The organism is Pseudomonas sp. KSR10 (assembly GCF_022355455.1).
Classification (GTDB): domain Bacteria; phylum Pseudomonadota; class Gammaproteobacteria; order Pseudomonadales; family Pseudomonadaceae; genus Stutzerimonas; species Stutzerimonas stutzeri_E.
Genome location: NZ_JAKOEN010000019.1, coordinates 51,658 through 147,197 on the forward strand (window position 1 = coordinate 51,658; position 95,540 = coordinate 147,197).

Annotated in this window: 96 protein-coding genes and 2 pseudogenes (1 of these 98 running past the window's edge); 33 read left to right on the forward strand and 65 right to left on the reverse strand. The window is 59.2% G+C overall.

Features of this window, described 5'->3' with window-relative positions; translation table 11 throughout:
- Positions 1 to 403, forward strand: the end of a protein-coding gene (locus MCB86_RS09110; RefSeq protein ID WP_239610681.1) for a methyl-accepting chemotaxis protein. The gene continues 1,520 nt to the left of window position 1, outside the view; 403 of the gene's 1,923 nt are visible here — the last part of the coding sequence; its start codon lies beyond the left edge, outside the window; it ends in the stop codon at positions 401 to 403.
- A 349-nt stretch (positions 404 to 752) separates the two neighbouring features.
- Here MCB86_RS09110 and MCB86_RS09115 read toward each other — a convergent pair whose 3' ends face one another.
- A complete protein-coding gene (locus MCB86_RS09115) occupies positions 753 to 1,649 on the reverse strand; it encodes an EamA family transporter (protein ID WP_239610682.1) in 897 nt (298 codons plus the stop codon).
- Positions 1,650 to 1,879: 230 nt separating this feature from the next.
- On the opposite strand from MCB86_RS09115, the gene MCB86_RS09120 reads away from it, so the two are divergent.
- Both MCB86_RS09120 and MCB86_RS09125 read left to right on the forward strand, forming a co-directional pair.
- A complete protein-coding gene (locus MCB86_RS09120) occupies positions 1,880 to 2,584 on the forward strand; it encodes a YebC/PmpR family DNA-binding transcriptional regulator (RefSeq protein ID WP_239610683.1) in 705 nt (234 codons plus the stop codon).
- 40 nt (positions 2,585 to 2,624) lie between these two features.
- On the forward strand, positions 2,625 to 2,969 hold the full coding sequence (locus MCB86_RS09125; protein WP_045162924.1) for a YajD family HNH nuclease: 345 nt from the start codon (positions 2,625 to 2,627) through the stop codon (positions 2,967 to 2,969).
- Between the two features lie 25 nt (positions 2,970 to 2,994).
- Here the strand turns inward: MCB86_RS09125 and MCB86_RS09130 are convergent, their stop codons facing one another.
- Positions 2,995 to 3,426 (reverse strand): universal stress protein, encoded by a 432-nt coding sequence (locus tag MCB86_RS09130; RefSeq protein ID WP_239610684.1) that lies wholly within the window; start codon positions 3,424 to 3,426, stop codon positions 2,995 to 2,997.
- A 124-nt stretch (positions 3,427 to 3,550) separates the two neighbouring features.
- Between MCB86_RS09130 and MCB86_RS09135 the strand changes: the two genes are divergently transcribed.
- The 3 genes from MCB86_RS09135 to MCB86_RS09145 all read left to right on the forward strand — a co-directional run bounded on the left by MCB86_RS09135 (position 3,551) and on the right by MCB86_RS09145 (position 5,466).
- The gene (locus MCB86_RS09135; RefSeq protein ID WP_239610685.1) at positions 3,551 to 3,979 is read left to right on the forward strand and encodes a group II truncated hemoglobin; all 429 of its coding nucleotides are present in this window, start codon (positions 3,551 to 3,553) and stop codon (positions 3,977 to 3,979) included.
- A gap of 136 nt (positions 3,980 to 4,115) precedes the next feature.
- Positions 4,116 to 4,664: a non-canonical purine NTP pyrophosphatase gene (locus MCB86_RS09140; RefSeq protein WP_239610686.1), complete on the forward strand. Its 549-nt coding sequence runs from the start codon at positions 4,116 to 4,118 to the stop codon at positions 4,662 to 4,664.
- A gap of 10 nt (positions 4,665 to 4,674) precedes the next feature.
- Entirely contained in the window at positions 4,675 to 5,466 is a 792-nt protein-coding gene (locus MCB86_RS09145; RefSeq protein ID WP_045162928.1) for an SIR2 family protein, read from the forward strand.
- A gap of 70 nt (positions 5,467 to 5,536) precedes the next feature.
- On the opposite strand, the gene MCB86_RS09150 is transcribed toward MCB86_RS09145, so the two are convergent.
- Together MCB86_RS09150 and MCB86_RS09155 are read right to left on the reverse strand one after the other, a co-directional pair.
- Positions 5,537 to 6,052, reverse strand: coding sequence for a hypothetical protein (locus tag MCB86_RS09150; protein ID WP_045162929.1), 516 nt, complete (start codon positions 6,050 to 6,052; stop codon positions 5,537 to 5,539).
- A 265-nt stretch (positions 6,053 to 6,317) separates the two neighbouring features.
- Entirely contained in the window at positions 6,318 to 8,261 is a 1,944-nt protein-coding gene (locus MCB86_RS09155; RefSeq protein ID WP_045162930.1) for a sodium:solute symporter family protein, read from the reverse strand.
- A gap of 169 nt (positions 8,262 to 8,430) precedes the next feature.
- Between MCB86_RS09155 and MCB86_RS09160 the strand changes: the two genes are divergently transcribed.
- Positions 8,431 to 9,270: a GNAT family N-acetyltransferase gene (locus MCB86_RS09160; RefSeq protein ID WP_239610687.1), complete on the forward strand. Its 840-nt coding sequence runs from the start codon at positions 8,431 to 8,433 to the stop codon at positions 9,268 to 9,270.
- 25 nt (positions 9,271 to 9,295) lie between these two features.
- Here the strand turns inward: MCB86_RS09160 and MCB86_RS09165 are convergent, their stop codons facing one another.
- From MCB86_RS09165 to ispF, 8 genes are all read right to left on the reverse strand, one after another.
- Positions 9,296 to 9,442, reverse strand: a complete 147-nt coding sequence (locus MCB86_RS09165; RefSeq protein WP_155397653.1) for a hypothetical protein — start codon at positions 9,440 to 9,442, stop codon at positions 9,296 to 9,298.
- A gap of 573 nt (positions 9,443 to 10,015) precedes the next feature.
- A complete protein-coding gene (gene rpoS, locus MCB86_RS09170; RefSeq protein WP_045161315.1) occupies positions 10,016 to 11,014 on the reverse strand; it encodes an RNA polymerase sigma factor RpoS in 999 nt (332 codons plus the stop codon).
- Between the two features lie 101 nt (positions 11,015 to 11,115).
- Positions 11,116 to 11,949 carry a peptidoglycan DD-metalloendopeptidase family protein gene (locus MCB86_RS09175; protein ID WP_239610688.1) on the reverse strand — a complete coding sequence of 278 codons (834 nt, stop codon included), beginning with the start codon at positions 11,947 to 11,949 and terminating at the stop codon, positions 11,116 to 11,118.
- 29 nt (positions 11,950 to 11,978) lie between these two features.
- Positions 11,979 to 12,914, reverse strand: a complete 936-nt coding sequence (locus MCB86_RS09180) for a DUF368 domain-containing protein (protein ID WP_045161313.1) — start codon at positions 12,912 to 12,914, stop codon at positions 11,979 to 11,981.
- A 17-nt stretch (positions 12,915 to 12,931) separates the two neighbouring features.
- On the reverse strand, positions 12,932 to 13,567 hold the full coding sequence (locus MCB86_RS09185) for a protein-L-isoaspartate(D-aspartate) O-methyltransferase (RefSeq protein WP_045161325.1): 636 nt from the start codon (positions 13,565 to 13,567) through the stop codon (positions 12,932 to 12,934).
- Positions 13,568 to 13,608: 41 nt separating this feature from the next.
- Positions 13,609 to 14,358: a 5'/3'-nucleotidase SurE gene (gene surE / locus MCB86_RS09190; protein WP_045161312.1), complete on the reverse strand. Its 750-nt coding sequence runs from the start codon at positions 14,356 to 14,358 to the stop codon at positions 13,609 to 13,611.
- Positions 14,358 to 15,398: a tRNA pseudouridine(13) synthase TruD gene (gene truD, locus MCB86_RS09195; RefSeq protein ID WP_239610689.1), complete on the reverse strand. Its 1,041-nt coding sequence runs from the start codon at positions 15,396 to 15,398 to the stop codon at positions 14,358 to 14,360. Before truD ends, surE begins: the two co-directional genes overlap by 1 nt.
- On the reverse strand, positions 15,395 to 15,868 hold the full coding sequence (ispF, locus tag MCB86_RS09200) for a 2-C-methyl-D-erythritol 2,4-cyclodiphosphate synthase (RefSeq protein WP_045161310.1): 474 nt from the start codon (positions 15,866 to 15,868) through the stop codon (positions 15,395 to 15,397). The genes truD and ispF overlap by 4 nt, the downstream gene beginning before the upstream one ends.
- Positions 15,869 to 16,066: 198 nt before the next feature.
- On the opposite strand from ispF, the gene MCB86_RS09205 reads away from it, so the two are divergent.
- Entirely contained in the window at positions 16,067 to 16,369 is a 303-nt protein-coding gene (locus MCB86_RS09205; protein ID WP_239610690.1) for a metalloregulator ArsR/SmtB family transcription factor, read from the forward strand.
- Between the two features lie 38 nt (positions 16,370 to 16,407).
- Positions 16,408 to 17,457 carry an alkene reductase gene (locus tag MCB86_RS09210; protein ID WP_239610691.1) on the forward strand — a complete coding sequence of 350 codons (1,050 nt, stop codon included), beginning with the start codon at positions 16,408 to 16,410 and terminating at the stop codon, positions 17,455 to 17,457.
- Between the two features lie 155 nt (positions 17,458 to 17,612).
- On the opposite strand, the gene fghA is transcribed toward MCB86_RS09210, so the two are convergent.
- Together fghA and MCB86_RS09220 are read right to left on the reverse strand one after the other, a co-directional pair.
- Positions 17,613 to 18,458, reverse strand: a complete 846-nt coding sequence (fghA, locus tag MCB86_RS09215) for an S-formylglutathione hydrolase (protein ID WP_239610692.1) — start codon at positions 18,456 to 18,458, stop codon at positions 17,613 to 17,615.
- A gap of 65 nt (positions 18,459 to 18,523) precedes the next feature.
- Entirely contained in the window at positions 18,524 to 19,639 is a 1,116-nt protein-coding gene (locus tag MCB86_RS09220; protein ID WP_045161306.1) for an S-(hydroxymethyl)glutathione dehydrogenase/class III alcohol dehydrogenase, read from the reverse strand.
- A 134-nt stretch (positions 19,640 to 19,773) separates the two neighbouring features.
- On the opposite strand from MCB86_RS09220, the gene MCB86_RS09225 reads away from it, so the two are divergent.
- From MCB86_RS09225 to MCB86_RS09235, 3 genes are all read left to right on the forward strand, one after another.
- On the forward strand, positions 19,774 to 20,673 hold the full coding sequence (locus tag MCB86_RS09225; RefSeq protein WP_239610693.1) for a LysR family transcriptional regulator: 900 nt from the start codon (positions 19,774 to 19,776) through the stop codon (positions 20,671 to 20,673).
- Positions 20,674 to 20,812: 139 nt separating this feature from the next.
- Complete coding sequence (gene raiA, locus MCB86_RS09230; protein ID WP_045161304.1) at positions 20,813 to 21,127, forward strand: ribosome-associated translation inhibitor RaiA; 315 nt, start codon at positions 20,813 to 20,815, stop codon at positions 21,125 to 21,127.
- A gap of 71 nt (positions 21,128 to 21,198) precedes the next feature.
- The gene (locus tag MCB86_RS09235; protein WP_239610694.1) at positions 21,199 to 22,365 is read left to right on the forward strand and encodes a hypothetical protein; all 1,167 of its coding nucleotides are present in this window, start codon (positions 21,199 to 21,201) and stop codon (positions 22,363 to 22,365) included.
- Between the two features lie 51 nt (positions 22,366 to 22,416).
- Here the strand turns inward: MCB86_RS09235 and ispD are convergent, their stop codons facing one another.
- From ispD to rpsB, 23 genes are all read right to left on the reverse strand, one after another.
- Positions 22,417 to 23,109: a 2-C-methyl-D-erythritol 4-phosphate cytidylyltransferase gene (gene ispD / locus MCB86_RS09240; RefSeq protein ID WP_045161324.1), complete on the reverse strand. Its 693-nt coding sequence runs from the start codon at positions 23,107 to 23,109 to the stop codon at positions 22,417 to 22,419.
- 8 nt (positions 23,110 to 23,117) lie between these two features.
- Complete coding sequence (gene ftsB, locus MCB86_RS09245; protein WP_045161323.1) at positions 23,118 to 23,396, reverse strand: cell division protein FtsB; 279 nt, start codon at positions 23,394 to 23,396, stop codon at positions 23,118 to 23,120.
- 186 nt (positions 23,397 to 23,582) lie between these two features.
- Complete coding sequence (gene eno, locus MCB86_RS09250) at positions 23,583 to 24,872, reverse strand: phosphopyruvate hydratase (protein WP_239610695.1); 1,290 nt, start codon at positions 24,870 to 24,872, stop codon at positions 23,583 to 23,585.
- A 33-nt stretch (positions 24,873 to 24,905) separates the two neighbouring features.
- Positions 24,906 to 25,751, reverse strand: a complete 846-nt coding sequence (gene kdsA, locus MCB86_RS09255; protein ID WP_045161301.1) for a 3-deoxy-8-phosphooctulonate synthase — start codon at positions 25,749 to 25,751, stop codon at positions 24,906 to 24,908.
- The gene (locus MCB86_RS09260; RefSeq protein WP_045161300.1) at positions 25,748 to 27,379 is read right to left on the reverse strand and encodes a CTP synthase; all 1,632 of its coding nucleotides are present in this window, start codon (positions 27,377 to 27,379) and stop codon (positions 25,748 to 25,750) included. Before MCB86_RS09260 ends, kdsA begins: the two co-directional genes overlap by 4 nt.
- A 141-nt stretch (positions 27,380 to 27,520) precedes the next feature.
- Positions 27,521 to 28,840 (reverse strand): tRNA lysidine(34) synthetase TilS, encoded by a 1,320-nt coding sequence (gene tilS, locus MCB86_RS09265; protein WP_239610696.1) that lies wholly within the window; start codon positions 28,838 to 28,840, stop codon positions 27,521 to 27,523.
- A gap of 178 nt (positions 28,841 to 29,018) precedes the next feature.
- Positions 29,019 to 29,969: an acetyl-CoA carboxylase carboxyltransferase subunit alpha gene (locus MCB86_RS09270; RefSeq protein ID WP_021206575.1), complete on the reverse strand. Its 951-nt coding sequence runs from the start codon at positions 29,967 to 29,969 to the stop codon at positions 29,019 to 29,021.
- Between the two features lie 188 nt (positions 29,970 to 30,157).
- Positions 30,158 to 33,679, reverse strand: a complete 3,522-nt coding sequence (dnaE, locus tag MCB86_RS09275) for a DNA polymerase III subunit alpha (RefSeq protein WP_239610697.1) — start codon at positions 33,677 to 33,679, stop codon at positions 30,158 to 30,160.
- A gap of 101 nt (positions 33,680 to 33,780) precedes the next feature.
- Positions 33,781 to 34,422: a ribonuclease HII gene (gene rnhB / locus MCB86_RS09280; protein WP_239610698.1), complete on the reverse strand. Its 642-nt coding sequence runs from the start codon at positions 34,420 to 34,422 to the stop codon at positions 33,781 to 33,783.
- Entirely contained in the window at positions 34,422 to 35,555 is a 1,134-nt protein-coding gene (gene lpxB / locus MCB86_RS09285; protein ID WP_239610699.1) for a lipid-A-disaccharide synthase, read from the reverse strand. The genes rnhB and lpxB overlap by 1 nt, the downstream gene beginning before the upstream one ends.
- A 1-nt stretch (position 35,556) precedes the next feature.
- Positions 35,557 to 36,333, reverse strand: coding sequence for an acyl-ACP--UDP-N-acetylglucosamine O-acyltransferase (gene lpxA, locus MCB86_RS09290; RefSeq protein WP_239610700.1), 777 nt, complete (start codon positions 36,331 to 36,333; stop codon positions 35,557 to 35,559).
- Positions 36,330 to 36,770, reverse strand: coding sequence for a 3-hydroxyacyl-ACP dehydratase FabZ (gene fabZ / locus MCB86_RS09295; protein ID WP_045161292.1), 441 nt, complete (start codon positions 36,768 to 36,770; stop codon positions 36,330 to 36,332). Before fabZ ends, lpxA begins: the two co-directional genes overlap by 4 nt.
- 100 nt (positions 36,771 to 36,870) lie before the next feature.
- Positions 36,871 to 37,932: a UDP-3-O-(3-hydroxymyristoyl)glucosamine N-acyltransferase gene (lpxD, locus tag MCB86_RS09300; protein WP_239611577.1), complete on the reverse strand. Its 1,062-nt coding sequence runs from the start codon at positions 37,930 to 37,932 to the stop codon at positions 36,871 to 36,873.
- Positions 37,929 to 38,432 carry an OmpH family outer membrane protein gene (locus tag MCB86_RS09305; RefSeq protein WP_031310707.1) on the reverse strand — a complete coding sequence of 168 codons (504 nt, stop codon included), beginning with the start codon at positions 38,430 to 38,432 and terminating at the stop codon, positions 37,929 to 37,931. Before MCB86_RS09305 ends, lpxD begins: the two co-directional genes overlap by 4 nt.
- Before the next feature lie 47 nt (positions 38,433 to 38,479).
- Positions 38,480 to 40,843 (reverse strand): outer membrane protein assembly factor BamA, encoded by a 2,364-nt coding sequence (gene bamA, locus MCB86_RS09310; protein WP_239610701.1) that lies wholly within the window; start codon positions 40,841 to 40,843, stop codon positions 38,480 to 38,482.
- 69 nt (positions 40,844 to 40,912) lie between these two features.
- Positions 40,913 to 42,262 (reverse strand): RIP metalloprotease RseP, encoded by a 1,350-nt coding sequence (gene rseP, locus MCB86_RS09315; protein ID WP_239610702.1) that lies wholly within the window; start codon positions 42,260 to 42,262, stop codon positions 40,913 to 40,915.
- Between the two features lie 93 nt (positions 42,263 to 42,355).
- The gene (gene ispC / locus MCB86_RS09320; RefSeq protein WP_239610703.1) at positions 42,356 to 43,546 is read right to left on the reverse strand and encodes a 1-deoxy-D-xylulose-5-phosphate reductoisomerase; all 1,191 of its coding nucleotides are present in this window, start codon (positions 43,544 to 43,546) and stop codon (positions 42,356 to 42,358) included.
- Positions 43,543 to 44,358, reverse strand: a complete 816-nt coding sequence (locus tag MCB86_RS09325; protein WP_239610704.1) for a phosphatidate cytidylyltransferase — start codon at positions 44,356 to 44,358, stop codon at positions 43,543 to 43,545. Before MCB86_RS09325 ends, ispC begins: the two co-directional genes overlap by 4 nt.
- Positions 44,352 to 45,113, reverse strand: coding sequence for a polyprenyl diphosphate synthase (gene uppS, locus MCB86_RS09330; RefSeq protein ID WP_045161287.1), 762 nt, complete (start codon positions 45,111 to 45,113; stop codon positions 44,352 to 44,354). Before uppS ends, MCB86_RS09325 begins: the two co-directional genes overlap by 7 nt.
- A gap of 159 nt (positions 45,114 to 45,272) precedes the next feature.
- The gene (gene frr, locus MCB86_RS09335; protein ID WP_045161286.1) at positions 45,273 to 45,830 is read right to left on the reverse strand and encodes a ribosome recycling factor; all 558 of its coding nucleotides are present in this window, start codon (positions 45,828 to 45,830) and stop codon (positions 45,273 to 45,275) included.
- A complete protein-coding gene (pyrH, locus tag MCB86_RS09340; protein ID WP_019342381.1) occupies positions 45,827 to 46,570 on the reverse strand; it encodes a UMP kinase in 744 nt (247 codons plus the stop codon). Before pyrH ends, frr begins: the two co-directional genes overlap by 4 nt.
- A 195-nt stretch (positions 46,571 to 46,765) precedes the next feature.
- Positions 46,766 to 47,635 carry a translation elongation factor Ts gene (gene tsf, locus MCB86_RS09345; protein ID WP_239610705.1) on the reverse strand — a complete coding sequence of 290 codons (870 nt, stop codon included), beginning with the start codon at positions 47,633 to 47,635 and terminating at the stop codon, positions 46,766 to 46,768.
- Between the two features lie 126 nt (positions 47,636 to 47,761).
- Entirely contained in the window at positions 47,762 to 48,502 is a 741-nt protein-coding gene (rpsB, locus tag MCB86_RS09350) for a 30S ribosomal protein S2 (protein WP_025240918.1), read from the reverse strand.
- Between the two features lie 312 nt (positions 48,503 to 48,814).
- Here rpsB and map point away from each other — a divergent pair, with 312 nt between their 5' ends.
- Positions 48,815 to 49,597 carry a type I methionyl aminopeptidase gene (gene map, locus MCB86_RS09355; protein WP_045161284.1) on the forward strand — a complete coding sequence of 261 codons (783 nt, stop codon included), beginning with the start codon at positions 48,815 to 48,817 and terminating at the stop codon, positions 49,595 to 49,597.
- A gap of 36 nt (positions 49,598 to 49,633) precedes the next feature.
- The gene (locus tag MCB86_RS09360) at positions 49,634 to 52,336 is read left to right on the forward strand and encodes a [protein-PII] uridylyltransferase (RefSeq protein ID WP_239610706.1); all 2,703 of its coding nucleotides are present in this window, start codon (positions 49,634 to 49,636) and stop codon (positions 52,334 to 52,336) included.
- Positions 52,337 to 52,351: 15 nt separating this feature from the next.
- Here the strand turns inward: MCB86_RS09360 and MCB86_RS09365 are convergent, their stop codons facing one another.
- The 7 genes from MCB86_RS09365 to MCB86_RS09395 form a co-directional block, all read right to left on the reverse strand.
- Positions 52,352 to 52,681, reverse strand: coding sequence for a Na+/H+ antiporter subunit G (locus MCB86_RS09365; protein WP_239610707.1), 330 nt, complete (start codon positions 52,679 to 52,681; stop codon positions 52,352 to 52,354).
- A gap of 9 nt (positions 52,682 to 52,690) precedes the next feature.
- Positions 52,691 to 52,960: a K+/H+ antiporter subunit F gene (locus MCB86_RS09370; protein WP_045161281.1), complete on the reverse strand. Its 270-nt coding sequence runs from the start codon at positions 52,958 to 52,960 to the stop codon at positions 52,691 to 52,693.
- Entirely contained in the window at positions 52,945 to 53,445 is a 501-nt protein-coding gene (locus MCB86_RS09375) for a Na+/H+ antiporter subunit E (protein ID WP_045161280.1), read from the reverse strand. Before MCB86_RS09375 ends, MCB86_RS09370 begins: the two co-directional genes overlap by 16 nt.
- A complete protein-coding gene (locus MCB86_RS09380) occupies positions 53,442 to 54,944 on the reverse strand; it encodes a monovalent cation/H+ antiporter subunit D (RefSeq protein WP_045161279.1) in 1,503 nt (500 codons plus the stop codon). Before MCB86_RS09380 ends, MCB86_RS09375 begins: the two co-directional genes overlap by 4 nt.
- Positions 54,941 to 55,270 (reverse strand): Na+/H+ antiporter subunit C, encoded by a 330-nt coding sequence (locus MCB86_RS09385; RefSeq protein ID WP_239610708.1) that lies wholly within the window; start codon positions 55,268 to 55,270, stop codon positions 54,941 to 54,943. The genes MCB86_RS09380 and MCB86_RS09385 overlap by 4 nt, the downstream gene beginning before the upstream one ends.
- A complete protein-coding gene (locus MCB86_RS09390; RefSeq protein ID WP_045161277.1) occupies positions 55,270 to 58,062 on the reverse strand; it encodes a monovalent cation/H+ antiporter subunit A in 2,793 nt (930 codons plus the stop codon). The genes MCB86_RS09385 and MCB86_RS09390 overlap by 1 nt, the downstream gene beginning before the upstream one ends.
- Before the next feature lie 305 nt (positions 58,063 to 58,367).
- Positions 58,368 to 58,832, reverse strand: a complete 465-nt coding sequence (locus MCB86_RS09395; RefSeq protein ID WP_155397609.1) for a hypothetical protein — start codon at positions 58,830 to 58,832, stop codon at positions 58,368 to 58,370.
- Positions 58,833 to 59,013: 181 nt separating this feature from the next.
- On the opposite strand from MCB86_RS09395, the gene MCB86_RS09400 reads away from it, so the two are divergent.
- On the forward strand, positions 59,014 to 59,250 hold the full coding sequence (locus MCB86_RS09400; protein ID WP_045161274.1) for a hypothetical protein: 237 nt from the start codon (positions 59,014 to 59,016) through the stop codon (positions 59,248 to 59,250).
- 62 nt (positions 59,251 to 59,312) lie between these two features.
- Here the strand turns inward: MCB86_RS09400 and pdxH are convergent, their stop codons facing one another.
- The 4 genes from pdxH to dinG all read right to left on the reverse strand — a co-directional run bounded on the left by pdxH (position 59,313) and on the right by dinG (position 64,266).
- Entirely contained in the window at positions 59,313 to 59,963 is a 651-nt protein-coding gene (gene pdxH, locus MCB86_RS09405; RefSeq protein ID WP_045161273.1) for a pyridoxamine 5'-phosphate oxidase, read from the reverse strand.
- Between the two features lie 102 nt (positions 59,964 to 60,065).
- A complete protein-coding gene (locus tag MCB86_RS09410) occupies positions 60,066 to 60,695 on the reverse strand; it encodes an OmpA family protein (protein ID WP_045161272.1) in 630 nt (209 codons plus the stop codon).
- 138 nt (positions 60,696 to 60,833) lie between these two features.
- Positions 60,834 to 61,982, reverse strand: coding sequence for a serine hydrolase domain-containing protein (locus MCB86_RS09415; RefSeq protein ID WP_239610709.1), 1,149 nt, complete (start codon positions 61,980 to 61,982; stop codon positions 60,834 to 60,836).
- 139 nt (positions 61,983 to 62,121) lie between these two features.
- Positions 62,122 to 64,266, reverse strand: coding sequence for an ATP-dependent DNA helicase DinG (gene dinG, locus MCB86_RS09420; protein ID WP_239610710.1), 2,145 nt, complete (start codon positions 64,264 to 64,266; stop codon positions 62,122 to 62,124).
- A gap of 86 nt (positions 64,267 to 64,352) precedes the next feature.
- Between dinG and MCB86_RS09425 the strand changes: the two genes are divergently transcribed.
- Positions 64,353 to 64,817, forward strand: a complete 465-nt coding sequence (locus tag MCB86_RS09425) for a CopD family protein (protein WP_239610711.1) — start codon at positions 64,353 to 64,355, stop codon at positions 64,815 to 64,817.
- A gap of 65 nt (positions 64,818 to 64,882) precedes the next feature.
- On the opposite strand, the pseudogene MCB86_RS09430 reads toward MCB86_RS09425, so the two are convergent.
- Positions 64,883 to 65,239: pseudogene (locus MCB86_RS09430) on the reverse strand (OmpA family protein); the annotation flags it as partial.
- Between the two features lie 453 nt (positions 65,240 to 65,692).
- On the opposite strand from MCB86_RS09430, the gene MCB86_RS09435 reads away from it, so the two are divergent.
- The gene (locus MCB86_RS09435; protein ID WP_239610712.1) at positions 65,693 to 66,190 is read left to right on the forward strand and encodes a DUF6231 family protein; all 498 of its coding nucleotides are present in this window, start codon (positions 65,693 to 65,695) and stop codon (positions 66,188 to 66,190) included.
- 4 nt (positions 66,191 to 66,194) lie between these two features.
- Positions 66,195 to 66,683, forward strand: a complete 489-nt coding sequence (locus tag MCB86_RS09440; protein WP_045161266.1) for a YchJ family protein — start codon at positions 66,195 to 66,197, stop codon at positions 66,681 to 66,683.
- A gap of 73 nt (positions 66,684 to 66,756) precedes the next feature.
- On the opposite strand, the gene fpr is transcribed toward MCB86_RS09440, so the two are convergent.
- A complete protein-coding gene (fpr, locus tag MCB86_RS09445) occupies positions 66,757 to 67,533 on the reverse strand; it encodes a ferredoxin-NADP reductase (protein WP_045161265.1) in 777 nt (258 codons plus the stop codon).
- Between the two features lie 114 nt (positions 67,534 to 67,647).
- On the opposite strand from fpr, the gene MCB86_RS09450 reads away from it, so the two are divergent.
- A complete protein-coding gene (locus MCB86_RS09450) occupies positions 67,648 to 68,574 on the forward strand; it encodes a LysR family transcriptional regulator (protein WP_239610713.1) in 927 nt (308 codons plus the stop codon).
- A 77-nt stretch (positions 68,575 to 68,651) separates the two neighbouring features.
- On the opposite strand, the gene erdR is transcribed toward MCB86_RS09450, so the two are convergent.
- Entirely contained in the window at positions 68,652 to 69,302 is a 651-nt protein-coding gene (gene erdR / locus MCB86_RS09455) for a response regulator transcription factor ErdR (RefSeq protein ID WP_045161264.1), read from the reverse strand.
- 228 nt (positions 69,303 to 69,530) lie between these two features.
- On the opposite strand from erdR, the gene MCB86_RS09460 reads away from it, so the two are divergent.
- A complete protein-coding gene (locus tag MCB86_RS09460) occupies positions 69,531 to 70,454 on the forward strand; it encodes a DMT family transporter (protein WP_239610714.1) in 924 nt (307 codons plus the stop codon).
- A gap of 13 nt (positions 70,455 to 70,467) precedes the next feature.
- Here MCB86_RS09460 and MCB86_RS09465 read toward each other — a convergent pair whose 3' ends face one another.
- Positions 70,468 to 71,184: a tRNA-uridine aminocarboxypropyltransferase gene (locus MCB86_RS09465; protein WP_239610715.1), complete on the reverse strand. Its 717-nt coding sequence runs from the start codon at positions 71,182 to 71,184 to the stop codon at positions 70,468 to 70,470.
- Positions 71,185 to 71,303: 119 nt separating this feature from the next.
- On the opposite strand from MCB86_RS09465, the gene MCB86_RS09470 reads away from it, so the two are divergent.
- Positions 71,304 to 71,696, forward strand: a complete 393-nt coding sequence (locus MCB86_RS09470; RefSeq protein WP_045161259.1) for a PA3611 family quorum-sensing-regulated virulence factor — start codon at positions 71,304 to 71,306, stop codon at positions 71,694 to 71,696.
- A 50-nt stretch (positions 71,697 to 71,746) separates the two neighbouring features.
- Here the strand turns inward: MCB86_RS09470 and MCB86_RS09475 are convergent, their stop codons facing one another.
- Positions 71,747 to 74,152 carry a xylulose 5-phosphate 3-epimerase gene (locus MCB86_RS09475; protein WP_239610716.1) on the reverse strand — a complete coding sequence of 802 codons (2,406 nt, stop codon included), beginning with the start codon at positions 74,150 to 74,152 and terminating at the stop codon, positions 71,747 to 71,749.
- A 130-nt stretch (positions 74,153 to 74,282) separates the two neighbouring features.
- Here MCB86_RS09475 and MCB86_RS09480 point away from each other — a divergent pair, with 130 nt between their 5' ends.
- Positions 74,283 to 75,692 carry an MBL fold metallo-hydrolase gene (locus MCB86_RS09480; RefSeq protein ID WP_239610717.1) on the forward strand — a complete coding sequence of 470 codons (1,410 nt, stop codon included), beginning with the start codon at positions 74,283 to 74,285 and terminating at the stop codon, positions 75,690 to 75,692.
- 251 nt (positions 75,693 to 75,943) lie between these two features.
- Positions 75,944 to 77,026: an LOG family protein gene (locus tag MCB86_RS09485; protein ID WP_239610718.1), complete on the forward strand. Its 1,083-nt coding sequence runs from the start codon at positions 75,944 to 75,946 to the stop codon at positions 77,024 to 77,026.
- 57 nt (positions 77,027 to 77,083) lie between these two features.
- Here the strand turns inward: MCB86_RS09485 and recX are convergent, their stop codons facing one another.
- From recX to MCB86_RS09505, 4 genes and pseudogenes are all read right to left on the reverse strand, one after another.
- Positions 77,084 to 77,551 (reverse strand): recombination regulator RecX, encoded by a 468-nt coding sequence (recX, locus tag MCB86_RS09490; RefSeq protein ID WP_045161255.1) that lies wholly within the window; start codon positions 77,549 to 77,551, stop codon positions 77,084 to 77,086.
- Positions 77,552 to 77,556: 5 nt separating this feature from the next.
- Complete coding sequence (recA, locus tag MCB86_RS09495; protein ID WP_045161254.1) at positions 77,557 to 78,600, reverse strand: recombinase RecA; 1,044 nt, start codon at positions 78,598 to 78,600, stop codon at positions 77,557 to 77,559.
- 84 nt (positions 78,601 to 78,684) lie between these two features.
- A complete protein-coding gene (locus MCB86_RS09500) occupies positions 78,685 to 79,185 on the reverse strand; it encodes a CinA family protein (RefSeq protein ID WP_239610719.1) in 501 nt (166 codons plus the stop codon).
- 134 nt (positions 79,186 to 79,319) lie between these two features.
- Positions 79,320 to 79,743, reverse strand: a pseudogene (locus MCB86_RS09505) (potassium channel family protein).
- A 271-nt stretch (positions 79,744 to 80,014) separates the two neighbouring features.
- On the opposite strand from MCB86_RS09505, the gene mutS reads away from it, so the two are divergent.
- Complete coding sequence (gene mutS / locus MCB86_RS09510; RefSeq protein ID WP_239610720.1) at positions 80,015 to 82,588, forward strand: DNA mismatch repair protein MutS; 2,574 nt, start codon at positions 80,015 to 80,017, stop codon at positions 82,586 to 82,588.
- A gap of 132 nt (positions 82,589 to 82,720) precedes the next feature.
- The gene (fdxA, locus tag MCB86_RS09515) at positions 82,721 to 83,044 is read left to right on the forward strand and encodes a ferredoxin FdxA (protein WP_021206625.1); all 324 of its coding nucleotides are present in this window, start codon (positions 82,721 to 82,723) and stop codon (positions 83,042 to 83,044) included.
- A 58-nt stretch (positions 83,045 to 83,102) separates the two neighbouring features.
- Here the strand turns inward: fdxA and MCB86_RS09520 are convergent, their stop codons facing one another.
- From MCB86_RS09520 to MCB86_RS09540, 5 genes are all read right to left on the reverse strand, one after another.
- The gene (locus MCB86_RS09520; RefSeq protein WP_045161250.1) at positions 83,103 to 83,294 is read right to left on the reverse strand and encodes a CsbD family protein; all 192 of its coding nucleotides are present in this window, start codon (positions 83,292 to 83,294) and stop codon (positions 83,103 to 83,105) included.
- Between the two features lie 112 nt (positions 83,295 to 83,406).
- Positions 83,407 to 84,399: a lysylphosphatidylglycerol synthase transmembrane domain-containing protein gene (locus tag MCB86_RS09525; RefSeq protein ID WP_045161249.1), complete on the reverse strand. Its 993-nt coding sequence runs from the start codon at positions 84,397 to 84,399 to the stop codon at positions 83,407 to 83,409.
- Entirely contained in the window at positions 84,396 to 85,160 is a 765-nt protein-coding gene (locus tag MCB86_RS09530; RefSeq protein WP_045161248.1) for a polysaccharide deacetylase family protein, read from the reverse strand. Before MCB86_RS09530 ends, MCB86_RS09525 begins: the two co-directional genes overlap by 4 nt.
- Entirely contained in the window at positions 85,153 to 86,268 is a 1,116-nt protein-coding gene (locus MCB86_RS09535) for a glycosyltransferase family 1 protein (RefSeq protein ID WP_239610721.1), read from the reverse strand. Before MCB86_RS09535 ends, MCB86_RS09530 begins: the two co-directional genes overlap by 8 nt.
- Positions 86,269 to 86,458: 190 nt before the next feature.
- Positions 86,459 to 87,334 (reverse strand): YihY/virulence factor BrkB family protein, encoded by an 876-nt coding sequence (locus tag MCB86_RS09540; RefSeq protein WP_045161246.1) that lies wholly within the window; start codon positions 87,332 to 87,334, stop codon positions 86,459 to 86,461.
- A 386-nt stretch (positions 87,335 to 87,720) separates the two neighbouring features.
- On the opposite strand from MCB86_RS09540, the gene MCB86_RS09545 reads away from it, so the two are divergent.
- The 5 genes from MCB86_RS09545 to MCB86_RS09565 all read left to right on the forward strand — a co-directional run bounded on the left by MCB86_RS09545 (position 87,721) and on the right by MCB86_RS09565 (position 91,760).
- A complete protein-coding gene (locus MCB86_RS09545) occupies positions 87,721 to 88,992 on the forward strand; it encodes a polysaccharide biosynthesis C-terminal domain-containing protein (protein ID WP_239610722.1) in 1,272 nt (423 codons plus the stop codon).
- Complete coding sequence (locus tag MCB86_RS09550) at positions 88,989 to 90,227, forward strand: polysaccharide pyruvyl transferase family protein (protein WP_239610723.1); 1,239 nt, start codon at positions 88,989 to 88,991, stop codon at positions 90,225 to 90,227. The genes MCB86_RS09545 and MCB86_RS09550 overlap by 4 nt, the downstream gene beginning before the upstream one ends.
- Positions 90,228 to 90,919: 692 nt before the next feature.
- On the forward strand, positions 90,920 to 91,198 hold the full coding sequence (locus MCB86_RS09555) for a type II toxin-antitoxin system RelE/ParE family toxin (protein WP_048328779.1): 279 nt from the start codon (positions 90,920 to 90,922) through the stop codon (positions 91,196 to 91,198).
- A complete protein-coding gene (locus tag MCB86_RS09560) occupies positions 91,198 to 91,485 on the forward strand; it encodes a HigA family addiction module antitoxin (protein ID WP_181120321.1) in 288 nt (95 codons plus the stop codon). The genes MCB86_RS09555 and MCB86_RS09560 overlap by 1 nt, the downstream gene beginning before the upstream one ends.
- An 11-nt stretch (positions 91,486 to 91,496) precedes the next feature.
- A complete protein-coding gene (locus MCB86_RS09565; protein WP_239610724.1) occupies positions 91,497 to 91,760 on the forward strand; it encodes a type II toxin-antitoxin system Phd/YefM family antitoxin in 264 nt (87 codons plus the stop codon).
- Between the two features lie 32 nt (positions 91,761 to 91,792).
- On the opposite strand, the gene MCB86_RS09570 is transcribed toward MCB86_RS09565, so the two are convergent.
- From MCB86_RS09570 to MCB86_RS09580, 3 genes are all read right to left on the reverse strand, one after another.
- Complete coding sequence (locus MCB86_RS09570; protein ID WP_239610725.1) at positions 91,793 to 93,361, reverse strand: endonuclease NucS domain-containing protein; 1,569 nt, start codon at positions 93,359 to 93,361, stop codon at positions 91,793 to 91,795.
- Positions 93,362 to 93,523: 162 nt separating this feature from the next.
- Positions 93,524 to 94,081: a hypothetical protein gene (locus MCB86_RS09575; protein ID WP_239610726.1), complete on the reverse strand. Its 558-nt coding sequence runs from the start codon at positions 94,079 to 94,081 to the stop codon at positions 93,524 to 93,526.
- A gap of 57 nt (positions 94,082 to 94,138) precedes the next feature.
- Positions 94,139 to 94,417 carry a hypothetical protein gene (locus MCB86_RS09580; protein WP_045665584.1) on the reverse strand — a complete coding sequence of 93 codons (279 nt, stop codon included), beginning with the start codon at positions 94,415 to 94,417 and terminating at the stop codon, positions 94,139 to 94,141.
- Positions 94,418 to 94,557: 140 nt separating this feature from the next.
- Between MCB86_RS09580 and MCB86_RS09585 the strand changes: the two genes are divergently transcribed.
- The 3 genes from MCB86_RS09585 to MCB86_RS09595 are packed head-to-tail and all read left to right on the forward strand — an operon-like array spanning position 94,558 to position 95,462.
- Positions 94,558 to 94,836: a helix-turn-helix domain-containing protein gene (locus tag MCB86_RS09585; RefSeq protein WP_023443840.1), complete on the forward strand. Its 279-nt coding sequence runs from the start codon at positions 94,558 to 94,560 to the stop codon at positions 94,834 to 94,836.
- Positions 94,829 to 95,080 (forward strand): hypothetical protein, encoded by a 252-nt coding sequence (locus tag MCB86_RS09590; protein ID WP_239610727.1) that lies wholly within the window; start codon positions 94,829 to 94,831, stop codon positions 95,078 to 95,080. The genes MCB86_RS09585 and MCB86_RS09590 overlap by 8 nt, the downstream gene beginning before the upstream one ends.
- The gene (locus MCB86_RS09595; RefSeq protein ID WP_239610728.1) at positions 95,073 to 95,462 is read left to right on the forward strand and encodes a hypothetical protein; all 390 of its coding nucleotides are present in this window, start codon (positions 95,073 to 95,075) and stop codon (positions 95,460 to 95,462) included. The genes MCB86_RS09590 and MCB86_RS09595 overlap by 8 nt, the downstream gene beginning before the upstream one ends.
- Positions 95,463 to 95,540 lie beyond the last annotated feature (78 nt).

Consider the following 95,540-nt stretch of genomic DNA (forward strand, 5'->3'; position numbering starts at 1 on the left):
GGTCGCAGACGAAGTTCGCAGCCTGGCGCAACGCACGCAGCAGTCGACTGCGCAGATCGAAGAACTCATCGGCAATTTGCAGAAAGGGGCACGTAACGCTTCCGGCATGATGGACAGCAGCAGTCGCCTCGCCGTGGAAACCGTCGCGCTGGCCAGGGAAGTCGGCCACGAGCTGCAGTCAATCACCGAGACGGTATCGGTCATCCAGGCGATGAACCTGCAGATCGCCACGGCGGCCGAACAGCAGAGCTCGGTTGCCGAAGAGATCAACCGCAGCGTACTCAGCGTGCGCGACGTGGCCGACCGGTCCGCCGAAGCGGCCCAGGAAACCGCCACTTCCACCGCCGAACTGGCTCATCTGGGCAACGAGCTTCAGACGTTGATAAGTCGGTTCAAGGTCTGATGACACCTGCTCTGCAGGGGGCTGGTCGCGGCACAGAAAGTGTCGCTATCCAGCCCCACCAATCAGGCGTAGTCTCGATCCCCTCTCCATATTTCTTCGAGGTGTAAAGACCACAGAGCAGACCGATGCAGGGACGCGCAACCCAGCCATCTATCCGCGAGGCGACACCATGAGCAAAGGTATGGACACAAAGAAGAATGCGAAAAAGAAGCCGCTGAAGACCGCACAGGAAAAGCGTTTGGCCAAGCGAGAGAAAGCTAACGGCGCGACACCTCTGCTAGGCAGTCACGCGGCCCGCTGATCGACCCCAAAATGCCCCGCCCGGCTCCCGGTGCGGGGCATTTTACTGTCAGGCCGGCGAGCCACCGAATGCAGTGCGCAGACGGCCTGCCAGCCAGCCCCCGCCCACGTTGATCATCAGGCCCAGCATCACCAGTAACGCGCCGATGGCCTGCAACAGGCCCAGATGCTCGTCCAGCAACAGCGCCGCCGAGGTCAGCCCGACGACCGGCACCAGCAGCGAGAACGGCGCCACGGTGTTGGCCGGGTATCGCGACAGCAACCGGCTCCACAAGCTATAGCCAAGAATAGTCGCGCCGAAGGCCAGGTAAATCAGCACCAGCATGGAGCTCAACCCGAACCCGCGCAGCGCGCTTTCTATCACCTGTGGACCTTCCAGCAGCCAGGACAGGAAGAAAAACGGAATCGGGGGAATGAGGCTGCCCCACACCACCAGCCCCACCAGATTCACCTTGCCGACCTTGCGCGTGACGATGTTGCCCAGCGCCCACATCGACGCCGCACAGATGGTCAGCACGAACCCCGCCAGGGTCATGCTGCGGTCGCCTTGCATACCGATCAACACCAGGCCGCCTGCGGCGATCATCAGTCCGATCAGGTTGGTGGCGCGCAGCCGCTCGCCGAGAAACAATGCCGCGAAGAACAGCGTGAAGAACGCTTGCGATTGCAGCACCAGCGAAGCCAGCCCAGCCGGCATGCCGACCTTCATGGCCGAGAACAAGAAGGCGAACTGCCCCAGCGATATGGTCGCGCCGTAGGCGAGCAACCAGCGCAGCGGCATCTGCGGTCGCTTGATGAACAGAATGGCGGGAAACGCTGCGAGCATGAAACGCAGCGCCCCGAGCAACATCGGCGGGATATCGTCCAGGCCGATCTTGATCACCACGAAGTTCATGCCCCAGACGATGATCACGACCAGGGCCAGCAGCAGGTCCTTGGGCGACATGGCAAGCTTCTCCGCAGGCAAAGACCTCATTAAAGCCTTAGCACGATGCGCGTGCACACATACAGCAAGCGCGCAAATTGACCATACAGTCGGCACCATCCGGTGGCCCCCGGTAACCGAATGCCACGGCGTTTGAAGACTGCGCGCAGGCCGTGCCTGCATGCCCTGCAAGGGCTAGAATTGATACCTGACGGCGAAACCATCAATCCGTACACATCACGAGAGTAACCATGGGCGCACAGTGGAAAGCGAAACATAAGGAAGCAGCAGCTAACGCGAAGGGTCGCACCTTCGGCAAGCTGTCGAAGGAAATCATGATTGCCGCGCGCAGTGGCGCCGACCCGGACATGAATCCTCGCCTGCGTCTGGTGGTCGAGCAGGCAAAGAAGGCCTCGATGCCGCGCGAAACGCTGGAACGTGCGATCAAGAAAGGCGCAGGGCTGCTCGGCGAAAGCGTCCACTACGAACGCACCACCTATGAAGGTTTCGCCCCACATCAGGTGCCGCTAATCGTTGAGTGCCTGACCGACAACGTCAACCGCACCGTGGCCGAGATCCGCGTGCTGTTTCGCAAGGGTCAGCTCGGCGCGTCCGGCTCGGTGGCCTGGGACTTCGATCATTGCGGCATGATCGAAGCGGCACCGGCCTCCGCGGACGCCGATCCGGAGCTGGCCGCCATCGAAGCCGGCGCGCAGGATTTCGAAGCGGCCGAAGACGGTGCCACGCTGTTCATCAGTGATGTCGCCGATATGGATGTGGTCTGCCGCGCCCTGCCCGAACACGGCTTCAATGTGCAATCGGCGCAGCTCGGCTATCGTCCGAAGAACCCGGTCACGACCTTGACCGACGCTCAGCTTGAGGAAGTCGAAGCCTTTCTCAACGCTATCGACGCCCATGATGACGTACAGAATGTCTACGTCGGTCTAGCGGGGTGACAGGCGATCCGGTGCGGAACAAATCAGGACGAAGCGAACGATGAGCACGAACAAACCGAACACGCCCTACGCCCAACGCGAACAGGGCTATCGCGAAAAGGCACTGAAGATGTACCCCTGGGTCTGCGGTCGCTGTGCCAGGGAGTTCTCCGGCAAGCGGCTGAGCGAGTTGACGGTCCACCACAAGGACCATAACCACGACAACAACCCAGAAGATGGCTCGAACTGGGAACTGCTCTGCCTGTATTGCCACGACAACGAGCACTCACGCTATACGGACAATCAGTATCACGCCGAAGCCAGGCCGGGCAGCGACCTGGGTCCGAAGGAAACCTTCAAGGCCTTCGCCAATCTGGGCGATCTGCTCAAGAAAAAACCGGACTGATCCCAGTCGGGCATCTTGGTGCCGGTCACTTCACCAGCAGTACCGGCACCGAGACCTCATGAACCACGCGGTTGGCAACCGAACCCATCAGCATGCCGGTAAAACTGCCCAGGCCGCGTGTACCCATCACCACGGTGTCGCATCCGAACCGCTGCACCGCATCGTTCACCTGCTCGGCTACGTTGCCCAGAATCGCATGGGTCTGATGCGCGATCCCGGCCGTCTGCAACGCCGCAGCGGCTTCTGTCAGGGTACGGCGCGACTTGTCGAGAAAACTCTTGTTCAGCTCTTCAACCGTATCCGCCGTGACGAACTCACCATAGAGCACCGGCTCCTGCTGCACATTCAAGACATGCACCTGGAGCGACTTAGGCGCATCGGTGGCGAAATCGATGATGTACTGCAGTGCTCGTTTGGCGTTGTCCGAACCGTCGTAAGCTAGAAGAATGTTGCGCATAGTGGGCCTCCATCAAGTAATGAAAACAGCATAGACCAACACCCAACAGGATCTGACTGCTGGAATCGCATCCATTGCTCTGGATCAATCCCCGGCGGTAAAGCCTCCATTTCAAGGTCAGCTTATGAATACAATCGTTCCGTTTGGCGTCGGTGACGCCTCATTCCAGGCCGCTGGCGGCGAGGCCGGCATCGAGAGGCTGGTTGCCGATTTCTATCGAATCATGGACGAAACCGAAGCAGCCAATTGCGTGCGTCGCCTGTACCCGCAGGACCTGAGCAATTCACGCGAACGGCTGGCGGCGTTTCTCAGCGGCTGGCTGGGAGGGCCGCGCCGTTACGCGGAGAAATTCGGCAGCATCAGCATCCCGCAATTCCATACGCGTTGGACGGTAGGCGAAATCGAGCGTGATGCCTGGCTCGAATGCATGGCCCAGGCCATTGCCAGGCAGGGCTATTCAACGGACTTTGCTGACTATCTGCTGGTGCAGTTACGAGTGCCGGCAGAGCGCATTCTCCAAGCCGGGCGGCGAGGTTGCCCAGTGCATCCGTAGTAGTCGCCGCCTATACCCAAGCGACCCGATGGGCTGAAGGCCGAACCCTGGGCATATCGCTGCGTCATACCTGTGTGGGGCAAGACGCACGTCCTGCGGCATCCGGAATTCCGCATAACGCAGCCAGGTAACTGACATGAAGATCCGCTTTGCTTCGGTCAACGAGCAGAAAATTCGCGAGACAGGAGAGTTTCTTAGGCAGAACGGCGTCGAGATCATCAACTTTCCGGTACGCATCGTTGAAACGCAGACCGAGGATCTGAACCTGCTGGTCAGCGATAAGCTGCTGCAAGCCTTCAAGCTGATAGGCAAGCCGGTTTTCGTAGAGCATTCCGGTCTGTTCATCAATAGCCTGAATGGTTTTCCCGGTGGGCTGACCCAAACGTTCTGGGACCGTTTGCATGCGGTGCGCTTCTCTGAACTGATCGGTAATCTGGAGGATCCCTCAGCGGTGGCACGCACCCTGATCGGCTACTGCGACGGCCGCAAGCGGCACTTTTTCAAGGGCGAGGTCGCTGGCAGGATTTCCCGTGAGCCGGCGGGAGAAGAAGGCTTCGAGTGGGACAACGTGTTCGTTCCGGACGGCTATTCCTGCACCTTCGCCGAATTGGGTGGTGTGCATAACGACTTGTCCATGCGCAAGCAGGCATTGGAAGCCTTTATCACTCATTTGCGTGGGATCTGAGAGGTAGTCGATGCAGAAGCTGTTGGAGGCGTATCGGAATAACCGTCTGATCCTTTTCGTAGGTTCCGGCGTATCAGCGAATATCGGGCTGCCGCCATGGCGAAAGCTGATAGACGAAATCGCTCAACAGCTTGATTACGACCCGGACGTTTTCGATACCTATGGAAACTTCCTCTCGCTCGCCGAATATTATCGGATCAAGAAAGGCAACATCGGCCCGCTGCGCAGCTGGATGGACCGTGAATGGCATAAGAACATCGAGATTCGCAACTCTGAGATTCACCGCCTGATCGTTCAGGGCCGATTCCCGGCCATATACACAACCAATTACGACCGCTGGCTCGAGAACGCCCACGATGCGCATGGCGTCGGTTACATCAAGATCGCCAATGCAAGTGACTTGGTAAAGGCCCGCGACGGCGTCCGGCAAATCGTAAAGTTTCACGGCGACTTCGATGATGACGACTCGATCGTGCTGGATGAGACAAGCTATTACGAACGGTTGCAGTTCGAAACACCACTCGATATCAAATTACGCGCCGACACCTTGAGTAAAGCCGTTCTGTTTATCGGCTACAGCCTCTCCGATACCAATATCCGATTGTTATTCTACAAACTATCGAAAATGTGGAATGAGCATGAGACTGTTGGAGTCCGACCGATCTCATATGTTTTCTCGCACAAGCCCAATCCGGTGCAGGAAGAAATTCTCAGCCAATGGGGTATCCGAATGATCACCTCGGAAGATGATGAACCTGGATTGGCCTTGCAAAACTTTTTGAAGATGCTGACGGAGAACTGATCAAACCGCTCGCCAGGCAGGTAATGGAACGGCTGAGTGCGATGCCACAGGGGCATCGCACTCGTCGGCCTCAGTAGTTATAACCAATACCAACGCTGTAGAAGAACGCGCCATCGTCGTAACGATCGCGCGCATCGCTCCCACTTTTGAACAGGAATTGATATTCAGCCATTGCGGTGACGAAGGTCTTATCCTGCACCCAATACTTGATGCCAAGCTCTGGCCCGCCCATGAACGTCTCGTCAACCTCTTCGCCGTAGATGCCGCCGGCACTCACACCGATAAACGGACGAGTCTTGCCACTGCCAAAGTGATAGTCGTAAAACACACGGGTCGAGCCGTCGAACTGGACACTTTCTCCCTCTGAGTCTCGTGCATTTACGGTTTGCCGGATGCCCCACATGGAAGCCTCATCCAGATAAGTACCCCAACTACCCTGTACGGAGAACACTGTATCGTCGAAGTCCTTATCACTACTGCCCGCGCCGCTTAAGGTAACTTCGCGATCACCTGCCACCGGAGCGGCAACGGCGAGCGCTGGAAACATGGCGGCTACCAGGAGGGAAGTTTTGAAAAGTCGGTTCATGACAACACCTCTTGTTCTAGCTATGGCGGAATACGCAATTGCGCGATGCGCATAGTTAGTGACATGGGCATGTATGAACTGTTCACTTTATTTTAGGTATGTCTATCAATTTATTGATTATTAACGATATTTATTTTAGATTATCCGTTTCGCTAGTTATAAAAACCACACCGACCTGACCGTTCCAAGTGCTCTTCCACACATCAAACGAAACAGCAAATCAGAAACTAACGAAACGATTAATAACGCAAACCATACGGCAATATCAGTCAACCCGAGCGCTAATACCTTGCGTCGAATCGTCTGGCAATGGTTCATCTTCCGGATCGCTGTCGAACTGTCGCCCCATGGCAATACGCAGCCATACCGGTATCAGCAACAGGCCTAGCGCCACACATACCCAGCCGAGCAAAGCACTGCTCTCCGGTGAAGGAAACATCAAGCGACCCACACCGACCAATAAGGAGAATAGCGAAATTGCCGTGATCGCAACGGCTGATAGCCGCGTACCAAGCGCCTTGACCGACACCGTTGCGGCTACGCCGTTGAGCATTGCCGCGTGCTGCCAGAAACCAAACGGGCGCACCCGGCGATAGAAGCGCTTGAGCGTTGCATCGTCAGTCGCAGGCGTGACGAAGGTGACCAGGATGGCTGCGGTCGTGGTGACCAGCGCCATGATGCCGAGGCGCACCCACTCGCGCTCCGGATCAGTACCCAGATAGTAAAGCAGCAAAGGCGCAGTGATCAGCGAAACGCCCATTGCGGTCAGTTCCGAATAGAGATTGATACGCTCCCAGAGCCATCGCAGCACCAATACCGACCCCATACCCGCCCCGAACAATAGCGAAATGAACCAGGCAGTCTGGATCGAGCCCAGATTCGCCATGATAATCATCGCGATGATCAGAATCAGCACGTTGGACAACCGCGCCACGATCACCAATTCGCGGTCCCGTGGCTTGCGCTTCAGCACATGTGGTGCAAACACACCGCCATAAACGTCGTTGCTCCAGTAGGAGGCGCCCCAGTTGAGATGCGTATCGACGGTGGAGGCCAGTGCAGCCAGCAGGCCAACCAACATCAAGCCGCGCACACCCGGCGGCAGCAGGTCTTCGATACCCTGCACGAAAAGCGCTTCACGCCCTGCGGTGAAACCGTCGCCGGCCATTTCTCCCGGCGTGAACGGATAGAGCACCAACAGGCCGATCGCAATAGCCATCCAGAACAGGCTGCGCAGAAAAATCTGCAACCAGGTGAACACCAGGCCGGCAATGCGCGCATCGCGGTCAGTCGGACACGCCATGCTTCGCTGCGCGAGATAGCCGGTGCCGTCGGAATTCATCTGAAAAAACCATTGCAGTCCGACAATCACCAAAAACGGCATTAGTGCCTCGCCTGCATCGGCGGGCGGTGCGAAGGACAACATCTTGCTGGCCTGATCGGCGCCATAAAGCTCGACAATGCGATCCGTCAGCCCACCTAGGCCACCAGCAGCATCAACGACGAACCAGGCATATAGCAACGTGCCTATCATGGCCAAGCTGAACTGCATCACATCCGTCTGGACCACGGCCCGCAATCCACCGGTAATCGAATACATGGCGGTGAACGAGAGAATCAGGAGAATAGATATCAGGTTATTGGCGCTCATCATCGCCGGGCTCAGTCCGGTGATGCTCTCGCCAAGCTGAATCCCGGCACTGGAAACGAAACTCACAATGGGCTCGTAGAGCCCTGCCGGCAGCCAAAGATGCCAAGGCAGAAATACCTCGGCGATGCGGATGGCTGCTACCAATACCATCGCCAGCACCACGCAGTTGATTACCGTACCGTAGTAGATCGCCTTGAGCAGGCGCAGCGGCGTGACGCCCTTGCCGCTATATCGCACGCGGGTCAGCTCGGCATCGGTCAATACGCCGGCACGTCGCCAGCACACCGCAAACACGAATGCCATTAGCAGGAATGCGAGGCCGTAGATCCAAAGGCGCCAAAGGGCAAAGACGCCGGCGGTAGCAACCAGGCCGGTTACCAGCAGAGGCGTATCGGCCGCGAACTGGGTCGCGGCCATGGAAAATCCCGCCTTCCAGCCTTTAATCGTTCGACCCGCAAGGAAATATTCGTCGAGGCTTTGGGACGCCTTGCCCCGTGCGCGCAAGCCAGAACCCAGACCATAGAGAATGAAGGCCGCCACTATCGCTAGATCCAACATATTGTTATGTCCTTGTTGGAGGGCTGTTCGCTTAAGAACCTGCGCAACGGCGAAAAATTGCATACTTCGGATGAACGGAACGAACGCCCCCTCAGCCAGCCGTAGAGCGCTGGCAGCCCCCCCTACGACAAGCATCGGTTACCATGCGCAGCGTCGTCAGGGAGCACTCATGTCCGAACTCCAGCTGCGTCAGCTTTCAATTGCCTGCCACCCGTTGCTCAATAAGTTCTACCGAGCCCACGGCACCCACATGCGGGTGCCAGCCCGCGCCCGCTGTTGGGTTGCGGGGCATCCGGATATTGTCGCAGGGCTGTGCCTGAGTCCCGTGGATGACGGCCACTGGCTGACTGGGTTACTGGTCGCGCCCAGCCGGCGCGACCAAGGTCTGGCGAAACGCTTAGTGACCCGGGTCTTAGCCGAGTGCGGAGGCCCTGTCTGGCTGTTCTGTGAACCCAAGCTAATGGCGTTTTATCAACATCTGGGCTTCAGCGAAGCCACGACACTGCCCGAGGCATTAGCCTCCCGCCTACATCGTTACAACCGAAACAAGACGCTCATGGCCCTATGGCACGATAACGAGAGAGATCGCATGACCTCCACTGTTCTGAAAATTGCTACGGCCTGTCTGCTCGATGACAGCGGTCGAGTACTGGTCGTACGCAAACGCGGCACTCGCCTATTCATGTTGCCTGGCGGCAAGATCGAACCTGGGGAGATTCCGTTGCAGGCACTCAAACGTGAGCTTCGAGAGGAGTTGGATCTAGCAATAGAAGCGTCGCAGCTGCGGTCGCTGGGCCACTTCCAGGCGCGTGCAGCCAACGAGCCGGATCACTGGGTGCAGGCCGATGTCTTCGTCGGTCGGCTGGTAGACAAGGTACGGGTTCAGGCCGAGATCGAGGCACTGGACTGGCTTGAACTGCAGGCACAGCAACAGGAACATCTCGCCCCACTGCTGCGCGAACAGGTGCTCCCCGCGCTAATTCAGCGACTGGCTGAGGAGAGAAACTGAAAGGGCAATCCCTGGCGGTTCTAGCCTATGGGGAGATGGGATCGCTTGCTGGAAAGGTTTCTTCCAGTGCTTCGTCCAGGTGATCTTCATCAGCCTCGTCTGGGCGGCGTTTGATCTGGTCTTCCTGGTCTTGCCCGGGCTGGGTAGGTTCGTTCGGGTCGTTGCCGTTCATGGTGAATTCCTCTGAGTTGTGTCACCCACGTTAGGCCTCTCAAGAGACCGGTCGTTCGGCAAACCGGCACCGCCAAATCGTAGGCAAAAAAAAGGGGCGGGGTTTAAGCCCCGCCCGCCTCCTTCCCTACTTCCCTTTTTTCCTACTCATCGTCCTGATGAAACCGCATCCAGCGGCTGTTCCAGACCGACATCCTTGCCGGCTGTACTTGTCCTTAAGTACGGGTGCGATATTAAGGCTTTGGACGACAACAGCAACTCGGAAAAATGCATGATGGCAATTTGGTCTTTATTTTACTAGTTATAAAATTCTTTATAAATCATACACATAGCTGTTTAAATTTTCTCAAAGGCGATCGTCTTGGATGCTTTTTCGGGCATTGCTTACACATCTTGTAAGCGAATGCTTACATACCGAGAAGCTTCAACGGAAAGACGGCGGAGCGAGGGTTAACCCTATCGATTGATTCGCCTCCACCTCCGCATTCAAAAGCGCCATGGCAAAGTGTCCATAACGGGTGAGGAGTGAGGAGAATGCACCCCTTGCCGCTCGGCAAGGGGTAGTACGGGGGCGTTAACGGAACAGGGATTCGCTCGAAAGGCCGTTACGCTCAAGAATTTCACGCAAGCGTTTGAGTGCCTCGACCTGGATCTGCCGTACCCGCTCACGGGTCAAGCCGATTTCCTGGCCAACTTCCTCTAAAGTGCAGCTCTCATGACCACGCAAACCGAAGCGGCGGATTACCACTTCACGCTGCTTCTCGGTCAGATCGGACAACCACTGGTCGATGCTCTCTGACAGGTCATCGTCGAGCAGCAGATCGCAAGGATCACTCGGCCGGTCGTCGGTCAGTGTGTCAAGCAACGTCTTGTCCGTGTCTGGCCCTAGCGATACATCCACCGAAGTCACACGTTCATTGAGCCCCAGCATCCGTTTAACCTCTGCAACCGGCTTTTCGAGCAGATTGGCGATCTCCTCCGGGCTGGGTTCGTGATCGAGCTTCTGGGTCAGCTCACGGGCGGCGCGCAGATAGACGTTCAGTTCCTTGACCACATGTATCGGCAGGCGAATGGTGCGGGTCTGGTTCATGATCGCCCGCTCGATGGTCTGTCGAATCCACCAAGTGGCGTAGGTGGAGAAACGGAAACCACGCTCGGGATCGAATTTCTCGACAGCCCGAATCAGCCCAAGGTTGCCCTCCTCGACCAGATCCAGCAATGACAACCCCCGGTTCACGTAGCGCCGAGCAATCTTCACCACCAATCGCAGGTTGCTTTCGATCATGCGCTTGCGCCCCGCCGGATCGCCCTTTTGCGCGAGGCGTGCGTAATGCACTTCCTGTTCGGGAGTCAGGAGAGGAGAAAATCCGATTTCGTTGAGGTACAGCTGAGTGGCGTCGAGCGCCCGGGTGTAATCGATGAACTTGTGTTGCTTGACAGTTGCGGTCTTGGATCGGGTGCCAGCTGAACCGACGCGAGGCAGGTCACCGATCGGTTCGACCTCCGCGGAAGGTTCCATGAGTAGAACGGCATCGTCTACGTCAAACTCCGGCACTTCTTTTTTGAGAGCCATTATTGTTTTCCTGTTCTGAGTTCGACAACAGGCTCGGGCGACACGCACTCCCTGGTAACGCTCAAGCCCCTCCTAGTGCCGGAACAGGAAAATAATACAAATCAGCGCTTGGGTAGGTATTGCAGAGGATCTACGGGTTTGCCTTGGCGGCGAATCTCGAAATGCAGCTTCACCCGGTCGGTTCCAGTCGATCCCATCTCGGCAATTCTTTGCCCAGCCTTGACTTGTTGACCCTCCTGAACCAGCAGCCTGCGGTTATGACCGTAGGCACTTACATAGGTATCGCTGTGCTTGATGATCACAAGTTCGCCGTAACCCCGTAAACCACTACCGGCGTACACAACAGCCCCATCAGAAGCAGCTAAAACAGGCTGTCCTAATTCCCCGGCGATATCAATGCCTTTATTCAAACTGCCGTTTGAGGAAAACCGGCCTATTACAGTACCGCCCGCAGGCCAGGCCCAGCCACTTGCGGAGCGGGTTACAGGAGTGACCGGTGTGGTCGCCACGGGCGTTTTGGGCGCCGGCACGCTGGGCCGGGTCAAAGGCGGTGGCGTCGGGACCGGTGTCGCGACCACCACAGGCTTAGAACTTGGCGCAGGAGGAGCCGGACGGGTGGCTACGGTCCGTGGTGCCTGCCCACTGAAACGAATCGTCTGTCCCGGATAAATGACATGAGGCGGGCTGATGCCGTTGACCCGTGCCAGATCGCGCCAATCCCAGCCAAAGCGAAAGGCGATCGACCACAGCGTATCGCCGCGCTGGACGACATACTGGCCACTGGTCACACGATCGCGACTATTACGATCCACGACATGCACGCCACCCGAAGGTGAGCTGGCACACCCGGCAAGCAAGGTAGCCGCCACGATGGCGGCAAGTGCGCAACGGATGGACGAAGTGCTTATCCACCGCATGGTGGCTGTGAGCTTCACTGCTCGCTCCCTTTGATCGACAAGACTGTTCAGACCGTTTCCGCCAGTGGCTGACGCCGTCCGGCGAACCACTCGAGTCCGAGCACGAGGGCAACGCCAGCCACCGCCAACAGTACGGCCAGCAACAGCTGCGGATCCTGTCCGGTCAGCTCGCCATAAGTACCGGGCAGCAAGTTCTGCTCGACTAGTGGCACCCGCTGACCATGGGAATCCAGGCGCCAGGTCAAGGTTTCCTTCCACGGCCATACCTTGTTCAGCGAGCCGAGCATCAACCCGGTCAGGAACGCCAGGGTGAGATCCCGCCAACGCAACAACACCCAGCTCAGCAAGCGGGCGAAACTCAGCAGGCCGACAAGACATCCCGCCGCGAAGGTCAGCATGACTCCCAGGTCCAAAGCCTTGACGGCCCCTAGAATGACTGGATATAGCCCAAGTAGTACCAGGATGAAGCTACCGGAAATACCTGGCAGGATCATCGCGCAAATGGCGATGGCGCCGGCAAAGAACAGACTGATGCTGCTCGCGCTCCATTGCATGGGTGCCGCGACGGTAATCCAGTAGGCAAAGCCGATCCCTGCGCACAGGCTGACCAGACGTGACACGCTGCGTCTTTGGATTTCTTTGCTGACCAGATGCACCGAAACCAGAATCAGACCGAAGAAAAACGACCAGACCGGAATCGGATGATGCTCCAGCAGATAGGTGATCAGCTTGGCCAAGCTGAGCACGCTGGTTAGGATGCCGGCGAACAGCACCAGCAGAAAACTCGCGTTGGCGATACGCCACGCTTCGCTGATGCGACCACGCAGCAATGGGCCGAGCGCATTGGGCACAGCACCGATGGAACGCAGCAATTCGTCGTAGATACCTGTGATGAAGGCTACTGTTCCGCCCGACACGCCCGGAACCACATCCGCCGCGCCCATGGCCATGCCCTTGGCGTACAACATCAACGCGTTTTTCATGCTTCCTTCCGCTGAGATCAAACTACAGGTCCATTGAGCAGCGGCACGAAGCGCACGGTGTCCAGCAGGTGGCGGGAAAAACCGTCTTCCTCTCGAATGATCAGCATCAATTGCTGGACTTCGCCAACCCCGACCGGTATCACCAGCCGCCCGCCGGGAGCCAGTTGATCGAGCAGGGCCTGTGGCACATCGGCTGCCGCCGCGGTAACGATGATGCCGTTGTAGGGCGCCAATGCAGGCCAGCCTTCCCAACCATCACCCCAGCGAAAGACCACGTTGCGCAACTTGAGTTCGACCAGACGCTCTTTTGCCCGATCTTGCAGCGCCTGGATGCGCTCGACTGAGAAAACCCGCTCGACCAGTTGCGCCAACACGGCTGTCTGGTAACCGGAACCGGTGCCGATCTCCAGTACCTTGTCCAGTGGTCCGTTGGCCAGCAACAGTTCACTCATGCGGGCGACCATGAATGGCTGCGAAATCGTCTGGTTGTGGCCGATTGGCAGCGCGGTATCTTCATAGGCGCGATGGGACAGGGCTTCATCGACGAAAAGATGGCGCGGTGTGCGTCGGATGACTTCGAGAACGCGCGCGTCCGATAGGCCTTCCTCGTAAAGCCGTTGAATCAGGCGGTCACGGGTGCGTTGCGAGGTCATGCCCGTGCCGTGGCGCAGCAGGTCGTCTGGTCCGCGGTGGTTCACAGTACACCCTCCAGCCAGTTATCGAGTCCCTTGAACGCCTCGTGGAAGGTCCGGTCGAGCTGTAGCGGGGTGATCGAAACGTAGCCCTGCATCACCGCATGGAAATCGGTACCCGGTCCGCCGTCTTCGACGTCACCGGCGACCGAAATCCAATAGCCGTCCTTACCTCGCGGGTTCGCCTGCTTGACCGGAGGCTTGGCGCGGCGACGGTGGCCGAGCCGGGTCAGCTGGATGCCACGGATGTGATCGAGCGGCAGGTTAGGCACGTTGACGCTGAGCACGGTACGCGGCGGAAGATCGAGCGTCTGTTGGTGCTCGACTAGCTTGCGCGCGACATAGGCGGCGGTCGGCAGGTTGTCGGGCAGCCGGGACACCAACGAAAACGCGAACGCGGGTTGGCCGGTGAAGCGCCCCTCGATGGCCGCTGCCACGGTGCCGGAATACAGCACGTCGTCGCCCAGATTGGCACCCATGTTGATGCCGGACACCACCATATCGGGTGCTTCGTCCAGCAGTCCGTTGATACCCAGATGGACACAATCGGTGGGTGTACCATTCACGCCGATGAAACCGTTCGGCATGGTTATCGGATGAAGCGGGCGATCCAGCGTCAATGCGCTGCTGGCGCCGCTCATGTCCTGGATTGGGGCAACCACCTTGCACTCGGCGTAATCCGCCAGCGCGTCATAAAGCGCGGCGAGCCCAGGTGCATACACCCCGTCGTCGTTGGCGATCAGAATACGCATCAAATGTCCGTCTGCCCTGCCAGGCTGACCAGTTCACGCACCACAGCAGTGGCGAAGCACCCGGTCGGCAGGACGAATTCAAGTTGCAGAATGTCAGGCTCGGGATAATGCCACGACAAGCCGCCGATGGGGAGGCGAAGAGTGCGCCGCTCATGCTTCATTCCGGCTTCTGCGAGCCACTTGGCGATTGACGGTTCCGCTACTGCGGTCCGTGCCTCAAGCGCTTGTACTTCGCCTGTAGCTGGCGACTCTCCAGCGCCCCAGAGCGGCCCTGTGGGGTGCAGATCGAGCAGTGCCAGCCGAGGATCAGCGCACTCGGCTTCGCCTGCAGGGAAAAAGCTGCGGCTATCGGTAAACGCAAGCAGATCCCCCACCAACGCTTGATTCCAGCTGCCCGCGGCCACCCGCTTGGCCAGCACCCGATTGAACAGGTAGCTGCGCCCAGCCGACAGCAGGCGCGAGCGCAGATTGCGTTGAGCCGGCAGTTCCTGGCGGTTGGCGTATTCACGTGCGCCCTGGACGTTGCCGCCCTCGAAACCAAATCGCTGCAGGCCGAAATAATTAGGGACGCCGTGAGTCTTGATTCGCTCGAGGCGAGCGTCCAGCACTGCCCGGTCTGCGCGTAACTCGGTCAGCCGCAGGGTGAAACCATTGGCAGAATGCGCGCCGCGTTGCAGCTTGCGTTGATGACGGCCCGCCTGGAGGATTTTAAGCGTTTCGTCTTCGGCCTTGCCAAGCTGCGGATCGGCCTTGCCCGGAAGATGCAGGCTGAACCACTGACGGGTCAGCGCCTGACGATCCTTCAGGCCGGCATAGCTGATGCTCCGCGCCGGCACGCCAGCCGCCCGGGCAATCCGGCGCGCTGCTTCCTCGGTATTCAAATTGCGCTTTTCCACCCAGAGCCAGAGGTGCTCGCCTGTGCCTGACAAGGGAATGTCCAGGACCTCGTCCACCTGAAAGTCTTCGGCGACGGCCTTGAGCACCGCAGTGCCACAGGGCTCACCGTGAGCGCTCGGGCCAAGCAGCTGATCTTCGTTCATGCATTGACCAGCAGTGCGACCGCGTGCACGGCGATGCCTTCTTCACGCCCGGTGAAGCCAAGCTTCTCGGTCGTGGTGGCCTTGACGTTGACCTGGTCCAGTCCGACTTGCAGGTCCTCGGCGATCAGGCTGCGCATCATCTCGATATGAGGCGCCATCTTCGGTGCCTGCGCGACGATGGTGGCGTCCACGTTGCCAACCTTCCAGCCCTTGGCCTGCACCTGCTTGAGCACATGCCGGAGCAGCACCCGGCTGTCGGCACCCTTGAATGCGGGGTCGGTATCAGGAAAGTGCTTACCGATGTCTCCTAGCGCTGCGGCGCCCAGCAGCGCATCGCTCAAAGCGTGGAGCAACACATCACCATCCGAATGGGCGAGCAAGCCGAATCCATGAGGAATCTGCACGCCACCCAGCGTGACGAAATCCCCCTCGCCAAAACGGTGCACGTCATAGCCATGGCCGATACGCATAGTCTGATTACCCTGAAAAGACAGCCCGCGATTCTACAGGACGCGACCGCCGGGTGAAGCCGGATACGCAGCGATGCTCTCGGCCGTGGATCGATGAGCGTGATGAACACCATCAACCGGTTCGATCCCATATCGGAAAATCACGATATATAGTTCGCCCCATCGCAATACACCGAACCAGACGAATCAGGCGGACCGATGCCCGACGAACTCGACGATGTCATCAAGGCACTTGCTCACCCACTGCGGCGGGAAATCCTGAAGTGGCTGAAGGAACCTCAACGCTATTTTTCCGAGCAGCATCACTCCCTGGAAAACGGCGTCTGTGCCGGACAGATCGACCAGCGCGCAGGGCTATCGCAATCAACCGTATCCGCTCATCTGGCGACGCTGCAGCGCGCCGGGCTGATCACCAACCGCAAGATCGGCCAGTGGCATTTCTTCAAGCGCAATGAGCCAGCCATCCAGGACTTTCTGACCCGCATCGGTCAGGAACTCTAAGCGTTATAACCGCCCCCTACCCCAGGAGCAGCCTCGCTATGCCTACACTTTTCGACCCCATCAAGATTGGCGATCTGGAGTTGAACAACCGCATCATCATGGCTCCGCTGACCCGCTGCCGCGCCGAACCCGGCCGCGTGCCCGGTGACCTGATCGCCGAGTACTATGGGCAGCGCGCCGAAGCCGGTCTGATCATTAGCGAAGCCACATCGGTCGCGCCGATGGGTGTCGGCTATCCTGACACGCCCGGCATCTGGTCCTCCGAGCAGATCCAGGGCTGGAAAAAGGTCACCGATGCGGTACACGCCAAGGGCGGCAAAATGGTGCTGCAGCTCTGGCACGTGGGCCGGATTTCCGATCCGATCTACCTCGAAGGCGAATTACCGGTTGCGCCCAGTGCGATCAAACCCGCCGGGCATGTCAGTCTGGTTCGCCCGATAAAGAACTACGAAATACCGCGTGCGCTGGAAACGGCTGAAATCGCCGGCATCGTCAAGGCATACCGCAAGGGTGCCGAAAATGCACGCGAAGCCGGTTTCGATGGGGTCGAGATCCACGGCGCCAACGGTTACCTGCTTGATCAGTTTCTGCAGGACAGCACCAACCAGCGCACCGATCAGTACGGCGGCTCCTTGGAAAATCGGGCGCGCCTGATGCTCGAAGTGACCGACGCCGCGATCAGTGTCTGGGGAGCCGGTCGTGTGGGCGTGCACCTGTCACCCCGGGCAGACCTTCATGACATGGGCGATACCAACCTGGCCGAGGCCTTTGGCTACGTCGCCCACGAACTGGGTAAGCGCGGCATTGCGTTCATCTGCAGCCGCGAAAAAGTTGGCGAAGATAGCCTAGGACCGCAACTCAAGCAGATCTTCGGCGGCGTTTACATCGCCAACGAACGTTTCACCAAGGACCAGGCAAACGCCTGGCTGGCAGAAGGCAAGGCAGATGCCGTGGCCTTCGGCGTGCCCTTTATCGCCAATCCTGACCTGGTCCAGCGCCTGCGCCAGAACGCGCCACTCAACGAGCCACGCCCCGAGCTGTTCTACGCCAAAGGTGCCGAAGGCTATACCGATTATCCGTCGCTCTAGCTCCTTGCGATGGAAGGCCCGACCGGCTACCCGGTCGGGCCTTTTTTCTTCCGCTTACAGTACGTGATGCTTCTGGGCATAGCGATCACTCCCGCCATGCGCCCGTCAATCAGACGGCCCGGGGCAAAGGCGTGGACGGTGCTTCGCCCGACACTCTACGCCTTTAGCGCCCGCGCATGATGGCGTAGGTGGTCGTCGATAAAGCTGGCGATGAAGTAATAGCTGTGGTCGTAGCCAGGCTGGATGCGCAGCGTCAATGAATGCTCCGCAGCCTTGGCGGCAGCTTCGAGCGCCTCGGGCTTGAGCTGATTGGCCATGAAGTCATCGCGGTCGCCCTGGTCCACCAGGATCGGCAGTTTTTCCTCGGCCTTGGCGATCAGCGCGCAGGCATCCCATTCACGCCAACGGGAACGATCCGCGCCCAGATACCCGGAAAAGGCCTTTTCGCCCCAAGGGCAATCGGCGGGATTGCTGATGGGCGCGAAGGCGGACAACGAATGGTAGCGCCCCGGATTCCTCAATGCGCAAACCAGGGCACCGTGCCCACCCATCGAATGCCCACTGATGCCGCGCCTGTCTGAAACCGGGAAATTGGCCTCGATCAATGCAGGCAGCTCATCGACGACGTAATCGTGCATACGGTAGTGCTGAGCCCAGGGCTCCTCGGTGGCGTTGAGGTAGAACCCCGCACCGAGGCCGAAATCGTAGGCGGCGGCAGGATCATCCGGTACATCCGGGCCGCGTGGACTGGTATCCGGCGCGACGATGATCAGCCCGAGCTCCGCGGCCAAGCGATGCGCGCCGGCCTTTTGCATAAAGTTCTCGTCGGAGCAGGTCAGGCCGGACAGCCAGTACAACACCGGCAGCTTCTCGCCCTGCTCGGCCTGGGGCGGCAGATATACCGCGAAGATCATGTCGCAGTTCAAACTGGTCGAACGGTGCCGATAGCGCTTGTGCCAGCCACCGAAGCTCTTCTGGCAGGAAATGTTCTCAAGGCTCATAGGCCCTCCTGGCAGCACGCCACATCGGCCGGTATGGGCCGGGTCGATGCGGCGCGACATACTGATCAAAAATGAATGACGGTCCGAATGCTCTTGCCTTCATGCATCAGATCGAACGCTTTATTGATCTCGTCCAGCCCCATATTGTGGGTGATGAAGGTATCCAGCGGGATCTCGCCCTTCTGCGCCTTTTCCACGTAGCTCGGCAGCTCGGTGCGCCCCTTGACCCCACCGAAGGCACTGCCACGCCAGACCCGCCCGGTGACCAGCTGGAAGGGACGGGTGCTGATCTCCGCACCGGCCGGCGCCACGCCAATGATGGTCGACTCCCCCCAGCCCTTGTGGCAGCACTCCAGTGCGGCGCGCATCAGCTGCACGTTACCGATGCACTCGAAGCTGTAATCGACGCCGCCGTCGGTCATCTCCACGATGACGTCCTGGATCGGCTTGTCGTGGTCCTTCGGGTTAACGAAGTCGGTGGCGCCCAATTCCTCGGCGATGGCGAACTTGGACGGGTTGATGTCGATGCCAATGATGCGCGAAGCCTTGGCCATCTTGGCTCCGATGATTGCCGCCAGGCCGATGCCGCCGAGACCGAAGATGGCCACGGTGGCGCCCTCCTCCACCTTGGCGGTGTTGAGCACCGCACCAATACCGGTGGTCACGCCACAGCCCAGCAGACAGACCTTGTCCAGTGGCGCTTCCTTCGGGATCACCGCCACGGACACTTCCGGCAGCACGGTGTACTCGGAAAAGGTCGAACAACCCATGTAGTGGTAGACCGGCTGGCCCTGGTAGGAGAAGCGGCTGGTGCCGTCCGGCATCAGGCCTTTGCCCTGGGTCGCGCGAACCGAGCTGCACAGGTTGGTCTTGTTGGATTTACAGAATTTGCATTGACCGCACTCGGCCGTATACAGCGGGATCACGTGATCGCCTACAGCCACCGAGGTCACGCCCTCGCCCACGGCCTCAACGATACCGCCACCCTCATGCCCGAGGATGCAGGGGAACACGCCCTCCGAGTCCTGACCGGACAGCGTATAGGCATCGGTATGGCAAACACCTGAGGCGACGATACGCACCAGCACCTCACCGGCCTTGGGCGGCTCGACGTCCACTTCCACGATCTGCAAGGGTTGATTAGGGGCGAAGGCGACTGCCGCGCGGGATTTGATGGTCATGGACTCTACTCGCGAGTGGTTAACAGTGCCAGGCAGTGTAGTTTGCTTGGCCGCCAGGGTTAATGGCTCGATTATGGAAACATTATTGCCATATGGGGATAATCAGGCACACCCTACCACTGCAGGAGTTACCGATGAATCGCTGGGAAGGTCTTGATGAATTCGTCGCCGTAGCCGAATGCGCAAGCTTCATGCGTGCGGCCGAGCAGTTACGGGTTTCGTCTTCGCATATCAGCCGTCAGGTGGCGCGCCTCGAAGAACGCCTGCAGGCTCGGCTGCTCTACCGCACCACGCGGCGAGTATCGCTGACGGAGGCCGGCCACACGTTTCTGGCGCGCTGCCAGCGGTTGATCGAGGAGCGCGACGAAGCCTTTCATGCCATCAGCGATCTGCACGCCTCACCGACAGGCCTGCTGCGCATGACCGCCGCGGTGGCTTATGGCGAGCGCTTCATCGTACCGCTGGTCAACGAGTTCATGGCGCAGCATCCACAGCTGCGAGTCGAGATCGAACTCTCGAACCGCACCCTTGACCTGGTCCAGGAGGGCTACGATCTGGCGATACGCCTCGGTCGGCTCAGCGAGTCGCGTCTGGTGGCAACGCGACTGGCACCTCGCGCCATGTATCTCTGTGCAGCGCCAGCCTATCTTGAGCACTACGGGCGGCCACACACCTTGTCGGAGTTGGCGCGCCATAACTGCCTGGTCGGCACGGGTGACACTTGGATGCTTCAAGTGGACGGCCGCGAGCACCCCTTCAAACCCACCGGCAACTGGCGCTGCAACAGCGGTCAGGCAGTGCTCGACGCCGCGCTGCGTGGCTTCGGCCTCTGCCAACTGCCGGACTATTACGTACAAGAACCGCTACGCCGTGGCGAACTGGTTTCGCTTTTGGAGGCCAACCAGCCACCGAACACGGCGGTCTGGGCCGTGTATCCGCAGCGACGGTACCCTCTGCCGAAAGTGCGATTGCTGATCCATGCGCTCAAGGAAGGACTTTCCATGCGCCCCGAGTACCGTAACGAACGCGATTGAGTTGCGACTGCGCCGCGCGTCCGACTGCCAAGCTCAGGCGGAACCCGGTTATTCTGGCCACGTCGATATTCTGTAGCCGGTGCCCTTTGCGCTTTGCGCTTTGCCTGGAGCTATCCGGCGATTCAATCAGGAGGACATCATGCAGATTCTGGTGAACAGCAATCACAGCGTCAACGTAACCAGCAACCTGGAGGAGCACGTAAAGGCAACGGTGGAGAGCGAGCTGGAGCGTTTCGATGATCAGCTGACCCGAGTCGAAGTTCATCTCAACGACGAGAACAGCGGAAAGAAGGGCCCTCAGGACAAGCGCTGCCAGATGGAGGCCAGGGTCAAAGGCCACGAGCCGATCTCGACGACCCACAAGGCCGACTCCATGACACTTGCCATCGATGGTGCCGCAGAGAAGCTCAGCCATGCACTGGCGCATGCGCTGGATAAGTTCAACCATCATTGATAACGACCTGCCGAACCAGGCCGTTCACATCACGAGGGACCGAACCATCTGATTTATTAGAGAGGCCGTGCATGAACAGATTGCTCGATCGTGAAACCATGTCTCAACTGCTGGCAAAGCGCGAAGCCCCTTGTCTGTCGTTATACCAGCCCACCCATCGCAGCTTTCCCGAGCGCCAGCAAGACCCTATCCGTTTCAAGCACCTGGTCCGTCAGCTCGAGGACTCGCTCAAGCAGCAAGGCCGCGCAGACCAGGCCAAGACTTTGCTCAAACCATTCCATGACCTGATCGACGACATCGATTTCTGGAATTCCAACCGTGACGGACTGGCGGTGTTCGGTGCGGCAGACTACTTCGAGGTATTCCGCCTGCAACGCAGCGTGCCGGAGCTCGCCGTCGCCAATGACCGTATGCACCTCAAACCGTTGCTGCGCATTGCCCAGTCCGCCGACCGTTATCAGATCCTCGCGATCACACTGGACTCGGTTCGCCTGTTCGAGGGCAACCGTGACGACATCGACGAAGTGCCGCTCGCCGATGGCGTTCCGAAAACCCTGGAGGAAGCACTTGGTCGTGAGCTGACCGAAAAAGGCCAAACCGGATTTCCTCAAGGCTACGGTCGCGCCAGCGAGCGCGGCGATCCGATGCAGATGGAAAGCGGAGGTGCTGGCCGGCAGGATGAGATCGATCGGGACCGCGAGCGCTTCTTCCGGGAGGTGGACCGCGCCATTCTCGAACACCATAGCCGCAGATCCCGGCTGCCATTGATACTCGCCGCGCTGCCAGAGCACCAGTTTCATTTTCGCAAGCTCAGCCACAACGAGTTCCTGCTACCGGAGGGCATCGAGAACGATGCTTCGCTGCTCAGCTACGATGAGTTGCGGGAGAAGAGCTGGATGGTCATGCAGCCGCGTTACCTCAAGCGCCTGGAAGGCTTCATCGACCAGTACGGAGAATCACGCGGGCAGGGCCTGGCCAGCGATGAGCTCGAACAGATCGGCCAGGCTACCCTTGAAGGACGCGTAGCAACATTACTCGTCGAAGCCGAGCGGCAGATTCCGGGTGTGGCGGATAAGCAGCAGGGCAAGGCGCTAGCGGTCGATGATGACTCGGCCACCACGCCCGACCTGCTCGATGAGTTGTCTATCTGGACGATTGAGCAAGGCGGTGAAGTAATCTCGGTACCAACCGAACGCATGCCGACCCAGAGCGGCGCGGCTGCGATCTATCGTTACTAGTCGGGAGACGACGGGCCCTCGCCAATCGACCGAACTGAACAGCGCTGACGATCAGGATTGCCAGCGCTGTTCCAACCAGTGCAGATCTTCCGGGCGAGTGATCTTGAGATTATCCGAACGCCCCTCGATCAGTTTCGGGCTGTGCCCCGCCCACTCCAGCGCCGAAGCCTCGTCGGTGACCGGCGCGCCAGCTTCGAGCGCGCCGGCGAGCGCATCACGTAGCACGCCGAGGCGAAACATCTGTGGGGTGAAGGCCTGCCAGATCACGCTGCGATCGATGGTTTCCTGCACGCGCCCGTCGTCCCCGGCCCGTTTCAGCGTATCGCGCGCAGGTACAGCGAGCAAACCGCCGACCGGATCATCCATCAATTCACCGAGCAGTCTATCGATATCATCTCGCGCCAGGTTAGGACGCGCCGCATCATGGACCAGCACCCACTCTTCGTCTCGTGCGCCCAATTCCGCTAAACGACGCAGCCCCGAAAGTACCGACTCGGCACGTTCGGCTCCACCATCGGAACGCTGAATGCGCGAATCACTGGCGCTCTCCAGCCGGGGCCAGTAGGGATCTGCGGGCGCCAGGCTGACCACCAATCCCAGCAATCGGGGATGATCGAGAAAGCAGTCAAGGGTATGTTCGATGATCGTCTTGCCGGCCAGAGGCAAGTACTGTTTGGGCCGATCGGCACGCATACGGCTGCCAACACCGGCAGCCGGAATGACAACCCAGAACGACGGAAGCATGGCCACGCTCACTCGGTGAGCTGGTAGAGAGTTTCGCCCTCTTTGACCATGCCGAGTTCGTGGCGAGCACGCTCCTCGACCGTTTCCATGCCCTGCTTGAGTTCCATCACTTCAGCTTCAAGAATGCGGTTGCGTTCGAGCAGGCGTTGATTTTCGCCCTGCTGTTCGGCGATCTGCTTGTTCAGCCCACTGACCTGAGCGAGGCTGCCCTCACCCACCCAAAGGCGGTATTGCAGCCCGCCCAGCAGCAGGATCAGTACGACGAACAACCAGTGGGGACTGCGCATGGAGGGCATGGAACGGATTCGATTGATTTCCAGTAACGGTGTATGGGCAGCGGTCGGGGACATGCTTGGGCCTTCCTTTGCTGAACGAGCAGTCTGCAAGCGCCGCTTGTACGAACGACCATAGCAGCGCTGATCCTTATCCACAAAAAAGGGCGACTAACGCCGCCCTTTCTAGCATGCCTGGGCTCAGCCGCGAAACTCGGCACGACCGTTGTAGGCTGCTTTTCCGCCGAGCTGCTCTTCGATACGCAGCAGTTGGTTGTATTTCGAAACGCGATCGGAACGGCACAGCGAGCCGGTCTTGATCTGACCTGCGGCAGTACCAACAGCCAGGTCGGCGATGGTGCTGTCCTCGGTCTCGCCGGAGCGATGCGAGATTACGGCTGTGTAACCGGCGGCCTTGGCCATCTGGATGGCTTCAAGGGTTTCAGTGAGCGAGCCGATCTGGTTGAACTTGATCAGGATCGAGTTACCAATGCCCTTCTCGATGCCTTCCTTGAGGATCTTGGTGTTAGTCACGAACAGATCGTCGCCAACCAGCTGGACCTTCTTGCCAATCTTGTCGGTCAGAACCTTCCAGCCGTCCCAGTCGGACTCGTCCATGCCATCTTCGATGGAGATGATCGGATAGCGCTCGGACAGGCCAGCCAGGTAATCGGCGAAGCCAGCCGCGTCGAAGACCTTGCCTTCTCCGGCCAGGTCGTACTTGCCGTTCTCGAAGAACTCGCTGGAAGCGCAGTCGAGAGCCAGCGTGACGTCGTCGCCGAGCTTGTAACCGGCGTTGGCCACGGCTTCGGCAATGGCTGCCAGCGCGTCCTCGTTGGACGCCAGGTTCGGCGCAAAACCACCTTCATCACCGACCGAGGTGCTCAGGCCACGCGCCTTGAGCACGGCTTTCAGGTGATGGAAGATTTCCGCGCCCATGCGCAGCGCATCGGCAAAGGTCTTGGCCCCAACCGGCTGCACCATGAACTCTTGGATATCGACGTTGTTGTCGGCATGCTCGCCGCCGTTAATGATGTTCATCATCGGTACCGGCATGGAGTACTGACCAGGCGTGCCGTTGAGGTTGGCAATATGTGCGTAAAGGGGTAGATCCTGGTCCTGAGCAGCGGCCTTGGCAGCGGCCAGCGATACCGCGAGGATTGCGTTGGCGCCCAGCGATGCCTTGTTCTCAGTGCCGTCCAGCTCGATCATAGCGCGGTCGAGTGCTTTCTGATCCAGCGGATTCTTGCCCAGAAGCAGATCACGGATTGGACCGTTGATGTTGCTGACGGCCTTCAGCACACCCTTGCCCATATAACGGCTCTTGTCGCCATCACGCAGTTCCAGCGCCTCGCGGGAACCGGTAGAAGCACCGGACGGCGCACAGGCGCTGCCGATGATGCCGTTATCCAGGATAACGTCCGCTTCCACGGTGGGGTTGCCACGGGAGTCGAGAACTTCACGCCCTTTGATGTCGACGATCTTTGCCATTTTTATTAACACTCCGTAGATAGCTTCAAGGCTTCAAGCAGTTTCGATTGGCGAAAAATTCTTGATCAGATCATCCAGCTGCTTGAGCTGGGTGAGAAAGGGTTCGAGCTTGTCCAGACGCAAGGCGCAAGGGCCGTCACACTTGGCATTGTCCGGATCGGGGTGCGCTTCGAGGAAGAGGCCGGCAAGCCCCTGGCTGAGCCCGGCCTTGGCCAGATCGGTAACCTGAGCACGGCGGCCACCGGCCGAATCGGCACGGCCACCCGGCATTTGCAGTGCGTGGGTCACATCGAAGATCACCGGATACTGCATGCGCTTCATGATGTCGAAGCCGAGCATGTCGACGACCAGATTGTTGTAGCCGAACGACGAACCGCGTTCGCAGAGAATCAGCTGATCGTTACCGGCCTCCTCGCATTTGGCGAGGATGTGCTTCATTTCCTGAGGCGCGAGGAACTGAGCCTTCTTGATATTGATCACCGCACCGGTCTTGGCCATGGCAACCACCAGATCAGTCTGGCGCGACAGGAAAGCCGGCAGCTGAATGATGTCGCAGACCTCAGCCACCGGCTGCGCCTGATAGGGCTCGTGAACGTCGGTGATCACCGGCACGCCGAAAGTTTTCTTGACCTCTTCGAAGATGCGCATGCCCTCTTCCAGGCCCGGACCGCGAAATGAGTTGATCGACGAGCGATTGGCCTTGTCGAAACTGGCCTTGAAGATGTATGGAATGCCGAGTTTCTCGGTGACCTTCACGTAGGTTTCGCAGATCTGCAGCGCGAGATCACGGGACTCCAGCACGTTCATGCCGCCAAAGAGTACGAACGGCTTGTCGTTGGCGATCTCGATATTGCCGACGCGGATGGTCTTCTGGCTCATGCCTTGCCCGCCTTATGATCCAGCGCTGCCTTGACGAAACCGCTGAACAACGGATGGCCATCACGCGGCGTGGAGGTGAATTCAGGATGGAACTGGCACGCCACGAACCACGGATGATCCGGCGCCTCGACCACTTCAACCAGCGCACCGTCGCCGGAACGGCCAGTGATCTTCAGACCGGCCGCCTGCAACTGCGGCAACAGGTTGTTGTTCACTTCATAACGGTGGCGGTGGCGCTCGACGATGCGCTCCTTGCCATAGCAAGCAAAGACGTTGGAGCCCGCCTCGAGGCCGCACTCCTGCGCACCCAGGCGCATGGTGCCGCCCAGATCGGACGCATCGGTGCGGGTTTCCACAGTGCCGGTGGCATCCGCCCACTCGGTGATCAGACCGACGACGGGATGGCTGCTGTCTTTGTCGAACTCGGTCGAATTGGCGTCGGTCCAGCCGAGCACGTCACGGGCGAACTCGATTACCGCCACCTGCATTCCGAGGCAGATCCCTAGGTAGGGGATCTTGTTCTCGCGGGCATATTTCACCGTGGCAATCTTGCCTTCCACGCCGCGCAAGCCGAAACCGCCTGGAACCAGAATCGCGTCCATACCTTCCAGCAGGCCGGTGCCCTGGTTTTCGATGTCTTCGGAGTCGATATAGCGGAGGTTCACTTTGGTACGGCTCTGGATGCCAGCGTGGCTCATTGCCTCGATCAGAGATTTGTAGGCATCCAGAAGTTCCATGTATTTGCCGACCATGGCGATGGTGACTTCTTTCTCCGGGTTCAGCTTGGCATCGACCACACGATCCCATTCGGAGAGATCCGCGCCGCCGCACTCCAACCCGAAGCGTTCAACAACGAAGTCATCCAGCCCCTGGGCATGCAGAACGCCTGGGATTTTGTAGATGGTGTCAACGTCTTCAAGGCTGATCACCGCGCGCTCTTCAACGTTTGTGAACAACGCGATCTTGCGACGCGAAGACACATCGATCGGATGATCGGAGCGGCACACCAGCACGTCCGGCTGCAGACCGATGGAACGCAGCTCCTTGACCGAGTGCTGAGTCGGTTTGGTCTTGGTCTCGCCAGCAGTGGCGATGTAAGGCACCAGCGTCAGGTGCATCAGCATGGCGCGCTTGGCGCCGACTTCGACGCGCAGCTGGCGGATCGCCTCGAGGAAGGGTTGCGACTCGATGTCGCCCACGGTACCGCCAACTTCCACCAGAGCGACATCGGCATCACCGGCGCCCTTGATGATGCGGCGCTTGATCTCATCGGTGATGTGCGGGATGACCTGGATGGTCGCACCCAGGTAATCACCGCGGCGCTCGCGACGCAGCACGTCTTCGTAGACGCGGCCGGTGGTGAAGTTGTTGTTCTGGGTCATGGTCGTGCGGATGAACCGCTCGTAATGTCCCAGGTCCAGATCGGTCTCGGCGCCGTCATGGGTGACGAATACTTCACCGTGCTGGAACGGGCTCATGGTGCCCGGATCGACGTTGATGTAAGGGTCCAGCTTGAGCATCGTGACCTTCAGGCCCCGCGCCTCCAGGATGGCCGCCAATGAAGCCGAGGCAATGCCTTTCCCCAATGAAGAAACAACACCACCCGTGACGAAGATGTAGCGCGTCATGAAAAACCCTAGAAGTCTGCGTTAAGCGGTCAGCGCCGCCGGGGAAAAGCGAAGGTGCCATTACGCCTGAAGGCGGCAATAGCGCAACTGCCACGGTTTTCGAAGAAAGCCGCAGAAGCTGTATTGGGACGGGAGCGTAGTCTACTCGAAAGACCCCATCAGCTCAAACCTGGCGTCGGCCGGCGGCGTCCAGGACAACGATAGCGCTTGGACATCGAACTGCGGCAGATTCGCCACGGCGACTAGCTCGTCGCCGCAATAGAGCAATGGCAGGCGCGCGCGCGCAAAGCTTGGCAGTCCTGCCTCGTTCAACAAGCGTTTGAGATCACGGTGACCGCGCCCGGGCAAGTTCAACGACTCGCCGCCGCGGCGGTAACGCACCTGCAGCGAACCCTCGGTACCATGCTTTTTCAAGCGCACGCTGCCATTGCCCGGCAACTGCAGGCGACAATCAGGCCGCAGCCAGTCGACCGACGCTGACGGTGTAACCAGCCAAGGCCCGGAAAGCCACCAAATACGCCCGTCGCCCCGATGCAGCTCGCCGTCAGCCAGCGGCCAGATCGGCGCGGCATCCGAAGCGGCGTCACGCAGCGCATCCCAGCCAGCCCAATGATCAGTGTCGGGGAGAGTCGTCCAATTTACCAACCAATGCCGCAGGGCATTACGCTGACGTGCGGGACTTAACGTCCTGAGTGAAGAGAGGCACAGGCTCGGCACCCCTAGCCATGGATAGCGCCCCCCCACATGGGCTTGTCGCAAATCGATTTCGGCCAGGTCGTTCAACAGATGCTGCGCTTCACCCAGATGCTTAGCAGCCCGCACCATGCTGGTTGCAGCGCTCGGCCAGCGCTGCTGTAGCACCGGCATGACCCGATGACGGAGAAAGTTGCGCGAATGGTCGAAGCACTGATTGCTTGGATCTTCGACCCAAACCAGCCCGTGCTCACGTGCATAGACCTCAAGCTCGTTGCGTCCAACATCCATCAACGGCCGCACCAGCCAACCTTCACCCAGCGCTCGGACCGCAGGCATACCGGCCAAGCCGCGTACACCGGCACCGCGCAGCAGGCGAAAGAGCATGGTTTCAGCTTGGTCGTCCCGATGTTGCGCGGTGAGCAACACCTCAGCAGGTTTCAGATGCTCACTAAAGACTTCATAGCGTGCCTCCCTGGCGGCACGCTCGAGACTCGGTCCAGACGCAACTTGCACATGCGCGACGCGTAGCGTCACCCCCAGCCGCTCACAGACCGACTGACAATGCGTCGGCCATTCCTCGGCCGCGGGCTGCAGGCCGTGGTGAACATGAATCGCGCTTATCGGTGGCAGCTGCTCGCGAGTCGACAAACGCGCCAACAGATGCAGCAGCACGGTCGAATCGAGCCCCCCGGAAAACGCCACGCGCCAATGCGGCGCGGTACGCCAGGGTTGCAAGGCATCAAGCAGGCGTGACTCGAGGGACATGGGGTAGCAGCTCTGCAAACATGAATACCGATACGGAAACACAGCATAAACCGGAAAGGCCTGGCATTAGCCGCTCGCTTACCGCACGCCTTAGGAGGGCTTGCGCCAGAGGTCTTTCGGCAGGCACAAAAAACGGCGGATAGTCCGCCGTTTCTGTATGTCCCGATAACCGCAACTATCAGGCGATGCCGTAGCTCATCAGACGCTCGTAGCGCCGCGTGAGCAAGGCTTCAGTGTCGAGCCCCTTGAGCATATCGAGCTGAGCAGTCAGTTCTTCACGCAGGGATGCAGCGGTCGACGCAGGATTGCGATGGGCGCCACCCAGGGGCTCGGAAATCACCTTGTCGACGATCCCCAGATCCTTCAGGCGTTCTGCGGTGACACCCATGGCTTCGGCCGCTTCCGGCGCCTTGTCCGCGGTACGCCAGAGAATCGAGGCACAGCCTTCGGGGGAGATCACCGCGTACGTGGAATATTGCAGCATGTTCAGCTGGTCGCAGACGCCGATGGCCAGCGCCCCGCCCGAACCGCCCTCACCGATCACGGTTGCGATGATCGGCGTCTTCAGGCGCGCCATGACCCGAAGATTCCAGGCAATCGCCTCGCTCTGGTTGCGCTCTTCGGCATCGATACCCGGATAGGCGCCCGGCGTGTCGATGAAGGTCAGAATCGGCATCTTGAAGCGCTCGGCCATTTCCATCAGCCGGCATGCCTTGCGGTAGCCCTCCGGGCGCGGCATGCCGAAGTTGCGACGAACCTTTTCGCGGACCTCACGACCTTTCTGATGGCCGATGACCATGACCGGTTCACCGTTCAGGCGAGCCGTTCCGCCGACGATCGCGGCGTCATCGGAGAAATGGCGATCGCCATGCAGCTCTTCGAATTCGGTAAAGAGGTGGCTGATGTAATCGAGCGTATAGGGACGCTGCGGGTGGCGAGCCAGACGGGCGATCTGCCAGCTGGTGAGATTGCCGAAAATGCTCTCGGTGAGCGACTCGCTCTTATCCTGCAGGCGGGCAATCTCATCGCCGATGTTTAGCGAGTTGTCGTTACCAACCAGGCGCAATTCTTCGATCTTGGCTTGCAGGTCGGCGATCGGCTGTTCGAAATCGAGAAAATTCGGGTTCATAGGCATCCGTCATGCGTCGACGGCCAGGCGGCCGGGAGGCTGTTCCGTTTTTTGCGCCCTACCTTACGGGACGGACGCATTCAGGTCGAACAAAAAATGTTCGCAATCATGACCCGATCAACGATCGGGCCGGTCGGGCGTCACTCGGACCGCACGCCAGTATCGGCGCGCAAATCCGCTACGTCCCGCTATCGGTATTGCAGAAAGACGTTGTCGCGCCCGAACTGGTCACGCAATGCCTGTATCAAGTTGTCGGCCGGGTCGATCCGCCAGCTTTCGCCGAACTGCAAAAGGGCCCGCGCGTCGCTACCGGTATATTCCAGCGTGATCGGACAGGCGCCGCGGTGACGCCCGCAGACATCGGCCAGCCAGCGTACTCGATCCCCCTTCAGCGCATCGCTGGCGACCTTCACACGCAGGCTTTCAGCCAGCCCGGTACGCGCCTCCTCCAGACTCATCACCCGCTTGGCCCGCAGGCGTAGACCGCCCGAGAAATCGTCGTTGCTCACCTCACCCTCCACCACCACGAGCGCGTCAGTCTGCAGCAGTGCCTGGGCACTGTTGAAGGCTTCGGCAAAAAGCGAGGCTTCGATGCGCCCGGAACGGTCATCGAGAGTGATGAAGCCCATCTTGTCGCCCTTCTTGTTCTTCATCACACGCAAATTGACGATTAGCCCAGCAACGGTCTGCTCGCCCCGCGCCGGGCGCAGATCGATGATTCGCTGGCGGGCGAAGCGGCGCACTTCACCTTCGTATTCGTCGATCGGATGTCCGGTCAGGTAGAGCCCGAGGGTGTCCTTCTCGCCCTTGAGGCGCTCTTTCAGCGATAACTCCCGCGCCTTGCGGTGATTGGCATAGACGTCCGCCTCCGGCTCGGCGAACAGACCGCCGAACAGGTCCATGTGGCCACTGTCGAGGCTGCGAGCGGTCTGCTCGGCCGCCTGGACGGCTTCTTCCATGGCCGACAGGAGAACCGCACGATTGCGATCGATGTTGGCCTGATAGGTCTTGGGCTCGTCGGAGAAATAAGGGCCGAGGCGGTCCAGTGCGCCACCGCGGATCAGCGCTTCGAGTGTCCGCTTGTTGATGCGCTTGAGGTCGACGCGACTGCAGAAATCGAACAGGTCCTTGAACGCCCCCCCTTCGTTGCGGCATTCGCAGATCGCCTCCACCGGCCCCTCACCGACGCCCTTGATGGCGCCCAGCCCATAGATGATCCGCCCTTCGTCGCTGACGGTGAACTTGAACTCGGAGTTGTTCACATCCGGTGCGTCGATGCGCAGCTTCATGCTGCGGCATTCTTCGATCAGCGTGACCACCTTGTCGGTGTTGTGCATGTCCGCTGATAGCACCGCCGCCATGAACGGCGACGGATGATGCGCCTTCAGCCAGGCGGTCTGGTACGAGACCAGGCCATAGGCCGCCGAGTGCGACTTGTTGAAACCGTAGCCGGCGAACTTTTCCACCAGGTCGAAGATGTTGCCGGCCAGGTCGGCATCGATGCCGTTCTTGGCGCAGCCCTCGATGAAACCGCCGCGCTGCTTGGCCATTTCTTCGGGCTTTTTCTTACCCATGGCGCGGCGCAGCATGTCCGCCTGGCCGAGGGTATAACCGCCCATGACCTGAGCGATCTGCATGACCTGTTCCTGGTACAGGATGATGCCGTAGGTAGGCGCCAGCACCGGCTTGAGGCCTTCGTACTGGTAGTCCGAATGCGGATAGGAAATTTCCGCGCGACCGTGTTTACGGTTGATGAAATCGTCGACCATGCCCGACTGCAGCGGACCGGGACGGAACAGCGCCACCAAAGCGATGAGATCTTCCAGGCAGTCGGGCTTGAGCTTCTTGATCAGTTCCTTCATGCCGCGCGATTCAAGCTGGAACACCGCCGTAGTTTCGGCCTTCTGTAGCAGCGAGAACGTCGGTTTGTCATCCAGCGGGATGAAGTCGATGTTCAGCGGCTCCAGACCCTTTTTGGCCTGTTCACGGTTGATCGTCTCCATGGCCCATTTGATGATCGTCAGGGTCCGCAGGCCGAGGAAGTCGAACTTGACCAGACCGGCTTGTTCCACGTCGTCTTTGTCGAACTGGGTGACCAGGCTGCCACCCTCGTCATCGCAGGCGATCGGCGCAAAATCGGTGAGTTTGGTCGGCGCGATCACCACCCCACCGGCATGCTTACCGGTACCACGGGTAATGCCTTCGAGCTTGAGCGCCATGTCCCAGATTTCCCGGGCATCCTCGTCAACGGCCAGGAAATCCCGAAGCGGCTCTTCCATTTCATAGGCTTTTTCGAGCGTCATGCCGACTTCGAAAGGGATCATCTTCGAGAGTCGGTCGGCCAGTCCGTAGGACTTGCCCTGCACGCGCGCCACATCACGCACCACGGCCTTCGCCGCCATGGTGCCGAAGGTGATGATCTGGCTGACCGCGTTGCGGCCGTACTTTTCAGCCACATAATCGATGACCCGATCGCGCCCATCCATGCAGAAGTCGACGTCGAAGTCGGGCATGGAGACCCGTTCCGGATTGAGGAAGCGTTCGAACAGCAGGTCATAGGCCAGCGGATCGAGATCGGTGATCTTCTGCACGTAGGCCACCAGCGAGCCGGCACCCGAGCCCCGCCCGGGCCCTACCGGCACACCGTTATTCTTCGCCCACTGGATGAAGTCCATAACGATCAGAAAGTAACCCGGGAAGCCCATCTGAATAATGATGTCGAGCTCGAAGTTCAGCCGGTCGACATAGACCTGCTTCTTCGCCTCGTAGTCGGGCGTGTCCTTGGGCAGCAGCACCTCGAGGCGCTCCTCGAGACCGTCGAACGAGACCTTGCGGAAGTACTCATCCATGGTCATGCCGGCCGGCACCGGGAAGTCCGGCAGGAAGTAGGTGCCCAGCTGCACTTCGATATTGCAGCGACGAGCGATTTCGACCGTATTTTCCAGCGCCTCGGGCAAATCGCTGAACAACTCCCACATTTCCTCGGGCGTCTTCAGGTATTGCTGATCGGAATAGTTGCGCGGGCGCCGCGAGTCATCGAGGGTCCGGCTTTCACCGATGCACACGCGCGTTTCGTGGGCTTCGAAATCTTCCTGCTTAAGAAAGCGCACGTCATTGGTCGCCACCAACGGTACGCTGCAGCGCTGCGCCAACGCCACGGCAGCATGAAGATGCTCTTCGTCGTTGACTCGGCTGGTGCGCTGCACTTCGAGGTAGAATCGCTGCGGAAAGACCGCCTGCCACTCGGCCAGCAGCGCTTCGGCTAGCGCCTCTTCGCCGTCCAGCAGGGCATGACCGATTTCGCCTTCTTTGGCGCCGGACAGCGCGATCAGCCCTTCGGCTGCGGCCTTGGCCCAGTCACGCTCGATGATGATTTGATCGTTACGCTGTCCCTCCGTCCAGCCACGCGACACCAGCTCGGTAAGATTCCGATAGCCCTTGCTGTTCATCGCCAACAGCGTCAATCGGCTAAGTGGACCATCTTCATCGCGGCTGGCGAGCCAGATATCGGCGCCACAGATCGGCTTGATTCCAGCCCCTTGGGCAGCCTTGTAGAACTTGACCAGCGAGCACATGTTGCTCTGGTCCGTGACGGCCACCGCCGGCATGCCCGCCCCCGTAACCGCCTTGACCAGCGGCTTGACGCGCACCAGGCCGTCAACCAGAGAGTATTCAGTGTGCAGACGGAGATGGACGAAGGAGACGGGCATGAGTGGACCTTGGACTGGCGAAACGACAAGCCGGGAATTGTACCGGAAAGCCAGGACGATTAAGGCGGCTGGTGATGGATTGCATCACCAGCCGCGCCGATTCAGACCGGCAATGCGACCGTGACGCTCACGGGCTCAGCCTGTGTGGCCTGCTCCAGCAGAATGCGTACTGGCGCGAACGAGCGACGGTGAATAATTGTCGGTCCAAGCCGCTGAAGCGCATCCAGGTGGTTCGGCGTCGGATAGCCTTTATGCGCGGCGAGTCCATAGCCGGGATAGCACAGATCCAGAGCGCACATCTCCCGATCACGACTGACCTTGGCCAGAATCGAGGCGGCGGCGATGGCAGGCACCCGGCCGTCGCCCTGGATTACCGAAGCGCTGGGCACCGCCAGTTGCGGGCAGCGATTGCCATCGATCAGCGCCAGCCGCGGCGTCACGCTCAAACCCTCGACCGCACGCTGCATCGCCAGCATGGTAGCGTGCAGGATATTCAGTTGATCGATCTCCTGCACCTCGGCGCGCGCGATACACCACGCCAGCGCCTTCTCGCAGATCTCATCGAACAGCGCCTCGCGCCGCGCCTCGGTCAGTTTCTTAGAGTCGTTGAGACCTTCGATGGGTCGACGCGGATCGAGGATCACCGCCGCGGTTACAACCGGACCGCAAAGCGGGCCGCGGCCGACCTCATCGACACCGGCAACCAGCTCTTCAACCAGATTGAAATCCAGCCCCATCTGCATCAGTTCGCCCCAACCAGTTCAAGCACCGCGCTGGCCGCCTGAGTGGATGCATCGCAGCGTAGGGCTCGGTGAATGGCGTCGAACCCCTCGGTCTGTACGTCGCCGTTATCCAGCAAGGGCGACAGCAACTGCGCCATCGCCTCTGGAGTCGCCGCATCCTGCAGAAGCTCCGGCACCAGAAGACGCTGAGCCAGCAGGTTGGGCAAGGCCACGTACGGGCTTTTCACCATGCGTTTGAGGATACGAAAGGTCAGCGGCGCGACGCTATAGGCTACGACCATGGGCCGCTTGTACAACAACGCTTCGAGCGTCGCGGTACCGGAGGCGATCAGCACCGCGTTGCAGGCAGCCAACGCCTCGTGGGATCGCCCATCGAGCAGCGTCAACGGAAGATCTCGCCCCGCCAGCATCTGCTCGAGCTGAACACGGCGTTCGGGACCGGCACAAGGCACCACGAAACGAATACCCGGGCGCATTGAACGAAGCCGGTCGGCGGCGCTGAGGAAGAGCTCACCGAGGCGCCCCACCTCACCGCCGCGGCTGCCCGGCATCAGCGCGACGATCGGACATTCCTGCGGAAGATTCAGCGCAGCCCTGGCAGCCGCGCGATCAGGCTCCAGGGGAATTGCATCGGCCAGCGGATGACCAACGAAACGAACCGCTACCTGATGAGCGTCGTAGAACTTCGCCTCGAAGGGAAATAGCGTGAGCATCAGGTCACAGGCATCGCGAATCTTCAACACGCGCTTCTGCCGCCAGGCCCAGACCGAAGGGCTGACGTAATGCACGGTCTTGATACCGCTGCGCCGCAGTTTAAGTGCCAGGTCCAGGTTGAAATCCGGCGCGTCGATGCCGATGAAAACATCAGGCCGCACGTCGAGGAAGGTTTTCAACAACCGCTTGCGGCGCGCCAGCAATTCAGGCAGCCGACCGAGCACCTCCACCAGCCCCATCACGGCCAGGCGCTCCATCGGAAAATAGGATTTCAGCCCCTGCGCCTCCATCCGAGGACCACCGATACCAATGAATTGGACATCCGGATGCTGCGCCTTGAGCGCCTGCATCAGACCGGAGCCCAGGATGTCGCCGGACGCTTCGCCGGCCACCAGCGCGACTGTCAGCGGCCTGGACATATCAGCGCGTAATACCGCGATTCGAGGATTGCACCGAGTCCCGAAACAACGCCACTTCCGGGAACGTCTGAGCATCGTCAGCGAGCGCAGCCAATGCGGCTTCGACCGTCAGCCCCTTGCGATAGACCACTTTGTAGGCGTTGCGCAATGCCAGAATGGCTTCCGCGCTGAACCCCCTGCGGCGCATGCCTTCGAAGTTCATGCTGCGCGCCTCGGCTGGGTTGCCGAATACGGTGACGAACGCCGGAACGTCCTTGCCGATCGCAGTGCCCATCCCCGAAAAGCTGTATGCGCCGATATGACAGTACTGATGAACCAGGGTATAGCCAGACAGAATCGCCCAGTCGCCCACGTGCACATGCCCCGCCAGCGCGGTGTTGTTCACCAGGATACAGTGGTTGGCAATCACGCTGTCATGGCCGATATGCGCGTAGGCCATGATCAGGTTGTGATCGCCGATGGTAGTTTCGCTTCGATCCTGCACGGTACCGCGGTGAATGGTCACGCCTTCGCGAATCACGTTGTGATCGCCGATCACTAGGCGGGTCGGTTCACCCTTGTACTTGAGGTCCGGCGTATCTTCACCTACCGAAGAAAACTGGAAAATTCGATTGTACCGACCGATGCGGGTCGGTCCCTTGATGATCACGTGAGACGCGATCACCGTCCCCTCGCCTATTTCGACGTCCGGGCCGATGATCGACCAAGGTCCGACCTGGACGTCATCCGCCAGCCGGGCCGCAGGATCGACGATGGCGCGAGGGTCGATCAAACTCATATCTTCTGTTCCGCACAAATGATTTCGGCAGAGCATACGGGTTTGCCATCAACGCTGGCGCGGCAATCGAACTTCCAGATCCCACGCTTGGCACTGATGAAGGTTGCTTCGAGAATCAATTGATCGCCCGGAACAACCGGCTGACGAAAACGCAGCTTATCCGAACCGACGAAGTAATAAAGTGTGCCATCGGCTGGCTTCACCCCCATCATCTTGAAACCGAGCAGCCCGGCGGCCTGCGCCATGGCTTCGATAATCAACACACCCGGCATGATTGGATGCTGCGGGAAATGCCCGTTAAAGAAGGGTTCGTTGATGGTGACGTTCTTGTAGGCGCGAACCCGCTTGGCATCCGTGTCCAACTCCACCACCCGATCAACCAACAGAAAGGGGTAACGGTGCGGAAGGTATTCGCGAATCTCGTTGATATCCATCATATGTAGAAAAAGCCCGTAAGGATTATGGGAGCCAGCACGGCACCGCTGCCGTGCAACCCGCTGGCGCGAGCCTTTAGCAGGAGGCAATCAGACGACAGGATCAGGCATCAGAAGACGCATCCCCGCTTGGGGTCACGGAGGCCAGGCGTTTTTCCACTTGTTGCAGGCGGCGCGCCATGTCATCAAGATGACGAATCCGGGCCGCACTTTTGCGCCATTCGGCGGCGGTCTGCATGGCTGTCCCGGAAGAATAGCTTCCCGGCTCGGTGATTGACCGGGTGACCATGGTCATGCCGGTAATGAACACGTTATCGCAAACTTCGATGTGACCAACGAGCCCAGCACCCCCGGCAATCATGCAGTTGCGGCCGACTTTCGTGCTCCCGGATATTCCCGAACAGCCAGCCATGGCGGTGTTATCGCCGATCTGGACGTTATGAGCGATCATGATCTGGTTATCCAGCTTCACGCCGTTGCCGATCACTGTGTCCGATATCGCACCGCGATCGATGGTGGTATTAGCGCCAATCTCTACGTCGTCACCGATACGAACGCCGCCGAGTTGAGCAATCTTTTCCCAACTGCCCCGCTCGTTAGCAAAGCCGAAGCCTTCGCCGCCAATCACCGCACCTGGCTGAATGACCACCCGCTCGCCGATGATCACGTCGTGACATAGCGTCACCCGGGCGGCCAGTCGACCACCGGCGCCGATGCGGCTCCTCGCACCGACCACCGACTGGGCACCGATTTCTACGTTGGGCCCGATCCAGGCATCGGCCTCGATTACCACTTGAGCACCAATACGCGCGGTAGCGTCGATCTCGGCACTTGGATCAACAACGGCGCTGGGGTGGATGCCTACAGGTGCCTGAGCCCGTGTCTCGAATAGATGAGAGAGCCGCGCATAGGCAAGATACGGATTGACGACCACCAGCGCGGCGCCAGCATAGCCCTCGGCATCCTTCGCGGTCAGCAGCACGCAGCCCGCATGCGTGGTGGCGAGAAACTTCCGATACTGCGCATTAGCCAGGAAGCTCAACTGCTCAGGACCGGCATCTTGCAGCGTTGCCAGCCCCGACACCCGCAGCGAGGCATCGCCGCGTAGTTCAGCTCCTAGCCGCTCGGCAAGATCGCCAAGCGTATAGACAACCTCACTCATCAGCGCAACTGATTCATGCGCTCAATGACCTGGCGCGTGATGTCGTATTGCGGCTTGACATCAACCACAGCTCCGCGCTCGAGCACCAGGTCGTAGTCACCCTTTTTGATGACCTCTTCTACAGACTTGTCCAGCTTCGGCTTGAGCTGCTTGAGCATGTCGCGATCGGCGGCAGCCTTGGACTCGTTGAGCTCCTTGGAAAGGAACTGAAAATCACGGGCCTTCTGCTTAAATTCGAGTTCGAGACGTTCACGCTCGGCCTGCTGCATCTTGTCACCGTCCTTGCCCAGGCGGTCCTGGATGCGCTTGGCATCGCTTTCCAATCCTTTGAGCTTCTCCAGTTGCGGACCGAATTTCTTTTCCGCGTCGACCGAATAGCGCTTGGCGGCGTCTGATTCGAGCAAAGCCATCTGATAGTTCATTACCGCGATTTTCATCTCGGCGAATGCGGGGGTCGCCACCAGGGCAGCGGCAACAACAAGCAATTGGGTCAACTTACGCACGGTATATACCACTCTTCATAAATGCGCTGGAGCGTCGCTCCAGGTGATTAAAAGGTTTGGCCCAGCGAGAACTGGAAGACTTGGGTATCAGCATCGTCCGGCTTCATCACTGGCATCGCCAGACTGAAACTCAAGGGCCCCATGGCGGTGATCCAGGTCAGACCGACGCCGACCGAACTGGCCATGTCGCCAATATCGATGTCGCTGCACTTGGCAGAGCCCGACGGGCAATTCGTATCGTAGACGTTACCCACATCCCAGAACACCGAGGTGCGCAGCGAACGCTGATCCTTGACGAATGGCATAGGAAAGAGCAGCTCCATCCCACCCTGGATCAATACGTTACCACCATAAGGCAACGCATCCTGGTCCGGGTCGGCAATGGTGCCTTCATTCCCGGTCACGTCCTCGCCTCGGCTCGGCGTACTGCGCGGTCCTAGACTGCTGTCCTCGAAGCCACGAACCGAATTGAAACCGCCGGCATAGTAATGCTCATAGAAAGGAAGGCGTGAGGTCGATCCGTAAGCGTCGCCATAGCCCAACTGGGTATGTAGCCGCATGGTGTACGTCTTGGTCACCGGAACGAAAAGCTGCGCATTGTAGTCGAGCTTGTAGAACGACAGGTCGCTGCCCGGAATGGTGGTTTCCAGCGACAGGCTCTGCGAGTGTCCTCGCGTCGCCAACACGCCGCGGTTCAGGGTGGATTCGGACCAGCCCACCGATGCTTTGAAGTTGAGGTAGCTATCGCCTTCCTCTTCCATGAAATCGAAAATTTCGTCGACCGTGTAACGACCGCTGTCGATGGTGTCCTGTTGCGCGGACAAGCCGAAGGATAGCCGTGACGTCTCGCTGATCGGATAGCCGATATTGACGCCCGCACCTAGACTGTCGACCGAGTAGCTGGACACGTCATAGTCCAGCTCGTCGTAATCGGTAGTGCGATAGAAGGCGTTGTAGCCGAGGCTGACGCCGTCTTCAGTCCAGTAGGGATCGACGAAACCGAAGTTGTAGCGCGACTGATATTCGCTGCGCGTCAGCCCGAGGCTGACTCGGTTGCCGGTGCCGAGGAAGTTGTTCTGGCTGATCGAGCCACCGAGAATCAGACCAGCGTTCTGGGCGAAGCCGATGCTCGCCATGATCGAGCCGGACGGCTGCTCTTCGACGCTGTAATTCACGTCAATCTGATCGTCGGTGCCGGGCACCTGCGGTGTTTCGACATTCACTTCTTTGAAGAAGCCCAGGCGCTCTAGACGCGTCTTGGATTGGTCGATCAGGTAGGTCGATGCCCAGCCGCCCTCCATCTGGCGCATCTCACGACGCAACACTTCGTCTTCCGTCTTGGTGTTACCGCGGAAATTGATGCGATTGACGTAGGCCCGCTTGCCAGGATCGACCACAAAGGTGATCGCGACGGTATTGTCTTCGTCGTTCGTTTCCGGCACGCCGTTAACGTTGGCGAAGGTGTAGCCCTCATTCCCCAGGCGTCGAGTGATCAGCTCCGACGTGGTGGTCATGACCTTGCGCGAGAAAACCTGCCCTGGCTTGGCCAATAGCAACGTCTGCAGTTCCTCTTGCGGCACTTTCAAATCACCGCTGAGCTTGACGTCGCTGACTGTGTAGCGGTCGCCCTCGGCAATGTTGACCGTGATATAGACGTCTCTCTTGTCCGGCGTGATGGATACCTGGGTCGAGGTGATATCCATGTTGATGTAGCCGCGGTCCAGATAATAGGAACGCAGGCGCTCAAGGTCGCCTGAGAGCTTTTCGCGCGCGTATTTGTCGTCATTGCGGAAGAACGACAGCCAGTTGCTGGTCTTCAGCTCGAATAGGTCGGTCAAGTCTTCCTCGGGGAAGACCGAGTTACCAACGACATTGATGTGCTTGATCGCAGCAACCGATCCTTCGTTGATATTGATCTTCAGCGCAACGCGGTTACGTGGCTGTGGGACCACTTCGGTCTCGATGGTGGCCGAGTAACGGCCTTGCGCGACGTACTGGCGCTGCAATTCGTTGCGCACGCCTTCGAGCGTGGCACGCTGGAAGATCTCGCCCTCGGCCAGGCCCGACTGCTGCAAACCGGAAAGAAGATCTTCGGTCTTGATCGCCTTGTTGCCATCGATCTCGATGCCAGAAATCGATGGCCGCTCGACCACATTGATTACCAGCACATCGCCTTCACGCCCGAGCTGGATATCCTCGAAAAAGCCGGTGCGAAAGAGCGCACGAGTTGCGTCTACCAGACGACTGTCATCGGCGGCCTGTCCGACGTTCAACGGCAAGGCGCCAAAGACGCTACCGGCGGAGACACGCTGCAGGCCATTGACACGTATATCGGAGATGGTGAAGGACTCGGCGTGAACTTCGGCAATCATCAGTGCGGAAATTACCGCAGGTAGCAGCAGACGTTTCATGAAGTCCTTTCTTTTCAAACCTGATAATTGAACCTGCGCGTGGCGCGGCGACATCAAGGTATATGGCGGTTAAAGGCGGCCCAGGGCGTTGACCAACGCAAGCAGCATCACCCCAACTACCAGGCTGATGCCGATCTGTACTCCCCAGCCCTGGACCTTGTCCGACAAGGGACGTCCACGGACCCACTCGACCAAATAGAAGAGCAGATGCCCACCATCCAGGACCGGGATAGGCAATAGATTGAGCACTCCAAGGCTAATGCTCAGGTAGGCGAGGAAATTGAGAAAGTCGCCCACGCCGGACTGTGCAGAAGCGCCCGCCACTTTAGCAATGGTTATCGGACCGCTCAAGTTTTTTACCGAGAGCTCACCGAAGACCATTTTCTTCAGCGAATCGAGCGTCAGGACGCTCATCGTCCAGGTGCGGCGAAGCCCTTCCCCCACCGCTTCGACGGGCCCATAGCGGACGCTTCGAAGCATGTCCGCAGGCCATTCGCTAGCGGCAACGCCGGCCCCCAAATAGCCCCGACGGCTTTCGCCCTCGCCACGCTCGGCCAGTGTCAGAGGCAGGTCGACGAGCTGTCCGTCACGCTCGACCTCCAACTGCACAGATCGACCAGCCAAGGGCTTTACACGATCGATGACTTGCTGCCATTCATTCAGCGGCTCGCCGTCCAGGCTGACCAGACGATCACCAAGACGCACGCCCGCTGCCTGCGCAGGCCCTTCGGGATCCAGCTGCGCAACGACCGGGGCGATTTCCGGCCGCCAGGGCCGGATACCCAGCGAACCTATCGGATCCGGTTCCTCGACACCTTTGAGCCAGTCATTGAGTTCCAGCTGCAGACGCCGCGTCCGATCACCATCGGTACGCACCAGAATCTCCAGCGAACCGCTTTCTCCAAGCCGCCTGATCAGCTGAAGGTTGACCTCAGCCCAGCCGGAGGTGGGTTTGCCGTTGATCCCGACGATTTCCTGCCCGGCCGCCAGCCCGGCTCGCTCGGCGAGGCTGCCAGCCTCGACGGCGCCCACCACTGGCCGAACCTGCTCGGTGCCGAGCATCGCCAGCGCCCAGAAGAACACCAGGGCAAGCAGAAAGTTGGCCAAGGGCCCAGCCGATACGATAGCGAAGCGCTGTTTGACCGTCTTGCGATTGAACGTCTGCTCCAACAGCGCCGGAGGTACATCACCCTCTCGCTCATCGAGCATTTTCACGTAACCGCCAAGCGGAATCGCCGCCAGGACGAACTCGGTGCCTTGGCGATCATGCCAGCGCAGTAGGGGACGACCGAAGCCTACCGAGAACCGCAGGACCTTGACGCCGCAACGACGCGCGACCCAGAAATGCCCGTATTCATGGAAGGTTACCAGCACACCCAGCGCCACCAGGGTGCCCATAATCATGTACAGCGCGCCCATATTTTCCTCTGCCTCGAAAGGCTTGTTCAGCGGCTCCCGACTCCGGCGAACCCAGAGCCCTGTATCGCTTTGCTAAGCGAACACCCTCAACCGTTAGCGATTGCGACTATGCAACCAACGCGCCGCCAACGTTCGGGCCTGCGCATCGGCCGCAAACACATCCGCCAGACAGCGGGCCGGAACCGACGCTTCCAGATCGAGAACGTCCTCGATGATACTCGCGATCTCGGTGAAGCGAATGCGACCGTTGAGAAATGCATCCACCGCCACCTCGTTCGCCGCATTGAGCATTGCCGGTGCCGTTCCGCCATCCTGGGCAGCCTGCCGAGCAATACGCAAACAAGGGAACCTCTGCTGGTCGGGCGCTTCGAAATCCAGACGGCCGGTCTGCAGCAGATCCAATGCCGACACGCCTGAATCGATTCGCTCCGGCCACGCCAGCGCATGAGCGATAGGCGTGCGCATGTCCGGGTTCCCGAGCTGTGCCAGCACAGAGCCATCGATGTAGTCGACCATCGAGTGAATGACGCTTTGCGGATGAATGACCACCTCGACCTGATCGGGACGCGCATTGAACAGCCAGCACGCCTCGATGAGCTCGAGCCCCTTGTTCATCATGCTGGCCGAGTCCACAGAGATCTTTCGTCCCATGGACCAGTTCGGATGCGCACATGCCTGATCGGCGGAGACCGCTGAAAGCTGCTCCGGCGGTAGCTGACGGAACGGCCCGCCGGATGCGGTAAGCAGAATCCGCCTCACCCCGACGCTGCCGAGCCCATGGCCATAGTTGCCCGGCAGACATTGAAATATAGCGTTGTGCTCGCTATCGATGGGCAGCAGCACCGCCTCGCTGTCGCGCAACGCCTGCATGAACAGCGCGCCGGACATGACCAGCGCCTCCTTGTTCGCCAACAATACCCGCTTGCTGGCCTGAACCGCCGCCAGAGTGGGGCGCAGGCCTGCGGCGCCGACAATCGCAGCCATCACCACATCGACTTCGGGATGGGCCGCAACTTCGCTCAGTCCACCCTCGCCTACCAGCACACGAGTCTTGATTCCGTCGGAGTCGAGCTGCCCCTGGAGCTCCCGAGCCTTGTCGCTACCATCGACCACAGCATATCGGGGGCGATGCAGGCGGCACAAATCGCGCAGCTCGGCGATACGACTAAACGCCGTGAGTGCGAAGGCCTGGTAGCGCTCGGGATGACGAGCCATCACATCCAGCGTACTCAGCCCGATCGATCCCGTCGCGCCAAGGACCGTGACCTGTAGGGGTGCGCTCACCAAGCACCCCACCCAGCCAGCCACAGCAGAACGGTGAAAACCGGCACCGCAGCGGTCAGGCTGTCGATGCGATCCATCACGCCCCCGTGCCCAGGCAACAACTGACTGCTGTCCTTGATTCCCGAGCTGCGCTTGAACATGCTTTCGGTCAGATCACCTACGACCGAAATCACGACGACCAGCGCAGCACCGAGCAGCGCCAATACCAGCTCGCGGGGAGACCACCCCCGATAAAGCCCAACAGCGAGCGTAATCAACAGGCTGGTGATGAGCCCACCGACCAGGCCTTCCCAACTCTTGCCCGGACTGACCTGAGGCGCCAACTTGCGCCGCCCCAGCGCTTTGCCGGAAAAATAGGCCCCAATATCGGCAGCCCAGACCAGGACCATCACTGCCACGATCAGCCAGTTGCCTTGCGGCCACTGCTTGAGCTGCACCAATGCCTGCCACGCCGGCAACAAAATCAATAAGCCGATCACCAGGCTACCCACGCGACCACCCCAATGGCGCTGGCTACCTGGGTAACCGAGCACCAGGGCCGTTGCAGCCAGCCACCAAACCACACTGAGAGGGAGCAGCCAGGCGGCAGCCGCCGGCAATCGATACAGCAAGATCAACAGCAGCGCGACGACTACGGCATAGCCAATCCGTGCAACCTGACTGGCAAATCCCGCCAAGCGCGCCCACTCCCAGCCACCCAGCACCACCACAACACCAATGAACAAGGCGAATGCGAGCCCTTCGAGCAGGAAGAAACCGATCAGTGCGATTGGTAGCAAGACAGCTGCGGTAATGACGCGTTGCTTCAGCATTCTGCTCGGACCTCCGTTTCAACCTGATCACCGGTCTTGCCGAAACGCCGCTGCCGCTTGGCGAAATCGGCCAGTGCAGTGCGCATGGCATCGTGCTTGAAATCCGGCCAGAACAGATCAGAAAAATACAACTCGGCGTAAGCCAGTTGCCACAACAGAAAATTGCTGATGCGCCGCTCACCACCAGTGCGAATGCAAAGGTCAGGTAACGGCATATCAGCCGTTGCGAGATAGCTCTGGAAAAGTGCCGGCGAGATCTCGTTCGGATCGAGGTGTCCCGCCTGTGCTTCACGAGCCATCCGCTGAGCGGCCTGGAGAATGTCCCATTGACCGCCATAGTTGGCAGCAACCTGAAGTACGAAACGGCCAGGGCCGGCGGTCATTTCTTCCGCTTCGAGCATTGCAGCCTGCAGCTCGGGATGGAAGCGCGAACGATCACCAATGATCCGCAAGCTGATGCCGTTTTCATTGAGTTTGCGCGCCTCGCGGCGCAACGCGGTCAGAAACAGCTCCATCAGCGCACCGACCTCCTCGGCCGGCCGCTGCCAGTTCTCGCTGGAGAAGGCGAACAACGTCAGTACCTCGACACCCGCTTCGGCGCACACTTCGATGACAGCTCGCACCGCATCGACTCCGGCCTTATGCCCAGCTACGCCCGGTAAAAGACGCCGTTTTGCCCAGCGATTGTTGCCATCCATGATGACTGCGACATGACGGGGTACATTCCGCCCGGCAGTCTGCCTGACCTTTTCCATGAAACGACTCTACCTGCGCTCAATCACGCTGCGAACAATGGGAGAAACTGCCGGCGGCAATTTCCGGGGGATACGACTGGTTAGCCCCTCGCGCTTCGGTCCCGACCGGATCGGCGCGCTCCGACGTGAGCAGTACGGACGAAGTCCGGTACAGCACCATCAAACAGCCATCAGGTCGTTTTCCTTGCCTTCAAGCGCCTTGTCGATTTCCGCAACATACTTGTCGGTCAGCTTTTGAACGTCGTCCTGCGCACGGCGTTCCTCGTCTTCGCTGATTTCCTTCTCTTTCACCAAATCCTTGAGCTGTGCGATAGCATCACGGCGGATGTTACGCACCGCGACCCGAGCGTTTTCGGCCTCGGCGCGCGCCTGCTTGGTATAGCCCTTGCGGGTCTCCTCCGTAAGGGCCGGCATGGGAACACGAATGGTGGTGCCCGCCGTGGCCGGATTCAAACCCAGGTCTGAAGTCATGATGGCTTTCTCGACCGCCTGAATCATGCCCTTGTCGAACACGGTCAATGCAAGGGTGCGGGAGTCTTCGGCAATTACGTTGGCGATCTGGCGCAACGGGGTGTCGCTGCCGTAATAGGACACCATCACGCTGTCGAGAATACTCGGATGGGCACGACCGGTGCGGATTTTGGCGAATGCATGCCCCAGCGATTCCAGGGTTTTCTTCATGCGTTCCTGAGCGTCTTGCTTGATCTCGTTGATCATTGGTTCTGTTCCTCGATCAAAGTTCCTTCAGCGCCGCCGAGCACGATATTAAGTAGGGCACCGGGCTTGTTCATGTTGAACACCCGCAGCGGCATGTTGTGGTCGCGGCACAGGCAGATGGCGGTCAGGTCCATGACGCCCAGCTTGCGGTCGAGCACGTCATCATAGGTCAGTTGCTCGAATTTCTCGGCATTTGGATCCTTGAATGGATCTGCGGTGTACACACCATCAACCTTCGTGGCCTTGAGTACGACGTCGGCATGGATCTCGATGGCGCGAAGACAGGCAGCCGAGTCGGTAGTGAAGAATGGATTGCCGGTGCCGGCGGAGAAAATCACCACTTCCCCGCTCTTGAGATGACGCATAGCCTTGCGGCGGTCGTAATGATCGGTGACACCGACCATGGAAATCGCCGACATGACCAGCGCAGGAATGTTCGAGCGCTCCAAAGCGTCACGCATGGCCAGGGAATTCATCACCGTCGCCAGCATGCCCATGTGGTCGCCAGTGACGCGATCCATACCGGCCGCAGAAAGCGCCGCGCCGCGGAACAAGTTGCCGCCACCGATGACCAGACCAACCTCGACGCCGATTCCGACCAATTGCCCGACTTCCAAGGCCATGCGATCAAGCACCTTGGGATCGATGCCGAAGTCTTCCGACCCCATCAGGGCTTCGCCGCTTAATTTGAGCAGAATGCGTTTATAGCGAGGATTGCGTGCACTCATCTGCTGAGCCATTGGCGTTGTTTCTCCTGCGGCGTTCGTATGATCAGATTGGCGCTATGGCCAGAAAATATCTGCGCTATGACAGCGCAGTCGCGAGTTGGTGCCAAGCGCTGACTATAGCGCGGCAAAAAAACCTTTCTGCGCCCCAGTCCGACAAAGAGGCCGCGCGCGTGAGCGGGCAGCCTCTTCGAGGACAACAGGAGCGTCTTATTGCTTGGTAGCAGCGACCTGAGCGGCAACTTCGGCAGCGAAGTCGACTTCAGCACGCTCGATGCCTTCGCCTACTTCGTAGCGAACGAAGGAAACGATTTCTGCACCAGCTTTCTTCGCCAGATCGCCAACCTTGACTTCAGGATCCTTGACGAAGGCTTGCTCGACCAGACTGGCTTCAGCAAGGAATTTGCTGATGCGCCCGGCAACCATCTTCTCGACGATCTCGGCGGGCTTGCCCTTGATTTTGTCTTCGTTCAGCGCCAGGAAGATTTCCTTCTCCTTGGCAACGGCTTCTTCGGAAACCTGCGACGGATCCAGGAACTGAGGATTGCTAGCCGCCACATGCATAGCGATTTCTTTGGCCAGCTCGACGTTGCCACCTTTCAGGGCGACCAGAACGCCGATGCGATGACCATGCAGGTAGGACCCAACCAGATCAGCTTCGACAGTCGTCAGACGGCGGATGTTGACGTTCTCGCCGCACTTGGCAACCAGCGCCTCACGATCGGCTTCCTGAGCGGCGATCAGCGGAGCCGCATCGGTCATCTTCTCGGCAAAGGCTTTCTCGACACTAGAGTTGACGAAATTCTTGAAGTCGTCCTGCAGGGCCAGGAAGTCGGTCTGTGAGTTGACCTCAATGATCACGGCACGCTTGTTGTCATCAGCAACCTTGACCGCAATAGCGCCTTCAGCAGCGATGTTGCCCGCTTTCTTGGCCGCCTTGATGGCACCAGCTGCACGCATATCGTCAATGGCTTTTTCGATGTCGCCGCCGGCAGCGGTGAGTGCTTTTTTGCAATCCATCATGCCTTGGCCAGTGCGCTCGCGCAGTTCTTTGACCAGGGCTGCAGTGATCTCTGCCATGTTCGCAAATCCTCTCGATTCGATTTTCGATCATCGCCCATCAATCGGACGATCAATTCGGAAGTGGCAAAAAGGGGGCATAGCCCCCTTTCTGTTCAACGGGTATCAGCTAGGCGACAGTTGCGCTCAGCCTTGAGCAGCCTCAGGGGCGGCTTCTTCTACGAACTCGTCAGCGCCACCGGCACCATTCTGACGGCCACGCAGTACAGCGTCTGCCATGGAGCCCAAATACAATTGCACGGCACGGATGGCATCATCATTACCAGGGATGATGTAGTCGACGCCTTCCGGGCTGCTGTTGGTATCGACAATACCGATAACCGGAATGCCCAGCTTGTTGGCTTCGGAGATCGCGATGCGCTCATGATCAACATCGACAACGAACATCGCGTCCGGCAGGCCGCCCATGTCCTTGATACCACCCAGGCTGCGATCCAGCTTTTCCAGATCACGGGTACGCATCAGAGCTTCTTTCTTGGTCAGCTTCTCGAAAGTACCGTCCTGAGACTGGGTTTCCAGCTCACGCAGGCGCTTGATCGAGGCGCGAATGGTCTTGTAGTTGGTCAGCATGCCGCCCAACCAGCGATGATCGACGTACGGAGAACCGCAGCGAGCAGCTTCTTCGCGAACGATCTTGCCAGCGGAACGCTTGGTGCCGACGAACAGAATCTTGTTCTTGCCCGCAGCCAGCTTTTCAACGAAACGCAGCGCGTCGTTGAACATCGGCAGGGTTTTTTCGAGGTTGATGATGTGAATCTTGTTGCGCGCGCCAAAGATGTATTTATCCATCTTCGGGTTCCAGTAACGGGTCTGGTGGCCGAAGTGCACACCGGCCTTCAGCATATCGCGCATAGTGACTTGAGACATGGGACTTCCTCAGAATAAGTCGGGTTAGGCCTCCACGCGTCCCGATATCCAACTCTTGCGAGCACCCAGGATACCGTGTCGACACGTGTGTGGGGTCAGGCTCGGCGGGTACTCCCGCAGAGCGGCGCGTTTTATAGCACAAAGAAGCGCCAGAGGCTAGCGCACTCCCAAGATTGGCACCGTCAGCAAAACGGACTCAAAGTTATCCCGCCACGTTCCCGTTCCGGGCCCGCCTGCAGCCAAAGGGCGCTTTGGTTTATCATTGATCCCTTCAATTTTTCCGCCTGCGCCTCTTGGCGCCAAGAGGGTTGCATGACCGTTTCCATCAAGACGCCTGAAGATATCGAGAAAATGCGCATCGCCGGCCGCCTGGCAGCCGAGGTGCTGGAAATGATCGGTGAGCACGTCAAGCCAGGCGTCACTACCGATGAACTCGACCGCCTCTGCCACGACCACATCGTCAACGTCCAGCAAGCCATACCCGCCCCGCTCAACTACAAGGGATTTCCCAAGTCGATCTGCACCTCGATCAATCATGTGGTCTGTCACGGCATCCCCAACGACAAGCCCTTGAAGGATGGCGACATTCTCAATATCGACATCACCGTCATCAAGGATGGCTACCATGGCGATACCAGCAAGATGTTCATGGTCGGCAAGACTCCGGAATGGGCCGAGCGCCTGTGCAGGGTGACACAGGAATGCCTCTATAAAGGTATCGAGCTTGTTCGCCCCGGCGCGCGCCTCGGCGACATCGGTGAAGTGATCCAGAAGCATGCCGAGAAGAATGGCTTTTCGGTCGTCCGGGAGTATTGCGGGCATGGCATCGGCAAGGTCTTCCATGAGGAACCCCAGGTCTTGCACTACGGCCGCGCTGGGACCGGCCTGGAACTGAAGGAAGGCATGACCTTCACCATTGAGCCGATGATCAACCAGGGCCGCTCGGAGACCCGCCTGCTCGGGGACGGCTGGACGGCTATCACCAAGGATCGCAAGCTCTCTGCCCAGTGGGAGCACACCATTCTGGTCACCGCTGACGGCTATGAAATCTTTACCCTGCGCAGCGATGACAGCATCGCTCGCACGTCAGCCTGATCACTGATCGATTCCGCAGTTCACGAGGACGAAGGCATGCATCCGGTTGATCCAGAGCTGTTCGATGGAGGCCAGTTCCAGGCCGAACTGGCGCTCAAGGCAAGCCCCATCGCAGCCTTCAAGAAAGTCATTCGTAAAGCCCGAGAGGTGCTCGATGCACGCTTTCTAGCGGGCCACGATATCCGTCGTCTGATCGAGGATCGCGCCTGGTTCGTCGACCAGATTCTGCAAGCCGCTTGGGGCCGCTTCGACTGGTGCGACGATTCTAATATCGCTCTGGTGGCCGTGGGCGGTTACGGTCGCGGAGAACTGCATCCCTATTCCGATATCGATCTGCTGATTTTGCTCGATAACGGTGATCACGAGAAATTCCGCGGTTCCATTGAAGGTTTCCTGACCCTGCTCTGGGATATCGGGCTCGAGGTCGGCCAGAGCGTACGCTCGGTGGCGGAATGCGCCGAAGAGGCACGCGCAGACCTGACGGTGATCACCAACCTGATGGAGAGTCGCACCATCGCCGGTCCCGAGCGCCTGCGACAGGACATGCTGAAGGTCACCAGCCCATCGGAGATGTGGCCGAGCAAGGAGTTCTTCCTTGCCAAACGCAACGAGCAAGCGGCACGTCATTCCAAATACAACAACACCGAATACAACCTTGAGCCCAACGTAAAAGGCTCCCCCGGCGGGCTGCGTGACATCCAGACGATCCTGTGGATCGCAAGGCGCCAGCTTGGCAGCCTGAATTTAAGCGCAATTCTCGACCAAGGTTTTCTGACCGAAGGTGAATATTCCCTGCTCTCCTTCAGCCAGGAGTTCATCTGGCGAGTCCGCTACGGGCTGCACATGCTCGCCGGGCGCGCCGAGGACCGCCTGCTGTTCGACCACCAGCGCAGCCTGGCCGCCCTCCTCGGCTATAAAGACAACGACGCCAAGCTGGCAATCGAGCGTTTCATGCAGAAGTACTACCGTGTGGTCATGAGCATTTCCGAGCTCAGCGATCTGGTCGGGCAGCACTTTGCCGAGGTCATTCTCTGGGAAGGCGACAGCGGTGACGCCGTGCCGCTCAACAGCCGCTTCCTAGTGCGCGACGGCTACCTCGAAGTGACCGATGATTCGGTATTCAAGCGCAGACCCTTCGCGATCTTGGAAATTTTCGTACTGCTGGCACAACACCCTGAAATTCAGGGCGTCCGTGCCGAGACCATTCGTCTTCTGCGCGATCATCGCCACCTCATCGACGATGACTTTCGCAGCGACATTCGCAATACCAGCCTGTTCATCGAGCTGTTCAAGTGCAAGGAAGGCATCCATCGCAACCTGCGACGAATGAATCGTTACGGCATTCTGGGGCGCTATTTGCCAGAGTTCGGCCATATCGTCGGACAGATGCAGCATGACCTTTTCCATATTTATACCGTCGATGCCCACACGCTCAACGTCATCAAATATCTGCGAAAGCTGAGCAAACCCGGCGTCGCCGAGAAGTACCCACTGGCCAGCAAGCTGGTGGAACGCCTGCCCAAGCCCGAGCTCATCTACATTGCGGGCCTCTATCACGATATCGCCAAGGGCCGGGGCGGGGATCATTCGGAGCTGGGCGCGGTGGACGCTCAGGAGTTCTGTTTGCGCCACAAGCTTCCTGCATGGGATACGCGCCTGGTGGTCTGGCTGGTGGAAAATCACTTGGTGATGTCCACAACCGCGCAGCGCAAGGACCTCTCCGATCCGCAAGTGATTAACGATTTTGCCCAACTGGTTGGCGACGAGACCCACCTCGACTACCTGTATGTGCTGACGGTGGCGGACATCAACGCGACCAACCCAACCCTCTGGAATTCATGGCGGGCCAGCCTGCTGCGCCAGCTGTACACCGAAACCAAGCGGGCGCTCAGGCGTGGCCTGGAAAATCCGCTGGGGCGCGAGGAACAGATTCGTCAGACCCAACGCGCCGCGCTCGATAATCTGGTGCGCAACGGCACCGATCCGGACGATGCCGAACAGCTCTGGTCGCAGCTGGGCGATGATTATTTCATGCGTCACAGCTCCACCGACGTCGCCTGGCACACCGAGGCCATCATCGATCACCCGAGCGACGGCGGGCCGCTGGTATTGATCAAGGAAACCACCCAGCGCGAATTCGAAGGCGGCACGCAAATTTTCATCTACGCGCCGGATCAGCATGACTTCTTCGCCGTAACCGTGGCGGCCATGGATCAGTTGAACCTGAACATTCACGACGCCCGGATCATCACCTCGAGCAGCCAGTTCACCTTGGATACCTATATTGTGCTGGATGCCGACGGTACGCCCATTGGCAACGATCCCGAACGTACCGAGGAAATTCGCCAAGGCCTGATCGATGCACTACGCAATCCGGATGATTACCTGACGATCATTCAGAAGCGGGTACCCCGGCAGCTCAAGCATTTCGCCTTTCCGCCCCAGGTCACCATCCACAACGACATGCAGCGCCCGCAGACGATCATCGAAGTTGTCGCACCTGATCGCCCCGGCCTGCTGGCACGCATCGGCCAGCTATTCCTGGACTTCGATCTGTCAGTGCAGAACGCCAAGATCGCGACGCTCGGCGAGCGCGTGGAAGACGTGTTCTTCGTCACCAACGCCGATAATCAACCTTTGTCGGATCCGCAGCTGTGTATCCAGTTGCAGCAGGCGATGATCAAACAACTGTCACAGGAAAATGAGCGACAACCTTCACCGAGCAGCATCGTCATCTGACACGCCCGGCCTTCGTCAATCCCAGGGCTTGCCACGCGTCCTCGCCGTGTATGGCAGCTTCTGCTGCATCGCGGCTTTGGCCAGTACGTGGGCACTGACCGGCGCGGTCAGAAACAGAAACAGGATAATCAGCATTTCGTGGAGGCTGAGGCCATCGCCCTGACTACTAAAAAAGATCATCGACGCGATCACGATACCGCCCACTCCCATGGTGCTTGCCTTGGTAGGCCCATGAAGCCGAGTGAAGAAATCAGGCAGGCGATACAGACCGATCGCTCCGACCAGCGCGAAAACGCTGCCCACGATCAAAAAGGCGCTCACCAACAGTTCGATCCAGAATGGCATGCTGACTCCTCAGTCGATGATTTCACCGTGCAACAGGTGCTTGCCCACCGCAACGGTACTGACGAACCCCATCACTGCGATCAGCAAGGCGGCCTCGAAGAACAGATCGGAAGCCAGCCAGATACCGAACATCACGATCAGCGCCAGCGCATTGATATACAGCGTGTCGAGCGCCAACACCCGGTCAGGCATGTCAGGCCCCTGGACCAATCGCATCACATTGAGCACCGCCGCAAGCCCGATGATCGCCATGCACAGCGGAATCACATACGTGAGCATTCGAATATCTCCAGCAACGGTGTTTCGTAACGGTTCTTCACCTCGGCGGCCAGCGCCTCGATGTCAGGGGCGTCTAACGCGTGAATCAAAAGGACTTTGTGATCGGGTCGCAATGCCGCTGATACGGTTCCTGGCGTGAGCGAAATGATGCTGGTCAATACGGCGAGAACAAAGGGGTGTTCGATCGCCATCGGTATTTCGACGAACGCAGGCTGCAAACGCCCCCGAGGCCCGAGCACCAACTTGGCGACATGAAGGTTGGCTAGGACGATGTCGTAGAAAACCTTGACGCAAAACAGGCAGAGCTTCAGCGGACGCCGAACCGCCGGCAGATCTACCAGGAAGCCCTTCGCCAGCAATGGAATCGCCCAGCCGAGAAACAGACCGAGCAGGAGGTGTCCTACGCCGAGGGTGTTATTGAGCATCAGCCAGAGCATGGCCAGCAAGAGGGTAAGCGCCGGCTTGGGCAACATACGGGATCTCATACTTCGCCTCCCCGAATGATCTGCAGATAGGGTGCGAGATCGAACAACTGCGTGGCAGTCGCCTGCACGTATGCCTGGATCGGCTGTGCCGCCACCACCAGCATCACACTGCCCAGCAACAAGCCGAAGGCCGTGGCAAGACGTACCGTGTCAGCCGGCTTTCCTACGCTGACTGCGTCACTCGGGCGCCAGAACACCATGCTGCCGGCCCGGCTCAGCGCAATTACCATGCCCAACCCACCGACCAGAATCACGGGCCAGAGTATCGAGGCATCGATACCTGGAGAGACGGCTCGCAGCAACATCACTTTGCCCAGAAAGCCCGAAAAGGGAGGCAGCCCAGCAATGGAAATCGCGCCGGCGAAGAATAGCGCCCCCAACACCAACGGCTGCCTCAAGGCTGGCGCCGATATCAGCTCGGATGCCGTATCGCCGCGCTGTCGCGCGATGATGTCTGCCAGCAGAAACAGACCGCCTGATACCAGGGTGCTATGCACCAGGTAGTAAAGCGCCGCACCCAGCCCTGCTTCCGTTCCCAGCGCAACGCCGGCCAGCAACGTCCCCACCGAAACCACCACCAGATAAGACAGCAGGATCTGCAGATTGCGTGCAGCCAACGCGCCCAACACGCCGCCGACAAGGGTCAGCATCGATAGCGGCCACAACCAGTCGAGCACCATGTTGCTGAGTACGCCCGCTTCGCTACCGAAAATCAGCGTGAACACCCGTACGATGGCATAGAGGCCGAGCTTGGTCATGATCGCGAACAGGGCCGCGACCGGTGCGGTCGCCGAGGCATAGGCTCGCGGCAACCAGAAGTACAGCGGCAGGATGGCTGCCTTCAAGGCGAACACCACCAGCAACAGGTAACCCGCAGCAGCCAGTAGCGGCGCATCCGCCGGGTCGGCCGCAGCCACTCGCCCCGCCAGGTCCGCCATGTTCAGGGTCCCGGTGAGCCCGTAGAGCATGCTGACCCCAATCAGGAACAATGACGACCCCAGCAGATTCAGCACGACATAGTGGATGCCAGCCTGCACCCGTTTCGCGCCATGACCGTGCAGCAACAACGCGTAGGAGGAAATCAGCAGAATCTCGAAGAACACGAAGAGATTGAACAGATCACCGGTTAGAAATGCTCCGTTGATACCCGCCAGCTGAAACTGGAACAACGCATGGAAATTCGGACCACGCTCGTCGTCTCCGCGCGCTGCGTAGAGCACCGAGAAGCCCGCAAGCACGGCGGTGACCAGCAGCATCAGCGCGCTCAGCCGGTCGAGCAGCAGCATGATGCCGAACGGTGGCCGCCAGTCGCCGAGTCGGTATACCGAGAGCACCCCGGAGTCTGCCTGCAATAACAGCCAAAGCGTCAGCGGGACCAATAACCAAGTCGCTGCAACCGACACCAGACGCTTGAATGGCGCGCCCTGCCGATGAGCCAAAAGCAAGACGCAACCGGTCAATAACGGCAGGAGGATCGGAAGGATCAATGCGTGATTCATTCCCGCGGCTCCCGACCGTCAACATGATCGGTACGTAACTCGCCGAGACCGCGAAGTGCCAGCACCACCACGAACGCGGTCATGGCGAAGCCAATGACGATGGCGGTCAGCACCAACGCCTGCGGCAGGGGATCGCCATACTCGGCACTCTTTCCGATAATCGCCGGAACCCCGGTCGCGAGGCGTCCCATGGCGAAGATGAACAGATTCACCGCGTAGGAAATCAGCGTCAGTCCCATCACCACTGGAAATATGCGCGCACGCAACAGCAGGTAGACACCGCTGGCCATCATCACGCCGAGCGTTATCGCGAAGGCAAACTCCATCAAAGCACCTCCTTGCACGACTCGTCCTGGCTGACATGACCTAGGTTGGAAAGAATCAGCAGGGTGGCGCCCACCACTGCCAGGTAAACGCCCAGATCGAAAAGCATTGCGGTTGCCAATTCAAACTCGCCAACCAGCGGCAGATGGAAATGGCCGAAGGCGGATGTCAGGAATGGCCGACCGAACAGCCAACTGCCCAATCCGGTCAGGCCTGCAATCAGCACACCGGCCCCAGCCACGCCGTGATAACTGAACGGCTGACGCTGTTGCGCCCAGACGACGCCATGCGAGATGTATTGCAAGATCAGCGCGACCGCGGTGATCAACCCTGCAATGAAGCCGCCACCCGGCAAGTTGTGACCGCGCAGGAAGATAAACACCGAAACCAGCAGCGCCATCGGCAAGAGCACGCGTGAAAGCGTATCCAGCACCATCGGATGCCGGTCCGTCGACCATAGCCTGCCGCCATAGTCGCGTATCGGATGCGGCAGGCGCAGCCCGTGAAGCAGGCCGTAGATGCCAACCGCAGCGATGGCCAGCACGGCAATCTCACCGAGCGTATCGAAGCCACGGAAGTCCACCAGAATCACATTGACCACGTTAGCCCCGCCCCCGCCGACCACGCTGTTCTCGAGGAAGAACGACGCAATGCTGTCGTAGGGGCGCGTCAGCACCGCATAGGCGAGCAAAGCCACCATGGTGCCGAAAGTACCGGCGAGGATCAGGTCGCGAAAACTGCGCAGACTGCTCGACTCGACCGGCGTCCGGTCAGGCATGAAGAAAAGGGCCAGGATCAGCAGAATGATGGTCACCACTTCTACCGATATCTGCGTCAACGCCAGATCGGGTGCCGAGTAGCGAGCGAACACCAGGGCAACCATCAAGCCCACGACACTCAGCACCATCAATGCCATCAGGCGCCTGCGGTGGAATACAACTGTCATTACCGAAGCCAGGCCAAGGATCACCAGTCCGAGCACGGTGATGCCGTCCAGCGGCGTCATCGGCACAGAGCCGCGCAACGACCGTAGAGGTGTCAACGCATACACAACTACTAGCAATGAGCTGAACAGCATAAGCGCCAGGTAACGCTGCAGAGATCCATTTTCCATGCGCTCGGTTACCCAGCGCGCCGTTCCGGCAATGTCGCTGACTACGCGTGCGAAGACTTGCAGGGAATCGACCCGTGGCAGCCCTTCGTACCAGCGAAACGCCCACTTACGCATCGAATAGATGAGCAGGCCGCCCCCCAAGGCAACGAAGCTCATGGCCAGGGGCAGGTTGAAGCCGTGCCATATCGCCAGGCTGTACTCGGGCACATCGCCGCCCAGGCTACCGGCAACGGCAGCGGCCAGCAGTGGCGCCACGGTATAGGCAGGCAACATGCCCACCAGCAGGCAGAGCAACACCAGAATTTCGACAGGAATCTTCATGTACCGCGCGGGCTCGTGCGGCGGATATTTAGGCAAGTCGATCGGCTCGCCATTGAAGAAGACGTCATGCACGAAGCGCAGCGAGTAAGCGACCGAAAAGGCACTCGCCAAGGTCGCCAACGCCGGAATTGTCCAGTAGAAGCTGCCCAACAAATGCTGATCGAGGGTCTCGGCAAAAAACATCTCTTTGCTCAGGAAGCCATTGAGCAGCGGCACCCCGGCCATCGCCAGTGAGGCTACCATCGCCAGTGCCGCCGTGTGCGGCATGTACTTCAGCATGCCGTTGATGCGTCGCATGTCGCGCGTTCCTGTCTCGTGATCGATGATCCCGGCGGCCATGAACAACGATGCCTTGAACGTCGCGTGGTTGATGATGTGAAAGATCGCCGCCACCGGCCCCAGCCGCGAGTCGAGGCCGAACAACAACGTGATCAACCCGAGATGGCTGATGGTCGAGTAAGCCAATAGCCCTTTGAGATCGTGCTGGAATAGCGCCATCACAGCGCCGATCAATAAAGTAGCCAGCCCCGTCAGGGTGACCAGGTAGAACCACCACTCCGAGTCCGACAACGCCGGATACAACCGCGCCAGTAGAAACACGCCCGCCTTGACCATAGTCGCCGAGTGCAGAAACGCCGATACCGGCGTAGGCGCCGCCATCGCCTGGGGCAACCAGAAGTGAAATGGAAATTGCGCGGACTTGGTGAACACGCCGAGCAGCACCAGGATCAGCGTTAGCGGATACAGCGAGCTGGCCCGGATCAGGTCGCCGGATGCCAACACCGCGCTCAACTCGAAGCTGCCAACGATATGGCCGATCAACAGGATGCCGGCCAGCAATGCGAGACCGCCACCGCCTGTTACGGCGAGGGCCATCCGCGCGCCCTGACGTGCATCGGAGCGATGATTCCAGAAGCCGATCAGCAGGAACGAGGAGAGACTGGTCAGCTCCCAGAACATCAACATCAACAGAAGGTTTTCGGATAGCACCACACCGAGCATGGCGCCCATGAACAACAAAAAAAAGCTGAAGAAGCGGCCCATCGGCTCGCTTTTAGAAAGGTAATAACGCGCGTAAAGAATGACCAGCAGGCCAATGCCAAGGATCAACAACGCAAACAGGAAGCCCAAACCGTCGAGTCTGAGGCTGAGATTCAACCCCAGCTCGGGGAGCCAGGGCATGGTCAGCACTTGCGTTTCACCACCAAACACGGCGCCACGCTTGGATAACAGCAATACCAGCGCCAACAAAGGGGCCAGCCCGGCGCCAAATGCACAGGCGGAACGACCAAAGCGCTCGCACACCAGCGGCAGGCAAATTCCTAGAAATGGCAAAGCGATTATCAGCGCAAGCGCCATGAGCAAAAACCCCTTGAGCCGCGCAGTCGCGCAGCGGTTATATCCTTTGGTCGACCGTATCTCAGCCCGAGCAGGCATGGCGGTGTGCGCCGATTATCCATACCGATAGCAGCGACGTCATGAATTCATGTATTTCGAAAAACAAAAGGCGCAGCCCAACCACCGTAACAGACGGTACTCAGGCCACGCCTATATCACTACGCAGCGGTGCAACCAGCCGCCTGCGTTTGCTCACCGTAACAACTGCAGATAGTTGCAAGACCTCAGATCACAGACCTGTCGCTGGCCTACCGAAGCAAGCCATTTCAGGGCGCAATGCGACTGGTGCCATTGACCGTCATGATGCGTACGCGCTGACCGACCCGAAAGACCTGGTTCGGCTCGACCTCTTGAACATAGGCGCGCATGTTGCCGTCGTCCTCACGCACGGTGATTTCGACGCCCTGTGCACGCGTGATGCCCTCTTCTGCCGCTGCGCCGAGCATGCCACCTGCAACAGCGCCGATTACGGCTGCGACCGCACTACCACGCCCGCCACCAACGCCACTACCGGCGATACCGCCCACCACCGCGCCGGCACCACTGCCAATCGGCGTCTTCGTACCCTCGAGCTTGACCGGACGTAGCGACTCGATGGTTCCGTATCGGACGGTCTGCACCGTTCGCGCCTCGTCACGAGAATAGGAGTCTCCGGTGAGGTTGGATGTGCAGCCGCCTACGGCCAAGGCCATAGCGGTAAAGGAAGCCACAAAAAAGGAGTTGCGCATGATGTACTCTCCTGGGAAACAGATATTCATCCCCGACCGCGTTGAACAGGCGCCTGCGGCTAAGAGACGCTTGGCAGCGGCCTCGACCTGACTCAGCATTCGTGCCAATTAGGACCCTACTTTACCCGAGGCGATCCCGCCTCGCATGCATGACGCTCGCCGAGCTGTTTCACGGAATTTAGTTATGGACTATTTCATCATCACCGTTACCACCCTGGCCGGACTGGTTTTCCATGCCTGGCTGTTCGTTCGTTTCAGGCGCTGGGCCGACCGGGATTTGGCGCTATCCCTGGCGGGTAACGATCCGAAGAAACGTGAATGGGCGCTGCAACGGCTCGCGGCAGCAAAGGCGGCCCGCGTGAAACGGAAAGATTTGCAGAGCTGGCTGGAACGAGACCTGGAGCGTTACAGCGCGAAGTGACGTCATGATAACGGACGGTCCCTTACCATGACCTCAGCGATGTCCCGCTCCCTCTCAACGAATCAGGGCGCCAGCCTCTCGCGCTGCCAGGTGCTGGCGGCGACGCGTCGATAATTGAGTCGATCATGGAGACGACTGGGACGGCCCTGCCAGAACTCCATTCGCTCCGGCAGCAAGCGGTAGCCACCCCAGTGAGGCGGACAATGTGGCATCTGGTCCAGGAAGCGCTGTTCGGTTTCGGCGAGCAATCGCTCGAGTTCGGCCCGATCACGAATAACCTGGCTCTGCGGTGACGCCCAGGCACCCAGACGGCTGCCCAGCGGCCGCACCTGATAATAGGCATCCGACTCGGCAGCACTGACTTTCTCGACCTGTCCTTCGATGCGCACCTGGCGTTCAAGGCTCGGCCAGAAGAAGGTCATTGCGGCGAACGGACAGGCCTGCATCTGCTCCGCCTTGGCACTGTCATAGTTGCTGAAGAACGTGAAGCCGCGCTCGTCCAGCGCCTTAAGCAAAAGTACACGACAATGCGGACGCCCTTCGGCATCCACTGTGGCCAGGGTCATGGCGTTGGGTTCGACCGGAAGCTGCTCCGTCTGTACCGCATCTGCGAACCACTGGCGAAAGAGCGCGAAGGGCTCATCGGGTGCGTTCGCCTCACTGAGGCCTTCACGAGTGTAGTCGCGGCGCATATCGGCCAAGGTCTGGGTCATCGCAGCAATTCCTGAAACAGTCGAAGCCTGAGGGTACCCGTTTGGTCGCGAGCCCAACTTGACGCAACGCAAAACAAGCCATCGCAGCAGATTCAGTCTGTCTTACTTGGCTTTGGTTACCTCTGCAGCGGCCACTTGAGTCGATTTGGGCGCCTCGCTGTACTGGGCAATCAAGGTCAGAAGAGTCGGCTGTGGCGCCAGAACCATTTCGACACGACGATTCAGCGCACGACCTTCTTCATTTTCATTCGAGGCCCGCGGCAGATCGGAGCCCAGCCCGCGAATGCGCAGCCGGTCGTGCTTCAAACCGCTGAGGCGGAAGATCGCCGCTACCGCGCCGGCACGTTGACGGCTGATGTCACGGTTGATATCGGCCGATCCGGTACTGTCGGCATGTCCCAGCACGACCACAGCGGTTTTCTCGTCACCTTCCACCAATTTCGCTACTCGACTGATGGGGCCGAGCGTCACAGGCAGCAACATGCCAGGGCGGTCCGGGTTGAACGATGCGTCGACAGGCGCGGTGACTACCAGCATGCCTTCGCGACGCTCAAGCTCGAAACGACTGTCTTTCAAGGCATCACGCAATCGGGACTCATAATTATCCGCCCAGGCAGGATCAATCACGGGTTCTGGCACAACGGCTACTTCGGTCGGCTTGTCGCTATTGGAGCTACAGCCGGCAATGACCATGCAGAGAATAAAGGAGGCGCTTTTTTTCAGCAGGTTCATGAGCCAGGTTCCGTGAAAGGTGAATTTGCGAATACAAGCCGCGCGGAGCAGGCAACGAGCTTAAGCAAGGATTTGTCTCAAATTGTGGACGCAGGTCATTGTTATGAAAAGTCCCTCCATGGCGAACAGACGAGCGGTTCAACCCAGGCAGGCTTTTACGACCCGCGCCAACGCTTGCGGGCGTGGATCCATCAGAACATAGGGACCAAGCGTATTGGTGACATAACCGAACGCCAGATCACGTTGCGGATCAGCGAAACCAATGCAACCACCCGCCCCCGGATGACCGAAGGCGCCGGGACCCATCGCGAAGGTCGCGTTTTCCACCTCCGGCTGATCCAGCCAACAGCCCAACGCGAAACGTGTGCGACTGAGCAAAGTGCGGTCCTCGCCGAGGCAGTGTTCGCGCGTCATCTCGGTCAATAGGTCGTAATCGAGCAGCTCGCCGCGTAGCAGCCCATCATAGAAGCCCGCCAACGCGCGTGCATTGCCATGACCATTGGCCGCGGGCTGTGCCATCCGACGCCACTCAGGTTTGTTGGCGCTGTTCATGATCGACGGCGGATTGGTGAAGGCGCGCGCAGTCAGCGACTGCGGATCCCCGGTCAACGCCTTGAATACGCGCTGGGCAGCCGCATCGCCGAAGTTGTTCTTCTGCCGGGTCAGGTATCCGACACGGTCGAATTCGGAATCGGCCAGACCGAGATGGAAGTCCAGGTCCAAGGGCCGAGCGGTACGCGCGACGATCGCCTCCCCCGGCTCACGTCCATCGGCGCGACGGATCAGCTCACCGAGTAGCCATCCATAGGTGATCGCGGCATAGCCATGACCGTCGCCCGGCATCCACCAAGGAGCCTCGGCGGCCAGCGCCGCGGTCATCACGTCCCAGTCGTACAACGCTTCCGGGGGAAGCGGCTGACGAATGGCGGGCAGCCCGGCCTGATGACTGAGCAGCTGCCGTAGCGTAATCGCCTGCTTGCCGTTGGCGGCGAACTCAGGCCAAAGCCGCGCCACCGGCTCGTCCAGCTGCAGCTTGCCTTCGCCGACCAACTGCAGGGCAGCCACCGCGGTAAAGGTCTTGGTGCAGGAGAACAGATTGACCAGCGTATCGCTCTGCCAGGCCTGCTCACCGGCGTTATCGGCTACGCCTGCCCAGAGATCGACGACAGTTTCGCCACCAACCTTCACGCAGACCGCGGCGCCACGCTGCTGGGTTTGCTCGAACAGGTCACTGAACGCTTCTTTGACTGCCTCGAAACGAAGATCGAAATATCCCTGGATCTGCACGCTCGCGCCTCTCGCTTAGGTATTGATCGATGCATTGTTTCAGCCGCACCGGATCATGGAAACAAACCCGTCATCGATTGCCGGATCATTAATCGTCTGAATAGCGATGCATGCGGCGGGCGGGCCGACGCGTAACTTGCTAACCGATCTCACGCCGAAACGGCGGCAAAGCATTGAGAATGGCCTTGCCGTAGCGCTGAGTGACGACCCGGCGATCGAGCAACGTGATGGTGCCGCGATCCTCCTCGGTACGTAGCAGTCGCCCACAGGCCTGAACCAGACGCAACGATGCATCGGGTACGGCGATTTCCATGAAGGGATTGCCGCCCCGCGCCTCGATCCATTCGGCCAGCGCTGCTTCCACCGGATCGTCGGGTACCGCGAAGGGGATCTTGGCGATCACCACGTGTTCACAGTAGGCGCCCGGAAGATCCACGCCTTCGGCGAAGCTGGCGAGCCCGAACAGCACGCTCTTTTCGCCGTCATCCACACGCGCCTTGTGCTTGTTCAACGTTTCCTGCTTGGACAGATTGCCCTGAATCAGTACCCGCCGACGCCAGTAGCGCTCCAGCCCGTCGAATACGTCCTGCATCTGCTTGCGCGACGAGAATAGCACCAGCGTGCCACGCGAGGCTTCGACCAGCTCAGGCAGATCGCGCGTGATCGCTGCCGTATGCGCCGCCGCATCGCGTGGATCAGCATTGAGATTGGGCACTCGCAGCACACCGGCGTCGGCGTGATGAAACGGGCTAGGCACCACTGCGGTGACCGCGCAGCGCGGCAAACCGGCACGCATGCGATATCGATCGAAGCTGTTGAGCGCGGTGAGCGTCGCCGAGGTCACCAGTGCGCCGTAGCAGACATTCCACAGATTGCGCCGCAGCGTCTCGGCCGCCAGGATCGGGCTGGCATTGACTTCGATATCGAACAGCGCCCCACCTTCGGCCAACGTGAGCCAGCGCGCCATCGGCGGGCTGTCCTGGGGATCGTCGGCGGTAAAGGCCGTCCACAGCTCCCAGTTGCCTTGCGCCCGGGTCAGCAGGCTGCCAAACAACGGATACCACTCCTCTGCCTGGTGACTGGCAATGCCGACCCCCACTTCGCCATCCATCGCCTCCTTGAGCAGCTCGGTGAGTCGCGTGAACAGGTCGTTGAGCTTGGCGAAGCCCTTTTTCAGCTCGACGCCCAGTTCGATCAGGTGCTCGGGTACCACGCCGCCGACAAAACGGTGTCGTGGCCGCTCGCGGCCTTCCATGTCTTCCCCGGCCTTGAAATCGGCCAGCTGCTCGCAGGCGCTGAACATGAATTGCTGTTGGCTACGCAGATCACGAGCGATTTCAGGCACCGCCTCGATCAGCCGGCCGAGGTCGCCTGGTAGCGGATGCTGGGCGAGCAGCTTGGTCAGATTCTTTTCTACCTGCGCCAGCCAATCCGCGGTGGAGCGCAGCCGCGTGAAGTGGGCGAAATGGCCGATGGCCTTGTCCGGCAGGTGATGGCCTTCATCGAACACATAGAGGGTGTCGCGCGGATCCGGCAGTACCGCCCCACCGCCCAGCGCCAGGTCAGCGAGCACCATGTCGTGATTGGTGACGATGACATCGACCTTGGTCATGCCCTCGCGCGCCTTGTAGAACGCACATTGCTGGAAATTGGGGCAGTGGCGGCCGGTGCATTGACTGTGGTCAGTGGTCAGACGGGCCCAATCCGGGTCGGCAAGCTCTTCAGGCCAACTGTCGCGATCGCCGTCCCAACGGTTGCCGGCAAGCTTCTCGATCATGCTGCCGAACAGCTTCTCGCTGCGCTCGTCCACGTCGATGCGAAAGCCTTCCTCCTCGAACAGCTGAGCAGTGGCGCTCTGCGCCTGGCCTTCTTGCAGCAAGACATCGAGCTTGGACAGGCACAGATAGCGCCCGCGGCCTTTGGCCAGGGCGAAGGAGAAGTTCAGACCGCTGTTGCGCATCAGGTCGGGCAGATCCTTGTGCACGATCTGCTCCTGTAGCGCGACGGTTGCCGTCGCGATCACCAGACGCTTGCCGGCGGCCTTCGCCGTGGGAATGGCCGCTAGACTGTAGGCAACCGTCTTGCCGGTACCCGTCCCGGCCTCGACCGCGACCACTGCAGGCTCCCCATCTCGTCGACCTTCGTCGTCAGCCTTGATCGCACCCAGGACTTTCGCCACTTCAGCAATCATAAGGCGCTGGCCATAGCGGGGTTTGAGACCTTTGGCGTCGAGAAATCGAGAGTAGGCGCCCTGGATCTGGGACTTGAGTTCGGTGCTGAGCATGGGCGCGGAAGCTGTATATATTTTCAGTATTTCAAGTGGGTGGCTATGATAGCGCGCGTTTCTTCAATCGCCACCGGAGATTTCCCATGACCGCCTTCGCTCTGCCCTATTCACTCCATGTCCTGGCCGCCGTGATTTGGGTCGGCGGCATGTTCTTCGCCTGGATGGTGCTACGCCCCGCCGCCGTCTCCGAGCTGCAGGCACCCGAACGACTTAAACTCTGGGCCGAGGTGTTTCGCCGTTTCTTCAAATGGGTCTGGGTCACGGTGTTGATATTGCCGATCAGCGGTATCGGCATGTGGCACATGCGCTTCGACGGTCTGAATGCGGCGCCCCGCTATGTACACATCATGACCGGAATATTTTTGGTGATGCTGGCGCTTTTCCTGCGCATTCAGCTGCTGCAGTTGCCTGAGCTCAAGCGCGCAATCGCCGCGCAGAATTGGCCGGAAGGCGGCGCAGCGCTAGGGAAGATCCGCCGACTCGTGGGTATCAATCTGTTGCTGGGACTGTTGGTCGTAGCGCTGGCCAGTGCTCGCCCTCTGTTCTGACCAAGGAGGATCGGCAGCGCAAAAAAAGCCGGGCTAAAAAGCCCGGCTTTCGTTTCAGCATCCCATCATGGACGCGCTTCAACCTCGGCTTCTACACGGCGGTTGATGGCGCGGCCTTCATCCGTCGAGTTGTCTGCAACCGGACGGGACTCGCCGTAGCCGACCGAGTCGACACGGCTTGCTTCCAGGCCGTACTGATTGACCAGCACATCACGCACGGCATTGGCACGACGCTCGGATAGACGCTGGTTGTATGCATCGGTACCCACCGAGTCGGTGTGTCCTTCAACCACAGTCGACGTCTGCCCGTATTGCTTCATGAAGTCTGCCAGATCCTTGATATCGGCCATGCTGTCCTGTTTGACCTCCGCACGATCGAAGTCAAACTTGACGTCTAGCTCGACGCGAACAGGCTCTGCCATGGGCTCGGGCTCCGGCTCGGCAACAGGGGTCGGCTCGACGGTCTCGACCATAGCGACGGTTTCCTGTTCGGTACCGTTGGCCCAGCAGTAAGCTGCTGCCATACCGCCGCCGATCAACGCGCCGTATCCAGCATAGGTACTGCTTTCTATTGCGCCCAATGCGGCGCCGCTCACGCCACCAACAGCCGCACAGGTGGGCCAATCCTGTTTCTGCACCCCTGCACAGCCGGCCAGGACGGTGGTCATCACTATCACGGGTACTGCTGTCCGTAAGCTACTCATTGGTAAAACCTCCTAGTTTGGGATCGGCCAGAGCGCCATGCGGACCGCATAAGCGGCTCCAGTAACAACGAGACTAGGACGGCACGCGCCGCCGCGCTAGTCTTTACGCTTTGACAGACCGTACGAATCGCATTTCTACGATCAATGTCACCTGATACCGAGGATCCCGGCTTGGTTGCATCCAATACATCACAAACGCCACAACAGGCATTGGCCGCCCTGCTCGAACACCATGTTCCGACACGGCTGCTGCATGTCGGCAGTAGCGATATACCAGCAGTCGATGCATTCAGCCGCAGCCATGAAAACAGCCAAATCGATCGCGCCCCAGCGGCACCGTTATCCGAACATCTGGCTGGTCGCCGATATGATTTGGCGCTTGTCGCTGATTGCCTTGAGCACCTGCCGAAGCGCGATGGTCTACAGCTGCTGGGTGGTATCCGCAACCTCAATACCAGCCGTATGGCAGTCCTAGTGGACCTTAGCGCATGCAACTGGCAAGCCACGGACTTCTTCGCACTCGCGTTGCAAATCAGCGCCCGCTTCGAACGAGACGAGCAAACCCTAACCCTCTTCACCTACGACCTGCTCGATTACAAACAGGTTCCGGATTGGCTGAACGCGAAGTTCTGGGCCAATCCGCAGATGTTCGGCAAATATTGGTGGTGAAACAATGATTAGCGATCACTCACAAAGTGGCGTGAACTGCCCATGCGGTAGTGGTGACCGACTCGGCGAGTGCTGCGGACGCTATCACGATGGCCTTCCGGCACCGAGCGCGGAACAACTCATGCGATCACGCTACAGCGCCTATGTGCTGGGGCTCATTGACTACCTCAAAGCCACCACACTGCCTGTTCAGCAAGAATCGCTGGATCTTCAATCAATGACGGAGTGGAGCGCGGCCAGTGTCTGGCTGGGGCTTGAGGTCGAAGAAAGCTTGCTGCTCGGCGGGCAGCCGGAACATGCGCTGGTCAGTTTCACTGCGCGCTGGCACGACCCGAGCGGCGAACATGCGCAACATGAGCGCTCGGCCTTCGTCCAACATGACGGTCGATGGTATTTCATCGACCCGACCGTCCCGCTCAAAGCCGGTCGTAACGATCCCTGCCCCTGCGGTAGCAACCAGAAATTCAAGAAGTGCTGCGCCGCCTATATGTAAGCGCGCAACAAACAAAAAAGCCGGCCAGCGCATCGCGCCCAGCCGGCCTTCTTTCTTTTTCCACTCCGAGCGGCTATTTCTCGACGAATGCACGCTCGATCAAGTAATGGCCCGGGTCACCCATACGCGGTGAAGCCTTGAGACCGAAGCTGTCCAGAACCTCGCTGGTCTCGGCCAGCATGCTCGGGCTTCCGCAGATCATTGCCCGGTCATCCTCGGGGTTGATCGGAGGCAGGCCAATGTCGCTGAACAGCTTGCCACTGCGCATCAGGTCAGTCAGGCGGCCTTGGTTTTCGAAGGGTTCACGCGTCACGGTCGGGTAGTAAATTAGCTTTTCTTTCAAAGCCTCGCCGAAGAATTCATTCTGCGGCAGGTGCTCGGTGATGAATTCCCGGTAAGCAACCTCGTTCACATAGCGCACACCATGAATCAGCACGACCTTTTCGAAACGCTCGTAGGTTTCCGGATCCTGAATTACGCTCATGAACGGTGCCAGACCGGTCCCGGTGCTCAACAAATAGAGGTGCTTGGCGGGCAGCAAATCGTCCAGCACCAGCGTACCGGTAGGCTTGCGGCTGATCATCAGCGAGTCACCTTCCTTGAGATGCTGCAGGCGTGATGTCAGCGGGCCATCCGGGACCTTGATGCTGAAAAACTCAAGATGCTCTTCGTAATTGGGGCTGGCGATGCTGTAGGCACGCATCAGAGGCCGGCCTTCCACTTCCAGGCCGATCATCACGAATTGGCCATTTTCAAAGCGAAGCCCCGGATTACGGGTAGTTTTGAAACTGAACAACGTGTCGTTCCAGTGATGCACACTGAGGACTCGCTCGACGTTCAGGTTGCTCATGTACGGATTCCCCTTCTCGCGCGCGATGGGCGCTTCGATATTTACGAGAGTCTACCGGCATCGTTAATATCCGTTAAACGAATATTAATGATATGGCTTATCGGTTATATAGATATGCATTTTACGCTGCGCCAGTTGCAAGTGTTCGTCTCCATCGCCCGCCAGGAGAGCGTGTCCCGCGCTGCGCAGAGCCTGGCTTTATCCCAGTCGGCTACCAGCACTTCACTGGCTGAACTGGAGCGTCAGTCCGGCTGCCAGTTATTCGATCGTGCCGGCAAGCGCCTGTGGCTGAATGCCCTGGGCCGACAACTGCTCCCGCAAGCCGTGAGCCTGCTCGATCAGGCCAAGGCCATCGAAGATTTGCTGGCCGGCAAGACCGGCTTCGGTTCGCTCAATGTCGGCGCAACGCTGACGATCGGCAATTATCTCGCCACGCTACTGATCGGCAGTTTCATGCAACGCCATCCTGAGTGCCGAGTGAAGCTGCACGTGCAGAACACTGCACATATTGTCCAGCAGGTCGCGCAGCATGAACTTGATCTGGGTCTGATCGAAGGCGATTGCCAGCACCCGGATATTGAGGTGCTACCTTGGGTCGAGGATGAATTGGTGGTGTTCTGCGCGCCGCAACATGCGTTGGCCGAACGCGCCGAAGTGAGCCTGGACGAGCTTTCTCGAGAAGCCTGGATCCTTCGCGAACAAGGCTCGGGGACGCGCCTGACATTCGACCATGCTATGCGCCATCATCCAGCCAAATTGAACATCCGGCTCGAACTGGAGCATACCGAGGCGATCAAGCGCGCCGTTGAGTCCGGATTGGGTATCGGCTGTATTTCCCGTTTGGCATTACGTGACGCGTTTCGCCGGGGCAGCGTGGTTGCCGTGGAGACACCCGAGTTGGATCTGGCCCGGCAGTTCTATTTCATCTGGCATTCATCGAAGTACCAGACCGCAGCGATGCGCGAATTCGTCGAACAATGCCGGGCGCTGACCGCAGGGATTCGACGCAGTGACGAAATCGTGCTGCCAACCATAGCCTGATGATCGCGAAGCGGCGGCTTCGCTCCGCTGAAATGGCTGGTCGATACAGTCTCCGAACCCGTATCGGCACGTCTGTGTCAGCTGCCTGGAATCGAGCCCATCTGTTGCAGAAGCAGGGCTGCCTGGGTCCGGGTGCGGACGCCCAACTTGCGAAAGATCGCAGTGACATGGGCTTTGATGGTCGCTTCGGAAACGCCGAGCTCGTAGGCGATCTGCTTGTTCAGCAAGCCGTCGCAGACCATGGTCAGAACCCGGAACTGCTGCGGCGTGAGACTGGCGAGCCCCTCGCTGGCCGCCTTGGCTTCGGGACTGACATACGCGACATCCTGGATGTTGGCGGGCCACCAGACGTCGCCGTCGAGTACGACCTGCACCGCTTCCTGGATGGTTTCCAGCGAGCTGGATTTGGGAATGAAGCCACTGGCACCGAACTCGCGGGAGCGGGCCACTACCGCAGCATCTTCCTGGGCAGAAATCATCACCACCGGCAATTGCGGATACTGCCCCCGGAGCAGCACCAGCCCGGAAAAGCCATAAGCGCCCGGCATGTTCAGATCCAGCAAGACCAGGTCCCAATCCGAGGTTCGGGTCAATTGAGCTTCCAGTTCGGCAATGCTCGCCGCTTCTGACAATCGCACACCGTCACCTAAGCCAAGCGTTAACGCTTGCTGAAGGGCACTGCGAAACAGAGGGTGATCGTCGGCGATAAGGATTTCGTAAGCAGCCATGGCGGACCTATAGTTTTTATTTGGCGCTTTCGCCGACCGGATCGGTATCAGGTCGACAAGAACCCGGAATATTGCTCGGGATTGACCGCGTGATGATATCGCGCCACCACTCGAAATTCGATCATCGTTCCGCATTTAATCAAGCGTTCAGGAGCCCAGAGCGGTGCAGTTGTGGCCAAGCGCATCGGATTGAGGCAAAGTTCGCGGCTTTCCCACAAGAGCCCGAACATGCGTAACCAAGCCCTTCGCGCCGATTTCCTGATGCTCATAACGGCCATGATCTGGGGAAGTGCTTTTGTCGCACAGCGGGTCGGGATGGATAACATCGGCCCGTTTCTATTCACCGGCCTTCGCTTCGCACTGGGTGCGATCGTGCTGCTGCCTTTGCTGCTGCACCAGGGCCGCGGCGCCGCTCGGCATGAGCCGTTCTTTCAGCGAAGCTTGCTGCTGGGCGGTCTAAGCATGGGGCTAGCACTCACGTTGGGCATCAATCTGCAACAGGTCGGCCTGCTCTTCACCAGTGTCACCAACTCCGGTTTCATCACCGGTCTATATGTCATCGTCGTGCCATTGCTGGGGCTGGTCATAGGCCAGAAAACCGGGTTGGGTACCTGGTTGGGTGCGACTCTGGCAGTGGCGGGTATGGCCCTGCTCAGCGTCGACGAAAACTTTCAAGTCGCTTCCGGTGATTGGATACAGCTGGCCGGTGCATTCGTTTGGGGCGTCCACGTGTTGCTGGTGAGTTTCTTCGTCAGCCGTCACGACGCTATCCGCCTGGCTTTTTTGCAGTTCGCCACCTGCGCCGTCGTCAGTCTTGCGCTAGCGGCCGTCTTCGAGCGTTCCAGTCTGGAGAGTGTCTGGCTGGCGGCACCGGCACTGATTTACGGCGGGCTGTTTGCGGGCGGCGTGGGTTATACGCTGCAGGTCGTGGCACAGAAGCACGCGATTGCCTCGCATGCAGCCATCATCCTTTCGCTCGAGGCGGTATTCGCAGCCATGGCCGGCGCCCTGTTCCTCGATGAAAGCCTCAGTTTGCGTGGTTACTTCGGCTGCGCACTGATGTTCGTTGGCATGCTCGCCGCGCAGCTCTGGCCGCGCAAGGCAATGCCGGCGACGACCGATAACGGAATTCCGCAAACGGCCAGGCACTGACTACACTGGCCGATCAGCGCTGTCTGAACGCAGTCAGCGCTCGGTGAGTAACATCACCCGAGTCGGGTGTACGGTGATGTTTGGCAGCCAGATAGTGATCGGTGAAGGCGTCGAGCCAAGCGTCCAGCGCGCCTGCGGCCTGGTCATCACCTGCTAGCCCCAGGCACAACGCAGCAACCTCAGCGGTGCACAGGTGCTCGTTGCGTGTCGAGCGGCGCAGGCGATAGCGTGACGATACGTCGACCTGCAGACTCAGCACTGGTAAACGATTCAGATAGGGACTCTTGCGAAACATCTTGCGCGCTTCGGTCCAGGTCGCATCGAGCAGGATGAACAGCGGACGCTTGTCCGTCGACAGCTCGACGCCGGAAACCACCCGCTCGGGTTCGGCATATTCGCCAGGAAACACCACCAACGGCTGATATCGAGGATCAGCCAGCAATTTCAGCAAGGCCGGTTCCACGCCCGTCCGCTGCCAGGTGAAAGCGTGGGTATCGGCCACGATGTCGGCGATCAGCCAGCCGGTGTTGCTCGGCTTCAACGGCTCGATGTCGTGCATGATCAGGCACATTGCGCTGTCCGCCGCTACGTGCGGAAGCCATTCGCAGAGACAATGACTGCCGGCAACGCGGCAACGGGCGCAGCGAGGTGTACGCGACCCCCGCGCGATAAAGGGCTTGGCGCTACGGGCCAGGCGCGCATCGCGTAAACGGGCTACTGCATGTGGCATGGGAGTCTTTCGATCGATTCAAGTGGAGCGGCAGTTTATCAGCCCGACCGGAATCCATGCGCCGCTGAACCGTGTCGACAGACACCGGTCGAACGACGGCAGTTACCAGGAGATTTCTCATGCACCGTCTGACCACCCTATTCACGCTTTGCCTCGCCCTGCCCTTCGCCCATGCCGCCTCGGCACAGGACCAGGCACTGGGCCAACTGCTCGATAAGGTTGCCCGCGAAAGTAGCGTAGGCACGCCGCGTGCGATCAATTCCGACCTTCTCGACGAGGGCTACAGTGTCGACGGCAACGAACTGGTCAACCACCTGAGCGTCCAACCGCGCCACGCCGCGCAGATGCGCGACAATCCAAAGCAGGTTCGCACCCAGCTAGCAGCGAGCGTCTGCAACAATGACGGCCTGCGTCAACTGATGAGCCAGGGTGCGGTGCTGCGCTTCGAGTTCAGCGAATACCAGAGCAAGAAGCCGATCACTACCGAACGGTACCGCTCCAGCGATTGCTGATGCCCTCACCTGCCGAGGGCAACAGCAATCGCCGCCCTCGGCAACCCCGTCTAGCGTAAAACTCGCGGGTCGCCCTTACCGGCCACCGCGGCAGCCTCGTCCGGTTTGAGCAGGGCGGTTCGCGGTACGTCGAGCAATCGCGCACAAGCGGCCAATACGTTGGCCCAGGACGCCCGGTTGGCGAACTGCATGCCCTCCGTGTCCAGCGTACCGCCGCGATTGCGATAGCCCAGCACGGAGTTTCGCCGCGCGTCCGGCAGTATGGGCCAGAGATGGCCGCGCGCGACCTCTGGCCGCATGTGGGTGAGCATTACCCGCAACTCCATTCGTTCAGGAAAGAGTCGCTCGGTCACGCCATCTGCTGCAAGCCCATCAATTTCCCAACGATCGCGCGGGGCCCTGAAACGTCCGGGCTCCTGCAGATAGATCAGCCGATAAGCAACGTCCGCTTCCTTCAGGCGCGCCGCTGCACGCTGCATTTCGGTCAGCTGATAGCTGCCGTTGGCTATTAGCAGAATGGCATCGCCGCCGGCCTGCTCGTCGACGATGATCGCTCCGTCCTTTGCCAGCTGCTCGGCCTGCGCCTGATTGAATACCGCCGGGCGCTCACGCTTGGGCATGACCAGACAGGCCAAGTTGCCGCGCGCACGATAGATCGACGGCAGCAACGCCAAAGCACTGTTATGGTCCGCGGGGAACAGCACCCTGACCATATCGCTCATTTCCCCCAACAGCGCCTCGCAGAAACTGGTGTCCTGGTGCGATTGCTGATTCTTGCCGTTCTCCCAGGTATGGGAAGTGGCAATCAACGGCCAGCCGAGCCAGCCTGCCGGACGTCCCACTTCCTTCTGCTGACGCGCGAAGATCAGCGTCTGGCGCACCGCGCCGAGCATCTTCACGCAAAAGGCTTCGTAACTTGCAACTAGGTTCAACCCGCCCTGGTTGGCCAGGCATGCGGAAACCACCGCCTCCTCATTCAGAGCGGTAATGATCTTCCCGTCCACGGCCTCAAGCTCACTCTCCGGATCGATCACACGATGCTTGAGCGCTTGAAGCACGCCACCGAGGCGGTTGCTCGCAAGTTCATCCGGATTACCTACACGGGGACGCAACGACGGGTTGGCGCGGGTGAGCGCGACGAAGAAGTCATCCACCGCTGCCATTGGCGAGCAGGCGTTCCCCTGGTAATTGAGCGGTGGTATCACCGGCTCGGCGGGGCGTCGCAGGGCCAGAGCACTATCCCCCTCCGCCGGACGCCCCTGCCGGGATTGCCGCAGCAGGTCACGAGCGGACTCGAGTTCGTCCTGCGGCACGAAAAGCGGCGCAACGTGGGTATTGAACAGCTCGCGCGAGGAGTCGTCGAAACGCGGATTGCCCGGCAGCGGCAGGTTGTGCGCGGCATTGCTCGCAGCCCCATAGAAGCCGAACCCCTTGACCGTCTCAGCGATGCCATAAGGAATCGGCAACGGGTAGCTGAGCAACCCACGCGCCTTTTCCTCTACGCGCCGGGCCAGGCGCTGCTCCATCTCCCAAAGCATACAAACGAAGGCCGCTGGATCACGCCCGTCGAAGGGAATCGGATCGAAACCGCAACGGCTCAGGTGCTGACGAAACCCTTCCAGTCCTTCATGTGTGCCGAGCTGGGTTCGCTGTTCGATGCGCCGGCCATTTGCAATCATGATTGGCAACGCCATACCGCAATCCTCGGCGCGCCACCAGCGCGGAATCCAGTCACTGCCGCGCTGCTCCTCGGCCGCGCCATCGGACAGAAAGGCCACCAGCGTCTCGCCCGGAAGCGGCATATGGGCGTACTGCAGCTCCGCGAAGCCAAGGTACCCCCCTTCGGCAATGCCGCCGCCGGTATGCGCGTTAACGTGACTACCCAGCGGCGCGGACGGGCTGCCATCCGCCGCCAGGTGATAACCATAGAAATCTTCGAGCAAGCGATTGATGCCAGCCTCGCCCTCACCGTAGGCCCGAGCTTGCTCAGGCTGCATATTATCGGTGAGCAGGTTCAACGCTTCGATCGCTGCGACACAATGGCCTTGCCCCATCAGCCAGGAACGGGTGCTACCGGTCAGAGCATTCAACCCGAGGTAGCCGGCGTAGGCCGGAACCATATTCAGCGAGCCGCCGGTATGCCCCTCTGGTGATGATTTGAAATCCTCGGCATCCAGCGCCGAGCCATCGAGCCGGGCACGACGCGCATATGTCATGTGCACGACCAGCCATAACCCTGCCGAGCCGAGCCGATCGACTGCCTGCAACAAGCGACAGACACTGGCGAGATCCGGCTGCAGATGCGCCTGGACCAACTGATGGGCCAGGCGGAATACGGCGGCTTGGGGTTCCAAGGCATGCTCGATGACACCATAGCCGGTTCTCCAGCGAGCGAATTCCGACTGGATTTCGGCGTGGCGATCCAGCTCGGCGAGACTGGGCAGTAGCTGATTCATGGAGCGCTCCGTTGAGTGGCGGTGCCGATAGTCTAGTCAGCGGCTGCGGGGCCATCGCTGATGTACATCAAGATGGCCAAGCGGATTGACGGGCATGCTGATCAAAACCGTACACAGAGGAAGGGTTCTCATGGCTTTGCTCAGTTTTCTCGGCGCTATTCGGCAGGTCACCGGATCCTGCTATCTGATCGAAACCCACGCAGGCGCGCGCGTGATGCTCGACTGCGGGATGCACCAAGGGCGACACGAGGAAGAAGACAGCAATCGAGCGGGATTCACCTTCGATCCGGCTACCCTCGATGCGGTGGTGCTGTCCCACGCGCATATCGACCACAGCGGCTTGCTGCCCAAACTGGTGGCGGCGGGCTTCAAGGGACCCATTCACGCCACTGACGCGACCTGCAAGCTGGTCGAACTCATGTTGCTCGATTCGGCCAATATCCAGGAGAAAGACGCCGAGTGGGAAAACAAGTGGCGCGCGCGCCTGGGTAAACCTCCGATCAAGCCTCTTTACACTCGAGTCGATACCGAACGCATGCTGGCGCAGCGTGAACCGCATGCCTATGGCGAAACCTTCGAAGCCGCACCCGGCCTCAGCGTGACCTTGTTCGACGCGGGGCATATCCTCGGCTCGGCTATCGTCCAGGTCGACGTGGAGGACTTTGGTCGCAGGCGCCGCCTGGTATTCTCTGGCGACCTGGGTAATGCCTGCTCACCACTGATGCACGCGCCGACCCCGCTGAGCGAAGCCGATGTGGTGCTTATGGAATCCACCTACGGCGACCGCGACCATCGTGACCATGAGACAACCATCGAGGAGCTGGCCAACATTCTTCAGCAGGCCCACCGCGACGGCGGCAACGTATTGATGCCGTCCTTCGCCGTTGGCCGGACTCAAGATCTCATCTATTACCTCGGCCTTCTCTATCAGCGGGGTCGAGTACCGCAGCAGACGGTGTTTCTGGACAGCCCGATGGCCATCGGCGCGAACGCTGTCTATTCACTCTTTCATAAGCAGCTCGATATTGATGCCGCGCCCACCGAGATACTCGGCGGCGGGCAGATACAGCGTATCGAGAAATGGCTGCCGATATTCCGGGCCACGCCGACGCCCGAAGAATCAATGGCCATCAACCGCTTCAAGAGTGGCGCGATCATCATCGCCGGCAGCGGCATGTGTACCGGCGGGCGGATTCTCCATCACTTCAAGCACAACCTCTGGCGTAAGGAATGCCATGTGGTTATCCCCGGGTTCCAGGCTCGCGGCACACTCGGCCGCGCCATCGTCGATGGTGCCGAGACCGTCAAGCTGATGCATCAGCGGATCGCGGTCAAAGCTCAGGTGCATACGCTCGGCGGTTTTTCAGCGCATGCAGGGCAATCGCAACTGATCGAATGGGCGAGCCATTTTCAGGCTCGCCCGGAGCTTTATCTCGTGCACGGTGAGCTGGAAAAGATGCGAGCCCTGCAGCAAGCGCTGGACGACCGCCTCGACTGGAAGGCTAACATTCCGGAACCCGGTGATCGCATCGCCCTCTGATCCAGACAATCTTGCGTTAGCCATGCGATAACCGAGAAGCCGCTCCCGGGTTCACGGTTCAGCATCGACGGCCGAAAGCGCGCGCTATTGGTGATGGACGGCTGCTAGGCTTGCGATAGGTGCCGCACGGCTCGTCGTGCGACACCATTCACGCCATTTCTGGACCGCTGGCACACGCTTACACACGGGCAGCACCTTGCGCAGGGCGGCACCACACAGAGCCGCAAGTTTCAATACAAGGGAGACGTAGTATGCCTTTCGACCCGGACGATTACCTTTCGCGGCATTTCAAGACCAGCGGTGCAGAACTGTCGAAAAAGCTCGATGAGCTGGTGGAACTGGTCGTCCCACCCAACAGCCAGAACCTCCCTCTCTACCGTGAAATGCTGGTCACCGTCATGCGTATGGCTCAGGCCGATCGAAGTCGCTGGGATGCCAAGATTCTGCTGCAGACCATGCGTGAGATGGAACACGCATTCAGCCGACTCGACCAGTTCAAACGCCGCCGCAAGGTCACGGTCTTCGGCTCGGCGCGAACACCCATCGAGCACCCGTTATACGCGCTAGCACGAGAACTCGGGGAAACGCTGGCGCGCTATGACCTGATGGTCATTACCGGCGCTGGCGGCGGCATCATGGCGGCGGCGCATGAAGGCGCCGGTACGGACAACAGCCTCGGACTGAACATCACCTTGCCCTTTGAACAGCACGCCAACCCGACGGTAGACGGCACCGACCATCTGTTGTCGTTCCATTTCTTCTTTGTGCGCAAGCTGTTCTTCATCAAGGAGGCCGATGCACTGGTGCTTTGTCCGGGCGGTTTCGGCACGCTGGACGAAACACTGGAGGTGCTGACACTGATACAGACCGGCAAGAGCCCGCTGGTACCGGTGGTGCTGCTGGACGAGCCCGACGGCTCATTCTGGAAAGACGCGTTGAGCTTCATTCATCGCCAGCTAGAGGAAAACCGCTACATCCTGCCCACGGACATGCGCCTGATGCGGCTGGTCGATAACGCCGAAGATGCCGCCGCAGAGATCGATAGGTTCTATAGCAACTTCCACTCGAGCCGCTGGATAAAAGAAAGCTTCGTCATGCGCATGAACCATATGCTGACCGATGCCGCATTGGAGTTCTTGGATAGCGAATTCGCCGATTTGCGCCTCAAAGGCCACTTCGAGCAGCAAACTTGCTGCGAGATGGAGCTGGACGAGCCGGAGCTGCAGCAATTGCCACGGCTGAGCTTCGTGTTCAACGGCCGCGACCATGGTCGTCTGCGCGAGCTGACCGATTTCATCAATGAACCGCAGAACTGGGTGGGCGCGGGGAGCTGAACCGGGCCGGTGCAGCTATCGGATTAGCTAAAGGAGAGAAGCGGCCGACGAAGTGCCTCAGTCGTCGGCTGAGTTACCCCGTAACAGCCGGCTTATCAGGTCCAACGGGTAACCCCGGTAACTGAGGAAACGGCCCTGCCGCGCTCTTTCCCGCTGATCGCTCGGCAATTCGCCAGCAAATTTGCGCCTCCAGACGTCCTGCAGCTGCGCACTCCAATCGAAACCGCTATCACGCAGGGCCTGTTCGATGTCCTCACGGGACAAGCCGCGCTGGGACAGCTCCTCACGGATGCGCAAGGGACCGTAACCCGCATTGGCGCGCATGCGTACGAAACTCTCTAAATAGCGTGCTTCGCTGAGCAGGCCTTCCTCAGCCAGCCGATCCAGCGCCGGCTCGATGAGCTCTACAGGCGCGCCGCGTGAGCGCAACTTGCGGCTCAGTTCGATGCGACCATGCTCACGGCGGGCCAGGAGATCCATGGCAGCCCGCCGCACCGCGGCGGGGCTATCGAGCACAACAGGCATGCAGATCAGAGATCAGCTTCGGCCAGATCTTCTGCAACCGGGTTGGCTTTGGTATTCGGCGCCACCACCAACAGCTTGTCGCGAATCTGCTGCTCGATTTCGCGGCCGATTTCGGGGTTCTCTTCCAGGAACTTGGCCGCGTTGGCCTTGCCTTGACCGATCTTGTTGCCCTTGTAGGCATACCAGGCGCCGGACTTCTCGACCAGGCCTTGTTGCACACCAAGGTCGATGACCTCGCCGTTGCGGTAGATACCCTTGCCGTAGAGAATCTGGAACTCGGCCTGACGGAACGGGGGCGCCACCTTGTTCTTGACGACCTTGACGCGGGTTTCGCTGCCGACCACTTCGTCACCTTCCTTCACCGCACCGGTACGACGAATGTCGAGACGAACCGAGGCGTAGAACTTCAGCGCGTTACCGCCTGTGGTGGTTTCCGGGCTACCGAACATCACGCCGATCTTCATGCGGATCTGGTTGATGAAGATCACCAGGCAATTGGCGTTCTTGATGTTACCGGTGATCTTGCGCAGCGCCTGGGACATCAGACGCGCCTGCAGCCCCACATGGGTATCACCCATCTCGCCTTCGATTTCCGCCTTGGGTACCAGGGCAGCTACAGAGTCGACGATGATCACGTCGACCGCATTGGAGCGCACCAGCATGTCGGTAATCTCAAGCGCCTGCTCGCCAGTATCCGGCTGCGAGACCAGCAGGTCGTCGACATTGACACCGAGCTTGCCGGCGTAATCGGGGTCGAGCGCATGCTCGGCATCGACGAAGGCGCAAGTCGCCCCCATCTTCTGCGCTTCGGCAATGACCGACAGCGTCAGAGTGGTCTTACCGGAAGATTCCGGTCCATAGATTTCGACGATTCGCCCTTTCGGCAGACCACCGATGCCCAGCGCAATATCCAGGCCCAGCGAGCCGGTGGAGATGGAAGGAATAGCCTGACGATCGTGATCGCCCATGCGCATGACCGCGCCTTTACCGAACTGCTTTTCGATCTGGCCCAAGGCAGCAGCCAAGGCGCGCTTCTTGTTCTCGTCCATTACAATCCTCACTTGATCAAGAGGGCCAGAGGCCACAACAACTGTATAAGTAGACAGTATTAGAGCATAGGCAAAATGATGCGCCTAGCCCTGAAGCGGATTTTCTCCCGCCGTGAGCCTGATCAATCCGACGAGCGCGGCCTCCACGCTCTGCTCGCGTACGGCCTGCCGGTCGCCGTCAAACTGGAAGCGCCGGGCAACGACCTGCTCGCCCGCCGCCCAGGCGAGCCACACCGTGCCAACCGGCTTCTCCGGCGAGCCCCCGCCTGGCCCGGCGACACCGCTCACCGCGACACCATAATGTGCCTCGCTGGCATGCTGCGCGCCACGGACCATGGCCTCGACGACTTCCCGACTGACGGCACCCACCTGCCTGAACAACTCGGGCGGCACTCCCAACAGACGGGTTTTCTGCGCATTGGAGTAGGTCACGAAGCCCGCTTCAAACCAGGCCGAGCTGCCGGCAATGCGGGTGATGGCTTCGGCGATACCGCCGCCGGTGCAGGATTCGGCAGTGGTCACCTGTGCAGACTGCGCGTCTAGCGCAGCGCCCAGCCTCGCAGCCAGATCGGTCAAAGATGCCATGAGTGCTCCGACAGCGGATTCGAAATGCGTACATTAACAGGCCTCGCCGAGCGATGATCCATCCCGCCGTCATCACAACAGCCAGGCCTCGGCGCAGCGCCAGATGGCAGTGCCTCGGCGGCGCATTCGGAAGCTCACCTGTTACCCCAGTGCCGTTGCATCTCAAGAAACAGGAACGAAGCAGTCCAGGTAATCAGCACCAACCCGTCAGCGCCTCGACCCCGGTCAGAAACCTGACCGGCCCAACCGGGTGGATATCGTCGAAGCCAAGGGTGGTGACGGTCGTGAAGGAAAAATAGACGCAGTCCATCAGACCACCGCCGAACTGTCCCAAAAGTTCGCCCCATCCAGACGCGCAATGCACGAAGAAGTAGGCGAACGCGAATATCCACACTTCCACCGTATGCGCCGCTATCGCGCCGCATACGCCAAAAACGACGCCGATTCGAATATTGAAGCGCGGCTCGACTCGGCGAACCGACAGACACGACAGAAACTCGTAATGCACACCACGACTGTCACGACGATAAGGAGGTTCACCAGCGAGACGACCATCAAATTGGGTGCCGAATCCAGTGCTTGCGTCAGTTCTGTCATGTGCTCGATCCAGCAACTTTGACATGGCGGAGGTGCGGCCCCTCTGCTGTCAGCAGTAGAACCCAGCCAAAGCAATCAGAGAAGTGCCGCATCGGTACGTCGGCAGCCCATGCTAACCTTGCCGGTTTGATCCAGCCGGCACAATCAGGGTTGCCAGCCGATGGTCGCAACAGTTGCCGAGACGCGCAGACAACGGCCTCCACTTCTGCATCCACTTCAAGTATCGAGCTATATGTCGTCACAAGACCTGTCCCACCACACCCCGATGATGCAGCAATACTGGAAGCTCAAGCGTGAGCATCCAGACCAGTTGATGTTCTACCGCATGGGCGACTTCTACGAGCTCTTCTACGAAGACGCCAAGAAGGCCGCGAAACTGCTGGACATCACCCTCACCGCCCGAGGCCAGTCCGGCGGCAATGCGATCCCCATGGCAGGGATCCCTTTCCACTCTGCTGAAGGCTACCTTGGCCGCCTGGTCAAGCTGGGCGAGTCGGTGGTGATCTGCGAGCAGATTGGCGACCCCGCGACCAGCAAGGGGCCGGTGGAACGTCAGGTGGTACGCATCATCACGCCAGGCACCGTCAGCGACGAAGCGCTGCTCGACGAGCACCGTGACAATCTGCTGGCCGCGGTGGTCGGCGACGAAAAACTGTTCGGGCTATCGGTCCTGGACATCACCAGCGGCCGCTTCAGCGTGCAGGAATTCAGCGGCTGGGAAACCCTGCTGGCAGAGGTGGAGCGCCTGAATCCCGCCGAGCTGATGATTCCGGACGACTGGCCCACCAACCTGCCGGTGGAAAAACGCCGTGGCGTGCGCCGGCGCGCGCCTTGGGATTTCGACCGCGACAGCGCGTTCAAGGGCCTATGCCAGCAGTTCGGGACTCAGGATCTGAAAGGATTCGGCTGCGAAAAGCTGACCCTGGCCATCGGCGCCGCCGGTTGCCTGCTGACCTACGCCAAGGAAACCCAGCGAACAGCTCTGCACCATTTGCGCAGCCTGCGCCATGAACGTCTCGACGATACCGTGATCCTGGACGGCGCGACCCGACGCAACCTGGAGCTGGACATCAATCTTGGTGGCGGACGCGACAACACCCTGCAGTCGGTCGTCGACCGCTGCCAGACCGCTATGGGCAGTCGTCTGCTCAGCCGCTGGCTGAACCGCCCGTTGCGCGATCGCAGTGTGCTTGAAGCCCGCCAGGACTCGATCACCTGCCTGCTCGAGCATTACCGCTTCGAACAGATACAGCCGCAGCTCAAGGAAATCGGCGATCTAGAGCGCATTCTCGCGCGAATCGGCCTACGCAACGCCCGCCCGCGTGACTTGGCGCGCCTGCGCGATGCCCTGGCCGCCTTGCCACAGTTGCAGGACGGTATGCGGGAGTTGGTAGCGCCGCACCTTACCGCGCTGGCCGCCACCATCCGCACCTATCCCGAACTGGCCGAGCTGCTGGCCAAGGCGATCATCGATAACCCACCGGCGGTCATCCGCGACGGCGGCGTGCTGAAAACCGGCTACGACGCCGAGCTGGACGAGTTGCAATCGTTATCCGAAAACGCCGGCCAGTATCTGATGGATCTGGAAGTCCGCGAGAAGGCCCGAACGGGGCTGGCCAATCTCAAGGTTGGGTACAACCGCGTGCACGGCTACTTCATCGAGTTGCCGAGCAAGCAGGCCGAATCGGCACCGGCCGATTACATCCGCCGGCAGACGCTCAAGGGCGCCGAACGTTTCATCACCCCGGAACTGAAGGAATTCGAAGACAAGGCGCTGTCGGCCAAGAGCAGAGCCCTGGCACGGGAAAAACAGCTCTATGAGGAACTGCTCGAGCGGCTCATCGGCCACCTGGCACCGCTACAGGAAAGCGCCGCGGCGTTGGCTGAGCTCGACGTCCTGAGCAACCTGGCCGAACGCGCCCTGACGCTTGACCTCAATCGCCCACGCTTCGTCGAGCACCCTTGTCTGCAGATCGAGCAAGGCCGCCATCCGGTCGTCGAGCAAGTGTTGCAGACGCCCTTCGTTGCCAACGATCTCGAGCTGGATGATGACACTCGCATGCTGATCATCACCGGACCGAACATGGGTGGTAAGTCCACCTACATGCGCCAGACCGCGCTGATCGTCCTGCTCGCCCAGATCGGCAGCTTCGTCCCGGCAAAGACCTGCGAGCTGTCGCTGGTCGACCGCATATTCACCCGTATCGGTTCTTCGGACGATCTGGCCGGCGGTCGCTCGACCTTCATGGTGGAGATGAGCGAGACCGCCAATATCCTGCACAACGCCAGCGACCGCAGCCTGGTTCTAATGGACGAGGTCGGTCGCGGCACCAGCACCTTCGACGGCCTGTCTCTGGCCTGGGCGGCGGCCGAGCATCTGGCGCACTTACGTGCCTTCACGCTGTTCGCGACTCATTATTTCGAACTGACGGTGCTACCGGAAAGCCAACCGGTCGTGGCCAACGTGCATCTGTCTGCCACCGAGCACAACGAGCGCATCGTCTTTCTCCACCACGTTCTGCCGGGGCCGGCCAGCCAGAGTTACGGCCTGGCAGTGGCGCAGCTGGCGGGCGTTCCAGGCAGCGTGATCCAACGCGCACGCGACCATCTGTCGCGGCTGGAAACCACCAGCTTGCCCCACGAAACGCCGAAAATAGCCGCTGGCCAGCCCGCACCACCGATGCAGAACGACCTGTTCGCAAGCCTGCCGCACCCAGTGGTCGAAGAATTGGGGCGAATCAAACCCGATGATATGACTCCGCGTCAGGCGCTGGACCTGCTATACAACCTGAAAGCGCGTGTCTGACGGCTGCGAAAAAGCTGCTAGAATCGCGCGCATTTTTTGGATATGTGCGGCATTTGCCTGGTGTCGCCATAGCCCTGCCGAACGGGGGCGTCATTGCAACGCCACCTGACACGCCCGAGGAGATAGCTAGAAATGACCTTCGTCGTCACCGACAACTGCATCAAGTGCAAATACACCGACTGTGTGGAAGTCTGCCCGGTCGACTGCTTCTACGAAGGCCCGAATTTTCTGGTCATTCATCCGGATGAGTGCATCGACTGCGCACTCTGCGAGCCGGAATGCCCGGCTCAGGCGATCTTCTCTGAAGACGAAGTGCCCGACGATCAGCAGGAGTTCATCGAACTGAACGCCGACCTGGCGGAAGTCTGGCCGAACATCACCGAGAAAAAAGACGCCCTGCCAGACGCCGAAGAGTGGGACGGCGTGAAGGATAAACTCCAGCATCTGGAGCGCTGATACGCTCGCCGAAACAAAAAAATGCCCGCTGATGCGGGCATTTTTCATAAGCCGTCGATCAGGCGCGATCGATGCCTTTCTTCAAGGTGTCCTTAGCTTCGCCCTTGACCTGCTGCGCATCGCCTTTGATCTCTTGGCGCTGGCCTTCATTCTTCATGCGCTCATTGTCGGTTGCTTCACCAAGGCCTTGCTTCGCCTTGCCGGCGGCTTCGTTGAGGTTGCCTTTCATCTTGTCTTCGGTACTGCTCATGGCATATTCCTCTTTCTTCATGGGTGTCGTTAAGTGGACCGGGACGGTGGCCGGATAGTTTCGATTTTCCAAGAACGGTACCGACAACCGGCCTTCCAAAGCGGCCGCATGCTCAACCGTTACGCGCTTTCACCAAGCGGTTGAATAAAGGCCGACCCGCCAGGTGCAAGAACAGCGGCGCACCCGCGATCAGATAGAAGTAATAGGTCACGAAGCGCCAGATGAGGATCGCTGCCGCGGCTGTGGACTTGCCCACCAGCGGTGCAAGCAACGCCGCCGAAGCCAATTCGGCACCACCGGCGCCACCCGGCAACAGACTCAGCTGGCCGGCGGTCAATGCCAGCAATTGGACGATGAACGTCCAGGCCCAGGCGAGCTGGCTACCCAGCCCCTGCAAGGTGAGATACAACACGCTGTAGCGCAGCAACCAATGCAGCGTGGTCAGGATGAATACCCCCAACAAGATCGTCCGGGGCAGCCGGAAGCACTCCAGCAAAGCATTACGGAAACTCAGCACCTTCCTGGCCCAGGTACGCTTGCGCGATGCCCCCACGCCGAGCCGACCGACCAGCCAGCCATTCAGCAAAAAGACCTGACGGTGAAAACGTCCAAGCAACGCCAGCAGTACCATCAGGCCGATTAGCAACGCTGCACTGAAGCCGAGCAGGCTGGCGATGTAAGCATTCAGCGAATGGGTCACCGCATAGATCAGCACCCCCACCAGGGCGCACGCGAAGAACAGCAGGTCGGTCAGTTGTTCGACTGCATAGGTTGCCGTGCCCTTCGCGGGTGTAACGCCCTGCCGACGCAACAAGGCCATCATCGTCAGCGGCCCGCCCGCACCGCCCGGTGTCGCGCAGATCGCGAATTCGGTAGCAATGACGACACCCAGGGCGCGGCGCTGCCCAATCCGCCGTCTGCCCACCAGCAAGCGCAGACGTAACGCATTGAGGTACCAGCCGAGCAGAATCATCCCGAGCATGCTCAGCAATAACCACGGCGGAAAGCCCAACAACCGCTCGAACAGCCCGCTTCCCCCTAACAACAGCGGGATCAGCGCCGCAACCAGCAATGCCCCCAGCAGCAGCCACCAACGGCCGCTCATGCCGCAACGCTCGGCGCCAGCGCATGGTGATTCAACCAATCGATCTTGGTCCGCGGATGCCGACCGTCTTCCATCAGCCGAATTAACAGGTCCAGCCAGTAACCACGCGAAAAATCATGCCGCATATCCACCGGATGCAACCCCAGACGTAGCACCGGTGCCTGCCGATGACGATTGAGCATCTGTTCGCTGACCACTCGAGAGATACCGCGACGCCAAGCGCTGCGCGCGCTCCAGACCAGGCCCGGCGCATCCAAGGGGGCGTAATCGGGCAACAGGTAAAAGTGCCCAGGGTCGCTGGTATAGGTCAATCCGGTGGTCGCTAGCGCGCGTCGCGCGCCCGGCCCAAGCAACCAGGCCGGTGCCACGAAGCCGTACAACGGCCATTGCAGCCGTGCGAACAACTCGATGCCTCGCTGCAGCCGTCGCGCCGCTTCGGCTTCGTCGAGCGGATAGAATTCGCCCTCGTGAGTGAACACACGACGCATGAACCAGTCCCGCGGCGCGCGAGGCGGCGGTGCTTCGTCGGCATGATGGTAGCCGTGCAATACCAGCTCATCACCGCGCACCAGCCGGCCGTCGAGCATGCGACAGAACTCGGGATGATCGTCGAGCCGATTGCGCCGATGAAAATCCGGCACCACCAGCCAGGAAATCGGGATGTCGCCCAGCGCGTCGACCGCCTGCACGAAAGGCTGATAGTCCAGCCATGTTTCAGGCGCTACATCGTGCAGCACCAGCATCAGACTGCGCTCAGCCATGCACGGCAACCGGCAGATCGGCTGTACCCAACACGGCGTGATAGTGCGCAAGCAGTCCCGCGACCACGGCGTCCCACGCGTGATGCGCCTCGACATGCTGGCGGGCTTGCAGTCCCAGCAGCCTGGGATCGTCTTCGAACAGCTCCTGCACTGTCTGCGCCATCGCCTGGGCATCCAGGGGGCGGCACAGGCGACCGGTATGAAACGGCACCAATTCGGGCAGCGCACCGGCTCGCGCCGCAATCACTGGAATACCGCTGGCCATGGCTTCCAGCGCGACCAGGCCGAAGGTTTCCTGATTGCCGGCATGCAACAGCACATCGCAGCTGGCCATGTAGCGCGCGACGTCCGATGCTGGACAGAAGCGATCGATCACCGAAACGTTGGCCGGCACGCGGTGGGGCATGCTCGATCCCACCAGCAGCAGATGATAGTGCTTACCGAGCAGACGGGCGGTTTCCAGCAGGACATCGATATTCTTCTCCCTCGAGCCGCGCCCAGCGAAGATCATCAGCCGCGCATCGTCTTCTAACCCCAGCTCCTGGCGTAGCCCGGGATCGCGGCGATCCGGGCGAAAGGTTTCCAGATCGACACCTAGCGGCTGCACGTAGACATTGCCGACACCCAGCTGCCGCAGCTTTTCCGCCATGACCCGGCTGGGCGCCAACACCCGGTCGAAACTGCTGTACAGCCGTGAGACATAACCATTCATGTTGGTGCCGAGCCAGCCGCCGATACGATTGCTGACCAGTAGGGGCAGGTCGGAGTGATAGAAACCGATCACCGGAACATCGAGGCGTCGCCCAGCATCCAGAGCCGCCCAGGCTGTCATGTATGGATCACCCACCTCAATGACATCGGGACGCAGCGCGCGCAGCTGATTACGCCACGGCGCACGTCGGACCGGGAAGCGATAGCCCTTGCCGAAAGGCAGCGCCAGCGCAGGTATCTGGTAAATGCCGCCGTCATGGCTGTAGCTGTCTCCCGGCACCAGAATGCTGTGACGGACCCCCGAATACAGCTGCAAGCGGCGGTGTTTGGCTTCGAGGTAGGTACGCACCCCACCACTGGCGGGTGCGTAAAACATGGTCATGTCGGCGATATGCAAAATGGAGCGTCTCCGTGAGGTCTCGATGCAGAGCCGTCGAAGGCGAAGGCCGACGGAGATTTAATCGCCACCCCATCGGGTCAACGTCAGGTCTCGCCCGAAAGATTCTGCAATGAAATCAATGGACCACCGGCCTAGGCGGTTGTTCGCCGGCACGCTCAGCTAGTCGATAAATACCGCTCGGCTGGTTTCAGCCATCGACGCGCTTGTCCCCCTGCTCCTTACCTTCGGATGATGCATGTTCGATGACTGCGTTCATTTCCGCGCCGAACAGCAGTACCGCCGCCGAAATATAAAAATAGAGCAACAGCACGATCACCGCCCCGATGCTGCCGTAGGTGGCGTCGTAGTTGCCGAAGTTCTGCACGTAGATGCCGAAACCCACCGAGGCGGCAATCCAGACGATCACCGACAGCACCGAACCGGGCGTGATGAAGCGAAACTCCTGCTCCACGTCCGGCGTGACGTAGTACAGCAAGGCCACCACCAGCATCATCAGGATCACGACGACTGGCCAACGAAGCCACGTCCACAGCGTCACGACTATTTCCTTCAGCCCCACCTGATCGGCCAGCCATTCCATCACCTGCGGGCCGGTCACCATCAAACCCGCCGTCGCGAGCAGAATCAGTGCCAGTCCGATGGTGTAGGCAACCGCCAGCAGCATCAGCTTCCAGGTCGGGCGTCCCTCTTCGACGTCGTACGCCTTGTTCATGGCGTTCATCAGCGAGCGAACACCGATCGACGCGGACCACAGCGCAACGAGGATCCCCACCGATAACAGACCGCTCTTCTGTGCCTGCATTTGGTCGATCACCGGATTGACCAGATTCAGTGCATCAGGTGGCAACACCAGCGACACCTGTTCCCGTAGCCAGATGAAGAAGGTCTGCAGATCGAGCATGCCCAACATGGCGATCAGAAACAGCAAGAAGGGGAACAACGAAAAGATCGCTCGATAGGCTAACGCCGACGCGTAAGTCGTCATGTCGTCATTGCTGAACTCCTTGAAGGTGCGTTTCAGCAATTCGAAACTGCCGATGCCGCGCGTATCCAGCAATGCCATTGCGTTTCCCCCGAACCATCAAAATTAGGCCATCAAAAAATGGGACGACCAGCTGCAACAAGAGTTCGCTGCCGGTCGCCCCGACCGTCGTCGGTGGCCTGTTGCAGGCTGTTGAGCAGACGTCTACGACGTTGTGAACGGCTCGCCATCCCCTGAACGGACGAACAGCATTCATCCCAACGACGACTTCGTTCAAGGAACTTTCAGCCGTAGCGAGGCTCTTGATGGAGTCTCCAGTTCAGCCCATCGTTGAGCTGCAGGCGCAACCGTACAGCGCAACGATCGGTGCAGGCGGAGAGTTCTGTTCCGAACCTCGGCTCGCCCGGCATCGCCATTCGGATACGCCAGACATGGCTTAGTCGTTTTTGCGACCGCAGGAGCATTGAATGAAAGCGGCATATGCAACGGACGCCCCACAGCCAGGAATGAAAGCCGACCTTCTCAAATATGCCAGGCTTATCGTCACCAAAGGCAGCGGGGCTGGCGCTACGCTTGGCTTGAACATCCTGCTGGCGCGACTGCTCGTCCCCGAGTTGGCCGGTACGGTGTTTTTCTGCGTGGCGCTGGGCATCTTCCTGTCGCTGATAGCCCGGATAGGGCTGGATATCGCATGCCTGAAGAATATTTCCTCGCTGAGCGATGGCCAGCAGCGCCGTTACTTCCATCGCGCACTGGGTCTTGCCGCGTTGATGAACGTACCGGCCTTCCTGATCGGCCTGGTCGTGGTGTATTTCTCCAAAACCACCCAAGCATATTTCGCCCATGCAGCGGTCCTCTTTGCCGTCACCGCGCTCGGTCTGTCACTGCTGAGCATCGCCAGCGAAACACTGAAAGCCAAGCATAGAACCAGCGAGGGGTTGTTCTGGCAGACCGCATTCCAGCCGGCCCTGACATTGTTGCTGGTATCGGTCAGCGGTAACGACCTGACCACCGTGGCGGGCTGCTTCGTCATCAGCTACGGCCTGGCCATCTTCGGTTCTATATGGCGCGCCAACGCCAGTCTGCCCGCTTCAACCTCAGAGCGCGCACTCGGCTGGCGGGAGATGCTCACACTCTGCGTTCCGCTGATGCTCATCGCCGTGATGAACAGCGTCATCGAACTCTCCGATACGCTGCTGCTCGGTGTGCTGCGCTCGGCAGGCGAAGTCAGCATCTACTACATCGCTGCGAAGATCGCCGCCCTTTCGACCACCCTGTTGTTCATTATCAACGGCACCATCGGGCCTGACATTTCCAGACGCTGGGCCCGGCACGACCGTGCTGGCGCCTTTGCCATGGTCAGGAAATACTCGCGCTTCATGCTGGCACTGGCGCTAATGATCCTGCTCGCTATCGGCCTGCTGCGCGAATACATCCTCGCCGTCTTCGGCGCCGAATACCGTGAACAGGGTGTCTACCCCCTGCTGGTGCTGGCCATCGGTTACTTCTTCGTATTGGCCGCCGGGCCCCTGGGCATTTTCATGACCATGACGGGCAATCACCGCCGCTATTTACACAACAACATAGCGGCGTGCGTGATCAACCTCGCGCTCAACCTCATCCTGATTCCGCGCTATGGCGTCAATGGCGCCTGCTTCGCCACGGCCGTGGCGCTGGCACTGAAAAACGCCCTGCTCTACCTGCAATTCAAACAAATCGAAAGGAGTCCGACGCCATGACTGACCGGGTTAACGTAATCGCTTACGGAGCCTATGACCGGCACAACTATGGCGACCTGCTCTTTGCAATCGTCCTCAAACGCTACCTGGAGGCCGACGGCCGCTTCAACGTGCTGGTCGCGGCAACCAAGAAGTCGGACCTGTCCGGCTATGGCGCACTGCCGACCGTCCCGCTGAAAAAAGCCCTGGAGGCCACGCGCCAGCAGCCCAAGACCATGCTCATCGTCGCTGGTGGCGAATGCCTGACGGCGCAATGGGAAAGCATCATCGGCTATCTCGCGCCGCAAGCGATTTACTACCCGATCAAGGCTAGCCCCTACCTGATCGGCCACAAGGCATTCATTCGCCTGAGCCGAATGTTCACCTCGATTCCATCGGACATCCCGCTGGTCCTGGGCGAACGCGACCTGCCCGGCTACAAGGTGATGTACAACAGCGTGGGCGGTAACGAGATCAGCCGCAAAAAACCGCTGATCCACGAGTCAATCAAGCGCAACCTCAACGACTGCACCTACATATCGGTTCGCGACCGCGAAACGTCCGCCGAGCTGGACAAGCTCGGGGTCCAACATAATCTGGTGCCCGACAGCGCGATCTTGATTTCGGATATTTTTCAGCAGCAGGTCGACCCGGCCGAGCCCGGCCATATCGTGTTTCACATTTCCGACCACCATGCCAAGCGCCGCATCGAGGCGATCGCCCAGCAATTGACCGAACTCAACGTCAACACCGGCCTGAAGATCGCCCTGCTGACCATCGGCAAGGCGCCCGGCCACTCCGACGACGGTCCACTGGACAAGCTGCACAGCCTCCTGGGTGACGAGCGCGCCTACCGCGTCGATAGCGGCAAGATCGACGACATCATCCGCTGCATCGCTACCAGCAAGCTCTATTGTGGCACCAGCCTGCATGGCGCCATCACTGCCTTGGCCTTCGCCGTGCCGCAGATCGCACTGCTTCCGCAGCGAGTGGTCAAGTTGTCGAGCTTCCTCGAAACCTGGGTACCCAAGCAGTCATGCGGGTTCGCCGAGGTCCCACAGATCAGCCAGATCGGCACCAACCTGATCAATTCATTCGGCGAAAGCCAACGGGCCGAGCTAAGCACTGTGGTCGAAGCCATGAAAGGCCGGGTACGCGCCAATTTAGACCATATGATTACGCTGTATGAACAAGCACCGGCACGTGGCGAGTCGTCGATGGCTCAGACCAAGGCGGAAGCCGTAGCAGCCAACTGAGCGAACAGCGAACCGACAAACGAAAAGGCCCGCAGCAATGCGGGCCTTTTCGTGGATCTGTGGTGCCGGTGAGAGGAGTCGAACCCCCGACCTTCGCATTACGAAAGATCAGCACCTGTCATCGCAAAAGCTGGAAGCCAGCAAAATCGGGACTTTGGTGGCAGCCTCGTTGTCGTAAAAACCGGCATAGGAGAGAAAAGCGCTCCAATTGGGACACCTCCCGTTAGCCCCTAATCAGGTAAGCGCCTGGCGGCACGTGGTACTGGAGTCGATGACAATCCCCAGGAGGTGGCTGCTGCCCAGCTGGCCGGTCGGGATACCAGACCCTGCATTCTCCAGGCGGGGGCATATGCCCTGCTGGGACGCCATATCCACCGCGCTCGTGAGAGCCATGGCCCTCGTAGGCGTAGCCCACACACCCCGACGACAACACGGCCAGCAAGCCAAGCCCGGCTAGCCGGGAAATCCTTTGTAATTCAGCCACGTGAGTCTCCAACCATATTGGTGCGCCGTAGACATTCAAGTTTAGTCTTTGTTCGACAAGGCAAACGTGCTGACAAGAGCAGTTCCGGTAGGTGAATCAGAAGCCTGCCCATACATTCTAGGGCCGTGCTATTTGGCTAAAGCCATGCACGGGGACCGGCTAACACCATAACGTTGTTGCGTGTTGCGCAACATGCTAGGCTCAGCAAATGATCAAAACGTTCCAGCACAAAGGGCTTCGCAAGCTCTTCGAAACGGGCAGCACGGCCGGCGTACAGCCAGCCCATGCCAAGCGGCTAAGGATGCAACTGGCGGCCCTGGATACGGCTATGACGATAGACGACATGGATATCCCCGGCTTCCGGCTGCACCCGCTCAAGGGCGAAATGCGGGGGCGCTGGTCGATCATGGTGAACGGCAACTGGCGGCTGACGTTCGAGTTTCGCGACGGAAACGCTTATGTCCTGGACTATGAGGATTACCACTGATGAATATGCACAACCCTCCCCATCCTGGTGAGTTCATCACCGATATATACCTGGAGCCGAACGGCATCAGCGGCCGCGAGCTGGCGGAAAAGCTCGGCGTTGCGCCCTCCACCCTGAGCCGCGTCTTGAAGGGCACTAGTCGCGTCACGCCGGAAATGGCTCTGCGTCTGTCCGTAGCGCTTGGCCGCTCACCTGAAAGCTGGCTCGCCATGCAGGATGCCTACGATCTGTGGGTTGCCCGGCAACATGTGGATCTGCAGCATGTTGGCAAACTGGCTTTTGCCTGAAAGGCTTGAAAATGGCATTTGAGGTACTGGCGGATGTTGCGGCATCAACAAACAACCTGAAAAGAAACCCGATGCGGTTTATCCGCGAAGGTGCTGGCGAAGCGGTGGTCATCCCCCATCGAAATAGGCCAGCCTTTTATGCCGTTCCACCCGCGCTGTACGAAGCGCTGCTGGTGGCCGTCGATGATGCCCACCTCGCCGAGATTGCGCGTGCACGACGTGATGAGCGCGCTGTACGGCTAGATATCGATGAACTCATCGCGCTCGGAAAATAAATCCGCCCCCCTTTTTCCTCTCTCTTCTCTCATCAAAAGAAAGGGCCTATTCGAGTGGAAAAGTAGCTGTCAGTTATCTCATCAGAGAGCACATCATTTATCTCTATCCACGAAACCAAATCTTTAAGCTGCTCCTCATCAAACAAAACCTTCTTACCCCGAAATTTTGGATTTGATCCACCAGTTAATTCACCTCCTTTCTTTTTACGCTCATAAACCACCTTAGGCGATAAGCCGAGATCCAGCATGATCCCCATATTCATATCTTTCACAGCATGAAAATGCTGATAAAAGATAGCATTTGCAATAGAACCATCGAAGTATTTAACACCTATCTCTTTAGCATCAAGCTTAGGACTTCCATGCACGCAGATTTTACCATAGAAGAACTCCAGCTCTTCCTCGGACTGCGTCTCTATTATACAAATAAACTTTGGCAGGTAGGCCGCATCCTGAAATTTCTTGTAAAGCGAAATAGTCTCTATAATATTTTCAGGATTAAAAATAGCCAAGTGCATAATCGAATCACTCGGTTTTGTTTTGAAAAACTCTACAACATCCCTAATAAAATAACGCCAAGCATCATTATTATAAAGACATTTAGTATATCTACTTAACAACTCATTTAGGTAGGACCGATTTGTCACCTTACAGTTTGCACTAAACCATGTATAAGACCCCCCTGAGAAGCCACAAACATCGTTTACAATTTGCTCATCTTTGAGACGCATATCCCGTTGAAAAGAACCATAACGTTCAATGTGCTCTATTTTCCACGCGCCGCTTTGCAAATAACCTTTTATCTTTTCCGGATGGCCTATTTCTAGCTCCTCTGCTTCTACAAAAATGCTATCAGTCGCCGCATCAGCAAACTCGTCTAGCACGTCCTCGTCATCACTATAATCTTCTGTTACCTCACAAATTTCCTCATATCTCTCAATATTATGCTTTCTTAAAATTTCTTTATAAAACTCTAAACTTTCCTGCTGCTGAGCAAAATAAAATCCGTATCCTTCCACATCAAGCTCGGGATAGCTATAGATGAAGCTCAGAATAACAAAGTTATTTATCCCTCTATCCATAATTTTCTGAGCGTAAATCTTGGCAGCCACATCTCTCTTTTCCTTGCCATGATAAGTCTGTATCCAATGCCTTGGAACAATATTCCTTCCCACACCCGGCCCGACCAACTTAACTTCTTCAATCTGTTTAGGCAGTCCGCTTCCATCCACCTGAGCTAGGTAACCTGAAGCATTATAATTTGTACTCCAAGTAAATTCAGAAAACGGAACTAATAGCTCTCTCCAGTCTGTAGAAATCACGACCAGCCGTATCTCACTATCCTTGATAGACATATTTTGCTTTAAAAGAGCCATATACTTAAAAAGCTCTGTGATAGCATCACGCTCAGCCTGCTTGGATATCTTTACTTCTATTACAACAAGATTACCCAGCCTGTCCTTAGCCAAAATATCTACAAACCCACTGGTACCCAGTCTATTTTTTAGATAAAACTCTTCCTTGATTAATTCCAACCCGTCCTCTACCAAATCCAACACTTTAGCTAGATTACTTCTTACTGCCGCTTCATTAAAATACATAGATCACCAGGTTGCTTTCCTTTGCAAATCTTAAAAAGGCCTCATATATCCAAAGATAATGCTTTAGCCTCGCCACTCATCATTGAAAAACACAAAGCAGCCGTCACTATCAATCGATAAAATAATCTCTCCAACCGCAATAGCTAAATATCGCACCATCACTTATAGATCATCGACACCAGCGAGCGGCACGATAATTCCGCGATCATTGAATGCAGCGACATACTCACACTCAATCTCGGCCCCTAACTTATCAAAGTATTGAAGCTTGCAGCCCCGGTAGATTATGTGCCCCTGTTTCTTTGCGGGGTTAGCTCTTCGCAGCAGAATGAAAACACCTTGATCATCCTCAAACCCACGAACAGATTCAGGCTCTAGCCCTAGATGGGCACAGGCCTGTCTGAAGCCAATCGCTCTTTCTTTATTGGTGAAGTGAATTACGTCGAGATAGATTTCGGCGTCAGCATCGAGTGTGCTGATCTTGGTTACGGTCAGAGGAGGAAAACCTGGAAATTGCTCCAGGTTTGATGGCTCTTTGAGCCGGTATTCGGTGCTGTAGGTGCCAATGAAGACAGGCACCTCGTCTACCAGCTCGCCCTCAGGCACTAGCACTTTGTAGATATAGGGGAACGTTACGTTAGTCTTCGGGCATGTGTAGCGGTCATCCGTATTTGACCTGCGCAGATGCTCGAAGCTTGCCATGTCGATGATGTTTCCCATGCCCTTCTCCTTGGAATCATGTCTTTCGGCTGAACCATCGCCAGGCCGCTTCGGCTGTTATTTGCTGCCCGCGTTTTGTCCTTCCAACTTTAGGTCCGCTTCGGCGTAGGCCGGACTGATTTGCCCTCGGCTTAAGTCAATTTCGCCCGTGCGCAGCCAAAGACTGTATTGCTGATAAGCGCCAGCGATGGCGTCCAGCTCGTTGGTGCGCACCTGCGCATCTCGGTTATAGCGAATTGTCTTGAGCCTTTCCGGCTTCAATCCAGTCGCTTCAGCAACCACGCGATGACCCAGCATATGCACTAAGGCTCTAACGCGGTCTTGGGTTAATTCCATTCGTTCTTACCACTGCTAGGTAAAATATTTACCGTCGCGGATCATAGGTATATATTTTGCCCAGGCGGTAAATATTTTACCTTCCGCCTGAAACACCCGATAACCACAGTTTATGAACATTTCAAAGGCAGGGATAGGCGATGACTACGCATCTGAACGAACCACCCTTCGACGTGAGCTTTGATCTGGACGGCAAACGAGTGATCTATCTCGATTGCCGTAATGCCCTCATGTGTAGCAAGGAGGTCTACGCGGCGATGCTTGGCGTCAGCGTCGATACCGTAATTGCCTGGATGCAGAGCGGCACCATCCCCAGCGTAAAAATGGGCCGGCCTCGTGTGGTCAACCTAGCCCAGATTCGTACCGATCTGGCAAAGGGCAAAACCATCTTCGCCCAGGGGGACTACACCGATGAGTAAGCCGAACGACCAAACCGGCAGCAACGTTGTGCCCCTGGGCGCGGCCATCAGCAACCTGTGCAGCATCGTGACCTTCGCCTCGGCCAGCGGCATTCCGGTGGAGGAAGTCACTGAGTGGGTAGAGAACGGCACGCTCCCCAGCGTCACCTTCTCGGACTTCCGCATGGTGAACGTGGGCAAGCTGCGGGCCGACCTGCTGAGCGGAAAGGAGAGCTTCGCCGCAGGAGATTACAGCCATGACTAGCCAGCATGTCGTTGTGGATGCCTCCACCGCCCAGGATTACATCGGCCAGACCGTTCTCGTTGAGCTGCACTGGGACGATGAGCCGGAATCCTTCTGGTACTGCCTGCATATCGTCGGCGTGATGCTGCCCGTTAAAGGCGTGTATGAGCATGGCTGCTTCATGACCCTGGAGCTGAACACCCAGGATGAATTTCCCAACGAAGTGTTCTTCTCGAACATTCGCACGATCAGGGTGATGCGGCACCGCGACCGGCATGGTTCCGGCAACGTACTGGGCCGTATCGCCCTCCCCAGCTCTGCAAGGTCAAGGGCCGCGCTCCCGGCTCGTCGGAACAGCTTCACCGTTCCGTCGAACGGAAGCACGGGCGCAGCGCACCCTTGACCCTGCACGATCATGAACAGCCTATCGCTCGGAGTGTGGGGTAGCTTCTCCACCCCACGCTCCCGAGCCCTCGGCGGC

What these genes read in the sequence shown, in the direction of transcription:
- MCB86_RS09115 (WP_239610682.1), bottom strand. Translation starts at nt 1,649, where the DNA reads ATGTCGCCCAAGGACCTGCTGCTGGCCCTGGTCGTGATCATCGTCTGG.
- MCB86_RS09120 (WP_239610683.1), top strand. Translation starts at nt 1,880, where the DNA reads ATGGGCGCACAGTGGAAAGCGAAACATAAGGAAGCAGCAGCTAACGCG.
- MCB86_RS09125 (WP_045162924.1), top strand. Translation starts at nt 2,625, where the DNA reads ATGAGCACGAACAAACCGAACACGCCCTACGCCCAACGCGAACAGGGC.
- MCB86_RS09130 (WP_239610684.1), bottom strand. Translation starts at nt 3,426, where the DNA reads ATGCGCAACATTCTTCTAGCTTACGACGGTTCGGACAACGCCAAACGA.
- MCB86_RS09135 (WP_239610685.1), top strand. Translation starts at nt 3,551, where the DNA reads ATGAATACAATCGTTCCGTTTGGCGTCGGTGACGCCTCATTCCAGGCC.
- MCB86_RS09140 (WP_239610686.1), top strand. Translation starts at nt 4,116, where the DNA reads ATGAAGATCCGCTTTGCTTCGGTCAACGAGCAGAAAATTCGCGAGACA.
- MCB86_RS09145 (WP_045162928.1), top strand. Translation starts at nt 4,675, where the DNA reads ATGCAGAAGCTGTTGGAGGCGTATCGGAATAACCGTCTGATCCTTTTC.
- MCB86_RS09150 (WP_045162929.1), bottom strand. Translation starts at nt 6,052, where the DNA reads ATGAACCGACTTTTCAAAACTTCCCTCCTGGTAGCCGCCATGTTTCCA.
- MCB86_RS09155 (WP_045162930.1), bottom strand. Translation starts at nt 8,261, where the DNA reads ATGTTGGATCTAGCGATAGTGGCGGCCTTCATTCTCTATGGTCTGGGT.
- MCB86_RS09160 (WP_239610687.1), top strand. Translation starts at nt 8,431, where the DNA reads ATGTCCGAACTCCAGCTGCGTCAGCTTTCAATTGCCTGCCACCCGTTG.
- MCB86_RS09165 (WP_155397653.1), bottom strand. Translation starts at nt 9,442, where the DNA reads ATGAACGGCAACGACCCGAACGAACCTACCCAGCCCGGGCAAGACCAG.
- rpoS (WP_045161315.1), bottom strand. Translation starts at nt 11,014, where the DNA reads ATGGCTCTCAAAAAAGAAGTGCCGGAGTTTGACGTAGACGATGCCGTT.
- MCB86_RS09180 (WP_045161313.1), bottom strand. Translation starts at nt 12,914, where the DNA reads ATGAAAAACGCGTTGATGTTGTACGCCAAGGGCATGGCCATGGGCGCG.
- MCB86_RS09185 (WP_045161325.1), bottom strand. Translation starts at nt 13,567, where the DNA reads ATGACCTCGCAACGCACCCGTGACCGCCTGATTCAACGGCTTTACGAG.
- surE (WP_045161312.1), bottom strand. Translation starts at nt 14,358, where the DNA reads ATGCGTATTCTGATCGCCAACGACGACGGGGTGTATGCACCTGGGCTC.
- truD (WP_239610689.1), bottom strand. Translation starts at nt 15,398, where the DNA reads ATGAACGAAGATCAGCTGCTTGGCCCGAGCGCTCACGGTGAGCCCTGT.
- ispF (WP_045161310.1), bottom strand. Translation starts at nt 15,868, where the DNA reads ATGCGTATCGGCCATGGCTATGACGTGCACCGTTTTGGCGAGGGGGAT.
- MCB86_RS09205 (WP_239610690.1), top strand. Translation starts at nt 16,067, where the DNA reads ATGCCCGACGAACTCGACGATGTCATCAAGGCACTTGCTCACCCACTG.
- MCB86_RS09210 (WP_239610691.1), top strand. Translation starts at nt 16,408, where the DNA reads ATGCCTACACTTTTCGACCCCATCAAGATTGGCGATCTGGAGTTGAAC.
- fghA (WP_239610692.1), bottom strand. Translation starts at nt 18,458, where the DNA reads ATGAGCCTTGAGAACATTTCCTGCCAGAAGAGCTTCGGTGGCTGGCAC.
- MCB86_RS09220 (WP_045161306.1), bottom strand. Translation starts at nt 19,639, where the DNA reads ATGACCATCAAATCCCGCGCGGCAGTCGCCTTCGCCCCTAATCAACCC.
- MCB86_RS09225 (WP_239610693.1), top strand. Translation starts at nt 19,774, where the DNA reads ATGAATCGCTGGGAAGGTCTTGATGAATTCGTCGCCGTAGCCGAATGC.
- raiA (WP_045161304.1), top strand. Translation starts at nt 20,813, where the DNA reads ATGCAGATTCTGGTGAACAGCAATCACAGCGTCAACGTAACCAGCAAC.
- MCB86_RS09235 (WP_239610694.1), top strand. Translation starts at nt 21,199, where the DNA reads ATGAACAGATTGCTCGATCGTGAAACCATGTCTCAACTGCTGGCAAAG.
- ispD (WP_045161324.1), bottom strand. Translation starts at nt 23,109, where the DNA reads ATGCTTCCGTCGTTCTGGGTTGTCATTCCGGCTGCCGGTGTTGGCAGC.
- ftsB (WP_045161323.1), bottom strand. Translation starts at nt 23,396, where the DNA reads ATGCGCAGTCCCCACTGGTTGTTCGTCGTACTGATCCTGCTGCTGGGC.
- eno (WP_239610695.1), bottom strand. Translation starts at nt 24,872, where the DNA reads ATGGCAAAGATCGTCGACATCAAAGGGCGTGAAGTTCTCGACTCCCGT.
- kdsA (WP_045161301.1), bottom strand. Translation starts at nt 25,751, where the DNA reads ATGAGCCAGAAGACCATCCGCGTCGGCAATATCGAGATCGCCAACGAC.
- MCB86_RS09260 (WP_045161300.1), bottom strand. Translation starts at nt 27,379, where the DNA reads ATGACGCGCTACATCTTCGTCACGGGTGGTGTTGTTTCTTCATTGGGG.
- tilS (WP_239610696.1), bottom strand. Translation starts at nt 28,840, where the DNA reads ATGTCCCTCGAGTCACGCCTGCTTGATGCCTTGCAACCCTGGCGTACC.
- MCB86_RS09270 (WP_021206575.1), bottom strand. Translation starts at nt 29,969, where the DNA reads ATGAACCCGAATTTTCTCGATTTCGAACAGCCGATCGCCGACCTGCAA.
- dnaE (WP_239610697.1), bottom strand. Translation starts at nt 33,679, where the DNA reads ATGCCCGTCTCCTTCGTCCATCTCCGTCTGCACACTGAATACTCTCTG.
- rnhB (WP_239610698.1), bottom strand. Translation starts at nt 34,422, where the DNA reads ATGCAGATGGGGCTGGATTTCAATCTGGTTGAAGAGCTGGTTGCCGGT.
- lpxB (WP_239610699.1), bottom strand. Translation starts at nt 35,555, where the DNA reads ATGTCCAGGCCGCTGACAGTCGCGCTGGTGGCCGGCGAAGCGTCCGGC.
- lpxA (WP_239610700.1), bottom strand. Translation starts at nt 36,333, where the DNA reads ATGAGTTTGATCGACCCTCGCGCCATCGTCGATCCTGCGGCCCGGCTG.
- fabZ (WP_045161292.1), bottom strand. Translation starts at nt 36,770, where the DNA reads ATGATGGATATCAACGAGATTCGCGAATACCTTCCGCACCGTTACCCC.
- bamA (WP_239610701.1), bottom strand. Translation starts at nt 40,843, where the DNA reads ATGAAACGTCTGCTGCTACCTGCGGTAATTTCCGCACTGATGATTGCC.
- rseP (WP_239610702.1), bottom strand. Translation starts at nt 42,262, where the DNA reads ATGGGCGCGCTGTACATGATTATGGGCACCCTGGTGGCGCTGGGTGTG.
- MCB86_RS09325 (WP_239610704.1), bottom strand. Translation starts at nt 44,358, where the DNA reads ATGCTGAAGCAACGCGTCATTACCGCAGCTGTCTTGCTACCAATCGCA.
- uppS (WP_045161287.1), bottom strand. Translation starts at nt 45,113, where the DNA reads ATGGAAAAGGTCAGGCAGACTGCCGGGCGGAATGTACCCCGTCATGTC.
- frr (WP_045161286.1), bottom strand. Translation starts at nt 45,830, where the DNA reads ATGATCAACGAGATCAAGCAAGACGCTCAGGAACGCATGAAGAAAACC.
- pyrH (WP_019342381.1), bottom strand. Translation starts at nt 46,570, where the DNA reads ATGGCTCAGCAGATGAGTGCACGCAATCCTCGCTATAAACGCATTCTG.
- tsf (WP_239610705.1), bottom strand. Translation starts at nt 47,635, where the DNA reads ATGGCAGAGATCACTGCAGCCCTGGTCAAAGAACTGCGCGAGCGCACT.
- rpsB (WP_025240918.1), bottom strand. Translation starts at nt 48,502, where the DNA reads ATGTCTCAAGTCACTATGCGCGATATGCTGAAGGCCGGTGTGCACTTC.
- map (WP_045161284.1), top strand. Translation starts at nt 48,815, where the DNA reads ATGACCGTTTCCATCAAGACGCCTGAAGATATCGAGAAAATGCGCATC.
- MCB86_RS09360 (WP_239610706.1), top strand. Translation starts at nt 49,634, where the DNA reads ATGCATCCGGTTGATCCAGAGCTGTTCGATGGAGGCCAGTTCCAGGCC.
- MCB86_RS09365 (WP_239610707.1), bottom strand. Translation starts at nt 52,681, where the DNA reads ATGCCATTCTGGATCGAACTGTTGGTGAGCGCCTTTTTGATCGTGGGC.
- MCB86_RS09370 (WP_045161281.1), bottom strand. Translation starts at nt 52,960, where the DNA reads ATGCTCACGTATGTGATTCCGCTGTGCATGGCGATCATCGGGCTTGCG.
- MCB86_RS09375 (WP_045161280.1), bottom strand. Translation starts at nt 53,445, where the DNA reads ATGAGATCCCGTATGTTGCCCAAGCCGGCGCTTACCCTCTTGCTGGCC.
- MCB86_RS09380 (WP_045161279.1), bottom strand. Translation starts at nt 54,944, where the DNA reads ATGAATCACGCATTGATCCTTCCGATCCTCCTGCCGTTATTGACCGGT.
- MCB86_RS09385 (WP_239610708.1), bottom strand. Translation starts at nt 55,270, where the DNA reads ATGGAGTTTGCCTTCGCGATAACGCTCGGCGTGATGATGGCCAGCGGT.
- MCB86_RS09390 (WP_045161277.1), bottom strand. Translation starts at nt 58,062, where the DNA reads ATGGCGCTTGCGCTGATAATCGCTTTGCCATTTCTAGGAATTTGCCTG.
- MCB86_RS09400 (WP_045161274.1), top strand. Translation starts at nt 59,014, where the DNA reads ATGGACTATTTCATCATCACCGTTACCACCCTGGCCGGACTGGTTTTC.
- pdxH (WP_045161273.1), bottom strand. Translation starts at nt 59,963, where the DNA reads ATGACCCAGACCTTGGCCGATATGCGCCGCGACTACACTCGTGAAGGC.
- MCB86_RS09410 (WP_045161272.1), bottom strand. Translation starts at nt 60,695, where the DNA reads ATGAACCTGCTGAAAAAAAGCGCCTCCTTTATTCTCTGCATGGTCATT.
- dinG (WP_239610710.1), bottom strand. Translation starts at nt 64,266, where the DNA reads ATGCTCAGCACCGAACTCAAGTCCCAGATCCAGGGCGCCTACTCTCGA.
- MCB86_RS09425 (WP_239610711.1), top strand. Translation starts at nt 64,353, where the DNA reads ATGACCGCCTTCGCTCTGCCCTATTCACTCCATGTCCTGGCCGCCGTG.
- MCB86_RS09440 (WP_045161266.1), top strand. Translation starts at nt 66,195, where the DNA reads ATGATTAGCGATCACTCACAAAGTGGCGTGAACTGCCCATGCGGTAGT.
- fpr (WP_045161265.1), bottom strand. Translation starts at nt 67,533, where the DNA reads ATGAGCAACCTGAACGTCGAGCGAGTCCTCAGTGTGCATCACTGGAAC.
- MCB86_RS09450 (WP_239610713.1), top strand. Translation starts at nt 67,648, where the DNA reads ATGCATTTTACGCTGCGCCAGTTGCAAGTGTTCGTCTCCATCGCCCGC.
- erdR (WP_045161264.1), bottom strand. Translation starts at nt 69,302, where the DNA reads ATGGCTGCTTACGAAATCCTTATCGCCGACGATCACCCTCTGTTTCGC.
- MCB86_RS09460 (WP_239610714.1), top strand. Translation starts at nt 69,531, where the DNA reads ATGCGTAACCAAGCCCTTCGCGCCGATTTCCTGATGCTCATAACGGCC.
- MCB86_RS09465 (WP_239610715.1), bottom strand. Translation starts at nt 71,184, where the DNA reads ATGCCACATGCAGTAGCCCGTTTACGCGATGCGCGCCTGGCCCGTAGC.
- MCB86_RS09470 (WP_045161259.1), top strand. Translation starts at nt 71,304, where the DNA reads ATGCACCGTCTGACCACCCTATTCACGCTTTGCCTCGCCCTGCCCTTC.
- MCB86_RS09475 (WP_239610716.1), bottom strand. Translation starts at nt 74,152, where the DNA reads ATGAATCAGCTACTGCCCAGTCTCGCCGAGCTGGATCGCCACGCCGAA.
- MCB86_RS09480 (WP_239610717.1), top strand. Translation starts at nt 74,283, where the DNA reads ATGGCTTTGCTCAGTTTTCTCGGCGCTATTCGGCAGGTCACCGGATCC.
- MCB86_RS09485 (WP_239610718.1), top strand. Translation starts at nt 75,944, where the DNA reads ATGCCTTTCGACCCGGACGATTACCTTTCGCGGCATTTCAAGACCAGC.
- recX (WP_045161255.1), bottom strand. Translation starts at nt 77,551, where the DNA reads ATGCCTGTTGTGCTCGATAGCCCCGCCGCGGTGCGGCGGGCTGCCATG.
- recA (WP_045161254.1), bottom strand. Translation starts at nt 78,600, where the DNA reads ATGGACGAGAACAAGAAGCGCGCCTTGGCTGCTGCCTTGGGCCAGATC.
- MCB86_RS09500 (WP_239610719.1), bottom strand. Translation starts at nt 79,185, where the DNA reads ATGGCATCTTTGACCGATCTGGCTGCGAGGCTGGGCGCTGCGCTAGAC.
- mutS (WP_239610720.1), top strand. Translation starts at nt 80,015, where the DNA reads ATGTCGTCACAAGACCTGTCCCACCACACCCCGATGATGCAGCAATAC.
- fdxA (WP_021206625.1), top strand. Translation starts at nt 82,721, where the DNA reads ATGACCTTCGTCGTCACCGACAACTGCATCAAGTGCAAATACACCGAC.
- MCB86_RS09520 (WP_045161250.1), bottom strand. Translation starts at nt 83,294, where the DNA reads ATGAGCAGTACCGAAGACAAGATGAAAGGCAACCTCAACGAAGCCGCC.
- MCB86_RS09525 (WP_045161249.1), bottom strand. Translation starts at nt 84,399, where the DNA reads ATGAGCGGCCGTTGGTGGCTGCTGCTGGGGGCATTGCTGGTTGCGGCG.
- MCB86_RS09530 (WP_045161248.1), bottom strand. Translation starts at nt 85,160, where the DNA reads ATGGCTGAGCGCAGTCTGATGCTGGTGCTGCACGATGTAGCGCCTGAA.
- MCB86_RS09540 (WP_045161246.1), bottom strand. Translation starts at nt 87,334, where the DNA reads ATGGCATTGCTGGATACGCGCGGCATCGGCAGTTTCGAATTGCTGAAA.
- MCB86_RS09545 (WP_239610722.1), top strand. Translation starts at nt 87,721, where the DNA reads ATGAAAGCGGCATATGCAACGGACGCCCCACAGCCAGGAATGAAAGCC.
- MCB86_RS09550 (WP_239610723.1), top strand. Translation starts at nt 88,989, where the DNA reads ATGACTGACCGGGTTAACGTAATCGCTTACGGAGCCTATGACCGGCAC.
- MCB86_RS09555 (WP_048328779.1), top strand. Translation starts at nt 90,920, where the DNA reads ATGATCAAAACGTTCCAGCACAAAGGGCTTCGCAAGCTCTTCGAAACG.
- MCB86_RS09560 (WP_181120321.1), top strand. Translation starts at nt 91,198, where the DNA reads ATGAATATGCACAACCCTCCCCATCCTGGTGAGTTCATCACCGATATA.
- MCB86_RS09565 (WP_239610724.1), top strand. Translation starts at nt 91,497, where the DNA reads ATGGCATTTGAGGTACTGGCGGATGTTGCGGCATCAACAAACAACCTG.
- MCB86_RS09570 (WP_239610725.1), bottom strand. Translation starts at nt 93,361, where the DNA reads ATGTATTTTAATGAAGCGGCAGTAAGAAGTAATCTAGCTAAAGTGTTG.
- MCB86_RS09575 (WP_239610726.1), bottom strand. Translation starts at nt 94,081, where the DNA reads ATGGGAAACATCATCGACATGGCAAGCTTCGAGCATCTGCGCAGGTCA.
- MCB86_RS09580 (WP_045665584.1), bottom strand. Translation starts at nt 94,417, where the DNA reads ATGGAATTAACCCAAGACCGCGTTAGAGCCTTAGTGCATATGCTGGGT.
- MCB86_RS09585 (WP_023443840.1), top strand. Translation starts at nt 94,558, where the DNA reads ATGACTACGCATCTGAACGAACCACCCTTCGACGTGAGCTTTGATCTG.
- MCB86_RS09590 (WP_239610727.1), top strand. Translation starts at nt 94,829, where the DNA reads ATGAGTAAGCCGAACGACCAAACCGGCAGCAACGTTGTGCCCCTGGGC.
- MCB86_RS09595 (WP_239610728.1), top strand. Translation starts at nt 95,073, where the DNA reads ATGACTAGCCAGCATGTCGTTGTGGATGCCTCCACCGCCCAGGATTAC.